109 protein-coding genes and 1 pseudogene (1 of these 110 cut by a window edge) are annotated in these 112,301 nt (G+C 63.4%); 56 read left to right on the forward strand and 54 right to left on the reverse strand.

Annotation, left to right across the window (positions count from 1 at the left end):
• Positions 1 to 4 precede the first annotated feature (4 nt).
• Positions 5 to 895, reverse strand: coding sequence for a LysR family transcriptional regulator (locus AC0NID_RS04135; protein WP_473451076.1), 891 nt, complete (start codon positions 893 to 895; stop codon positions 5 to 7).
• 96 nt (positions 896 to 991) lie between these two features.
• Between AC0NID_RS04135 and AC0NID_RS04140 the strand changes: the two genes are divergently transcribed.
• Positions 992 to 1,987 carry an aldo/keto reductase gene (locus tag AC0NID_RS04140; RefSeq protein WP_473451078.1) on the forward strand — a complete coding sequence of 332 codons (996 nt, stop codon included), beginning with the start codon at positions 992 to 994 and terminating at the stop codon, positions 1,985 to 1,987.
• A 145-nt stretch (positions 1,988 to 2,132) separates the two neighbouring features.
• Here the strand turns inward: AC0NID_RS04140 and pheT are convergent, their stop codons facing one another.
• The 8 genes from pheT to infC all read right to left on the reverse strand — a co-directional run bounded on the left by pheT (position 2,133) and on the right by infC (position 9,205).
• The gene (pheT, locus tag AC0NID_RS04145; RefSeq protein WP_473451080.1) at positions 2,133 to 4,541 is read right to left on the reverse strand and encodes a phenylalanine--tRNA ligase subunit beta; all 2,409 of its coding nucleotides are present in this window, start codon (positions 4,539 to 4,541) and stop codon (positions 2,133 to 2,135) included.
• The gene (locus tag AC0NID_RS04150) at positions 4,538 to 5,032 is read right to left on the reverse strand and encodes a GFA family protein (protein ID WP_473451082.1); all 495 of its coding nucleotides are present in this window, start codon (positions 5,030 to 5,032) and stop codon (positions 4,538 to 4,540) included. Before AC0NID_RS04150 ends, pheT begins: the two co-directional genes overlap by 4 nt.
• Complete coding sequence (gene pheS, locus AC0NID_RS04155) at positions 5,029 to 6,114, reverse strand: phenylalanine--tRNA ligase subunit alpha (RefSeq protein WP_473451084.1); 1,086 nt, start codon at positions 6,112 to 6,114, stop codon at positions 5,029 to 5,031. Before pheS ends, AC0NID_RS04150 begins: the two co-directional genes overlap by 4 nt.
• A 94-nt stretch (positions 6,115 to 6,208) precedes the next feature.
• Entirely contained in the window at positions 6,209 to 6,610 is a 402-nt protein-coding gene (gene rplT / locus AC0NID_RS04160; protein ID WP_023796882.1) for a 50S ribosomal protein L20, read from the reverse strand.
• A 39-nt stretch (positions 6,611 to 6,649) separates the two neighbouring features.
• Positions 6,650 to 6,853 (reverse strand): 50S ribosomal protein L35, encoded by a 204-nt coding sequence (rpmI, locus tag AC0NID_RS04165; RefSeq protein ID WP_006201248.1) that lies wholly within the window; start codon positions 6,851 to 6,853, stop codon positions 6,650 to 6,652.
• Between the two features lie 244 nt (positions 6,854 to 7,097).
• The gene (locus tag AC0NID_RS04170) at positions 7,098 to 7,754 is read right to left on the reverse strand and encodes a methyltransferase family protein (protein ID WP_473451098.1); all 657 of its coding nucleotides are present in this window, start codon (positions 7,752 to 7,754) and stop codon (positions 7,098 to 7,100) included.
• Between the two features lie 145 nt (positions 7,755 to 7,899).
• A complete protein-coding gene (locus AC0NID_RS04175; protein ID WP_473451100.1) occupies positions 7,900 to 8,544 on the reverse strand; it encodes a methyltransferase family protein in 645 nt (214 codons plus the stop codon).
• 124 nt (positions 8,545 to 8,668) lie between these two features.
• Positions 8,669 to 9,205, reverse strand: coding sequence for a translation initiation factor IF-3 (gene infC, locus AC0NID_RS04180; RefSeq protein WP_126036976.1), 537 nt, complete (start codon positions 9,203 to 9,205; stop codon positions 8,669 to 8,671).
• 211 nt (positions 9,206 to 9,416) lie between these two features.
• Here infC and AC0NID_RS04185 point away from each other — a divergent pair, with 211 nt between their 5' ends.
• From AC0NID_RS04185 to AC0NID_RS04200, 4 genes are all read left to right on the forward strand, one after another.
• Complete coding sequence (locus AC0NID_RS04185) at positions 9,417 to 10,193, forward strand: alpha/beta hydrolase (protein WP_473451102.1); 777 nt, start codon at positions 9,417 to 9,419, stop codon at positions 10,191 to 10,193.
• A gap of 4 nt (positions 10,194 to 10,197) precedes the next feature.
• Entirely contained in the window at positions 10,198 to 11,340 is a 1,143-nt protein-coding gene (locus AC0NID_RS04190; protein WP_473451104.1) for a benzoate/H(+) symporter BenE family transporter, read from the forward strand.
• Positions 11,341 to 11,457: 117 nt separating this feature from the next.
• Positions 11,458 to 11,961 carry a DUF2852 domain-containing protein gene (locus AC0NID_RS04195; protein ID WP_473451105.1) on the forward strand — a complete coding sequence of 168 codons (504 nt, stop codon included), beginning with the start codon at positions 11,458 to 11,460 and terminating at the stop codon, positions 11,959 to 11,961.
• 99 nt (positions 11,962 to 12,060) lie between these two features.
• Positions 12,061 to 12,819, forward strand: coding sequence for a M48 family metallopeptidase (locus AC0NID_RS04200; RefSeq protein ID WP_473451106.1), 759 nt, complete (start codon positions 12,061 to 12,063; stop codon positions 12,817 to 12,819).
• 9 nt (positions 12,820 to 12,828) lie between these two features.
• Here the strand turns inward: AC0NID_RS04200 and AC0NID_RS04205 are convergent, their stop codons facing one another.
• Positions 12,829 to 13,047 carry a hypothetical protein gene (locus AC0NID_RS04205; RefSeq protein WP_473451108.1) on the reverse strand — a complete coding sequence of 73 codons (219 nt, stop codon included), beginning with the start codon at positions 13,045 to 13,047 and terminating at the stop codon, positions 12,829 to 12,831.
• Between the two features lie 111 nt (positions 13,048 to 13,158).
• Between AC0NID_RS04205 and AC0NID_RS04210 the strand changes: the two genes are divergently transcribed.
• The 6 genes from AC0NID_RS04210 to AC0NID_RS04235 all read left to right on the forward strand — a co-directional run bounded on the left by AC0NID_RS04210 (position 13,159) and on the right by AC0NID_RS04235 (position 18,849).
• Positions 13,159 to 13,818, forward strand: coding sequence for a phosphoribosylanthranilate isomerase (locus AC0NID_RS04210; protein WP_473451109.1), 660 nt, complete (start codon positions 13,159 to 13,161; stop codon positions 13,816 to 13,818).
• Between the two features lie 82 nt (positions 13,819 to 13,900).
• Positions 13,901 to 15,151, forward strand: a complete 1,251-nt coding sequence (gene trpB / locus AC0NID_RS04215) for a tryptophan synthase subunit beta (RefSeq protein WP_473451111.1) — start codon at positions 13,901 to 13,903, stop codon at positions 15,149 to 15,151.
• A 2-nt stretch (positions 15,152 to 15,153) separates the two neighbouring features.
• Positions 15,154 to 15,993 carry a tryptophan synthase subunit alpha gene (gene trpA / locus AC0NID_RS04220; RefSeq protein ID WP_473451113.1) on the forward strand — a complete coding sequence of 280 codons (840 nt, stop codon included), beginning with the start codon at positions 15,154 to 15,156 and terminating at the stop codon, positions 15,991 to 15,993.
• A 95-nt stretch (positions 15,994 to 16,088) separates the two neighbouring features.
• Positions 16,089 to 17,015 carry an acetyl-CoA carboxylase, carboxyltransferase subunit beta gene (gene accD / locus AC0NID_RS04225; RefSeq protein WP_473451115.1) on the forward strand — a complete coding sequence of 309 codons (927 nt, stop codon included), beginning with the start codon at positions 16,089 to 16,091 and terminating at the stop codon, positions 17,013 to 17,015.
• 62 nt (positions 17,016 to 17,077) lie between these two features.
• On the forward strand, positions 17,078 to 18,403 hold the full coding sequence (locus tag AC0NID_RS04230; RefSeq protein ID WP_473451116.1) for a bifunctional folylpolyglutamate synthase/dihydrofolate synthase: 1,326 nt from the start codon (positions 17,078 to 17,080) through the stop codon (positions 18,401 to 18,403).
• Positions 18,404 to 18,429: 26 nt separating this feature from the next.
• Positions 18,430 to 18,849, forward strand: coding sequence for a VOC family protein (locus tag AC0NID_RS04235; protein ID WP_473451118.1), 420 nt, complete (start codon positions 18,430 to 18,432; stop codon positions 18,847 to 18,849).
• A 12-nt stretch (positions 18,850 to 18,861) separates the two neighbouring features.
• On the opposite strand, the gene AC0NID_RS04240 is transcribed toward AC0NID_RS04235, so the two are convergent.
• From AC0NID_RS04240 to AC0NID_RS04300, 13 genes are all read right to left on the reverse strand, one after another.
• On the reverse strand, positions 18,862 to 19,143 hold the full coding sequence (locus AC0NID_RS04240; RefSeq protein ID WP_126036949.1) for a cupin domain-containing protein: 282 nt from the start codon (positions 19,141 to 19,143) through the stop codon (positions 18,862 to 18,864).
• A gap of 225 nt (positions 19,144 to 19,368) precedes the next feature.
• Complete coding sequence (gene trxA / locus AC0NID_RS04245; protein ID WP_473451120.1) at positions 19,369 to 19,692, reverse strand: thioredoxin; 324 nt, start codon at positions 19,690 to 19,692, stop codon at positions 19,369 to 19,371.
• 74 nt (positions 19,693 to 19,766) lie between these two features.
• On the reverse strand, positions 19,767 to 23,279 hold the full coding sequence (addA, locus tag AC0NID_RS04250) for a double-strand break repair helicase AddA (protein ID WP_473451122.1): 3,513 nt from the start codon (positions 23,277 to 23,279) through the stop codon (positions 19,767 to 19,769).
• Positions 23,276 to 26,398, reverse strand: coding sequence for a double-strand break repair protein AddB (gene addB, locus AC0NID_RS04255; RefSeq protein WP_473451124.1), 3,123 nt, complete (start codon positions 26,396 to 26,398; stop codon positions 23,276 to 23,278). The genes addA and addB overlap by 4 nt, the downstream gene beginning before the upstream one ends.
• Positions 26,395 to 27,126: a nucleotidyltransferase family protein gene (locus AC0NID_RS04260; RefSeq protein WP_473451126.1), complete on the reverse strand. Its 732-nt coding sequence runs from the start codon at positions 27,124 to 27,126 to the stop codon at positions 26,395 to 26,397. Before AC0NID_RS04260 ends, addB begins: the two co-directional genes overlap by 4 nt.
• Positions 27,123 to 28,634: a tRNA (adenosine(37)-N6)-threonylcarbamoyltransferase complex ATPase subunit type 1 TsaE gene (gene tsaE, locus AC0NID_RS04265; RefSeq protein ID WP_473451128.1), complete on the reverse strand. Its 1,512-nt coding sequence runs from the start codon at positions 28,632 to 28,634 to the stop codon at positions 27,123 to 27,125. The genes AC0NID_RS04260 and tsaE overlap by 4 nt, the downstream gene beginning before the upstream one ends.
• Before the next feature lie 8 nt (positions 28,635 to 28,642).
• Complete coding sequence (locus tag AC0NID_RS04270) at positions 28,643 to 31,204, reverse strand: sensor histidine kinase (protein WP_473451130.1); 2,562 nt, start codon at positions 31,202 to 31,204, stop codon at positions 28,643 to 28,645.
• Positions 31,205 to 31,391: 187 nt separating this feature from the next.
• Positions 31,392 to 32,792, reverse strand: a complete 1,401-nt coding sequence (gene ahcY / locus AC0NID_RS04275; RefSeq protein ID WP_473451132.1) for an adenosylhomocysteinase — start codon at positions 32,790 to 32,792, stop codon at positions 31,392 to 31,394.
• 250 nt (positions 32,793 to 33,042) lie between these two features.
• The gene (locus tag AC0NID_RS04280; RefSeq protein ID WP_145720571.1) at positions 33,043 to 33,339 is read right to left on the reverse strand and encodes an HPr family phosphocarrier protein; all 297 of its coding nucleotides are present in this window, start codon (positions 33,337 to 33,339) and stop codon (positions 33,043 to 33,045) included.
• Positions 33,336 to 33,737: a PTS sugar transporter subunit IIA gene (locus tag AC0NID_RS04285; protein WP_473451134.1), complete on the reverse strand. Its 402-nt coding sequence runs from the start codon at positions 33,735 to 33,737 to the stop codon at positions 33,336 to 33,338. Before AC0NID_RS04285 ends, AC0NID_RS04280 begins: the two co-directional genes overlap by 4 nt.
• A 164-nt stretch (positions 33,738 to 33,901) precedes the next feature.
• Positions 33,902 to 34,363 carry an HPr kinase/phosphorylase gene (locus AC0NID_RS04290; protein ID WP_473451136.1) on the reverse strand — a complete coding sequence of 154 codons (462 nt, stop codon included), beginning with the start codon at positions 34,361 to 34,363 and terminating at the stop codon, positions 33,902 to 33,904.
• A 42-nt stretch (positions 34,364 to 34,405) separates the two neighbouring features.
• Positions 34,406 to 36,187: a stimulus-sensing domain-containing protein gene (locus AC0NID_RS04295; protein WP_473451138.1), complete on the reverse strand. Its 1,782-nt coding sequence runs from the start codon at positions 36,185 to 36,187 to the stop codon at positions 34,406 to 34,408.
• A gap of 144 nt (positions 36,188 to 36,331) precedes the next feature.
• Entirely contained in the window at positions 36,332 to 37,033 is a 702-nt protein-coding gene (locus AC0NID_RS04300) for a response regulator transcription factor (RefSeq protein WP_023796909.1), read from the reverse strand.
• A gap of 343 nt (positions 37,034 to 37,376) precedes the next feature.
• Here AC0NID_RS04300 and AC0NID_RS04305 point away from each other — a divergent pair, with 343 nt between their 5' ends.
• From AC0NID_RS04305 to AC0NID_RS04320, 4 genes are all read left to right on the forward strand, one after another.
• Positions 37,377 to 38,987: a phosphoenolpyruvate carboxykinase gene (locus tag AC0NID_RS04305; protein ID WP_473451140.1), complete on the forward strand. Its 1,611-nt coding sequence runs from the start codon at positions 37,377 to 37,379 to the stop codon at positions 38,985 to 38,987.
• Positions 38,988 to 39,095: 108 nt separating this feature from the next.
• Complete coding sequence (gene arfB, locus AC0NID_RS04310) at positions 39,096 to 39,533, forward strand: alternative ribosome rescue aminoacyl-tRNA hydrolase ArfB (protein WP_473451142.1); 438 nt, start codon at positions 39,096 to 39,098, stop codon at positions 39,531 to 39,533.
• Between the two features lie 77 nt (positions 39,534 to 39,610).
• Complete coding sequence (gene lysM, locus AC0NID_RS04315) at positions 39,611 to 40,090, forward strand: peptidoglycan-binding protein LysM (protein WP_473451144.1); 480 nt, start codon at positions 39,611 to 39,613, stop codon at positions 40,088 to 40,090.
• Positions 40,091 to 40,191: 101 nt separating this feature from the next.
• Entirely contained in the window at positions 40,192 to 40,818 is a 627-nt protein-coding gene (locus tag AC0NID_RS04320) for an alpha-ketoglutarate-dependent dioxygenase AlkB family protein (RefSeq protein WP_473451146.1), read from the forward strand.
• A gap of 36 nt (positions 40,819 to 40,854) precedes the next feature.
• On the opposite strand, the gene coaA is transcribed toward AC0NID_RS04320, so the two are convergent.
• The 9 genes from coaA to hisB form a co-directional block, all read right to left on the reverse strand.
• Positions 40,855 to 41,814 (reverse strand): type I pantothenate kinase, encoded by a 960-nt coding sequence (gene coaA / locus AC0NID_RS04325; RefSeq protein ID WP_473451148.1) that lies wholly within the window; start codon positions 41,812 to 41,814, stop codon positions 40,855 to 40,857.
• A gap of 24 nt (positions 41,815 to 41,838) precedes the next feature.
• On the reverse strand, positions 41,839 to 42,165 hold the full coding sequence (locus AC0NID_RS04330; RefSeq protein ID WP_473451150.1) for a phosphoribosyl-ATP diphosphatase: 327 nt from the start codon (positions 42,163 to 42,165) through the stop codon (positions 41,839 to 41,841).
• Between the two features lie 91 nt (positions 42,166 to 42,256).
• Entirely contained in the window at positions 42,257 to 43,051 is a 795-nt protein-coding gene (gene hisF, locus AC0NID_RS04335) for an imidazole glycerol phosphate synthase subunit HisF (protein WP_473451509.1), read from the reverse strand.
• Complete coding sequence (locus AC0NID_RS04340) at positions 43,048 to 43,884, reverse strand: arginase family protein (protein ID WP_473451152.1); 837 nt, start codon at positions 43,882 to 43,884, stop codon at positions 43,048 to 43,050. Before AC0NID_RS04340 ends, hisF begins: the two co-directional genes overlap by 4 nt.
• On the reverse strand, positions 43,881 to 44,630 hold the full coding sequence (hisA, locus tag AC0NID_RS04345) for a 1-(5-phosphoribosyl)-5-[(5-phosphoribosylamino)methylideneamino]imidazole-4-carboxamide isomerase (protein ID WP_473451153.1): 750 nt from the start codon (positions 44,628 to 44,630) through the stop codon (positions 43,881 to 43,883). Before hisA ends, AC0NID_RS04340 begins: the two co-directional genes overlap by 4 nt.
• A gap of 3 nt (positions 44,631 to 44,633) precedes the next feature.
• Positions 44,634 to 44,924, reverse strand: a complete 291-nt coding sequence (locus AC0NID_RS04350) for a DUF1330 domain-containing protein (protein ID WP_473451155.1) — start codon at positions 44,922 to 44,924, stop codon at positions 44,634 to 44,636.
• A gap of 20 nt (positions 44,925 to 44,944) precedes the next feature.
• Positions 44,945 to 45,595: an imidazole glycerol phosphate synthase subunit HisH gene (hisH, locus tag AC0NID_RS04355; protein WP_473451157.1), complete on the reverse strand. Its 651-nt coding sequence runs from the start codon at positions 45,593 to 45,595 to the stop codon at positions 44,945 to 44,947.
• Position 45,596: 1 nt separating this feature from the next.
• Positions 45,597 to 46,073, reverse strand: a complete 477-nt coding sequence (locus AC0NID_RS04360; protein ID WP_473451159.1) for a DUF2628 domain-containing protein — start codon at positions 46,071 to 46,073, stop codon at positions 45,597 to 45,599.
• Positions 46,074 to 46,077: 4 nt separating this feature from the next.
• On the reverse strand, positions 46,078 to 46,677 hold the full coding sequence (gene hisB / locus AC0NID_RS04365) for an imidazoleglycerol-phosphate dehydratase HisB (RefSeq protein ID WP_473451161.1): 600 nt from the start codon (positions 46,675 to 46,677) through the stop codon (positions 46,078 to 46,080).
• Between the two features lie 215 nt (positions 46,678 to 46,892).
• On the opposite strand from hisB, the gene hslV reads away from it, so the two are divergent.
• The 5 genes from hslV (at position 46,893) to AC0NID_RS04390 (ending at position 51,101) form a co-directional block, all read left to right on the forward strand.
• Complete coding sequence (hslV, locus tag AC0NID_RS04370) at positions 46,893 to 47,444, forward strand: ATP-dependent protease subunit HslV (RefSeq protein ID WP_473451163.1); 552 nt, start codon at positions 46,893 to 46,895, stop codon at positions 47,442 to 47,444.
• Positions 47,434 to 47,961, forward strand: coding sequence for a GNAT family N-acetyltransferase (locus AC0NID_RS04375; protein WP_473451165.1), 528 nt, complete (start codon positions 47,434 to 47,436; stop codon positions 47,959 to 47,961). The genes hslV and AC0NID_RS04375 overlap by 11 nt, the downstream gene beginning before the upstream one ends.
• 4 nt (positions 47,962 to 47,965) lie before the next feature.
• Positions 47,966 to 48,565, forward strand: a complete 600-nt coding sequence (locus AC0NID_RS04380) for a DUF2585 domain-containing protein (protein WP_473451166.1) — start codon at positions 47,966 to 47,968, stop codon at positions 48,563 to 48,565.
• Between the two features lie 4 nt (positions 48,566 to 48,569).
• Positions 48,570 to 49,883: an ATP-dependent protease ATPase subunit HslU gene (gene hslU / locus AC0NID_RS04385; protein WP_473451168.1), complete on the forward strand. Its 1,314-nt coding sequence runs from the start codon at positions 48,570 to 48,572 to the stop codon at positions 49,881 to 49,883.
• A gap of 258 nt (positions 49,884 to 50,141) precedes the next feature.
• The gene (locus tag AC0NID_RS04390) at positions 50,142 to 51,101 is read left to right on the forward strand and encodes a DUF1402 family protein (protein WP_473451170.1); all 960 of its coding nucleotides are present in this window, start codon (positions 50,142 to 50,144) and stop codon (positions 51,099 to 51,101) included.
• A gap of 238 nt (positions 51,102 to 51,339) precedes the next feature.
• On the opposite strand, the gene AC0NID_RS04395 is transcribed toward AC0NID_RS04390, so the two are convergent.
• On the reverse strand, positions 51,340 to 51,771 hold the full coding sequence (locus AC0NID_RS04395; RefSeq protein WP_473451172.1) for a diacylglycerol kinase: 432 nt from the start codon (positions 51,769 to 51,771) through the stop codon (positions 51,340 to 51,342).
• 611 nt (positions 51,772 to 52,382) lie between these two features.
• On the opposite strand from AC0NID_RS04395, the gene AC0NID_RS04400 reads away from it, so the two are divergent.
• On the forward strand, positions 52,383 to 53,636 hold the full coding sequence (locus AC0NID_RS04400; RefSeq protein ID WP_473451174.1) for an Ig-like domain-containing protein: 1,254 nt from the start codon (positions 52,383 to 52,385) through the stop codon (positions 53,634 to 53,636).
• 146 nt (positions 53,637 to 53,782) lie between these two features.
• Here AC0NID_RS04400 and AC0NID_RS04405 read toward each other — a convergent pair whose 3' ends face one another.
• Together AC0NID_RS04405 and AC0NID_RS04410 are read right to left on the reverse strand one after the other, a co-directional pair.
• The gene (locus AC0NID_RS04405; RefSeq protein ID WP_474033464.1) at positions 53,783 to 54,370 is read right to left on the reverse strand and encodes a LysR family transcriptional regulator substrate-binding protein; all 588 of its coding nucleotides are present in this window, start codon (positions 54,368 to 54,370) and stop codon (positions 53,783 to 53,785) included.
• Positions 54,371 to 54,535: 165 nt separating this feature from the next.
• A pseudogene (locus AC0NID_RS04410) lies at positions 54,536 to 54,697 on the reverse strand (LysR family transcriptional regulator); the annotation flags it as partial.
• 156 nt (positions 54,698 to 54,853) lie between these two features.
• On the opposite strand from AC0NID_RS04410, the gene AC0NID_RS04415 reads away from it, so the two are divergent.
• Positions 54,854 to 55,075, forward strand: coding sequence for a nickel-binding protein (locus AC0NID_RS04415; protein WP_474033465.1), 222 nt, complete (start codon positions 54,854 to 54,856; stop codon positions 55,073 to 55,075).
• A 217-nt stretch (positions 55,076 to 55,292) separates the two neighbouring features.
• A complete protein-coding gene (locus tag AC0NID_RS04420) occupies positions 55,293 to 56,213 on the forward strand; it encodes an oxygenase MpaB family protein (protein ID WP_473451178.1) in 921 nt (306 codons plus the stop codon).
• Between the two features lie 271 nt (positions 56,214 to 56,484).
• Here the strand turns inward: AC0NID_RS04420 and AC0NID_RS04425 are convergent, their stop codons facing one another.
• The 3 genes from AC0NID_RS04425 to AC0NID_RS04435 are packed head-to-tail and all read right to left on the reverse strand — an operon-like array spanning position 56,485 to position 59,196.
• Positions 56,485 to 57,714, reverse strand: a complete 1,230-nt coding sequence (locus AC0NID_RS04425) for an NAD(P)/FAD-dependent oxidoreductase (RefSeq protein ID WP_473451180.1) — start codon at positions 57,712 to 57,714, stop codon at positions 56,485 to 56,487.
• Between the two features lie 5 nt (positions 57,715 to 57,719).
• Positions 57,720 to 58,034, reverse strand: a complete 315-nt coding sequence (locus tag AC0NID_RS04430) for a MocE family 2Fe-2S type ferredoxin (protein WP_473451182.1) — start codon at positions 58,032 to 58,034, stop codon at positions 57,720 to 57,722.
• Between the two features lie 52 nt (positions 58,035 to 58,086).
• The gene (locus AC0NID_RS04435) at positions 58,087 to 59,196 is read right to left on the reverse strand and encodes a fatty acid desaturase family protein (RefSeq protein ID WP_473451183.1); all 1,110 of its coding nucleotides are present in this window, start codon (positions 59,194 to 59,196) and stop codon (positions 58,087 to 58,089) included.
• A 169-nt stretch (positions 59,197 to 59,365) separates the two neighbouring features.
• On the opposite strand from AC0NID_RS04435, the gene AC0NID_RS04440 reads away from it, so the two are divergent.
• From AC0NID_RS04440 to AC0NID_RS04470, 7 genes are all read left to right on the forward strand, one after another.
• Positions 59,366 to 60,397 carry a LacI family DNA-binding transcriptional regulator gene (locus AC0NID_RS04440; RefSeq protein ID WP_473451185.1) on the forward strand — a complete coding sequence of 344 codons (1,032 nt, stop codon included), beginning with the start codon at positions 59,366 to 59,368 and terminating at the stop codon, positions 60,395 to 60,397.
• Positions 60,398 to 60,779: 382 nt separating this feature from the next.
• Positions 60,780 to 61,721: a sugar ABC transporter substrate-binding protein gene (locus tag AC0NID_RS04445; protein ID WP_473451186.1), complete on the forward strand. Its 942-nt coding sequence runs from the start codon at positions 60,780 to 60,782 to the stop codon at positions 61,719 to 61,721.
• 192 nt (positions 61,722 to 61,913) lie between these two features.
• On the forward strand, positions 61,914 to 62,990 hold the full coding sequence (locus AC0NID_RS04450; protein WP_145720543.1) for an ABC transporter permease: 1,077 nt from the start codon (positions 61,914 to 61,916) through the stop codon (positions 62,988 to 62,990).
• 2 nt (positions 62,991 to 62,992) lie between these two features.
• On the forward strand, positions 62,993 to 63,760 hold the full coding sequence (locus tag AC0NID_RS04455; RefSeq protein ID WP_473451188.1) for an ATP-binding cassette domain-containing protein: 768 nt from the start codon (positions 62,993 to 62,995) through the stop codon (positions 63,758 to 63,760).
• A gap of 131 nt (positions 63,761 to 63,891) precedes the next feature.
• Complete coding sequence (gene iolG, locus AC0NID_RS04460) at positions 63,892 to 64,887, forward strand: inositol 2-dehydrogenase (RefSeq protein WP_473451190.1); 996 nt, start codon at positions 63,892 to 63,894, stop codon at positions 64,885 to 64,887.
• Between the two features lie 26 nt (positions 64,888 to 64,913).
• Positions 64,914 to 65,708 carry an SDR family oxidoreductase gene (locus AC0NID_RS04465; protein ID WP_473451192.1) on the forward strand — a complete coding sequence of 265 codons (795 nt, stop codon included), beginning with the start codon at positions 64,914 to 64,916 and terminating at the stop codon, positions 65,706 to 65,708.
• A 345-nt stretch (positions 65,709 to 66,053) separates the two neighbouring features.
• Positions 66,054 to 67,145, forward strand: a complete 1,092-nt coding sequence (locus AC0NID_RS04470) for a 3-deoxy-7-phosphoheptulonate synthase (protein WP_473451194.1) — start codon at positions 66,054 to 66,056, stop codon at positions 67,143 to 67,145.
• A gap of 50 nt (positions 67,146 to 67,195) precedes the next feature.
• Here the strand turns inward: AC0NID_RS04470 and AC0NID_RS04475 are convergent, their stop codons facing one another.
• On the reverse strand, positions 67,196 to 68,305 hold the full coding sequence (locus AC0NID_RS04475; RefSeq protein ID WP_473451196.1) for a Gfo/Idh/MocA family protein: 1,110 nt from the start codon (positions 68,303 to 68,305) through the stop codon (positions 67,196 to 67,198).
• Between the two features lie 152 nt (positions 68,306 to 68,457).
• Between AC0NID_RS04475 and AC0NID_RS04480 the strand changes: the two genes are divergently transcribed.
• From AC0NID_RS04480 to phnN, 9 genes are all read left to right on the forward strand, one after another.
• Positions 68,458 to 69,303 (forward strand): MurR/RpiR family transcriptional regulator, encoded by an 846-nt coding sequence (locus tag AC0NID_RS04480; protein ID WP_473451513.1) that lies wholly within the window; start codon positions 68,458 to 68,460, stop codon positions 69,301 to 69,303.
• 131 nt (positions 69,304 to 69,434) lie between these two features.
• Positions 69,435 to 71,369: a bifunctional 5-dehydro-2-deoxygluconokinase/5-dehydro-2-deoxyphosphogluconate aldolase gene (locus AC0NID_RS04485; protein WP_473451198.1), complete on the forward strand. Its 1,935-nt coding sequence runs from the start codon at positions 69,435 to 69,437 to the stop codon at positions 71,367 to 71,369.
• Between the two features lie 35 nt (positions 71,370 to 71,404).
• A complete protein-coding gene (gene iolD, locus AC0NID_RS04490) occupies positions 71,405 to 73,255 on the forward strand; it encodes a 3D-(3,5/4)-trihydroxycyclohexane-1,2-dione acylhydrolase (decyclizing) (RefSeq protein ID WP_473451200.1) in 1,851 nt (616 codons plus the stop codon).
• 144 nt (positions 73,256 to 73,399) lie between these two features.
• A complete protein-coding gene (gene iolE, locus AC0NID_RS04495; RefSeq protein WP_473451202.1) occupies positions 73,400 to 74,317 on the forward strand; it encodes a myo-inosose-2 dehydratase in 918 nt (305 codons plus the stop codon).
• Between the two features lie 24 nt (positions 74,318 to 74,341).
• Positions 74,342 to 74,584, forward strand: coding sequence for a DUF3329 domain-containing protein (locus tag AC0NID_RS04500; RefSeq protein WP_473451204.1), 243 nt, complete (start codon positions 74,342 to 74,344; stop codon positions 74,582 to 74,584).
• 6 nt (positions 74,585 to 74,590) lie between these two features.
• Positions 74,591 to 75,403 (forward strand): 5-deoxy-glucuronate isomerase, encoded by an 813-nt coding sequence (gene iolB, locus AC0NID_RS04505; protein WP_473451206.1) that lies wholly within the window; start codon positions 74,591 to 74,593, stop codon positions 75,401 to 75,403.
• A gap of 153 nt (positions 75,404 to 75,556) precedes the next feature.
• Positions 75,557 to 76,264: a DUF1045 domain-containing protein gene (locus AC0NID_RS04510; protein ID WP_473451208.1), complete on the forward strand. Its 708-nt coding sequence runs from the start codon at positions 75,557 to 75,559 to the stop codon at positions 76,262 to 76,264.
• Positions 76,265 to 76,344: 80 nt separating this feature from the next.
• On the forward strand, positions 76,345 to 77,484 hold the full coding sequence (locus tag AC0NID_RS04515) for an alpha-D-ribose 1-methylphosphonate 5-triphosphate diphosphatase (RefSeq protein ID WP_473451210.1): 1,140 nt from the start codon (positions 76,345 to 76,347) through the stop codon (positions 77,482 to 77,484).
• Complete coding sequence (gene phnN / locus AC0NID_RS04520) at positions 77,481 to 78,110, forward strand: phosphonate metabolism protein/1,5-bisphosphokinase (PRPP-forming) PhnN (protein ID WP_473451212.1); 630 nt, start codon at positions 77,481 to 77,483, stop codon at positions 78,108 to 78,110. The genes AC0NID_RS04515 and phnN overlap by 4 nt, the downstream gene beginning before the upstream one ends.
• Before the next feature lie 13 nt (positions 78,111 to 78,123).
• Here phnN and AC0NID_RS04525 read toward each other — a convergent pair whose 3' ends face one another.
• From AC0NID_RS04525 to AC0NID_RS04535, 3 genes are all read right to left on the reverse strand, one after another.
• Positions 78,124 to 79,119, reverse strand: a complete 996-nt coding sequence (locus AC0NID_RS04525) for an ABC transporter permease (protein ID WP_473451214.1) — start codon at positions 79,117 to 79,119, stop codon at positions 78,124 to 78,126.
• A gap of 83 nt (positions 79,120 to 79,202) precedes the next feature.
• Positions 79,203 to 80,747, reverse strand: coding sequence for a sugar ABC transporter ATP-binding protein (locus AC0NID_RS04530; protein WP_473522223.1), 1,545 nt, complete (start codon positions 80,745 to 80,747; stop codon positions 79,203 to 79,205).
• 196 nt (positions 80,748 to 80,943) lie between these two features.
• Positions 80,944 to 81,906, reverse strand: coding sequence for a sugar-binding protein (locus tag AC0NID_RS04535; protein ID WP_473451216.1), 963 nt, complete (start codon positions 81,904 to 81,906; stop codon positions 80,944 to 80,946).
• Between the two features lie 620 nt (positions 81,907 to 82,526).
• On the opposite strand from AC0NID_RS04535, the gene AC0NID_RS04540 reads away from it, so the two are divergent.
• The 4 genes from AC0NID_RS04540 (at position 82,527) to AC0NID_RS04555 (ending at position 87,666) form a co-directional block, all read left to right on the forward strand.
• A complete protein-coding gene (locus AC0NID_RS04540) occupies positions 82,527 to 83,666 on the forward strand; it encodes a LacI family DNA-binding transcriptional regulator (protein WP_473451218.1) in 1,140 nt (379 codons plus the stop codon).
• Between the two features lie 158 nt (positions 83,667 to 83,824).
• The gene (locus AC0NID_RS04545) at positions 83,825 to 84,757 is read left to right on the forward strand and encodes a polysaccharide deacetylase family protein (protein ID WP_473451220.1); all 933 of its coding nucleotides are present in this window, start codon (positions 83,825 to 83,827) and stop codon (positions 84,755 to 84,757) included.
• Between the two features lie 49 nt (positions 84,758 to 84,806).
• A complete protein-coding gene (hydA, locus tag AC0NID_RS04550; RefSeq protein WP_473451222.1) occupies positions 84,807 to 86,216 on the forward strand; it encodes a dihydropyrimidinase in 1,410 nt (469 codons plus the stop codon).
• 88 nt (positions 86,217 to 86,304) lie between these two features.
• Entirely contained in the window at positions 86,305 to 87,666 is a 1,362-nt protein-coding gene (locus AC0NID_RS04555; protein WP_473451224.1) for a dihydroorotase, read from the forward strand.
• Between the two features lie 24 nt (positions 87,667 to 87,690).
• Here the strand turns inward: AC0NID_RS04555 and AC0NID_RS04560 are convergent, their stop codons facing one another.
• Positions 87,691 to 88,533 (reverse strand): DUF6064 family protein, encoded by an 843-nt coding sequence (locus AC0NID_RS04560; protein WP_473451226.1) that lies wholly within the window; start codon positions 88,531 to 88,533, stop codon positions 87,691 to 87,693.
• A gap of 78 nt (positions 88,534 to 88,611) precedes the next feature.
• Here AC0NID_RS04560 and AC0NID_RS04565 point away from each other — a divergent pair, with 78 nt between their 5' ends.
• Both AC0NID_RS04565 and AC0NID_RS04570 read left to right on the forward strand, forming a co-directional pair.
• The gene (locus tag AC0NID_RS04565; RefSeq protein WP_473451228.1) at positions 88,612 to 89,649 is read left to right on the forward strand and encodes an Acg family FMN-binding oxidoreductase; all 1,038 of its coding nucleotides are present in this window, start codon (positions 88,612 to 88,614) and stop codon (positions 89,647 to 89,649) included.
• A 343-nt stretch (positions 89,650 to 89,992) separates the two neighbouring features.
• Entirely contained in the window at positions 89,993 to 91,069 is a 1,077-nt protein-coding gene (locus tag AC0NID_RS04570; protein WP_473451230.1) for a D-alanine--D-alanine ligase family protein, read from the forward strand.
• Positions 91,070 to 91,148: 79 nt separating this feature from the next.
• Here the strand turns inward: AC0NID_RS04570 and AC0NID_RS04575 are convergent, their stop codons facing one another.
• The 3 genes from AC0NID_RS04575 to AC0NID_RS04585 all read right to left on the reverse strand — a co-directional run bounded on the left by AC0NID_RS04575 (position 91,149) and on the right by AC0NID_RS04585 (position 93,587).
• Positions 91,149 to 91,820, reverse strand: coding sequence for an OmpW/AlkL family protein (locus AC0NID_RS04575; protein ID WP_473451232.1), 672 nt, complete (start codon positions 91,818 to 91,820; stop codon positions 91,149 to 91,151).
• Positions 91,821 to 92,061: 241 nt separating this feature from the next.
• A complete protein-coding gene (locus AC0NID_RS04580; RefSeq protein WP_473451234.1) occupies positions 92,062 to 92,865 on the reverse strand; it encodes an SRPBCC family protein in 804 nt (267 codons plus the stop codon).
• Positions 92,856 to 93,587: an ArsR/SmtB family transcription factor gene (locus AC0NID_RS04585; protein WP_473451236.1), complete on the reverse strand. Its 732-nt coding sequence runs from the start codon at positions 93,585 to 93,587 to the stop codon at positions 92,856 to 92,858. Before AC0NID_RS04585 ends, AC0NID_RS04580 begins: the two co-directional genes overlap by 10 nt.
• Before the next feature lie 227 nt (positions 93,588 to 93,814).
• On the opposite strand from AC0NID_RS04585, the gene AC0NID_RS04590 reads away from it, so the two are divergent.
• Positions 93,815 to 94,201 carry a hypothetical protein gene (locus tag AC0NID_RS04590; protein WP_473451239.1) on the forward strand — a complete coding sequence of 129 codons (387 nt, stop codon included), beginning with the start codon at positions 93,815 to 93,817 and terminating at the stop codon, positions 94,199 to 94,201.
• 143 nt (positions 94,202 to 94,344) lie between these two features.
• Positions 94,345 to 96,900 (forward strand): protein translocase subunit SecDF, encoded by a 2,556-nt coding sequence (gene secDF / locus AC0NID_RS04595; protein ID WP_473451241.1) that lies wholly within the window; start codon positions 94,345 to 94,347, stop codon positions 96,898 to 96,900.
• On the opposite strand, the gene AC0NID_RS04600 is transcribed toward secDF, so the two are convergent.
• The 4 genes from AC0NID_RS04600 to AC0NID_RS04615 all read right to left on the reverse strand — a co-directional run bounded on the left by AC0NID_RS04600 (position 96,895) and on the right by AC0NID_RS04615 (position 100,771).
• The gene (locus tag AC0NID_RS04600) at positions 96,895 to 98,013 is read right to left on the reverse strand and encodes a cysteine desulfurase family protein (RefSeq protein ID WP_473451242.1); all 1,119 of its coding nucleotides are present in this window, start codon (positions 98,011 to 98,013) and stop codon (positions 96,895 to 96,897) included. The genes secDF and AC0NID_RS04600 overlap by 6 nt on opposite strands.
• A gap of 50 nt (positions 98,014 to 98,063) precedes the next feature.
• On the reverse strand, positions 98,064 to 98,537 hold the full coding sequence (locus AC0NID_RS04605) for an EF-hand domain-containing protein (protein ID WP_473451515.1): 474 nt from the start codon (positions 98,535 to 98,537) through the stop codon (positions 98,064 to 98,066).
• Positions 98,538 to 98,737: 200 nt separating this feature from the next.
• A complete protein-coding gene (locus AC0NID_RS04610; RefSeq protein WP_473451243.1) occupies positions 98,738 to 100,027 on the reverse strand; it encodes an MFS transporter in 1,290 nt (429 codons plus the stop codon).
• Between the two features lie 3 nt (positions 100,028 to 100,030).
• Positions 100,031 to 100,771 carry an MBL fold metallo-hydrolase gene (locus AC0NID_RS04615; RefSeq protein ID WP_473451245.1) on the reverse strand — a complete coding sequence of 247 codons (741 nt, stop codon included), beginning with the start codon at positions 100,769 to 100,771 and terminating at the stop codon, positions 100,031 to 100,033.
• Between the two features lie 73 nt (positions 100,772 to 100,844).
• Here AC0NID_RS04615 and AC0NID_RS04620 point away from each other — a divergent pair, with 73 nt between their 5' ends.
• A complete protein-coding gene (locus AC0NID_RS04620; protein WP_473451246.1) occupies positions 100,845 to 101,513 on the forward strand; it encodes an ArsR/SmtB family transcription factor in 669 nt (222 codons plus the stop codon).
• A 287-nt stretch (positions 101,514 to 101,800) separates the two neighbouring features.
• On the opposite strand, the gene AC0NID_RS04625 is transcribed toward AC0NID_RS04620, so the two are convergent.
• Both AC0NID_RS04625 and AC0NID_RS04630 read right to left on the reverse strand, forming a co-directional pair.
• Positions 101,801 to 102,640 (reverse strand): IclR family transcriptional regulator, encoded by an 840-nt coding sequence (locus AC0NID_RS04625; RefSeq protein WP_473451248.1) that lies wholly within the window; start codon positions 102,638 to 102,640, stop codon positions 101,801 to 101,803.
• A 152-nt stretch (positions 102,641 to 102,792) separates the two neighbouring features.
• Positions 102,793 to 103,671: a cupin domain-containing protein gene (locus AC0NID_RS04630; protein WP_473451250.1), complete on the reverse strand. Its 879-nt coding sequence runs from the start codon at positions 103,669 to 103,671 to the stop codon at positions 102,793 to 102,795.
• Between the two features lie 251 nt (positions 103,672 to 103,922).
• Between AC0NID_RS04630 and AC0NID_RS04635 the strand changes: the two genes are divergently transcribed.
• The 8 genes from AC0NID_RS04635 to AC0NID_RS04670 all read left to right on the forward strand — a co-directional run bounded on the left by AC0NID_RS04635 (position 103,923) and on the right by AC0NID_RS04670 (position 111,097).
• Positions 103,923 to 104,921: a TRAP transporter substrate-binding protein gene (locus AC0NID_RS04635; protein WP_473451251.1), complete on the forward strand. Its 999-nt coding sequence runs from the start codon at positions 103,923 to 103,925 to the stop codon at positions 104,919 to 104,921.
• Positions 104,922 to 105,003: 82 nt separating this feature from the next.
• Entirely contained in the window at positions 105,004 to 105,579 is a 576-nt protein-coding gene (locus AC0NID_RS04640) for a TRAP transporter small permease (protein ID WP_473451252.1), read from the forward strand.
• Between the two features lie 3 nt (positions 105,580 to 105,582).
• Positions 105,583 to 106,863, forward strand: a complete 1,281-nt coding sequence (locus AC0NID_RS04645; protein WP_473451253.1) for a TRAP transporter large permease — start codon at positions 105,583 to 105,585, stop codon at positions 106,861 to 106,863.
• 28 nt (positions 106,864 to 106,891) lie between these two features.
• Positions 106,892 to 107,668 carry an HpcH/HpaI aldolase family protein gene (locus AC0NID_RS04650; protein WP_473451254.1) on the forward strand — a complete coding sequence of 259 codons (777 nt, stop codon included), beginning with the start codon at positions 106,892 to 106,894 and terminating at the stop codon, positions 107,666 to 107,668.
• Positions 107,669 to 107,702: 34 nt separating this feature from the next.
• Entirely contained in the window at positions 107,703 to 108,647 is a 945-nt protein-coding gene (locus AC0NID_RS04655) for a DUF6282 family protein (RefSeq protein WP_473451255.1), read from the forward strand.
• Positions 108,648 to 108,677: 30 nt separating this feature from the next.
• Positions 108,678 to 109,607 (forward strand): 3,5-dioxohexanoate:acetyl-CoA acetone transferase, encoded by a 930-nt coding sequence (gene kce, locus AC0NID_RS04660; protein WP_473451256.1) that lies wholly within the window; start codon positions 108,678 to 108,680, stop codon positions 109,605 to 109,607.
• 13 nt (positions 109,608 to 109,620) lie between these two features.
• Positions 109,621 to 110,334, forward strand: a complete 714-nt coding sequence (locus AC0NID_RS04665) for an NAD(P)H-dependent oxidoreductase (RefSeq protein WP_473451258.1) — start codon at positions 109,621 to 109,623, stop codon at positions 110,332 to 110,334.
• Positions 110,335 to 110,356: 22 nt separating this feature from the next.
• Positions 110,357 to 111,097: an SDR family NAD(P)-dependent oxidoreductase gene (locus tag AC0NID_RS04670; protein ID WP_473451259.1), complete on the forward strand. Its 741-nt coding sequence runs from the start codon at positions 110,357 to 110,359 to the stop codon at positions 111,095 to 111,097.
• 35 nt (positions 111,098 to 111,132) lie between these two features.
• On the opposite strand, the gene AC0NID_RS04675 is transcribed toward AC0NID_RS04670, so the two are convergent.
• The gene (locus AC0NID_RS04675) at positions 111,133 to 111,957 is read right to left on the reverse strand and encodes an alpha/beta fold hydrolase (RefSeq protein ID WP_473451260.1); all 825 of its coding nucleotides are present in this window, start codon (positions 111,955 to 111,957) and stop codon (positions 111,133 to 111,135) included.
• Positions 111,958 to 112,084: 127 nt separating this feature from the next.
• Positions 112,085 to 112,301 carry the final stretch of a DJ-1/PfpI family protein gene (locus AC0NID_RS04680; RefSeq protein ID WP_473451262.1) on the reverse strand. The gene runs 935 nt beyond the window's last position, so the window shows 217 of its 1,152 coding nt (coding positions 936-1,152); the start codon falls outside the window, past its right edge — the gene reads right to left on this strand; its stop codon occupies positions 112,085 to 112,087.

Here is a 112,301-nt window from a genome sequence, read left to right on the forward strand (position 1 = left end):
GTTTTCATCCGGTCACCTTGAAGAAATCGACAAAGGCCCGGAGCGCCGGCCGCATCTGGCGGCGGCTCGGATAGTAGACGAAGAAACCCTCGAAGGTCGGGCACCAGTCCTCCAGCACGCGAATGAGCTTGCCGGCGGCCAGCGCCTCGCGAACATAATCCTCGAACAGGAAGGCGAGTCCGGCGCCGTCGACCGCCGCATTGGCGATCAGATCGTCCTCGTCGAGGATCAGCGGCCCTTGCACCGCGAGTTCGACCTCCTCGCCGTCCTTCTCGAATTCCCAGCGGTAGAGAATGCCGCTGGAGAAACGGAAACGCAGGCAGCGGTGATCGACGAGATCGTGCGGATGGCGCGGTCTGGGCATGGTCGCGAAATAGGTTGGAGCGCCGACGACGGCGCCGCGAAGGTCCGGCCCGATGCGCACAGCGATCATGTCGCGCTGCAGGCTCTCGCCGAGCCGGACGCCGGCGTCGAAGCCGCCTTCGACCACATCGGTGAAGCGATCTTCGATGACGATCTCCAGCACGATGTCGGGATAGGCCGATGCAAAGGCGCCGAGCCGCGGCGTCAGCGCCAGATGGGCCGCGGTGCGCGGCACAGTGAGCCTGAGATTGCCGGCCGGCCGGTCGCGCGCCTCGACCGCCGATTCCAGCGCCAGGTTGATCTCCGACAGCGCCGGCCGGAGCCGTTCCAGCAGTTGCGCGCCCTCCTCGGTCGGGGCGACGCTGCGCGTGCTGCGCGCCAGAAGCCGCACGCCAAGACGCGCTTCCAGGCTGGAGACCGCGTGGCTGACCGCCGAGGGCGCGATGGCGAGTTCCCTGGCCGCGCCGCGAAAGCTGCCGCACTGGGCAACCGTCGCCAGCACTGCGAGTTGGGAAAGCTGCGCACGATTCATTGATCTATCTTTTAGAACAGCCCGTGCGAATGAGAGCCGATTATCGAACGCGGTGCAAGACGCTATTTCCGCCGCATGACAACAAGGAGACGCGTGATGCAAACCCGCAAACTTGGAAATGAACTTGACGTCTATCCGGTCGGCCTCGGCTGCATGGGGATGAGCTTCGTCTATGGCGGTCAGGCGGAGGCCGACGCGATCGCCACGCTGCGCCGCGCCGTCGAGATCGGCGTCAATTTCTTCGACACCGCCGAGGTCTATGGTCCCTACGAGAACGAGATCCTGCTCGGCAAGGCGCTGAAGCCGGTGCGCGAACATGTGACGATCGCGACGAAATTCGGCTTCAAAATTCTTGAAGAAGGCAGCGGCGTCGAGCGCATGGCCGGCGTCGACAGCCGTCCCGAACACGTGAAGGCGGTCGCCGAGGCATCGTTGAAGCGGCTGGGCGTCGAGGTGATCGACCTCTACTACCAGCATCGCGTCGATCCCAACGTGCCGATCGAGGACACGGTCGGCGCCATGGCCGAACTGGTGCGCGAGGGCAAGGTGCGTGCGCTGGGTCTCTCGGAAGCGAGTGCCGCGACCATCCGCCGGGCACATGCCGTACATCCGATAGCGGCCGTGCAGAGCGAATATTCGCTGTGGAGCCGCGACCCGGAGGAAGAGGTATTTGCGGTCTGCCGCGAACTCGGCATCGGCTTCGTCCCCTACAGTCCGCTCGGCCGTGGCCTGCTGACCGGCACGATCGACAAGCCTGAAGCTCTCGGCGCCGACGACTGGCGCCACACCCTGCCGCGCTTCCAGGCCGACGCCATGGCGGCCAATGCAGCTGTTGTCGCCACGCTGGAGACAAGGGCGGCGCAGAAGGGTGTCACGGCGGCGCAGCTGGCGCTCGCCTGGGTACTGCATCAGGGTGACTTCATCGTGCCGATCCCCGGCGCACGAAAAATCCGCCATCTGGAGCAGAATACGGCCGCAGCACAGATCGCGCTGAGCGAGGCGGAGGTGGCGGCCATCGGCGACGCGCTGTCGCCGGAGAAGGTCGTCGGAAAGCGCTATACCGAAGCGGCGCTGGCACTGGTAAATGGGTGAACGGCGCGGACGGGATGGATCAAAAAGGGGGGCTTCGGCGCCCCTTTTTCAAGCACCGTGCGGTGCAGAACGTTGTGAGACCAACGTCCGAGGAGAATACCAAGCTGACCAAAGCACAACAGTGATCACCACCTGCCCTGTACCCTCACGCTCTGAGCACACCACCAGTCTGCTTGTGCACATTCTCGACGATGCGCCTGGCCAGCGCGTCGAAATCCTCGTCGGTCAGCGTCTTTTCGACCGGCTGGATCGACACTTCAATGGCGACCGATTTCTTGGCAGCACCCAGCGATGCCCCTTCGAAAACGTCGAAGACCGAGACGCCTGATATCAGCTTCTTGTCCGCGGCAAGCGCGGCGCGGGTCAGCGTGCCGGCTTCGACCGCCTTGTCGACGACGAAGGCGAAATCGCGCTTGACCGCCTGGAAGGCGGACAGGTCCAGTCTCGGCTTTGTCCGCGTCGGCTTGGCCTTCGGCTCGGGCACGGCGTCGACGAAGACCTCGAAGCCGCAGAGCGGGCCGGAGACATCCAGTTCCTCGAGCGTCTTCGGGTGGAATTCACCGAAGGTGCCCAACACGACCTTTGGCCCGAGCTTGATCGTGCCGGAACGGCCGGGATGATACCAGGCCGGGCCGCCGGCCTCGATCTGCAGCCGCTCGACCGGCGCGCCGCAGGCTTCGAGTGCTGCGATCGCGTCGGCCTTGGCGTCGAACACGCCGACGGAACCGGCATTGCCGGCCCAGTGGCGGCCGGAGCCTTCGAGCTTGGCGGTGCCGCGCCGCACGCCGGCGGCGACGCGCCGCTGCTGGTCGGCCGCATCGCCTTCATAGGTGCCCGACACTTCGAACAGCGCGACATCGCCGATGCCCCTGTCGGCGTTGCGCTGGGCTGCGGCGATCAGGCCCGGCAGCAGCGACGGCCGCATGTCGGACATGTCGGCGGCGATCGGGTTAGCCAGCTTGAGCGCGGTCTGGCCGCCGCCGAACAGTTCGGCATGTTTTGCCGGGATGAACGACCAGGTGACGGCCTCCATCATGCCGCGCACCGCCAGCGCCCGCTTGGTCGCGCGAGTGCGGATCTGCAGCACGGTCAGGATCTTGGCGTTGACCGCATCATGCGCGCCGAGCGGCTGCGGGGCGATGTTGTCGACGCCATGGATGCGCATGACCTCCTCGACCAGATCGGCCTTGCCGTCGACATCCGGCCGCCAGGACGGGACCGCCACATCGACGACATCGCCCGCGCCTTCCGGCTTGAAGCCGAGGCGGGCAAGGATGTCGAGGCTCTCGTCCCTGGGCACCTCGATGCCGGTCAGCCGCTTCACCTCCGACAGCGGGAAGGAAACGATCTTCTCGACATGGCCGGCATAGCCGGTGACTTCGGTTTCGCTCGGCGTCCCACCGCAGAAATCGAGCACCAGCTTTGTCGCCAGCTCCACCCCGGGAACCATGAATTCAGGGTCGACGCCGCGCTCGAACCGGTAGCGCGCATCGCTGATGATGCCAAGCGTGCGGCCGGTGCGGGCCGTGGCGATCGGATCCCACAATGCGGATTCGATCAGCACGTCGGTGGTGTTCTCGTCGCAGCCGGAATGCTCGCCGCCCATGATGCCGGCGATGGATTCGACACCGTCTTCATCGGCGATCACGCACATTTCGGGCGTCAGCGTGTATTCGCGGCCGTCGAGTGCCAGCACCTTTTCACCGTCGCGCGCCCGGCGCACGGTAAGGTTGCCGGCGACCTTGCTGGCGTCGAACACATGCAAGGGCCGGCCGCGGTCGAAGGTGACGTAGTTGGTGATGTCGACCAGCGCGCTGATCGGCCTCAGGCCAATGGCAATCAGCCTTTGCTGCAGCCATTTCGGCGACGGGCCGTTCTTGACGCCACGCACCAGGCGCAGCGCAAAACCGGGGCAAAGCTCAGGCGCCTCGATCGTCACCTTGACCGGGCACATGCCGCTGCCGGCATGCGGCATGATGGCCCCGCCGACGAGGCGGCCAAGGCCGCTTGCCGCCAGGTCGCGCGCGATACCATAGACGCTGGTCGCATCCGGCCGGTTCGGCGTCAAATTAATCTCGATGACCGGATCGTCGAGATGCGCATAGGCGGCGAAGCTGGTGCCGACCGGAGCATCGGCGGGCAGGTCGATGATGCCGTCGTGCTCTTCGGAAAGCTCCAGCTCGCGCTCGGAGCACATCATGCCATGGCTTTCGACGCCCCTGATCTTGCCGACTGCCAGCGTCACGTCGATGCCGGGAATGTAGGTGCCGGGTGCTGCAAAGGCACCGATCAGGCCCGCGCGGGCGTTCGGCGCGCCACACACCACCTGCACCGGCGCCTTGCCGTCGCCGGTATCGACCGTCAGCACGCGCAGCCGGTCGGCATCGGAATGCTGCACCGCCGTCAGCACCTTGGCGATGACGAAGGGTTTCAGGCTCGCTCTGTCGTCGACATATTCGACTTCGAGGCCGATCGAGGTCAGCCGCTCGACGATCTCGGCCAGCGAGGCGTCGGTCTCGAGATGGTCCTTGAGCCAGGAGAGGGTGAGTTTCATGACTGTGTTCCGTCTGGTCTTTGCACGCTGGCAGATCCTTGCACGCTGGAAGGTCTTTGCGCGCCGGAGGATTCTTGCACGCTGGAAGGTCTGGGCACGCTGGTCTTCAGATGTCTCGGCAGGTCGTCCGGCATATGCAGGAAGGGGAGCTGCTCGCGCACATAGGCATGGTGCGTCGGCTTGAAATAGGCCGGCATGTCCATGGCTCCGAGCATGAAATAGATCTGGTCGGCCAGCCGCTCGTCGACATAGGCGATCGGCGAGCCACAGATGCCGCAGAACGAGCGCGTCACCGGACCGTTTTCGAACATCTTCAGCGCCTTGCCCGTGAAGGCTACCTGCTCGGTCATGAAGCCGACAAAGGCCGACACCGGCGCGCCGCTGGCCCGCCGGCAATCGCCGCAATGGCAATAGCTGACATGGTGCGGTTCGGCCGAAGCCTCGAACCGCACGGCGCCGCAGCGGCAGCCGCCGGTGTGGACCGCTGTCATGCGCTCAAGCCTCCGAACAGCGTCGGCATGTCGAGCGGCCTAAAACCGTAGTGCGACAGCCAGCGCACATCGGCGTCGAAGAAGGCGCGCAGGTCCGGCATGCCGTATTTCAGCATGGCGATGCGATCGATGCCCATGCCCCAGGCAAAGCCCTGATACTCGTCGGGATCGAGCCCGCCATATCTCATCACATTGGGATGCACCATGCCGCAGCCGAGGATCTCCATCCAATCGGAGCCTTCGCCGAAGCGGACCTCGCCCGGCCGCGAACGGTCGCACTGGATGTCGACCTCCATGCTGGGTTCGGTGAACGGGAAGAAGGACGGGCGGAAGCGCATCTTGACCTGAGGCACCTCGAAGAAGGCCTTGCAGAACTCCTCAAGCACCCATTTCATGTTGGCGACATTGGCTGTCCTGTCGATCACCAGCCCCTCGACCTGATGGAACATCGGCGAGTGGGTGGCATCGGAATCCTGCCGGTAGGTCTTGCCGGGGATGACGATGCGGATCGGTGGCTTCTGCGCCTCCATGGTGCGGATTTGGACCGGCGAGGTGTGGGTGCGCAAAAGCTTGCGCTCGCCCTTCTCGTCCGGCTGGAAGAAGAAGGTGTCGTGCATCTCGCGCGCCGGATGGCCTTCCGGGAAATTCAGCGCGGTGAAATTGTAGTGGTCGGTCTCGATATCCGGACCCTCGGCGATGGCAAAGCCGAGATCGCCGAAGATCGCCGCGATCTCGTCGCTGACCTGGCTGATCGGATGGATGCGGCCGCGCTCGGCCGGCGATTGCCGCACCGGCAGCGTGACGTCGACCTTTTCGGCGGCAAGACGGGCTGAGATCGCCACATCCTTCAACTCGGCCTTGCGCGCGACAAGCGCCTCGGTGATGCGGTTCTTGAGGCCGTTGATCGCCGGGCCTTTTACCTGACGCTCCTCGGCCGACATCGAGCCGAGCGTCTTCAGCATTTCGGAGACCGAGCCCTTCTTGCCGAGCGCCGAAACGCGCACGGCTTCGATCGCCTGCTCGTCGGCGGCCGACGCAATGTCGGTCATCAGCGAATTTTCGAGGGTTTCCATATCACTCATGTTCCAGACTCGATTGGAAGCAAAGAAAAACCCGCGCCAGCCCTGCCAGCGCGGGTTTCCCAAATCAGTGTCGAAGTGCTTGGGAAGGCGCTGGTTAGGCTACAGCGCTTTCAAAAGCGTTCGGCGTGGTGTTCTTCAGGTATTCGAGCGCGACCTTGGCCTTGGCCACAAGCGCGGCGAACGCCTGCGGCTCGTGGATGGCCATGTCCGACAGGACCTTGCGGTCGATCTCGATGCCGGCCTTGTTGAGGCCGTCGATGAAGCGGCCATAGGTCAGGCCATGCTCGTGGGTCGCTGCATTGATGCGCTGGATCCACAGCGCGCGGAACGAGCGCTTGCGGTTCTTGCGATCGCGGTAGGCATACTGCAGCGACTTTTCCACCGCCTGCTTGGCGATGCGGATGGTGTTCTTGCGGCGGCCGTAGAAACCCTTGGCGGCTTTCAGGACCTTCTTGTGCTTGGCGTGCGAGGTGACGCCTCTCTTTACGCGTGCCATGTCATGATCTCCTTAAAAACGCTGTCCAGACCGAATGCCCTAGAGGCCGTTCGGCAGAAAATTCTTGATGACCTTCTTGCCATCCGGTTCAGCCAGAACCATCGTGCCGCGGGCATTTCGAATGAACTTGTTGGAACGCTTGATCATGCCGTGACGCTTGCCGGCCGCAGCCGACAGGACTTTACCGGTACCTGTGATCTTGAACCGCTTCTTGGCGGCCGACTTGGTCTTCATCTTGGGCATTTTGCTACTCCGTTTCTTTGAGGTCTCCGACGTGCCTTCGGCACTCCACGCCTCTTGCTTTTTGAGGTCCCAGTCGTGCCTTCGGCACTCCACGCCTCTTGTTTTGTTCGCTTCAGGCCGACCAAAGCCCGAAAAGCAAATGAAACCGCCACGGCATGCCCTGCCGGGCGGTTTTTTGGGAACGGCGGTCCTATACGTCAAAGCGGGCCGGCGCGCAACACCCCGTGCGCGCGACGCCCAGTGCTTATGGGAAACGGAACAGCACCGGCAATATGCCCGATTCCTGCGCGCCGTCGATCAACTCGAAAGCCGGCAAGGCGACGAGGAACACCAAACCATCCAGCAGCGTAGTCCGCAGCAGGCGCGGCTTGAAGCTGCCGGTGTCGCCTTCCTGATACAGAGAAAGCTTCGGGAAGAAGCGCGGCACCCGCGCCATATAGGCCTGGAATGGAGCACCGAGGGCCTCCTTCAGGAACTTCTCCTCGCGCAGGATGACGACATGAAAGGCGGCGGCGCAAAGCACGGCGAAGCCGATCGTCGCGGTGATCGAGCCGATCTGCGCGCCGACACCGGCGGCAGCCATCGAGGAGAAGACATAGAGCGGATTGCGGGTGATCGAATAGGGTCCGCCGGTCACCACCTCGGAGGATTTGCGCCCGCCGATATAAAGCGTCGACCACAAGCGCCCGACAATGCCGAGAAAGATCAGCAGGACGCCGACCATTTCGATCGTTTCGTGCGGCACGCTGTCGGGAGGAAAAGAAGACTGGCCAAACAGCAGCGCCGCGAACAGGACGACCACGAGCGCGGCAAGAACCATCCTGCGCGCGTGCTGGTAGCTGCCCAGCGCATGCCTGGCCCGCACTTGTTCGGCCTGCGCAGATTTGACTTCTTTGAGCATGTCGGGAATCCGATCGTCGAGGAACTTTGCCGGCGATCGGAGCGTCTAGCCAAGAAACAGGCGCCCCGCCGATCGCCGGGACGCCTTGCAGCAAGATTCAGGCGAATTTAATGCATGTCGCCTGTTTTGTCCGCCCATCCGCAGTTCAGTACAGCCAGAAGAGGACGGGAATTACACCGCTTTCCTGTCCAGACTCGATGAGTTCGAAAAACGGAATGGAAGCCAGGAACATCAAGCCGTCGCGCAGCGTGTGATTGAAGACGCGCGGTGTGAAGGTGACCTCGGCCTGATCGCGAAAAAGCCGGGGATTGGGAAGAAACCGCGGTACCCGGGCGATATAGTCCTTGTACGGCGCCCCGAGCACGGTGGTCAAATGCCGTTCCTCGCGCAGCGTGACGATGTAGAACGCGGCCGCGCACAAAACCGCCGACGCCACCGAGACGATCACGCTGCCGGTCTGGGCGCCGATGCCGGCAGCCGCTACGGTAGAGAAAAAATACAGCGGGTTGCGCATCACCGAATATGGACCGGTAGCAACCACTTCGGCCGACTTGCGATCGCCGATATAGAGGATCGACCAGAGCCGGCCGCCGATCCCGATCAGTATCAGGGCAATCCCGTATTGCCCCTCTAGGCGTTCGTGGCCAAGCTCATCGTGCGCGGAGCCGCCGAAGATCAGCAAAGCGCAAAAAATGCCAACCAGCAGCGCCAGCAGGAGGCGCCGGCGCCGCTGATAGCGGCCCATTTCGTCGAACGACTTTTCGATCGGAGAACGTGCCGCAGCGGCCATGGAAACTATCCTTTGCCGCGAGGACCGGCAACCAGGTTCCTTGTCGATGCAACTTGCGGAGAAATCATGGCGACGACAAAAACAAAAGGCCGCCGAAGCGGCCTTTTGTTTGACGGGATCACTTTTAGCGGGGTGCCAGCACCATCATCATCTGGCGGCCTTCGAGCTTCGGTTCGGCTTCGACCTTGGCGATCGGCGCCACTTCCTCGCGAACCTTGTTCAGAAGCTGCATGCCGAGTTCCATGTGCGCCATCTCGCGGCCGCGAAAGCGCAATGTCAGCTTGACCTTGTCACCTTCCTCGAAAAACCGCCGGACCGCTTTCATCTTGGTCTCGTAATCATGGCTGTCGATGTTCGGGCGCATCTTGATCTCCTTGATCTCGATGACCTTCTGATTCTTGCGTGCCTCGGCCGCCTTCTTCTGGTTGGCGTATTTCAGCTTGCCGAGATCGAGGATTTTTACGACGGGCGGCACCGCGTTGGGCGATATCTCGACCAGATCGAGCCCAGCCTCTTCGGCGAGCAGCAATGCGTCGTTGATGGAGACATCGCCATGGTTCTGGCCTTCGGCGTCGATTAGTTGGACCCGGGCGACCCGGATGTCACGGTTGGAGCGCGGGCCCTCCTTGGTGGGCGCCGTTGCTTTGAAAGGTCTGCGAATGGTCGTGGTCTCCTTGGGCCGTTTCGTTCAGGGTTTTCAATTCAGATTGCGAACGCGCCAATGTGGTGAGCGCGCGGCCGGAGTCAATAGCACAGCGTTCACAGGAAATCACCCTGTTCCCTACTGCAGCCTTGTGCCAAACGAAGAAAGTTGCCGAGCACTTTTCGTCGAACCGCCAGTTGTGCCAAAAGACCTGCGTGAGGGAGCAGCCATGACCGCACCGGTTTTTCTCGATGTCGACGGAACCAGCATCGCTGTCAGGTGCGCCGCGGGTGCAACACCCGGCATTGTCTGGCTCGGCGGCTACAAGTCGGACATGCTGGGCACCAAGGCGGAAACGCTGTCGGAATGGGCAAGCGGGCAAGGCCGCGCCTTCCTGCGCCACGACTATTCCGGCCATGGCGAATCGGGCGGCGCCTTTGCCGACGGCACCATCTCGAAATGGCTTTCGCAAAGCCTCGCCGTCTTCCGTCATTTCACGCAAGGCAGGCAAATCCTGGTCGGCTCCTCGATGGGCGCATGGATCGCGCTGCGCATGGTCCAGGAATTGCGCCAAGAATTGCCCAAGGCAGGCGAGAACCGCATCGCCGGCCTGGTGCTTTTGGCGCCGGCGCCGGATTTCACCGCCGAGCTGGTCGAGCCGGCGCTGACCAAAGCGCAAAAGCGCGACCTCGCCGAAAAGGGCTTTTTCGAGGAGCCGTCGGACTATTCGGCCGAGCCTTACGTCTACACCCGTGCGCTGATCGAGGACGGCCGCGACAACCTGACAATGACCGGGCCGATCGACACCCATTGCCCCATCCACATATTGCAGGGGCTGGCCGATGCCGACGTGCCGCCGAGCCATGCGCTGAAACTGGTCGGCCTGCTGCCGGCCGACGACGTCACGCTGTCGCTGATCCCCAACGGCGACCACCGCCTGTCACGGCCGCAGGATCTCGACTTGCTGATGCGGTCGGTCGACTCCATGGTTCGGCAGGCAGGCTAGGGACATGCGTATTTCCATTCCGGTATCGGCCTTCGTCGCCGCGATCATCGGCTTTGGCGGCACGCTGGCCATCGTCATCGCCGCCGCCAAGGCGGTAGGCGCGACGCAGGTCGAAACAGCCAGCTGGGTTACGGCGATCTGCCTGGCGATGGCGATCGAGAGCCTGTGGCTGTCCTGGCGCACCAGGATGCCGGTCATCACCGCCTGGTCGACGCCGGGCGTGGCGTTGATCGCGGCATCGAACGGCTTTTCGATGGGCGAGGCCGTCGGCGCCTTCATCGTCACCGCCATCCTTTTGATCGCCACCGGCCTGTTCAAGCCGCTGACCCGACTGATCGCCAGGATACCGGCCTCGGTCGCGTCGGGAATGCTGGCCGGCATTGTCGTCACATTCGCCATCAACGCCGTGAAGACCATTCCCGCCGACCCCTGGCTGATCCTGCCGCTGATCGCCACCTTCTTTGTCATCCGCTTGTTCAATCCGGCGCTATCGGTGCTGGCGGTGCTGATCGTGGGCGGCGCTGCCGCCTTTCTCACCGGCCGTGTCGGCGGCCTGCCGACCCCTGAACTTTCGACATTGACGCTGATTGCGCCGCAGTTCACCGTCACGGCGCTCATCGGCCTGGCGCTGCCGCTCTACCTGGTCACCATGGCCTCGCAGAACCTGTCCGGTCTCGCCGTGCTGAGGGCAGCGGGCTACCATCCAGAACCCGGCCCGCTGATCGGCGTCACTGGCCTGCTTTCGCTGCTGTCGGCGCCGTTTGGGGCCTCGACCACCAATCTGGCGGCGATCTCGGCGGCGATCTGCACCGGCCCCGACGTGCATCCCAATCCGGCCGAGCGCTGGAAGACCGGTCCCTTCTACGCGCTTGCCTATCTCGTCTTCGCCATTTTCGGCGCCTCGCTTGTTGCGATTTTCGCGGTGCTGCCGCAGAGCCTGATCGTGCTGGTCGCCGGACTGGCGCTGATGGCGCCGCTCGCCAACGCGCTGTCGATCGCCTTGAAGGAGGACGGCGAGCGCATGGCCGCCACCGTCACCTTCGCCGTCACCGCCTCGGGGCTGACGCTGTTCGGCGTCGGCGCGGCGTTCTGGGGGCTGATCGCGGGCCTGGTCGTGCTTTTCCTCGAAACGCTCAAAAAGCGATAATCATTTCAGACGCTTGTCCGGTTTTGGCAGTGGCTGTCTTGAATCGCCGTTTTTCCCTTCCCATTTCGATTCCACGCAGCCGGGATTGGCTGTCTCCAACTGAAGGATTGGGAGAAAATGAACACATCCGCATTGATCCGTCCGGCCTGGACGCCGGCGACCATCGCACTGATGGTGATCGGCTTCATGGTGTTCTGGCCGCTCGGCCTCGCCATGCTCGCCTACATCATCTGGGGCGACCGGCTTGACGGCTTCAAGCGCGACGTCAACCGCGCGACCGACGGCATCTTCGCCGGCTGCCGCCGCGGTTCCGACAAGGCGGCGCGCTGGGGCCACGGGTCCGCCCGCACCGGCAATGTCGCTTTCGACGACTGGCGCGAAAAGGAACTCGAGCGGCTCAGTGAAGAGCGCCGCAAGCTCGACGAGATGCTGAGCGAGTTCGACGAATATGCCAGGGAATTGCGTCGCGCCAAGGACCAGGAAGAGTTCGACCGCTTCATGGCGAACCGCAACAAGTCGACCTCCCCGACAACCGGTGGTCCGACAACCGGTGGATCGACGAGCTCCACTGGGACCGGCAAGCGCAGCGGCAAGTCCACGCCTGGCCTGCTCGACGAGTAAGACCCTTGCCCCGATAAATAATCAAAAAACGGCGTCGCGTCAGCGGCGCCGTTTCTTTTTTGTTCTATTCGTTTTCCTCGAATCGCGTATCGTCACGCCATGTCATTCGGCTTCTTCCGCAACCTGACGAAACCCAAGCCCGCCCCCGTCGTGGAGCGAGAGCATTGTGTTGCCGGCCGCACGCTGCCGCTCAAGATCGTCGAGAGCGACCGGGCGCGGCGCCTGACGCTGCGCATCGATTCCGGCGGCCGCGGCTTGCGCATCACCGTGCCGCCGGGCCTACGGCGGGGCGAGGTTGAAAAATTCCTGGACCGCCATCAGGACTGGCTGGAGCAGCGGCTGGCCAAGGTGCCCAACCGGCCGCAGGTGCGGCCCGGCATCAAGATACCGGTGCGCGGCGTGCCGCATCGCATCGTTCATGAACCTTCCAAACGCGGCACCGTCACGCTGTCGCGCGACGAGCGCGGCCCGCTGATGATCGTGCATGGCGATCGCGTGCATCTGCCGCGCCGCATCGCCGATTTCCTCAGGCGCGAAGCCAAGCGCGAGATCGAGGCGCTGGTGGTCAAGCACGCCGGAGCGGTCGGCAAGCGCGCCAGGGCGATCCGCTTCAAGGACACGTCGAGCCGCTGGGGATCGTGCACCTCCGACGGCAATTTGTCCTTTTCCTGGCGCATCATGATGGCGCCATCACCTGTCATAAACTACCTGGTCGCGCATGAGGTGGCGCATCTCAAGGAGATGAACCACGGCCCGAAATTCTGGAAATTGTGCGAGCAGCTTTGCCCCGACACCGAGCGCTGCAAGGACTGGCTCAAACGCAACGGCGGCGCGCTGCAGGCGATCATGTTCGAGTAGGACGCCCGATCAATCATCGTTCGCAGCGTTCAACTCCTCCGGCCGTAAGCCTTCATTGCCATGGCGTGGCCATGGCAAGAAGTCCGTCTCGAAGGCGTCGCTGTCGAAATAGTCGAGCGCGCGCTGCGCCTCGGCGCCGTTGAAGGCGGCCTTGTCCATCAGATGCACAATGACCTCGCGGGCCTGCGCGATCTTTTGCCTGAGTTGGGCAACGGTTTGGTCTGCCATGTTTTCTGCTCCCGCCTGCAGTCCCTGGAAAGAAGGTAGCGCGCTCCGCGCTGGTGGCAAACAGGACGCTTTTTCTCGACTCTTTTGCCGTTTCGTGCCAATCCCCGCGTCATGGCGCTCGACATCAAGATATGCGGGTTGAAGACCGACAAGGCATTGGCCGCGGCACTGGCCGGCGGCGCCAGCCATGTCGGCTTCATTTTCTTCGCCAAAAGCCCGCGCTATGTCGAGCCGGCGCAGGCCCGCCGCTTGCGTGAAGCGGTAATTGGCAAGGCCAAGGCGGTTGCCGTGACGGTCGATGCCGGCGATGCCTTCCTGGATGAGATCGTCGACAAAATGCGCCCGGACATGCTGCAGCTGCACGGTTCGGAAACGCCGGAGCGGGTGGCCGAGCTCAAGGCTCGCTATGGCCTGCCGGTGATGAAGGCGCTGGCCGTCAGCGCCGCTGCTGATCTGGAGCGGATAAAACCCTTCGTCGGCATTGCCGATCGTTTCCTGTTCGACGCCAAGGCGCCGAAGGGTTCGGAACTGCCGGGCGGCAACGGCGTCGCCTTCGACTGGCGCATTCTGGCCGGCCTTGACGCAGGCGTCGATTACATGCTTTCGGGTGGGCTGAACGCCGCCAATATCGGCGATGCCCTTCGGCTTGCCAATCCGCCCGGATTAGACATTTCCTCTGGCGTGGAAAGCGCGCCGGGCGTCAAGGATCCGGCGCTGATCGAACAGTTTTTCCGGGCCGTCGGAGCCACGCGGAACACCCGCGCAGCCTGACGAACCCAAAGCAGGGCATGCCGCGGAAAGGCGAAAGCCGGCTTCCGGCAGGCTCATCAGTCAAGACAAGAGGAGATCGGCGATGGACAAGCCGACGATACCCAATTCCTTCCGCACCGGACCCGACGAACAGGGCATGTTCGGCATCTTTGGCGGCCGCTTCGTCGCCGAGACGCTGATGCCGCTGATCCTCGATCTCGAACGGCACTGGAATGAGGTCAAGGACGATCCGGATTTCAAGGCCGAGCTGACTGACCTTTCGACCCACTATGCCGGCAGGCCGTCGAAGCTTTACTTCGCCGAAGGCCTGACCAGGCATCTTCGCGAGGTTTCCTCGGCCAAGGGCCTGGGCGGCGGCGCCAAAGTCTATTTCAAGCGCGAGGACCTGAACCACACCGGCTCGCACAAGATCAACAACTGCCTCGGCCAGATCCTGCTGGCCAAGCGCATGGGCAAGAAGCGCATCATCGCCGAGACCGGCGCCGGCCAGCACGGCGTCGCGTCGGCCACGGTGGCGGCGCGTTTCGGCTTTCCCTGCGTCGTCTATATGGGCGCCACCGACGTCGCCCGGCAAAGCCCCAATGTCTTCCGTATGAAGCTGCTCGGCGCCGAGGTGCGGCCGGTGACGGCCGGCCACGGCACGCTGAAGGACGCCATGAACGAAGCTCTTCGGGATTGGGTGACCAATGTCGAGGACACCTATTATCTGATCGGCACCGCCGCCGGCCCGCATCCCTATCCGGAACTGGTGCGCGACTTCCAGTCGGTGATTGGCACCGAGGCGCGCGCCCAGATCCTCGAGCAGGAAGGCCGGCTGCCGGACACCATCATCGCCTGTGTCGGCGGCGGTTCCAATGCCATCGGCCTGTTCCATCCCTTCCTCGACGACAGGCAAGTCCGCATCATCGGCATCGAAGCCGGCGGTCGCGGCCTCGACGGCATCGAGCATTGCGCCTCGATGAATGCCGGCGCGCCCGGCGTGCTGCATGGCAACCGCACCTATCTCCTGCAGAACGCCGACGGGCAGATCATGGACGGCCACTCGATCTCGGCCGGCCTCGATTATCCGGGCGTCGGGCCGGAGCATTCCTGGCTGCGCGATACCGGCCGCGTCGAATATGTGCCTGTTCTCGACGACGAGGCACTGGAGGCGTTCAAGCTGACGACGCGGGTCGAAGGCATCATTCCGGCGCTCGAATCCGCTCATGCCATCGCGCATGCCGTGAAGATCGTGCCTGCCATGGACAAGGACCAGATCGTCATCGTCAACCTGTCCGGCCGCGGCGACAAGGACGTTCATACGGTGGCCAATATGCTGGACATGGAGATCTGATCATGACCACCCGCATCGACCGCCGCATGACCAAGCTGAAGGCCGAAGGGCGCCCGGCGCTCGTCACCTATTTCATGGGCGGCGACCCGGACTACGAGACCTCGCTGTCGATCATGAAGGCGCTGCCCGGCGCCGGCAGCGACATCATCGAGCTCGGCATGCCGTTCTCCGATCCGATGGCCGACGGCCCTGCGATCCAGGCGGCCGGCCTGCGCGCGCTGAAAGGCGGCCAGACGCTGGTCAAGACGCTGAAGATGGCGTCGGAATTCCGCGCCGGCGACAATGAGACGCCGATCGTGTTGATGGGCTACTACAACCCGATCTATATCCACGGCGTCGACCGTTTCCTCAGGGATGCGCTGGCCAGCGGCATTGACGGGCTGATCGTCGTCGACCTGCCGCCCGAGATGGACGAGGAACTCTGCATCCCGGCGCTCAAGGCCGGCATCAACTTCATCCGGCTGGCGACGCCGACCACCGACGACAAGCGCCTGCCCAAGGTGCTTCAGAACACGTCGGGTTTCGTCTACTACGTGTCGATGACCGGCATCACCGGCTCGGCGCTTGCCGACACCGGCAAGGTGGCGGCGGCGGTCGGACGCATCAAAAGCCATACCGACCTGCCGGTCTGTGTCGGCTTCGGCGTCAAGACCGCCGAGCAGGCGCGCATCATCGGCGCCAATGCCGATGGCGTCGTCGTCGGCACCGCGATCGTCAATGCGGTCGCCAATGTGCTGGGGCCGAAGGGCGAGAAGACCGCCGACCCGGCCGAGGCGGTCGCCACATTGGTCAGCGGGCTTTCGCAAGGCGTGCGCGCTGCTCGCCTTGCTGCCGCCGAATAGTCTTGCTCTTCTGGTCGACCATGATCCCCGGCGAAAACCGGTTTCCAGTTTTCGGGATCATGGTCTAACTCTTGGTCAGGACAGGAGCCGAAGCGATGAACTGGATCACCAACTACGTTCGCCCGAAGATCAACTCGATGCTCGGCCGGCGCACCGACATGCCCGAGAATCTCTGGATCAAGGATCCCGAGACCGGCGAGATGGTCTTCCACAAAGATCTGGAGCAGAACCAGTTCGTCATCCCGTCTTCGGGCCACCACATGAAGATCTCGGCCAAGGAGCGGCTGAAATTCTTCTTCGACGACGGCAAATACGAGACACTCGAAAACCCCAAGGTCGTGCAGGATCCGCTGAAGTTCCGCGACGAGAAGCGCTACACCGACCGGCTGAAGGACGTCAAGGCCAAGACCGGGCTCGAAGATGCCATCGTCAATGCGCTGGGGACCGTCGAAGACCTGCCGGTGGTGGTGACGGTGCAGGACTTCGCCTTCATGGGCGGCTCGCTCGGCATGGCGGCGGGCGACGCCATCGTGCATGCGTTCGAGGTTGCCTTGCAACGCAAGCGGCCGTTGATCCTGTTCGCGGCTTCCGGCGGCGCCCGCATGCAGGAAGGCATCCTGTCGCTCATGCAACTGCCGAGAACCACCGTGGGTGTCGATCGGCTGAAGGAGGCCGGCCTCCCCTATATCGTCGTTCTGACCAACCCGACCACCGGCGGTGTCACCGCCTCCTATGCCATGCTGGGCGACGTGCACATCGCCGAGCCCGGCGCGCTGATCGGCTTCGCCGGGCCGCGCGTCATCGAGCAGACCATCAGGGAAAAGCTGCCCGACGGCTTCCAGCGCTCCGAATATCTGATGGAGCACGGCATGGTCGACATGGTGGTATCGCGGCTGGAGATGCGCCAGATGATCGCGCGGCTGCTGAAGATGCTGCTCAAGCTGCCGGAAGAGCAAAAGCCGCTGGAGCCGGAAATCCTGCCGCCGGCGACCATCCCGGCGGAAGCACGCCCGCAAGCCTGACGCGACATCCTTCGTCGCGAACCGCGATTGCGCGCCAACTGTGGCGCGCCTAGGATTCTCCCATGACCACGCTTGCCGCCGACCGCGAAATCGAAAGCCTGATGTCGCTTCATCCGAAGGGCTTCGATCTTTCGCTCGACCGCATTTCGCGGCTGCTGAAGCGGCTGGGCAATCCGCAGAACCATCTGCCGCCGGTCATCCACATCGCCGGCACCAACGGCAAGGGCTCCTGCGCCGCCTTTTCGCAGGCGCTGCTCGAAGCGGCCGGCCAACGCGTCCATGTCCACACATCGCCCCATCTGGTGAACTGGCATGAGCGCTACCGGCTGGCCGCCGACGGCGGCGGCAGGCTGGTCGAGGACAAGGTCTTCGCCGATGCCATCGCCCGCGTCGCCAAGGCCAATGGAGGCGAGACGATCACCGTCTTCGAAATCCTCACCGCCGTCACCTTCCTGCTGTTTTCCGAACATCCGGCGGATGCCGTCATCATCGAGGTCGGCCTCGGCGGCCGCTTCGACGCCACCAATGTGGTCACCGAGCCGGCGGTGTCGGTGATCATGCCGGTCTCGCTCGACCACGAAGCCTATCTCGGCGACCGTGTCGAACTGATCGCCGCCGAAAAAGCCGGCATCATCAAGCCCGGTTGCCCGGTGGTCATCGGCGCGCAGGAAAGCGAAACGGCGCTGCAGGTACTCATCGAAACCGCCGAGCGGCTCGACTGTCCCGCCTTCGTCTACGGCCAGGATTTCCTAGCCTTCGAGGAAAACGGCCGCATGGTCTACCAGGACGAAGACGGTCTGATGGACCTGCCGCCGCCGCGGCTGCCGGGACGCCACCAGTTCGCCAACGCGGCGGCAGCGATCGCGGCGGTCAAGGCGGCGGGCTTCGAGATCGGCCATCGCGCCGCCGAGAAAGCGATGACCAATGCCGCATGGCCGGCGCGGATGCAGAAATTGCCGCCAGGCAGGCTAACGGAACTGGCGCCGAAGGGCGCCGAAATCTGGCTCGATGGCGGCCACAATCCGGGCGCCGGCATCGTTGTCGCCGAGGCGCTGGCCGAGCGGGAGGAAAAGAACCCGCGGCCGCTGTTCCTGATTTCCGGCATGATCAACACCAAGGACCAGAGCGGCTATTTCCGCGCCTTCAAGGGCCTGGTCCGGCATGTCTACACGGTGCCGGTGAGCCTCAGCGAGGCCAGCGTGCCGAATGACGAACTGGCGATCCGCGCCGTCGAGGCCGGGCTGTCGGCCGAGCCGGTGAGCTCCGTCGCCAATGCATTGATGCTGTTGCGTGATACATGGGACGGACCGCCGCCGCGCATCCTGATCAGCGGCTCGCTCTATCTGGCCGGCGCGGTGCTGGCCGAGAACGGCACGCCGCCGGTCTGAAGCCGGATTTTCTGCGAGGAACAGTCATGATCAAGGTAAAGCAGCTCGCTCATGTCTGCATCTTCGCGCATGACCTGGAAGCGACGCGAAGCTTCTACAGGGACGTTCTTGGCATGGACACCCAGTTCAATTTCCTGCGCGACGGCAAGATTTTCGGGTTCTACCTCAATTGCGGCGGCCGCAGCCACGTCGAGGTATTTAGGAAAGACGAGTCCCGCTATAGCGACTTGGACCAGATCAACCACTTCTGCCTTGAGGTGGAAAACATCGACGCGGCGATCGCCCACATAAGATCGAAGGGCATCGATGTCTCGGCAAAGAAGCACGCATGCGATGACACCTACCAGGCCTGGATACGCGATCCCAACGGCGTGAAGATCGAGTTGTTCGAGTATACCGAAAAGAGTGCGCAATTCGCCGGAGGCGATCGCATCGCCGATTGGTGATCGCGCGGTGGATTATTTCAGCTCGATCTCGATGAAGGCGTACTCGCCCTCATTGGCGCTGATGACGTCGTGCTCGACGCCTTCCTTGCGGAAATAGGGCGCCCCCTTCTTCATCTCGGCAAAGGATTCGCCATCCTTGGTCAACAGCTTGACCTTGCCGTCCATCAGCGGCACGACGACATAATCGTGACCATGGCGGTGCCAGCCGGTGTTGTCACCCGGCGCGAAACGATATTCCGTGACGATGACACGGTCATTGTCGATGAAGACGGTTGCCTTGGCTGATCCGGTCATGGCGTTCTCCTGTTTGGCCCAGAGAAGAACATGCGGCGGCGAGCGGCGAGTGCCAAGACGGACCAGCGCATGACCCAGAAAATCGAATCCGATTTTCTGGGTCATGCGCAAGATCGAGTGCTTACAGCGTCCTTTGCGCGTCCAAGAGGACGCGCGGCGCTGTAGATGACGCCAACAAAAAGCCCGGCGCGACGGCCGGGCTTGTCTGCGGAATTTCGGACCGGATCAGGCGAGATTGCCGTTGATCCAGTGCGACAGCGCCGTCTTGGGTGCTGCGCCAACCTTCATGTCGGCCATTTCGCCGCCCTTGAAGATCATCAGCGTCGGGATCGAGCGCACGCCGAACTGCGCGGCCAGCTCCGGATTCTCGTCGATGTTGAGCTTGGCGATCTTGACCTTGCCGCCGAGTTCGACGGCGATGTCTTCCAGCGCCGGCGCAATCATCTTGCAAGGGCCGCACCATTCCGCCCAGAAATCGACCACGACCGGCTCCTTGGCGTCGAGCACGTCGGCCTGGAAATTGCTCTTGTCGACCTTGACGGTGGCCATGCGAAAATCCTTTCGAGAGTTATTGTCGCACCAAATGTGGTGGTGATCGTGCCCTTCTTCAAGCAGCTGTTGTGTCACGCTCCCGTGAGTCGGGCAAGGGCGTCGTCCATCGCCTTTGCCGGCAGCTCTATCAGCCGCGGCGCTTCGGTGAACAGCAGCGCCGCGAAGACCTCATGTTCGGGGTAAAGCGGCTGGAGCAGCGCGCGATAGAGCGCGAGTTGCAAGACATAGGCCGGAGGAACGTCCGCCAGCGCGGCTGGCGCCGGCCGGTTGGTCTTGTAGTCGACGATCGAAACCTTGCCAGATGTAACCGCCAGACGGTCGATCTTGCCGGAGATCGAGCGTAATTTGCCCTTGACTTCCAGGCTGCCCATGACGGCGACTTCGGCGCGCGACGATGATGCGAACAGTGGCGCGAAACGGCTGTCGGCAAGGATCGCCGCCACCGAGGCCAAAGCCTTGTCGCGCTCGGCATCGGGCCATTGCGCGCCGGCACGCTCGAGATAGCGCTCCGCGGCACCCCGGCGATCTCCTTCCGCAATGCCGGGCAGCATCTGCAACAATTTGTGCAGCGCCAGCCCCCGCAGCACGGCAAAGCCAGGCTCCGCCTCGGTGTCCAGCACCGGCGAGCCGGTGTCGATCACGGCTTCCTTGGTCTCATCGATCAACGCCGAGGCGCCTGAGGGCGACAGCGGCCGCGGCAGATCCTCGAAGGGTGGCAAGGGTTGGAACAACGTTTTCGGCAATGGCTCGAACTGTTGCGTCAGCCGCGCCTCTTCGGCGGCCGCCCGTGCGACCGGCGGCAGCTTCGTCACATGGAAGCGATGCACGGTCTCGGCGGCGGCGGGGTGCTGCCGCTCCGTGCTTTCGGGAGCGCCGACCAGCGCGCGGCTGACGATCGAATGCCAGGTGCCGGCATTCGGCGCCCGCTTGCCGTGATAGCCGCAGACGATCAGCCGGTCCTCGGCGCGGGTCATGCCGACATAAAGCAGCCGGCGATATTCGTCGTCGGCCAGTTCGCGCGCGCGGGCAGAAGCGGCCCGCGAAAATCCATTGGCGACATCGCTGGCCGAGCGCCAGAGGTAGCCCTTGCCGTCCCAATGCTCGCCCGAGCCATCGAACGGCATCAGCCTCGGCAGATGCTGGTCACTGAACGGAGCCGAACCGCCATCGACCAGGAACACCACAGGCGCCTCCAGGCCCTTGGCGGCATGCACGGTCATGACGCGAACCTCGTCGCGGGTCTGGTCCATTTCGCGCTTGATCTCGGGGCCGGCGTTTTCCAGCGTCGACAGGAAGGATTCCAGTCCCGGCAGGCCGGTCCGCTCCTCGGCGAGGCAAAAGCTCAGGAACTCGTCGAGGATGTCGCCGGCTTCCGGCCCGAGCCGCGCGATCATCTTCCTGCGCAAGCCGTCGCGGGCAAGCGCCCCCGCATAGAATTCGAAGACCGGCTTGAATGCGGCTTCATCGGACCATGTGTCGAGCTGGGCAGCGATTGTGGCCAGGGCCGCGCTTTCGCCAGCTTGCTTGCGCAGCGAGGCGATCAAGGAGAGGCCGGACGACCGCTCGCCCGCAAGCGCGAAAAGCGCCTCCTCCGAAACATCGAAGATCGGGCTGCGCAGCACGGCGGCAAGCGACAGATCGTCCTCAGGCTGGATGAGGAAGTGGCCGAGCGCGATCAGGTCCTTCACCGCGATATGGCCGGGCAGGCTGAGCCGGTCGGCGCCAGCGACAGGGATGTCGCGGCGCTTCAGCGCACGCGTCAGCGCATGGACGAAGCGATCGCGCTTGCGCACCAGCACCAGAACATCGCCGGGCCGAAGCTTCTTGCCGCGGCCTTCGATGATCTCACCATTGCCGATCCAGCCGGCAATGGTCGCCGCCACGTTTTCGGCAACGCGCACCGCTGGCGCATGGGCGTGGTCGACGGCCTGCGTCCAGTCGTCGGGCTCGTCGACGACGTCGGCGCCGATCGACGGCCAGACCTCGACATAGCCCGGCGCGTCGGTGCGGATCGCCTTGTGGTTCAGCGGATCGGGATCGTGGCTGATGCCGCGCCGCACGACCGGGTCGGCAAAGACACGGTCCACCGCCGCGAGCACGTCGTCGGTGGAGCGGAAGGACCAGGTCAGCTTGAGATCGGCGAAGGCGGCGTTGGCGTCGCGCACCTTGCCGGCAAACAGGAGCCTTGAGTCGGCGAAAGAGTCGGGCGCCGCTCCCTGAAAGGAGTAGATCGACTGTTTTTCGTCACCGACGGCAAAGACCGTGCGGTGAACGTTGTCGCGCGCGCCGAGCCCGGCAAAGAATTCTTCCGCCAGCCGCTTCACCACCTCCCACTGGTCGGGGCTGGTGTCCTGCGCCTCGTCGAGCAGGATGTGGTCGATGCCCTGATCGAGCTTGTATTGCACCCAGGGACCGGCGTCGGGCCGCGCCAGGAGATTGACCGTTCGGGTGATGAGATCGTTGAAATCCAGGAAGCCGCGGGCGCGCTTCAAGTGCTCGTAGCGGGCGATCAGCCAGTCGGCGATGGTCAACGCGGCACGTGTGCCCTCCAGCATCCTGAACAGCGCCAGCCGGTCGGAGATTTCGAGGATGGCGTCGATCGCCGCCAGATAGCGCTCGCCAAGATCCGGCAGCCGGTCGAACAACGCCTTCTTGAACGTCTTTGCCGGCTCATAAGGCCCGCCATCCGCCCGCAGGAAGGCTTTTGCCAGCAATTGCAGCCGGCGAACCGGATCGCCCTCGGCGAAGGCAAGACGCGCATAGGGCAGCAAATTGTTCAGCACGATGCGGGCATCGGCGGCTTCGGCAGCGCGGGCAAAGGTGATGAAATAGTCTGGCAGGAAGCCCGGCAGCGGCCAGACGGACGCCGCCAGGCCTTCGGCGGTCTGGCCGGCGCGAAACCTGAACTCGTCGAACAGCGCCCGGAAGCCATCGCCGCCGGCAGCAGCGATGAAGGCGCGCAGGCCGTCGCGCTTGCGCACGATCTCGGCCAGCAACGCGTCGAGCCCGTGTTCGCCGCCGCGTTCCAGAATGGTGGCGAAAGCCTCGGCCAGCCCCGGATCACCACCGGACGTGCCCGAGATCATGTCGCGGCGGGCGGCGGCGAAGAGCGACGCCTCCATCTGCGGATCGAGCATTTCGAAATGGGCCGGTATGTTGGCTTCCAGCGGGAACTGGTGCAGCACCGATTCGCAGAAAGCGTGGATGGTCTGGATCTTAAGTCCGCCCGGTGTCTCCAGCGCCTCGGCAAACAGCCGGCGGGCGCGGCGCATGGTTTCGCGATCGGGTTGGCGGCCGTCCAGCGCCTCTATCCTTGCCGCCAGTTCCGCATCGCCAAGCGCCGTCCATTCCGACAGCGTGGAAAACACCCGGTTCGACATGTTGGCGGCGGCGGCGCGGGTGTAGGTCAGGCACAGTATCTTCGATGGATCGGTGCCGCGCAGCAAGAGCCGGATGACGCGCTGGGCCAGCACATGGGTCTTGCCCGATCCGGCATTGGCCGACACCCAGGCGGAATTTTGCGGGTCGGAAGCGCTTGCCTGGCTGGCCGCCGTGTCGCTCGGGATAGGATAGGCCTTCTTCATGCCTCCCCTCCCTCGTCGTCGGCGTCGCCGCCGGCGGACCATTCGAGCACACGGGCGAGATGGTCGTAGTCGCCGTCGGTCTCGCCCTCGCGGAACGGCAGCGCCCGCGACAAATAGAAGGTCGCCGGGTCGGCATAGTGGATCAGCAGCTTTTCGAGCCGCGCCCAGGCCTCCTCGGCGAGATCGGCGGCGGTTCGCGGCTTGCGGTTGTATTCGAGGATGGATTCCTCGAACACCTCGCCATTCGGCTTCAACCTGATGAAGGCCAGTTGCGACGGCTCGCGGGCGCCAAGCCCCTTGAAGGCGCCGCGCCTGAGCAGCGCACCTTCGAGCGCCAGTTGCGGCGCAAGCAGCGTATGCGCCTGCGCCTTGGACGGTGACGAGCCGGTCTTGTAGTCGAGGATGTCGGCCATGCCGCCGGCCAGCAGATCGACGCGATCGGCGTAACCGGACAGTGTCACGCCGGACAGGCCGACGCCGGTCTTTTCGGCATGCTCCTCGGCATGCCGCATCGTCACGGCGAAGGCGCGGCCGCGCTCCCATTCGATGATGCCGGCTGCGAGCTTTTCGAAGCGCGGCCACCACACCGCCTCGACATCGGGAGGAAGGGTCGCCTCGGCAAAGCAGGCGCGGCCGGCGGCGATGAGACCGTCCAGCGCCTCCGGCACGAGCGGATCGGCCACATCAGCCGAGAAGCGATGCAGGATGGCGTGAAACAGCGTGCCGCGCTCGGCCGCGCCCGGATCGCGGATGACCGGATCGAGCGGCATCAGGCCGAGGATCCTCCTGGCGTAGATCGCGTAAGGATCGCGGCGCAGCGTCTCGATTTCGGTGACGGAGAAATGCTGCGGCCGCACCGTCAGCGGCGGCTTCGGCTGCGGTCGCGGCGCGAAATCCCGCCTCTCGCCGACATCGAGCGCACGTGCCCAGGACAGGAGTTCATCGCCACGCCGGCGAAGCACCGCCGCATGATCCTTGCCGATGAAGGTCAGCATGCGCTGCAGCCAGCGCGACGGCACCGCCGGTGCGTCGCCGGAGCGGGCGGAGCGCGCCAGCACCACTTTCCTGGCCCCCATCGCCATCTGGAAATCATGGGCGGCAAGGCCGATGCGCCGCTCGGGCGGCTCGAGATCGATGCCGGTTTTCATCAGCCGCGACATGAAGCGGTCGCTTTCCGGCTTGCGCGGCCACACGCCTTCGTTCAGCCCGCCGATGACCAGCGTGTCGACGGTCTGCAACCGGGCTTCCAGCGCGCCCCAGATGGCGATGTTCCTGTCGGTGCCTCGCGCCGGCTTGACCATTTCTGGCGCGATCAGCGCCTCCATCACATCGGGCCATTCGTCTGCCGCGAAGGAGAAAGACGCCGAGGCAGCAACCAGTCCGCGCAAAAGCTCGGCGAGCTTTTCACCGGCGTCGCCCGCATAGAGTTCGCTCAGGCTGCCGTCAGCGGCCCGGCCAAGAGCTTCGAGTGCGACGACGCTGGCCCGGGTCAATGCGGCAAGATCGGCTTCGGCTGGACTGCGAAAGGCGATCAGCGGCGCCAGCGCGGCGGCAAGGCGGATGAGCAATTCGCGGGCGCCGTCGATGTTTCGCACGGTCAGGCGAGAGAACCAGAAGGGCTGGCGCTTGTCGCCGCTCAGGCCGGTGAGACGGGCCTCGAAGAGCTCCGGCAGCGATGCGATGTCCGGGCGGCCGGTGCCGCCGCGCAGGGCCACCAGTTCGACGATCTCGGCGGCATGACGGACATTCGCGCGCTCCAGGCCAAGGCCAAGCAGCGCGTGCTTGAGCAGCGACAGCAGGGCGACCGGATCGCCGGGGCGGAACGCGGCCTGAAGCGCCAGCCTGAGCAGGCTGGCGGCGGGCGTGTTGGTGAGCGGCGTGCCGCCCGAATCGTCGGCGACGACACCGAAGCGCAAGAGCTCGACGGAGACGCGGCGCGCCAAGGCGCGGTCGCCGGTGACGAGTGCCGCGCGCTGGCCGGGCTGCTCGACGGCACATTTGAGCGCGACGGCGATCGCCACGGCTTCGTCGCGTTGGCCGGCGGCTTCGAGAAGCGTGACATCGGCGGACGCCTCGGTGATGTCGCCGGCGGCAAAGCCGAGCCGCGTCTGCGCCCACAGCTCAGTGGTTTCGGCCGGCCGCAGCGCCTCGCCGACAAGGGCGGCGCGCAGCGCGAGCGGCCTTTGCGCAACGGTGATCTCCTCGACATCGCCGCGCGGCACACCGATCTTGCCGATCAGCTTTGCCAGGCCGTATTGCGGATGGCCTAGCAGGGCCGGACGCGCACCGGGCTCCGCGATAGCCTGGAACGACGGTTCATCCAGCATCAGGTCGAGCCCGGGCAGCACGACGGCGCCGTTGGGCAGGCCGGCAATCACCGCAAGAAGTTCGGCGGTGGCGGGAATAGAGCCGGTCGAGCCGGCGGCGATCACTGGCCCAGTGGGCGGATTGCGCTTCAGCCGAACCGCTTCCAGCCCTATTAGCGCGTTGCGATGCGCCGCGGGGTTGGAGCAGTTGCGTTCCTCGAGGATATCTGGCCAGTTTTCGGTGACGATGCTCAGGAAATCGAGCGTCACCTGCCACCAGCCGGCAAGGTTGCCGGTCACCAGATCGGCGAGCCTGGCCCAGTCCGTGCCTTCCGTCTCGATCTCGTCCATCAGCCGGGCCAGGTCTCGCGCCAGCCAGATGGCGTCGGCGGCGGAGGCCGGCACGACGATCTCCTCGTCGAAAAGTGCCGCGACATGTGCCGGCAGGCGGCGTTTCCAGGCACGCACCAGCGGCGCCAACAGCAGCAGCCGCTCAATTGCGGCGATCGGCGGCACGAGGTCGATGGCGGCCGACGCGTCGGCCTCGAATGCGGCTTCGTCCTCGTCGAACTCGCCGAGCGGGCGGATGACCGGCAGGATCGCCGAGCGACGGCCGAGCACGTCGACGAAAACGCCGCGCAGCGCGCGCGCGGCACGGCGCGTCGGCACATAGATGGTGGCATCGGCCAGCGCCAGCGGGTCGCCGTCGAAACGGAAACCGGGAACGAGACGTCCTGACAGCAGGGCCTCGGCCAGCGTCGGCAGGAACGGCGCTCCGGGCGGGATCGAGAAGACGCGGCGGGAGCCGCTCATTTCAACTCGTTAAGAGCCGGATCGGCAACTGCCGCTTCCGCCAGCGGAATTGCGTCGGGCGTGCCGACGGTGATCCAACGGCCATGCATCGTCATGCCGAACAGGCGGCCGGCGGCGATGGCCGCATCGAAATAGGCGTTGAGCGAGTGCGGCCCGGCCGGCGCGTCGCTAAAAAGACGCGGATCGACGATGGCAGCGCCTGCATAGATCAGGCCCGCCGGGTCACCTTTCGAACGCCGCAAGGCGCCGTCCGGCGTCATCAGGAAGTCGGTGCCGCCGCTGTGTCCTGTCGCTGACTGGATATCCGCAAGCATCAGCAGAATATCCATTTTCGCCGCGTCCCATGCAAGGCCGAGGCGAACAAGGTTGGGCATGCCGCTGTCGATCCAGAAGGTGTCGGCGTTGACAATGTAAAAGGGAGCCTCGCCCAGTTCCGGCAAAGCATGAACGATGCCGCCGGCGGAATCGAGCAGCACTTCGCTTTCGTCGGAAATGACGACCCGCGGGGCGCGGCGCGCGGCGACATGGGCGACGATCTGTTCGGGAAAATAATGGACGTTGACCACGGCCTTTTCGACGCCGGCATGGGCCAGGCTGTCCAGGCTCCAGTCGAGCAAAGTCTTGCCTGAAATCTTGACCAGCGGTTTTGGCATCGTGTCGGTGATCGGCCGCATGCGCTTTCCCAGGCCTGCGGCAAGCACCATTGCGGTCCTGGGGTGCGTCGTCACAGCGGCCGCTCCTCCAGCAAGCCGTTGGCGGTGTAGAAATCCCGCAGGCTGGTCAACGCCGGATGCGCCAGCGCCCGGCGGAGATAGTCGCGAATGCGCTGCAGGTGCTTCAGATAGTAGGGCTTGCCGTCACGCTTTTCGAGCCGGACGAAAATGCCGAGGATCTTCGAGTTGCGCTGTGCCGCCATGATTGCATAGGTCTCAACGAATTCGCCTTCGTTGAAAGCGCCGGCCTTATGGCGCGCCGCGATATAGGCATCGAACGTCCGCTTCTCGATCTCAGGCGAAAGCGTGACGCGCGCATCCATGGCGAGCGAGGCGAGATCGTAGGCGGAGGGGCCGATCAGCGCGTCCTGGACATCGACGATACCGAGGCGATCGTGACCGATACGCTCGCCGCGCCAGATGATGTTGGGCGAATGGAAGTCGCGCAGCACGAGAGTGCATTCGCGCCCCTCCAGCCGATCGAGGGCCGCATTCCATTCCGTGGCGTAGCCGGCACGCAAGGCATCGCTTGCCGGGCCGCCCGATATTGCCGGCACATACCAGTCGAGCAGCAATTCGGCTTCGATCATCATGGCATCGCGATCGAAGGGCGGCACGTCGTGAAAGACGCCGGGCGCTGCCTCCATGCGATCGGGCCATGCCTTGCCATGCATCATGGCAAGCAGTTCAGCCGCTGCCTCGTAGCGCTCCGCCATCGGCTCGCCGTGCTTGCCGAGAATCCCCTCCGAGCCGAGATGCTCCAGAAGGAGAAAGCCCTGGTCCAGGTCCTGCGCGTGAATCTCCGGGGCGCTGACCCCGCCGGTCCGCAACGCCCGGTCGATGGCGACGAAGGCAGCGACGGATTGCGCGGTGTGGGCGATCACCGCATAGGGCTTGCCGTCGCGGACCGGCGGCCCGAGCACCAGCCTTGGCGAGTTCATCAGCACACGCGGCGGCAGGCCGGCCAGCGAGACGATCTCATAGGAACGGGCCGACGCGTCGCCGATGAAGTACCGCCGTTGCGCTTCGCCCCAGCCGGCCCTTTCCAGAAAATCGCGCATCGCCAGCGATCGCGCCGCGCGCTCGAGGACGGCGCCTTGTCCCGACAGCCTCGCCAGGCGTCCGTCGCCCTGATGGACCAGTTCGACCAGAATCGAAGTCTTCGGCAAATAGTCCTCTGCCCGTTCCGGCCATTCGACCAGGGCAGCGCCTTGCGCCAGCGCTTCGTCGAAACCCAGCTCGTCCAGTTCGGAGGCCGAGGACAGGCGATAGAGGTCGAAATGATGGACGGGGACGCGCGCCTCATAGCTCTGGAGGAGCGTGAAGGTCGGGCTCGGCACATCGAGCCCGGAATCGTCGGCCATTGCCCTGATCAGTGCCCGCGCCAAACTCGACTTGCCGGCGCCGAGATCGCCTTTAAGCGCCAGCACGTCGCCGGGGCGCAGCGCCATGGCCAGATCCTCGCCCAGCCTTGCGGTCGCAGCCTCGTCGGCGAGAAAACGCTCTACCACCACGCCTGCCATCGAGCGCGCTACTCGGCCGCCGCGCGGATGCCGGGCGTGTCGGGGAAGGCACAAATGACGGTGGTGCCCTTGTCCTTGCCGGTCTCGATGCGGACGCTGCCGCCATGCAGTTCGACAAAACTCTTGACGATCGACAGGCCGAGGCCGGCGCCGCGCCGGCGGCCGCCATTGGCGCGCGGCTCGAAACGGCGGAACACCGAATCGAGCACGTCCGGCGGCATGCCGGGGCCGTCGTCGTGAACGGAGAATTCCACACCTTCGGCAAGCGAGCGGCAAGCAAGCGTGATGGTGCTCGCCTCCGGCGCGTAATTCGCGGCGTTGCTCAGCAGATTGTAGAGGATCTGGCGGATGCGGACTTCGTCGCCGTGGAATGTCTTTGGCGCGGTGGCCGCGTCGACCTTGAGCCTGATCGCATGCTCCTCCAGCCGCTCGGCAACCAGCTCGGCGGCGGCGGCGATGGTTCGGTCGACGTGAACTTCTGAGATATCGAGCTCCATGATGCCGGCATCCACGGTCGCCAGGTCGAGGATGTCGTTGACGATGGTGAGCAGGACTGAGGAAGACGAGCCGACGTGCTCGACATATTCGCGCTGCTTCTGGCTCAACGGCCCGGTCGACGGCAGCGAAAGAAGCTCGGTGAAACCGATGATATTGGTCAGCGGCGAGCGCAGTTCGTAGGAGACGTGCTGCACGAATTCGTTCTTGAGCTGGTCGGATTTTTCCAGCGCCTCGTTCTTGTCCTTCAGCGCCCGCTCGACATTGACGCTGTCGGTGACGTCGACGAAGGTCATCATCACCTGCCCGTTGGGCAGCGGGATCATCGCGTAGCGCAGCACGGTGCCGTTGTTCAGCTCGGTCTGGCCGTGGCGGTCGCGGCGCTCATCGTCGAAACCGGTGATGGCGGCAACGAACCCGCCCCAAGGGCTGTCGGCAGCACGCCGGTCGCAAAGATCGCGGATCGTGGAGACGTGAACGTTGGGCTTGGCGACGTCGGCGTCCAGCGCCCACAGCACTGCAAATGCCGGGTTCGACAGTCTGAGCCTTCCGTCCGGGCCGAACACGGCCACGCCCTCGGCAAGATTGTCTAGCGTCTCGCCCTGCACCCGCACCGCGGTCTGGTAGCGGCTTTCGAGGTCCATCTTCTCGGTCAGGTTCTCGAACACCCAGGTCACGCCGCCCTTCGGCTGCGGGTTGGCGACGACGCGGATGGTCTTGCCGTCCGGCAAATGCCACCAATGTTCCTGCGATTCGACCGCGCGATACGCCCCAAGCAGGCTTTCCTTCCAGCGCCGCCATTCTGGCTGCTCGGCGATCTTGCCCTCGCTGCGCAGCCGGTCGAGCAACAAGGCGTTATCCGGAGCGCTGTGCAGGAAGCCGCTGTCGAGACCCCATAGTTTCTGAAACGCCTGGTTGAAGAACCGCAATTTTTCGTCGGTATCGAAAATCGCCACAGCGGTGTTGAGCTGATCGAGCGTGTCGGCGTGGCTGCGCACGGTCCGTTCATATTCGCTACGGATCGTTTCGATGGCGCTGGTGTCGCAGGCAAGACCCGCCGAGCCGTCCGCGCCGGCGAAGTCGGTCACGGCGAACATGCGCCGGTCGCCTTCGATCACGGTGGAAAGCGGCTGTTCGAAGACGGGATGCGACTTATGCTGCGCGGCGATCGCGTCACGCGCCTGGCCGCCCAGGAATTCCTTCGCGTCGCGAACGGCCGCTTCGGCACTTTCCGCTTCGACCGCCTTGGCATAGGCGCGATTGACCCATTTCAGCCGCCCGTCCGCCGTGCGCAGCCATGACGGCATGCTGAGCGCGTCGAGAAGGCCGATCATGGTGTCGTAGTCGGCGGCGAGGCGCTGGTTCTCGATTTTCAGCCTGGCCTGGTTTCGCTGCGTTTCAGAGAGCGAGACGAAGCGCACAAGCACGTGTGACGCGCTCTTGCGCCCGTGCACTTCGAGCGGCGCACCGGCCTGCGATTCGATGACGAGGTCGAACGGCTTCGCCTTTTCCCGCAGCGCCGCCACCGCATTCTCGAGCGCCGCCGCCGAGCGCGGCATCAGCCAGCGGCCGAAGGCGAGAAAGGCTGCGCGGTCTTCCGGAGCGCCGCTCTCGACCGGTAATGTCCCGACGAGCTCGGGTTTCTTGTTTTCCGAGGTCCATACGACGACACGCTGGTCGCGCAGATTGAGCAGCGCCTCGGAGCGCTGCAGCGCAGCGTTGACGTCGGCCAAGCGGGTTCTGAGTTCGGCATTCTGCGCCGAGGTGCGCGTCCTCTCGCGGATCAGGAAAATGGCCGAGATAAGTGCCGCGCCCATGACGCCGACAAACATGGCGAGTTGCATGACCTCGACCGTGCCGACCGACAGCCCGGCTTTGGGCGCAGCAGCGGTTTCAGCATGTGCCGAAAGGCCAAGCAGCGGACCTGCGAGCGCGGAAGAAGCAAGCAGCGTTCCGACACGGGCACCGGCGCGCCACAAAAGGCTCCCGCCTTTGGCAGCGGAACCCGCGGTCACCGAATCGTTGCGGCCGCCGGAAACGGCCTGTCCCGCGCGAGGCGGGTTATCCCCCGGCATGTCCTGGTCCTCTTCGCCGCCTGAATGCAAGACCGCCCGATGCGGGCGTCGGCCCTCGTCCCCGGACCCGCGAATCAGCACCATAGCGCTTGCGCGAATCGGCGTGAAGAATCAATCAGCGCAAAAATAAAGCCGGACGAAAAGTCAATCGCCCGGCCTCAATATCTAGTGGTAATTTCAATTGTGGTTAATAGCGGTAGTGTTCCGGCTTGAACGGTCCCTGCGGGGTCACGCCGATATAGGCGGCCTGTTCACCTGACAGTTCGGTGAGCCGGGCGCCGAGCTTGTCGAGATGCAGGCGCGCGACCTTTTCATCGAGATGCTTGGGCAGGACATAGACCTGGTTCTCGTACTGGCCGGGCTTGGTGTAGAGTTCGATCTGCGCCAGCACCTGGTTGGTGAAGGACGCCGACATGACGAAGCTCGGATGACCAGTGGCGTTGCCGAGATTGAGCAGGCGGCCTTCCGACAGAAGGATCATCCGCTTGCCGTCCGGGAAGGTGATCATGTCGACCTGCGGCTTGATGTTGGTCCATTTCAGATTGCGCAGCGCAGCCACCTGAATCTCGTTGTCGAAGTGACCGATATTGCCGACGATCGCCATGTCCTTGAACGACCGCATATGGTCGATGGTGACGACATCCTTGTTGCCGGTGGTGGTGATGACGATGTCGGCGGTCGGGGCGGCATCTTCGAGCGTGACCACTTCGAAGCCGTCCATTGCCGCCTGCAATGCACAGATCGGATCGACCTCGGTGACCTTTACGCGGGCGCCGGCGCCCTTGAGCGACGCCGAAGAGCCCTTGCCGACGTCGCCATAGCCGCAGACGACCGCGACCTTGCCGGCCATCATCGTGTCGGTGCCGCGGCGAATGCCGTCGACCAGCGATTCCTTGCAGCCGTACTTGTTGTCGAATTTCGACTTGGTCACCGAATCGTTGACGTTGATGGCCGGGAAGGGCAGCAGGCCCTTCTTCTGCAACTGGTAGAGCCGGTTGACGCCGGTTGTCGTCTCTTCAGTGACGCCGCGGATCGCTTCCTTCTGCTTGGTGAAGAAGCCAGGCGAGGCCTTCAGGCGCTTCTTGATCTGGGCAAACAGGATTTCTTCCTCCTCACTGCCCGGATTGGAGAGCACGTCCTCGCCGGCTTCGGCACGCGCGCCGATCAGGATGTACATGGTGGCGTCGCCGCCATCGTCGAGGATCATGTTGGACGTGCCGCCGTCCGCCCACTGGAATATCCTGTCGGTGTAGACCCAGTAATCCTCAAGCGTCTCGCCCTTGACGGCAAAGACCGGAACGCCGGCCTCGGCGATTGCCGCGGCCGCATGGTCCTGGGTCGAGAAGATGTTGCAGGAGGCCCAGCGGATATCGGCGCCGAGCGCCTTCAGCGTTTCGATCAGCACGGCGGTCTGGATGGTCATGTGCAGCGAGCCGGTGATGCGCGCGCCCTTGAGCGGCTGCGCCTTGCCAAATTCCTCGCGGCAGGCCATCAGACCCGGCATCTCGGTTTCGGCGATCTCGATCTCCTTGCGGCCCCAGCCGGCAAGCGAGATGTCGGCGACCACATAGTCATTGCTACCCGTCATGGCAGTGCTCCGATCAAGAATTGTTTTCGGGTGCGCCCGCGCCGGAAGGCGTGTCGACGGGCACGAGTGCCGGCCTGACTAGCAGATCGCCGCTCGAACGACAATGGGATATAAAGAAATCTTTATCCGTGCATGTCTTGCGGGGCGCATCGCCTCGAAAATCGGAAACGATTTTCGTAAAGCACGATGCGCAAATTCAAAGTGCTAGAGCGTCCTTTACGCGTCCAAAGGACGCGTGGTGCTCTAGGCGTCAGGACTCCTCGCCGAAGCGGGACGCGACGAGTTGCTCCAGCGCGTCGATGACCCGTTCGGCCTCCGGGCCGCTGGCGGTGACGCGGATCGAATAGCCGGGGCTCGCCGCCAGCATCATGAGCCCCATGATCGAGGTGCCGCCGACCGTGACGCCGTCCTTCTCGACATGGACGGAGGCGTCGAAACCGCTGGCAACCTGAACAAACTTCGCCGAGGCGCGGGCATGCAGGCCACGCTGGTTGACGATTGGAAATTCCCGGACGATGTGATCCTTCTTGGCCGACACCGCGTTCATTTGCTGCTCAGAAGCTGGCTGGCGACATTGATGTATTTGCGGCCGGCCGCCTGCGCTTCGTCCAGCGCTGCCGTCATGTTGTCGCTCTTGCGAACGCTGGACAGCTTGATCAGCATCGGCAGGTTCATGCCGGCAATGACCTCGGTACGACCGGATTCCATCACCGAAATGGCGAGATTGGAGGGCGTGCCGCCGAACATGTCAGTCAGAACGATGACGCCCGCCCCCGTGTCGACGCGGGCAACGGCGTCGACGATGTCGCTGCGACGCTGCTCCATATCGTCGTCGGCGCCGATCGCCACGGTCTCGAAACTGTCTTGTGGCCCCACGACATGTTCCACGGCATGGCGGAACTCGGCGGCCAGTTGACCGTGCGTTACAAGCACGAGTCCGATCATTCTTTGGTGGCTCCCGTCATCGCCGCTTCACAGGCGCATTTCATGCTCGCCGGCCATTCCAGGCGGCGGGAGCGCTATCTTGTCGACGGCAGACGCGTTGACAAGCCCAAAATTGCACAGGCCCAGGCCATTTTGACGCATTGCAGCAAAAAACCGGAACCGGATCACAAAAAAGGTGCAATCGACAGCCGCGCCATCACCGCCGGCAAAGCTGTGACGGCGTTGCGCTCGGCAAGGTCGATACGCGGCACCGGACAGCCTGCCACCGGCTCGCTGATTTCCTCCTGGAAGCGGGCCATTTCTCCCTTCGGCACCAGCCGGACATGCAGGTCGATCACTCCACCCGGCTCGAACGGCAGCGGGCGCGGCATGAACCCAGGCACTTCGGCCAGACCGGCGATGGTCGCCGGCACGCGACAGACCAGCCGCCCGGCGTGGGCCTCGGCGAGCAGCCTGTCGTCGCCGATAAGCCGCGAAAACAGCCCGCGCGCGCGGCAATGATCGAGGAGTGTCAGCGCCAGCGTCGTCTTGCCGACGCCGGACGATCCGGTGATGAGGACGCCGCGCTCGCCGATCAGCAGCGCCGTTCCATGAATGTTTTCAGCCTGCGCAATCGGATCAGGCATGGTCTTGTCCGAAAACCGGTTCCCACTTTTCGGAATCATGCTTCAGCCTTCCGCCGGCAGTGTCACGACGAAGCGCGCGCCCTTGATCTCGCCGGGTTTGGTGCCCGGGATGTTCTCGGCGGTCAGCGTGCCGCCATGGGCTTCGACGATCTGCCGGCTGATCGACAGGCCAAGGCCTGAATTCTGGCCGAACGCCTCGCCGGCCGGCCGGTCGGTGTAGAAGCGTTCGAAGATGCGGTCGATGTTGTCGGCCCTTATACCGGGGCCATTGTCGTCGACGGTGATGATGTTGACCTTACTGGCGCGCGCCAGCGATATGGTGATGTGGCCGCGCTCTTCGGGAACGAAGGAGCGGGCATTCTCGATCAGATTGGTGATGACCTGGCCGATCCTAAGATCATGGCCGGCGACGAAGTAGCCTTTGACGCCCTGCGGCGGTTTGGCGACCTTGAACTCGATCTCGACCGACTTCTTGTTGCGCGTGGCCGTGCGTGAAACGGCGATCAGATCGGTGATGAATTTCTTCAGGTCAACGGTTCCCGCGTCCTCCCGCGCGAGCTCGGCGTCAAGACGGGAGGCATCGGAAATGTCGGTGATGAGACGGTCCAGCCGTCTGACGTCATGCTGGATGACATCCATCAGCCGGCTGCGCGACGTGTCGTTCTTGGCCAGCGGCAGGGTCTCTACCGCGCTGCGTAGCGAGGTCAGCGGATTCTTCAGCTCGTGCGAGACGTCAGCCGCGAAACTTTCGATCGCCTCGATGCGGGCGTAGAGCGCATTGGTCATGTCGCGCACGGCGATCGACAGATTGCCGATCTCGTCCTGCCGGTCGGAGAAGTCCGGGATTTCCTCGCGGTTCTTCACGCCGCGCCGCACCCTCACCGCCGCCGCCGACAGCCGGCGCAACGGGTTGGCTATGGTCGAGGCGAGCAGCATCGACAGGATGGCGGTGACAAGGGCGGCAATGCCGAAGACGCGCAGGATCGCCTTGCGCTCGGCCGCGACGATCTTGTCGATGTCGCCGCCCTCCGTCGACAGCATCAGCACGCCGAGGACGGCGCGGAAGCGCTGGATCGGCACGGCGACCGAAACGATCTGCTCGCCCTGTTCGGAGATCCGCACGATGGTCGACGGGCTGCCGGTAAGCGCCTTGACCACCTCTGGAAATGCGGCGCCATTGCCCCCCGGCTGCTCATGGTAGACCGGCAGCGCGGTGTTGCGGAAGAAATCGAAGACGAATTTCTGGATACGCTCCAAGAGGTCGGGCTCTTCCTCGTCGACCGGTGGCAGGTCGTAACGAAGGATCTGGCCGCGCGAATAGAGATGGCGGGAATCGAGCAGCAGGTTGGCGTCGCGGTCGTAGATGCGGGCGCGCGTCCGCGTCGGCGAAATCAGCCGCCGGAGCACCGGCGCGACGCGCTCCGGATTGATCGGGAAATCCAGATTGTCGAGCTGATCGGAGCCGGGGCCCAGGCTTTCGCCGGCCTGCAGCTCAAGCAGTTTTTCCGGATCGATCCTGATCGAATCGGTCTCGACCGTCGCCGACGCCGCGATCGCGCCGGCGATGATCTCGCCCTGGGTCATCAGGCTCTCGACGCGGGCATCGATCAACCCGTCGCGAAACGTGTTGAGGTAGAGAATGCCGGTGACCAGGACGGCCAGGCCGGCGAGGTTGAGGAAGAGAATACGCCGCGTCAGGCTGGAAAAGATGTGGTGGCCGAGAAAGCGGCGCATCGGCACCGTGATCCTCGACAGGAATGCGGGCAGAATCCGCGACGGGCGCCGGGCGCCCGTCCGTCTCACTCGCTCTACGTCCACTGCCATCGAATAGCAGCCCCCGCTCAGTCTTTAGTCTTGATGCATGTCGTTGTCCCAAAACCGGGACCACTTTTGGGCGACATGCATTTGCGTTTTCGATGCATGTCGTTGTCCCGAAACCGGAACCACTTTTGGGCGCCATGCATCAACTCATGCTTCGCGGAACCGGTATCCGACTCCGTAAAGGGTTTCGATCATCTCGAAGTCATCATCGACGGCCTTGAACTTCTTGCGAAGCCGCTTGATGTGACTGTCGATGGTGCGGTCATCGACATAGACCTGCTCATCATAGGCCGAATCCATCAGCGCATCACGGCTTTTTACCACGCCGGGACGCTGGGCGAGCGAATGCAGGATCAGGAATTCGGTGACGGTGAGCGTCACCGGCTCGCCTTTCCAGGTGCAGGTATGGCGCTCCTGGTCCATGACAAGCTGGCCGCGCTCGAGCGAACGAGCCTGCTGGTTGGGCGTCTTGGCCGATGCCTCGCGGGCGCTGGCACGACGCAGCACAGCGCGAACCCGCTCGACCAGAAGACGCTGCGAGAAGGGTTTGCGGATGAAGTCGTCGGCGCCCATCTTGAGGCCGAAAAGCTCATCGATCTCGTCATCCTTGGAGGTCAGGAAGATCACCGGCAGGTCGGATTTCTGGCGCATCCGGCGCAGAAGTTCCATGCCGTCCATGCGCGGCATCTTGATGTCGAGGATGGCGAGATTCGGCGGGCGGGCCGCCAGGCCTTCCAGCGCCGACGCCCCATCCGTGTAGGTTTCGACGCGATACCCCTCCGACTCGAGGGCGATCGACACCGAAGTCAGAATGTTGCGATCGTCATCGACAAGCGCGATTGTTGCCATTTCAAGCGGCTCCCTCATTGAGCTGTCCCTTCTTTGGTCGAGAAGGGGCTTTTGCAGGACAAATTAGGTACAAAATGTGGCACAGGCTCCGTCCGCCACCTTGAGCGGCACGCCGGCGGCCACAATCTTACCTCGACATGGATTGGACTGATAAAGACCGCCAATCCTTTGGGCAACCGCCTGATTTCTTGCATATATAAACGATTTAAACAACTTTCAAAATATTTAAATCGATTAAAGATTTGATATCATTTGGCTTTTCTGGTTCTGACCCTTACAGTCTCTTTGGTGGGGCTCCGGAAGTTCGCCGGCCAGGATGCTGCAAAACGAAGAAGGAACCCTCATGCCCGAAGCCGGCAAACGCAATCCCGAATGGGCGATCGATCGAATCGGCCTGAGGACCACGGGCGCGGTACGCTATAATTTTGGCGCAGCCCTTCTTTACGAGGAGGCAATCCGCCGCGGCGAGGCCCGGCTCACCGCACATGGCGCGCTCGTCGCCGAGACCGGACAGCATACCGGCCGCTCGCCCAAGGACAAGTTCGTCGTGCGCGACGAGACCACCGGCCCGCATGTGTGGTGGGACAACAACAAGGCGATTTCGCCGGCCCAGTTCGACACGCTGCTCGCCGATTTTCGCGCCCATGCGGCGGACAAGGATCTCTATGTGCAGGATCTGGTCGGCGGCGCCGACGCGAACTTGAATCTGACGACCAGGGTTGTCACGGAGCTTGCCTGGCACTCCTTGTTCATCCGCAATCTGCTCATTCGTCCGGAAGCCGCCGAGCTCGAGCATTTCGTGCCCGACATGACGATCATCGACCTGCCGTCGTTCCGCGCCGATCCCGCCCGCCACGGCACCCGCACCGAAACGGTTATCGCCGTCGACCTCTCGCGCATGATCGTGCTGATCGGTGGCACCTCCTATGCCGGCGAAATGAAGAAGTCGGTGTTCACCGCGCTCAATTACCTGTTGCCGGCGAAGGGCGTGATGCCGATGCATTGCTCGGCCAATGAAGGCTCCGGCGGAGACGCCGCCGTCTTCTTCGGTCTCTCGGGGACCGGCAAGACGACGCTGTCGGCCGATCCGTCGCGCACGCTGATCGGAGACGACGAGCACGGCTGGGGCCCGCACGGCATCTTCAATTTCGAGGGCGGCTGCTATGCCAAGACGATAAGGCTTTCGGCCGAAGCCGAGCCCGAGATCTTCGCCACCACCCAGCGCTTCGGCACGGTGCTGGAGAATGTGGTGCTCGACGCGGCCCGTGTGCCGGATTTCGACGACGGCAGCCTCACTGAAAACACGCGCTGCGCCTACCCGCTTCACTTCATTCCCAACGCCAGCAAGACGGGCCGTGCCGGCCATCCGAAGAACATCATCATGCTGACCGCAGACGCATTCGGCGTGATGCCGCCGATCGCGCGGCTGACCCCGGCGCAGGCAATGTATCATTTCCTCTCCGGCTATACCGCCAAGGTGGCAGGGACCGAAAAGGGCGTCACCGACCCCGAAGCGACGTTTTCGACCTGTTTCGGCGCACCGTTCATGCCACGCCATCCATCGGAATACGGCAATCTGCTGCGCGAGTTGATCGCCCATCACGGCGTCGATTGCTGGCTGGTCAACACCGGTTGGACCGGCGGCGCCTACGGCACCGGCAAGCGGATGCCGATCAAGGCGACGCGCGCGCTGCTTGCCGCGGCACTCGACGGCTCGCTGAAAGGGGCCGATTTCCGGATCGATGCCAATTTTGGTTTCGATGTGCCGGTGGCTGTTGCGGGCGTCGACCGCGCCATTCTCGATCCGAGATCGACATGGGCCGACACATCAGCCTATGACCTGCAGGCGGCGAGGCTGGTCGGCATGTTCGCCGTCAACTTCGAGAAATTCGAACCTCATGTCGACGCCATTGTGCTCGGCGCCGCGCCGCGCATGCGCGAAGCCGCGGAATAATCGCCGGCCGGAATATGCTGCACTTCGAGGCCCGACCCAGGGGATCGGGAAGACCCGACCCAGGGATCGGGCCTTTTCTTTTTTCATCCGCCGCGCCATGACTGCGGCATGAGCGCCGACGACAAGATCATCATTGCCGACGATGCGGTGATCCATCCGGATGACCTGCACGAGGACTTCATCCGCTCGTCCGGCCCGGGCGGCCAGAACGTCAACAAGGTGGCGACAGCGGTGCAGCTGCGCTTCGATGCCGCCAATGCAGCGGGCCTGTCGGAGCGCGTGCGCGAGCGAACCATAAAGCTGGCTGGCCAGCGCGCCACCAAGGACGGCGTCATCGTCATCGAGGCCGGACGCTTCCGCACGCAAGAACAGAACCGGGCGGACGCCCGGGCGCGGCTTGCGGAACTGGTCGCCAGGGCCGCCGAACCACCGCCGCCGCCGCGCAAGAAGACGAGGCCATCGAAGGGCGCGGTCGAAAGGCGGCTGAAGACCAAGGCCGGGCGCGGCACCATCAAGAAACTGCGCGGCCGGGTGAGCGACGATTAGGTCGTCACAACGAAGCGGCTTCCAATTCAGGGTTGCAGATGGCAAGTTCGGCATTCGCCACAGCAAGGAGACCTCACATGGGCATGTTTGATTTCGTCAAGGGCGTCGGCAAGAAGCTCGGCTTCGGCGACGATGAGCCGGAGCCGACAGCCGATACGCTCAAGAAGGAGCTCGATTCGCACGCGCTCGGCACCGACAATGTGGAAGTCGTCGTCAAGGGCGATACGGCTGTCTTGAAAGGCGTGGTCAAGGATCAGTCGATCTTCGAAAAGGCGGTCATCGCCGTCGGCAACACGCTCGGCGTGTCCAAAGTGCAGGCGGACGAACTGCAGGTCGCCGCGCCCGAATCCGGCACGCCCGCAACGGCGGCCAAGGAACCGACCTTTTATACGGTCCAGAAAGGCGACAACCTCTGGAAGATCGCCGAAAAGAGCTATGGCAAGGGCAAGGGCGTGAAGAACTCGATCATCTTCGAAGCCAACAAGCCGATGCTGACACACCCGGACAAGATCTATCCGGGTCAGGTCCTGCGCATACCGGATCTCGATCAAGCCTGACCAGATCGGGGACGGTCAACCGACAGCGGCGGCTTTCGGGTCGCCGTTTTCATTTGATCGTGGCATTCTTTGCCGGATGAGAGAATGAAGCGACCAATCTGATGCTCGTCCTGCCCAAAGGCGTTCGCCACATGCCCGCCTATCTGTCGCGCGCCGTGCAGGAAGCGCTGGTCGAGGATGTGAGACGGGTCGTGCGGGAGGCTCCCCTGTTCGTGCCGGCCATGCCGCGCACCGGCAAGGAGATGAGCGTGCGCATGACCAATTGCGGCTCGCTCGGCTGGGTCACCGACAAGGAGCGCGGCTATCGCTACCAGCCGACGCACCCGGTGACCGGAATGCCATGGCCGCCGATCCCCGACGTGCTGCTGGAGCTGTGGCGGGACGTGTCCGCCTATCAACACTCGCCGGAGGCCTGCCTGGTCAATTTCTACTCGCCGGACGCGAAGATGGGCCTTCATCAAGATCGCGACGAGGTCGATTTCTCCGCGCCGGTCGTTTCCGTTTCACTGGGCGACGATTGCCTATTTCGGGTCGGTCAGAGTACGCGCGAAGGGGCAACCCGATCATTCAGGCTGAAAAGCGGCGACGTCGTCGTGCTCGGCGGCGAAGGCCGCCTCTGTTTCCACGGCGTCGACCGCATCTATCCGTCGACCTCGGCATTGCTCAGGAATGGCGGGCGGATCAATCTGACCCTGCGGCGGGTGACCTATCCTGGCCAGAGCGGCTAAGCGGTGGACTTCAACTCGAATTGCCGCTCTATTTCGTTACAGCTTCCTGAGCGCAACTTCCTCGACCAGGTGATTGGCGCCCTTGCGCAGGATGAGATCGGCCCGCGCGCGCGTCGGCAGGATGTTCTCGCGCAAATTCTTCAGGTTGATGTTGGCCCACAGGCCTTCGGAGATGGCGCGGGCCGCTTCTTGGGAAAGTTGCGAATAGCGATGGAAGAAGGAATCCGGATCGCGGAAGGCGGTCTCGCGCAGCCGCATGAAGCGGGCGATGTACCAATGATGGATCAGCTCCTCTTCGGCATCGATATAGATGGCGAAATCGAAGAAATCCGACAGGAAAGGCACGATCTTGCCGTCCTTCGGCAGCTTGCCCGGCTGAAGGACGTTGATGCCTTCGAAGATCAATATGTCCGGCCGGTCGATGGTCTGGAACTCGCCGGGAACGACGTCGTAGGTCAGGTGCGAATAGACCGGCGCGCGGACATTGCGCTCCGCCGACTTGATGCCCGACAGGAAACGCAGCAATGCGCCGACATCGTAGCTGTCGGGAAAGCCCTTGCGCTCCATCAGATTGTTGCGGCGCAGGATTTCGTTGGGAAGCAGGAAGCCGTCGGTGGTGATCAGATCGACCTTAGGGCTCGACGGCCAGCGCGCCAGCAATTCCTTGAGCACGCGCGCCGTGGTCGATTTGCCGACCGCGACAGAGCCGGCAATGCCGATGATGAAGGGTGTCTTGACGATATCCTGTGCGTTGAAGAAGGCTTGGCGCTGCCTGAACAGAAGCTGGCTCGCCTCGACATGGGCCGACAAAAGCCGCGACAGCGAAAGATAGATGCGCCTGACCTCTTCGAGGTCGACCGGGTCGTTGAGCGAGCGCAGACGACGGATCTCGTCCGCGCCGAGCGTCATCGGCGTGTCGGCACGGAACTGCGACCATTGCTCCGCCGAGAAAAAACGAAATGGCGAATATTTCTCGGTAGGGGCGAGCTGGTCCATTGAGTTTCCTACCCTCCGCAGCGGTCAGCCCCGGTCCTGCCGAGACGCCTTTTCGGCGATGCCCGAACGACCGGTGCGGCGTTCGAGTTCGGTCAGGACATCGGCAAGCGGGATGCCGGCGACAGCCAGAACGACGAGCCAATGATAGAGGAGATCGGCGCTTTCCGAAACGAGAGCCTGTCTGTCACCCCCGATGGCCGCGATCACCGTCTCGACCGCCTCTTCGCCGAGCTTCTGCGCCGCCTTGTCCATGCCGCGAGCGAACAGCTTTGCCGTCCACGAATCCGGATCGCCGGAATGTGCGCGGTCCCTGATGACTGTCTCCAGATCGGAGAGCGAGAACTCAGCCATTGCGCCATCTATCTGCTTGTTTAAGCATGATCTTTTCCGAGAACCGGATTTCCGCCTTCTGCTGGCGCGGACGTTCGGCCGAGACCATGCTTTAGAGCCGATCACCCGGTGAGTCCAGTCGCATCGGCAGGCCGGCGCGGGCCATATGCGCCTTGGCTTCGGCAATGCTGTAAGTGCCGAAATGGAAGATCGACGCCGCCAGCACCGCGCCCGCATGGCCGTCGCGAATGCCCTCGACCATGTGCTCGAGCGTGCCGACGCCGCCGGAGGCGATGACCGGCACACGCACGGCGTCGGCTACAGCACGGGTCAGCGCAATATCGTAGCCGGCCTTGGTGCCGTCGCGATCCATCGACGTCAGCAGGATCTCGCCGGCGCCGCGATCGACCATCCGCCGAGCGAACTCGACAGCATCGATGCCGGTCTTCTCGCGGCCGCCATGGGTGAATATCTCCCAGCGGTCGGCCTCGCCATCGCTCGACACTTTCTTGGCATCGATGGCAACGACGATGCACTGGTTGCCGAACTTGTCGGCGGCCTCGGCGACGAAATCGGGATTCTTCACCGCCGCCGTGTTGATCGACACCTTGTCGGCGCCGGCCAAAAGCAGCTTCCTTATGTCGGCGACTTGGCGCACGCCGCCGCCGACGGTCAGCGGCATGAAGCATTGTTCGGCGGTGCGGGCGACGATGTCGTAGATGGTCTCGCGATTTTCGGACGACGCGGTGATGTCGAGAAAGCAAAGCTCGTCGGCGCCGGCGGCGTCATAGGCCTTTGCCGCCTCGACCGGATCGCCGGCATCGACCAGATCGACGAAGTTGACGCCCTTGACGACGCGGCCGTTCTTGACATCGAGACAAGGGATGACGCGGGCTTTCAGCATCAGGTTCTCTCGATAGCTGCAAGAAAATCGCCCAGCAATTGCCCGACGACAGGCGGAACCTCGCCTTTGGCGTCAAAGGCAGGATCGTAGGCGGACAGGGTGACGCCGACAATCGGGATCGACTTGGCCAGCCCGCAAACCAGTTGCCGCAGTTGCTCCGGATTTGGGCCTCCCGGCCGTGCATAGCGGTTCACTTGCAGCATATCCGGATCGTGAACGTCCAGATCCAGATGCAAATGTACTTGGGCCGCGCCGGCCGCCTTGAGCCTTCCGACGTTGTCGAGTGCATCGGCCCATTGGGCGCGGATGATCGGCAACGTCTCCAGAAGCCGCCTCTCATCAGGATCGAGGTCGCGCGCATCGACCAGCATGCACCGCGACGGGTCTATCGCCTGGAAGCCGGGAATCGCCGACGTCATCGGGCGCCAGCAGAGACCCAGAGTCGTTGCCAGCGCCATGCCGTCGAGAAACCCATAGGCGGACGTCTCGGGCGTGTTGAGATCGCCATGCTGATCGATCCAGATGATCGAATCCGCGGCGTCGCCAGCCACGGCACCGGCGGCGGTCAGGCAATTTCCGGCGAGCACGATGGGAAAACGTTCATCGTCGCGGGCCAGATCGACCTTCGTGGCGACCGCTTTGCAAACAGCGAAGCCTGTCGCGATTTCGCGTTTCTGGGCATCGCCGACCTCGCCGATGTCCTCGACGACGACTTCGTGGCCGCGCAAGGTGAGTTCATCGACAAGGCCGCCGGCAAGGATGGCGTCGGGGCCCTGGCCAAAGCCGGCATGGTAAAGGCCGCTGTCATAGGGTGCGAGGATGATGGAGAGTTTCATCGCGCCCTCGCCTTCTCGGATCCCGCCGCCAAGATTGCCAGTGCCTCGGCCGGATCAATACGCCCGTCATAAAGCGCGCGGCCGGAGATGGCGCCTTCGAGTTTTCGCGCGTCGAGCATGGTCATGCGTACGATGTCGGCGATCGAGGCCAGACCTCCAGAGGCGATGACCGGGATCGATACCGCCTCGGCGAGACTGATCGTGGCGTCCCAGTTGATGCCGGTCAACACGCCGTCGCGGTCGATGTCGGTGTAGATGATGGCGGCGACGCCGGCACCCTCGAACTTCCTCGCCAGTTCGATGACGCCGAGGCTCGAGGCCTCGGCCCAGCCCTCGACCGCCACCTTGCCGCCCTTGGCGTCGATGCCGACGGCGATCCTGCCCGGGAACGCCTTGCAGGCCTGCCCGACCAGATCGGGATCGCGCACGGCCACGGTGCCGAGAATGACGCGGGCCAACCCACGGTCGAGCCAGTCCTCGATCTGCGCCAGCGTGCGGATGCCGCCGCCAAGCTGCACCGGGTTCGTCGTCGCCTTGAGGATGGCGCCGACCGCCGCGCTGTTGACGCTCTGGCCCTTGAACGCACCGTTGAGGTCGACGACATGCAGCCACTCGAAGCCCTGTTCTTCGAAGGCACCGGCTTGCGCGGCGGGATCGTCATTGTAGATCGTCGCGGTCGCCATGTCGCCGTGCTTCAGGCGCACGCACTTGCCGTCCTTGAGATCGATGGCCGGGAACAGGATCACCGTTCAGGCGCCTTCGACAATGACGAAGTGACCGGTCGAGGCGGCAAGCCTGTACTTCAAGGCGGCCCGGTATTCAGGCGACTCGTAGCATTCTATCGCCTTGTCATAGGATTCGAACTCCACCAGGACATGGCGGTTGCCTGTCGGCCCTTCCGGGTTCGCGAAGCGACCAGCCCGCACGGGAAATTTCGCCCCGTATTTCGCAAAAGCCACCGCGCTCGCCTCGATATATTGCTTGTAGATTTCGGGGTCGCGGACATCGACCATCGCCATCCAATAACCCTTCTTGTTCATGATTTTGTCCCTTTGAAACCTCAAGGCTTCCAGCGCAGGAAATTGGTGATCAGCGCCAGGCCAAGCGCCTGGCTCTTCTCGGGGTGGAACTGCGTGCCGGCGAGATTGTCGCGGGCGACCGCCGCGGTCACCGGGCTACCATAGTCGGCAATCGCCAGCACTTCGCCCGGCTTCCGCGCGTCGAGATGGTAGGAGTGGACGAAATAGGCGTGCAATCCCATGGCACCGGTCGGAATGCCGGAAAACAGCGGATGCTTGCGCGTCAGCTCGATCGTGTTCCAGCCGATCTGCGGGATCTTCAGCGCCGGATCGGAAGGCGTGATTTCCTTGACGTCGCCGGCGATCCAGCCAAAGCCTTTTGTAACAGTCTTTTCCAGGCCCCGCTCCGACATCAGTTGCATGCCGACGCAAATGCCGAGGAACGGCCGCCCCTTGACGATGGCGACCTCCTCGACCGCTTCCCACATGCCGGTGACAGTGCGCAGCCCGGCCGCGCAATCGGCATAGGCGCCGACGCCGGGCAGGACGATGCGGTCTGCGGTCCTGACACGTTCGGCATCGGCGGTCAGGTCGATGGCGGCGGCGATACCGGCTTCATGCGCGGCGCGCTCGAAGGCCTTGGTGGCCGAGCGCAGGTTGCCCGAGCCGTAGTCGATGATCGCGACCCGCATGTCAGGGCCTCCCCGGCGTGTGGGTCAGTCCTAGCGCCATGCCCGTCTGCGACGGCCGGGCAAGGGCGGCGTCCGGAACGATGCGTTGCGCGGGCGCTTGCTCATCCGGTTGCGCTTCGGCTTCCAGCACGTAGCGCATATCGGCGTCGTCGAGCCTGCCGGCCTCCACAACGCCCCATTCACGCCAGCCACGGCGGCGCAGTGCGGCAATCCGCAGGGCCTGCCCTTCCAGCCCGACATAGAGCGATACCAGCAGCGACAAAAGCGAGCCGGCCAGCCCAAGGTTCAACCTTTCGGCAAGCACCGAAAGAACCGCCATGGCGACGAAGGCCAGTGCTGCCTCGATCCACAACCGGTGCCAGAGCAGCCACAGCGGCGGCAGGAGGAAGCCGAGCCAGGAAAACCCGTCACGGACAAAGGCCGTTGTGTCAGGCTTTTCGCCGCGGCCCGTCGGTTCCATCACGACATAGATGGCCATCAGGCTATCCCTTCAGAGATCCCTTGGTGGAAGGAACCGCGTCCGGCTGGCGCGGGTCGCTTTCAAGCGCGAAACGCAGCGCACGGGCCACGGCCTTGAAGCAGGTCTCGGCGATGTGGTGATTGTTGGCACCGTAGTGGTTGGTGACATGCAGCGTTATGCCGGCATTCTGCGCCAGGGCCTGGAAGAATTCGCGCACCAGTTCGGTGTCGAAGGTGCCGATTTTCGGCGACGAGAACGCAACGTTCCAGACAAGGTAAGGACGGCCGGAGACATCGATCGCCGCGCGCGTCAGCGTCTCGTCCATGGCGAGATCGATCGAGGCGTAGCGCATGATGCCGCGCCGCTCGCCCAGCGCCTTGGCCAGCGCCTGACCGAGCGCGATGCCAGTGTCCTCGACGGTGTGGTGGTCGTCTATGTGCAGGTCGCCCTTGGCCTCGACCGTCATGTCGATCAGCGAATGGCGCGAAAGCTGGTCCAGCATATGGTCGAAGAAGCCGACGCCCGTCGCAATATCGGATTTTCCCGAGCCGTCGACCTGGACCGATACGGAGATATCGGTTTCCTTGGTCTTGCGGCTTGCTTCGGCGGAACGGGGCGGCATGACCTCATCCTTGTCCAGAGTTCAGTCCAAGCTTCACTTGCTTGAAAACGAGAGCCTTCTAGCAGCATGATCCAGCGATTGCCAGTTGCCATGCCAAGCGGTATCGGCCCGCGGATGACCGGTTTGCAATCATCGGGCCTATGCATACATATGGCCGATCAAGTCCACTCGTAACGCGCCGATCGCCTTCGGATCGGTGCTGATCGGAGCAGAAAATGTCTGATGAACTGACCATGCACGCCACGACCATCGTCACCGTGCGCAAGGGCAGCAAGGTGGTGATCGCCGGCGACGGCCAGGTCAGTCTCGGCCAGACCATCATGAAGGGCAACGCCAGGAAGGTGCGCCGCATCGGCAAGGGCGGCAGCGTCATCGCCGGTTTCGCCGGAGCTACGGCCGATGCCTTTACCCTTCTGGAGCGGCTGGAAGCCAAGCTCGAACAATATCCGGATCAGTTGACGCGCGCCTGCGTCGAGCTCGCAAAGGACTGGCGCACCGACCGGTATCTGCGCCGGCTGGAAGCGATGATGCTGGTAGCCGACAAGTCGGTTTCGCTGGCGCTGACCGGCACCGGCGACGTGCTCGAACCCGAACATGGCGTGATGGCGATCGGTTCTGGCGGCAACTACGCGCTGGCCGCCGCGCGCGCGCTGATGGACAGCGAAAAAGATGCCGAGGAGATCGCCCGCAAGGCGATGCAGATCGCATCCGAAATCTGCGTCTACACCAACAACAATTTCGTCATCGAAGCACTCGATGCCGGCTGAGCGGGCCGCGCTGTACGATTTTCGGCCGGTGACTGAGGCGGACCTGCCGATGATCGCCGGCTGGCTGGCCGAGCCGCATGTCGCGGAGTGGTGGGACGATCCCGAGACGGAGATCGCCCAGATCCGCGAACACATCGCCAGCATTTCCGTCGAGCCGCTGATCATCGAACTCGACGGCGAGCCGATCGGCTACATGCAGAGCTACGACCCGCATCTGGAGGACGGCCATCCCTATAGCGACCAGCCGTTCGGCACGCTCGGCATCGATCTGTCGATCGGCAAGCCCGAGCTTGTTGGGCGCGGCCACAGTTCGGCAATTGTCCGGCAGTTCGTGGAACAGCTGTTCGAGGAAGGCGCGCCGCGTGTCATCATCGACCCGGATCCCTCCAACGGACGAGCCATCCGCGCCTATGAAAAGGCCGGTTTCCGGGCTATCGATCGAAGGCAATCGGAATATGGCGACGCCGTGCTGATGGCAATTGATGCCGAAGAGGGCGACGTCGAAGAGGGGCAGTAACAGCATGAGCACATCCGGCGTGGACAAAACCGTCTCGGCCTATGAAGACAGCTGGCGGATGGGGCTTCTGCTCGTCCTCGGCCTGATCATCTTCCAAGCTGGAGCCCTCTACGGCATGGGTCGAACGCCGATCTGCACATGCAGCTATGTCAAGCTGTGGCACGGCATCGTGCAGAGCTCGGAGAATTCCCAGCACATTTCCGACTGGTACACATTCTCGCACATCATCCACGGTTTCCTGTTCTATGCGCTGGCGTGGTTTCTGTTCCCGCGCTCGCCGATCGGGCTCAGGCTGGCATTCGCGGTCGTCATAGAGGGCGGCTGGGAGCTTCTCGAGAACAGCCCGTTGATCATCGAGCGCTATCGCGCCGGCACAATTTCCCTGGATTACTATGGCGACAGCATCATCAATTCGGTGGCGGACACGCTGGCGATGGTGCTGGGATTTGTGATGGCGCGCAAGCTTCCTATATGGGTGATCGTGACCCTCGCCCTCATCTTCGAATTCGGTGTCGGCACCATCATCAGGGACAATCTGACGCTCAACGTGATCATGCTGCTGCATCCGTTCGAGTCCATCCGGCAGTGGCAAAGTGGAATTTAGTGAAATGAGCACATTCTCGCCCCGCGAAATCGTTTCGGAACTCGATCGCTTCATCATCGGCCAGAAGGACGCCAAGCGCGCCGTGGCCATCGCCTTGCGCAACCGCTGGCGCCGCCAGCAGCTCGAAGGCCAGATGCGCGAGGAGGTGATGCCGAAGAACATCCTGATGATCGGCCCGACCGGCGTCGGCAAGACCGAGATCTCGCGCCGCCTGGCGCGCCTTGCCGGTGCGCCGTTCGTCAAGGTCGAGGCGACCAAGTTCACCGAGGTCGGCTATGTCGGCCGCGACGTCGAGCAGATCATCCGCGACCTGGTCGAGATCGCCATCGGGCTGGTGCGCGAGAAGATGCGCGAGGATGTCAAGGCGCGCGCCCATATCAATGCCGAGGAGCGTGTGCTGGAAGCGCTCGTCGGCAAGACGGCGAGCCCGGCCACGCGCGACAGTTTCCGCAAGAAGCTGCGCGACGGCGAGCTCGACGGCAAGGAGATCGAGATCGAAGTGAGCGACACCGGCACCGGCGGCATGCCCGGCTTCGAGATCCCCGGCATGCCGGGCGCCAATATCGGCGTGCTGAACATCAACGACATGCTGTCGAAAGCGATGGGCGGCCAGAAGACCAAGACGCGCAAGACGACGGTGAGGGAATCCTACGCGCTGCTGGTCGGCGACGAATCCGACAAGCTGCTCGACCAGGATGAGGTGGTGCGCAGGGCGCTCGAATCGACCGAAAACGACGGCATCGTCTTCCTCGACGAGATCGACAAGATCGCCTCGCGCGAGGGCGGCATGGGCGCCGGCGTTTCCCGCGAAGGCGTACAGCGCGACCTCTTGCCGCTGGTCGAGGGCACCACAGTCGCGACCAAATACGGGCCGGTGAAGACGGATCACATCCTGTTCATAGCATCGGGTGCGTTCCACGTTGCCAAGCCGTCCGACCTGCTGCCCGAACTGCAAGGCCGTCTGCCGATCCGCGTCGAGCTGCGCGCGCTGGAGAAGGAGGATTTCGTCCGCATCCTCACCGAGACCGAGGCCAGCCTGATCAAGCAGTACATCGCGCTGATGAAAACCGAAGGCGTCGATCTCGTTTTCACGGACGACGCCATCGATTCGCTGGCCGGCATCGCCGTCGATCTCAACGCCAGCGTCGAGAACATCGGTGCCAGGCGGCTGCAGACGGTGATGGAGCGGGTGCTGGATGAGATCTCCTATGACGCGCCGGACCGTCACGGCACGTCGGTGACCATCGACGGCGCCTATGTGGAGAAGCATGTCGGCGACCTGTCCAGAAACACGGATTTGTCGCGTTTCATCCTGTAAGACCGGGCAATTCCGGTGCAGGGTGGGCAGGGATTCTGCCCGATCATTCTGCAACGTGTGGCCAAATGGAAGCATATGGCCATCTTTCGCCTCGGCGACTGAAGGGGCTCTCGACTCGACCTGGAGCTTTACCTAGTTTGCCCGGCGACTACGGCACCGCGCAACCCTTGGATGCGAAAAGACGCCGTAGCAATTGGTTCTGCGCATGACCCCCGAAAATTGATCCCGGGGGTCATGCGCTGTTACAGGCGGCGGCGCATGAAAAAACTGATCCTCGTCATTCTCGGGCTGACGCTGGCGACAGCCATGTTCGCCGCGCAAGCGGCGACGATGGTCCCGCCGGGCAACCGCAATGCCGAGCAGCCCAACATACCGGGCGCCTCGAGCCGGCGCACCCAGGCCACCAACACCACCTTCCAGGCGAAGTACCGCAAGGTCTATGCGCTGCTGCAGAACGACGCCGGTCTTCGCGGCAAGATCAGCGAAGCGGCGGCGACCTACGACATCGACCCGATGCATATCGTTGGAGCCATCGTCGGCGAGCACACCTACAATGTCGATGCATATGACCGGCTGCAGACCTACTACGTCAAGGCGATCTCCTATCTGTCGAGCAAGCTGTCCTTCGCCTATGACGGCGAGGACATCACCGATTTCGTGCAGCGGCCGCAATTCCAGAAATGCGCAGGCAAACTGGACAGCTACGCGCTCTGGGAATGCCGCGAGCTGGTGTGGAACCAGTCTTTTCGCGGCAAGACCGTCGGCGGGGAGAGCTTTCCCGACGATCGCTTCGGCGCCACCTTCTTCCAGCCCTATTATGCCGGCCAGACCTTCGGCCTCGGCCAGCTCAATCCGCTGACCGCGTTGCAGATGAGCGATCTCGTGAACGAGGTTTCCGGCTTGCCGAAGCTCGACGTCGGCGATCCGAACGCGGTTTACAAGACCATCATGGATCCCGACCTCACCTTGTCCTATGTCGCGGCGGCGATCCGCAAATCGATCGATGCCTACAAAGACATTGCCGGCTTCGATATCTCGGGCAATCCCGGCATCACAGCGACCCTCTACAATGTCGGCAATGCGGAACAGCGCGCCCATGCGCTGAAGGCCGAGAACGACAGACGCCGCGCCGCGGGCGAACCGGAGAAGCTGCCCGAGGAAAACTACTATGGCTGGCTGGTCAACGACAAACTGCCGGAGCTGAAGACGCTGTTTTAGTGGTGAATAATCCGGCGCTTGCTACCGGACAGCCAGCCTGGGTGGAAAGCGGAAATCGCTTGCTCGGTTCGTCAATTCGCAGCGACATCGCCATCCCATAGATTTCCGGACGGCGTTCGCAGCGCGCCTCGTTGGCCGGCCTTCAGCCCACCGGCCGGAGTGACACTTTGCAGTCGCCCAATTGCGAGCGTCGCATGACGCGGTCTCCTCACATGATCAAAGGTGATCGGGTCCTTCCTCATTGGTCGCGGTGATTGCTGGCAACTTCGCCACCTCCCGTAAGCCATCTTGCATCGAACCAGCGGTCCGCCGGCCCGTCATAGGGAAGCCGCGTGACATCCCAGTGGCTGACGAAGCGCGCGTAGGCGTCCCAGACCGGTGGACCGCCGCCGATGAAGACCACCCGGCCGGCAAAGCGCTGGAGCGTGTCCTCGGGATCCATGCTGGAGCGAACGACGACAAGTTCCCGATCCGCGCGAGCAAAATCCGGAACGCTCGCGATCGTCTTGGGACCGGCGAGCAAGACGTGTCCTCTCGTGAGGTCGAAAAACCGTGCAACGTCGGCGACGAACTCCGGCGACCGCTCGCCTTCCCATGGAAGGCGGCCTTTGAGGCCGAGCTGCCCCGCTTGGCCGATGGCACAGACAACCCTAACGACAGTCTTCTTCATGAGAACTCCATCCATAGCTGGTCTGATCGCATTCGCGATGCGGCGCAACGTGTTTCCGTAAGATGGCCCAAACAGCCTCAAACAACGCTCTGCTCCGCATAGATTGCCTTTGCGGCACCAAGCGGTGCCGATGCTCGCAGCGGAAAAGGCCTCGCGAGAGGTTATCGAAGCGCGGCCCGCCAGTCTTTGCCCCTTGAAAGGTAATTGAGCGCCATCCGACTGCCGAGAGGCAGAATTAACCACATTCGAACAAGACGAAGGGTGGTTCGGTTTGTCACCGATCCGTCTCGTGTAACATGTTATCGTTGAAATCGGGGCCATCCGCAGTACGTCCAGGCGCAAAGGCAAGGAGAGACAGGATGCCAACCTTAAGCAATGGCAGTGAACTTGTCGTATGGAACGAACCCGAGGATCCCAATCCTAGCCCTGACGCGGTCCTATTTAGTATTACGGAGACCGACGGCGACGTAATCGGACCGATAGGGGCGAAGCCGGATTTCCCTTTCGGTGGGATCGAACTGGCGTCTGTCAATGTTTTCGACGGCTTCTTCACCATAACCAGCTTCACCCATGAAGGCAGGACCGAGACCTGGACGACCGTGGAAACGCAGGTGTTCGACAACGAAGGCAATTTGCTCCGCACCGTGTCCGACCAAGCGGCGTTCGTGTCGGCCCAGATCGTCTCGGTCAGCGCCGACAGCCCCGACGACATCACGGTGACATGGATCGGGGCGAACGAATATTTCGGCGGCGAAAACACCCAATACGGCCAGCACCAGATCATCTTGGAAGGGGGCGTGCTTCAGTCCGACACCTTCGTCAATCACACGCCCACCGTTGCCGACCTGGACTTGTCGGTTTCGCAGGCGCAACCTCTCGACGACATTGAGTTCAGCGCGACAGATGCCGACTACGACCTCTTGAACTTCATCATCGTGGACGGGCCGGACAACGGCACCCTAGAGCAGGAGACGAGTTTCGACGGTAACTACTACCCGTTCCACCAGGGTCATTATGGCACTACCCTGCACTATCATGCGGATTTTCTGAGCGGAAACCTGTTCGACTACACGCCAGATGCCGGCTTCATCGGCACCGACAGTTTTACTGTTTACGCCACGGACGGTCAGGGCAACAGCAATATTGCGACGATTACGATCACAGTCACTCCGCCGGCCGAATCCATCACCTTGACCGACGCCAAAAACATCATGAGCTACGCAAGCTATGATCATGCCGTGCTCGTCGCCGCGCTGGGCGGCGGCGACCGCATCAGCGGCACCCCGTTCAACGATACGCTCGACGGCGGCGCCGGCCACGACCAGCTGTTCGGCGGCGCGGGCGCCGACGACATCATTGGTGGCGGGGGCACCGATTGGCTGAAAGGCGGCGCCGGCAATGACGAGATCAGCGGCGGTGAGGGCGCGGACGGCGTCCGCGGTGACACCGGCGACGACGTCCTAGACGGCGGCGCCGGCGCCGACGACATGCGGGGTGGTGCCGGCGACGACATTCTCAATGGCGGCGCCGGCCGCGACCGGCTGGCCGGCGACTCGGGCAGGGATGTCTTGGTGTTCGACGCCCTCGGGCCGGCGAACTACGACAGGATAGAAGACTTCAATGCGCTCGACGATGTGTTCTGGCTGAACAGCTCCGCATTCGTCGGGCTATCGGCCGGCTCGCTTCTCACTGCGGCTTTCGTCGTCGGCGACCACGCCATCGATGACAGCGACCGCATAATTTACGACAAGGGGACCGGCGATCTGCTGTTCGATGTGGACGGGGCTGGAGGAACGGCGGCTGTCAAGTTTGCCGCCGTGGATCCGAGCACATTCCTCACTGTGGACGACTTCTTCGTGATCTAGGGGCGCGTGGGTGGTGCGCAGTTACATCGACCGGGCGTAATCGCGCCCATGCACCTCTCCATTGCGCAGTATGCGGCCCGGGGAACATCAGGGCGGCGCAGACGGCATCCCAAATCAGCAGTAGCTCGAGCTTCAGCAATAAACGGTTAGCCCGGCCAATCGAAACTTTGGGCAGCTCGGACCATTGCAGCCGTCGCCGGGCTATGTGGCCGGCCCGGAACGCTGGCCAGGGACACCGTGCGTGCCACCGCGGGTTCGATCAGCGGGCGCTGCAGAAGTTCAGGCGATGTCACCGAATATTCAGGCATGAAGGCGAATCCGATCCGCGCCAACACCATTGATTGGACCCAATCCTCGCGCTCGGAACGAAAGCGGGCATAAAGGCTGACGTTTCTTTCCCGGCATACGCCCATCACCAGATCCCGCATTTCGCAGGACAGACGATCGACGTAGGGTTCCTGAGAGAGATCGACCAACTTGATTGCATTGAGGGTCGCAAGCCGGTGATCCGGCGCGAATACGACGACGTAACGCTCACTGTAGAGATCATGGACGCGGAAAGCCGTTCCCAGTCCCTCCAGCGGATTGAGAACGGCCAGATCGAGATCGTTTTGCTCAAGCCTGCTCTTCAGTTCCTGAACGCTCGCTTCGCTTACTTCGAGCTCGACGCCATGATAGTCGCGCTGGAACTTTGCGAGAAACCGGGCGAGCTTCACATGGCCGATGGTCGACATGACACCGAGGCGGATCGGCACTTGGTTGAGCAGCCTAAAATTGTCGGCAAGCGTCCTGGTTGCGTGAGCCTCCTGCATGATCTGCTGAAGATGCGGCAGAATGGAGCGCCCGAACTCACTCAGGAGGATGCGCTTTCCTTCGCGGTGGAACAAGGGCGCGCCAAGCTCATCCTCAAGCGTCTTGACCGCTTTGGTGAGCGCAGGCTGAGACACATTGCAATCGGTGGCGGCCTTGGTGAAGTTCAACCTCTTCGCGGCGGCAAGCACGTAGCGAACCTGAAACATCTCCATGGCGAGCCCTCCCGAGGCGGTTCCACGAAACGACATTGTAGCCCCTTCATCGATAACTGTCGGCTATCGATTGATAGAAAAAATGTCGTTCTCTTCCGTCCGCCATTGCATTCAACTCCTGTGGTCACTGAACCAGGAGGAGATCTGGAAATGACCGTCTATATGGTTGAACGCGACCTCAAGGGCATCAGCATGGAAGCTCTGGGAGAAGCGCAGAAGGCGGCGATCGGCAAGGCCGCCGAGATGACGTCCAAGGGCACGGACATCAGGTATCTGCGCTCGACCTTCGCACCGGAGGACGGGCGCTGCATGTGCCTGTTTGACGCTGTCTCCGATACCGACGTGCAGCGTCTCAACGACGATGCGGGGCTGCCCTATAACAGAATCGTACCGGCGCTCGATCTTACCCCATAAGACCAGCACGACCGGGCTCGTGACGACCGTCCGGGCCTGGTGTGCTTCGGACTCATGCGCGGCAAAAGCAACGTGGTGGGCTGATCGGCATCCCGAAACAGAGCATTGCATTATCCTCGGCCAGCACTGTGGTGCTTGCCGTTGGAACGGCGGGAAGACCAAAGACGTTCATCCGCCAGGCGCCGGTCTAACGCTTGCTGTTCCCAGGAGGCGGACCATGTTTCGCAACTCGGGCAACATTCCCCTGCCTCGCCCGCTTGAGCGTCGTGTGGACACTCTTGCGCAGTCGTTCATGCGCCAGCGGCTCGGACCTCAGATGGACTTCTCGACCCCGGAAGGCGAGCCGGCGCTGTTGCCGCCTGACTCCCTGTCCTGGCGTATTTTCAAGAACCCTGTTGCACTGTTCATCGGCGGGGTTACGGCGGTGCTGCTCGAATTGGCAGAGCCGCGGGTTTGCGACGCGATTTGGCGGCACAGCACATTTCGCTCCCACGCGCTCCGACGATTGCAGCGTACGGGCCTCGCTGCCTTGATCACGGTCTACGGCCCCAGAACCAAGGCCAAGGCCATGATTGAAGGGGTGGTCAGGATGCATGGCCGCGTTTCAGGTCGAACCAGCGAAGGCGAGCCATACCACGCCACCGACCCGGAGTTACTGGACTGGGTGCAAGCGACGGCCGAATTTGGTTTTATGGAGGCCTATCACACCTATGCCCACCGTCTGCATTTTTTCGAACGGGACGCGATGTTTGCTGAGTCTCGCCCCGTCGCGCTTCTCTATGGTGCGGTCGGCGCGCCCACGTCTCAGACCGAGCTTTACGCCCTGTTCGACGTGATGAGGCCAAGACTCGCCGCGTCGCCGATCGTCCCGGAGTTCCTGGAAATCATGGCAGAGGTTCCCGCCTTGCCGAGAGCGGCTCGACCGCTTCAGCGGCCGCTTCTCAAGGCGGCCGTCGAGATCCTGCCCCACTGGGTCCGCAAGCGGTTGGCACTCGGCGACCGATGGACGTTGAAGCCGTGGGAGCATGCTTTTGTGAAGACGACGGCCGCAATCTGCGATCGCATCGTGATCCCCTCATCACCAGCCGTCCAGTCGTGCCGTCGCCTCGGTCTTTCCGAGAGCTATCTCTACCGGTGATCCAGGCTTTCCACCATTGACGGAGCGCGTCACGGATGGGTCACCAGGAGGATTGATTTGTGACCTCCGAGCGCCGCAAAACGGACCCGGTATAAGGCCGCTCGGGATCCGGAGTCCGGGCTCATCTGATCCAGCAAATGACCGATTAGGGTCGGTAACGCCCGAAAGGGGCGTCTCCCGCCATTCCCAATGGGTGCGAAGTGTCGGATTGCCGCCACGAGAACGAAAAGCGTTCCGCCAGTTCCTTCAAGCTTCTGAAACCCGCGCTGGCTCACGCCGCCAACAGCGACTTCAGCTTGACCGTTTGCGAGCCGAGCGCTTCCGGCGCCGGCTTTGCCTTTTTTGCGATCAGCATCTCGGCCAGCCTTATGTCGCGGGCGACCGAATTGCCCGGGCCGATGCCGCTCGCCGCGACCAGCCTGCCGTCTTCGGCCAGATGGAACAGGATGAAGGCGCCGTCGTCGAGGTCGCGGCGCACGACTTTGCTGCCCTCGTCCGACAGCCCTGCTATCTGCAATGTCAGGCCGTACTGATCCGACCAGAACCATGGCACCGCCGCGTGAGCCTCGCCGGCGCCGAGCATGTTCCTGGCCGCCAGCGCGCCCTGCTCCTGCGCGTTGCGCCAGGCTTCCAGCCGCACGCGGCGGCCGCCATAGACGGCGAGCGGAAACGAACAGCAATCGCCGGCAGCAAAGATGTCCGGATCGCTGGTGCGAAGCTCGGCATCGACTGCTATGCCGTTGTCGATCGCCAGCCCCGCTTCCGCGGCAAGTCCGGTCACCGGCACGGCGCCGATGCCGATCACCGCCAGATCCGCGACGATGTCCTGCCCTCCGGCAAGCGCGATGCGCACCTTGGCGCCGTCGTCGGCGATCGCGGCGATGCCGTCGCCGCACAGGATTTTCACGCCTTTGGCTTCATGCGCCGCTTGGATGATCTTGGCGATCTCGGCCGGCACGCCGCGCATCAGGATGCGCGGCTGCGCCTCGATGACGGTGACCGCGGCCCCCAGCCTGCGCGCCGCGGCGGCGAGTTCGAGGCCGATGAAGCCGCCGCCGACGATGGCGATGCGGTTTCCGGCGCTGAGGTGAGCGCGAATGGCCAGCGCGTCGTTGAAGGTCCGGAGATAGACGCAGCGCGCGCCAAGGGCCGGCATCGGCAGCTTGCGCGGCACAGAACCCGTCGCCAGCAAGAGCTTGTCGTAGGGAAGGACCGAGTCCTCCGACAGCCGCACGACGTGCGCCGCGCGGTCGATCGCCACCGCCTGAACCGAATGGATATACCTGATCGATCTCTCGGCCAGCACCTCGTCGCTGGCGATCGCCTTGATCTCGGGCGCCTCGCCGGCCATCGCGTCTTTCGACAGCGGCGGCCGCTCATAGGGCAGATGCGGCTCGTCGCCGACCAGCGTCACCGGCCCGTCATAGCCGAGATCGCGCAGCGCCAAGGCAGCCCGTCCACCGCATTCGCCAGCGCCGACGATGACCATCCCCTTCGTCATCGCCGTCACCCGATCTGGATCAGGATTTTGCCGACGTCGACCTTGACCGGATAGGTCCTGAGATTGACGCAGACCGGCGCGCCTCTCGCCTGGCCGCTCTTGTAGTTGAACCGGCCATTGTGCTTCGGGCATTCGATGATGTCGTCCATGACAAGCCCGTCGGCCAGATGAACCTTCTCATGCGTGCACAAACCGTCCGTCGCGAAATACTCGTCGTCGGGGCTGCGATAGATGGCGAAGGTGCGGCCGGCATGGTCGAACCGCATCACGTCTTCTTCGTCGATGTCTTCGGCGTCACAGGCCTCGACCCAGTCGCTCATCGGTCCTCCCGGCAGATTTTTGCTTGATCAACTTGCCCGGCATGGGCGCATATCACTCCGCTGCCGCCGCGACAGCATGGTTATCGTTGTGGAGCTCTTCACGATAGGGCTTCGCGGTCGGCGGCAACGCGCGCTTAAGGAAATAGTCTTCATTGCGCAGCTGGCGCAGGAAAGCGGGCACCATCTCGCGATAGCCGGCCAGGATCGACGGCGTCGGCGCCGGCAAGTCGCGCTTGATCAGCTCATGCAGCCTCGGCAGCGCGTGATAGGGCACCATCGGGAACATATGGTGCTCCACATGGTAGTTCATGTTCCAGTAGATGAAGCGGCTGACCGGGTTCATGTAGACGGTGCGGCTGTTGAGGCGATGGTCGATGACATTTTCTGCGAGGCCGCCATGCTGCAGCAGGCCGGTCATGACATGATGCCAGGCGCCGTAGAGCCTCGGCAGCCCGACCAGCATCAAGGGCAGGAACGAGCCCATAGTAAGCGCCAGCGCGATGGTCGCGGCATATATCGCGGTCCAGATACGGGCGATACGGATCGCCTTCGGCTGCTCCTGCGCGGGAATGAAGGTCTTTTCCGCCGGGCTGATGATGCCGGCCGCATTGCGCACCATGTCGGTCATGGCATGCCAGGCATCAACAATGCCGAAGAAATTGAGCACGACGCGCAACAGATCCGGCGGGCGCATCACCGCGATCTCCGGATCGCGGCCGACGATGATCGTATCGGTGTGGTGCCGCGTGTGGCTCCAGCGCCAGGTCACCGGATTGCGCATGATCATGAAGCAGGCGATCTGGTAGACAACATCATTCATCCACTGCGTCCTGAACGCGGTGCCGTGACCGCATTCGTGCCAGCGTGAATCCGTCGAGGATCCGTAGAGGACGCCATAGACGAAGAAGAACGGCACGCACCACCACGTGCCCCAGAACCAGGCGCCGCCCGCGCCGCTCAGGATCAGGGCGCCGAACCAGATGATCGTATCGCGGATCGCCGGCCCGTCGGAGCGTTGCATCAGCTCTTTCATCTGCTTGCGCGGCATGTCGGTATGATACCACTCGGCCGCCGCCAGCCCGGTCTCGACGGCGCGCTTCGCGTCGCGGCCGAGCAGGCTGTAGTCACGCCGGGACGGCGCTGCGGATCGTGTCGCTTCCATAGAGGCTGCCTCCGTGGGCACAACGTCCGTCAGGACGGGTGCCCCTGCCACAGGTGCTTGTCTCATAAAGTAGCGCCAAGCCATGATAGGCTCAATATCACAAAGATAGTTTCTATCATTTCCCATCAGAATGGTGTAGGGGTAAGCTGGCAATCAGGCAGGGAATCTCATGGCAAAACGGCCGACCATCACCGATCTGGCGCGCATCTCCGGGGTTAGCGTCGCCACCGTCGACCGGGTGCTGAACAACCGCCTGCCGGTGCGCGAGGAAACCGCGCGCCGCGTCTACGAGGCCGCCACCAGCATCGGCTACCACGCCGCCGGGCTGATCAAGCAGCGGATGCGCCAGGAACTCCCGGAATACCGGCTCGGCTTTCTGCTACTGAGGGGCAATGATGTTTTCTACAGCGATTTCGCGCGGGAGCTCGAACTGGCGGTTTCGCAATCGCAGCGCTTCCGCGGCGTTGCAACGATCGATTTCGCCGGTTCGCTGGCCCCCGACGAGATCGCCGCGCAGATGCGCAAGCTGGCGGCGAAATCCAGGGCTGTCGCCCTTGTCGGCCCGGACCATCCGACGCTGACGGCAGCCGTCGAGACCCTGAAGGCAAGGGGGCAACCCGTCTTCTCCCTGTTGTCCGACTTTGCCGCCGGTATCCGGGAGGGCTATGTCGGCCTCGACAACCGCAAGGTCGGCCGCACCGCGGCCTGGATGATCGCGAGGGCGGCGAGAAAGCCCGGCAAGGTCGCCCTTTTTGTCGGCAGCCATCGCTTCCATGGCCATGAGCTGCGCGAGATCGGCTTCAGATCATTCTTCCGCGAACATGCGCCGGAATTCACGGTGTTGGAGACGCTGGTCAACCTGGAAGCCAACAAGGTGACCCATGATGCGATGATCGCTCTTCTGGCGCGGTACCCGGAGCTTGCCGGCTGTTACGTCGCCGGCGGCGGCATGGAAGGCGCGGTCTCGGCGCTCAGGACCGCGAGGCCGGTAAATATGCCGGTGGTCGTCTGCAACGAGATCAACGCCGAATCGCGCGCGGCGCTCGCCGACAACATCCTGACCATGGTGATCTCGACGCCGCTGGCAGCACTTTGCCGCGAGCTTGTCGACCTGATGGCACATGCCATCGAGGCAGGCGCTGCCAATGCGCCGGGCCAAACCTTCCTGCCATTCGATATCTATCTGCCTGAGAACATCTAGGTTCGGGTAAAACATCTGGGCTCAGACAAGGCATCCAGGTTCAGATCGGGCATCACGAACGCGTCGGCAATGATGTGAACTATCAGCCTGATGGATTCTTGCAGAAGTTTTGCCGGCCCTCAGCCGCGTTATCCGAAAATCCCGCATCCGCTTTCGGAATCTCCTTGACGCCCGCACGCAGAATGGAATAAATATTTCACTAACTAGGTATTTTGGTTCTTTCGTTCCGGAACATCTGTTTCAAGCGGAGGACTTGGCGTTCCAGTCGACGCGGAAATCGCCATCAGGGAACGAGACGGCAATCGGGAGAGATTCCCTGGGAGATCGGGGATTCCGGGTAGATCGGTGCAGCCGGACACCAATTCTGTGGAGGAGAAATAAAATGAAGAAACTGCTTTTGGGCGTCGTGTTTTCGGCGCTGATGAGTTCGTCCGCCCTCGCCGCCAAGATCGGCGTGTCGATGGCGCTGTTCGATGACAATTTCCTGACCGTGCTGCGCAACGGCATGATCGAGCAGGCCAAGGGCATGGAAGGCGTGGAGTTGCAGGTCGAGGACGCGCAGAACGACGTCGCCAAGCAGCTCGACCAGATCAAGAACTTCGTCGCCTCGGGCGTCGACGCGATCATCGTCAATCCGGTCGACACCTCGGCCACCCAGGCAATGTCGGATGCCGCCGCTGCGGCCAAGGTTCCGCTCGTCTATGTCAACCGCGAGCCGGTCAACGTCGACACGCTGCCGGACAACCAGGCCTTCGTCGCCTCCAACGAGGTCGAATCCGGCACTCTCGAGACCCAGGAGGTCTGCCGCCTGTTCAAGGAGGCCGGCAAGACCGAGGCCAATGTCTACGTGATCATGGGCGAGCTGTCGAACCAGGCCGCGGTGCAGCGCACCAAGGACATCGACGATGTCATCGCCACCCCGGAATGCAGCTTCATCAAGATCATCGACAAGCAGACGTCGAACTGGAAGCGCGAGGAAGCGCAGAATCTGATGACCAACTGGCTGTCGACCGGCACACCGTTCGATGGCGTGATCGCCAACAATGACGAAAGCGCCATCGGCGCCATCCAGGCGATGAAGGCCGCCAACATCGACATGAAGTCGGTTGTCGTCGGCGGCGTGGACGCCACCCAGGACGCGCTTGCCGCAATGCAGGCGGGCGACCTCGACGCGACCGTGTTCCAGGATGCGGCCGGCCAGGGCGCAGGTGCCCTGGACGCCGCGCTCAAGCTTTCCAAGGGCGAGACTGTCGAACAGAAGGTCTACATTCCCTTCCAGCTGGTCACGCCGGCAAACATCGACAAGTTCCTGAAAAAGAACTGAGGCCGAGGACGGTTTTCGATAGGGAGCGGCGCGTCGGAGCATCGGGCCATTTTGCGGATCCGATGGTCGAAACAAGAGCATCGGTCCGCAAAAAATGGCCCGGTGCTCAAAACAAAAGGACAACGCCGCTCCTCTTTCTCTCATCGCCGAAGACAGGCGACGGGAAGCGACTGCTGACGGAGGAAACAAGATTTGTCACAGACAACCCATGGCGTCGGCGGACTAAGCTATGATGCGAAGAAACGCACATGGCCTGCCGAATTCAACGTTTTCCTGGCGCTCATCATCCTCGTCGGCGCTTTCGAGCTGATAGGCCGGGTCTTTCTCGGTGACAGCTTCCTGTTCAACACCCGCGCCAATGTCGATACGATCTTCAACGAGGCGCGTCTGCAAATCATCATCCTGCAGGTGTCGATTGTCGGCATCATCGCCATCGGCGTGACGCAAGTGATCATTTCCGGCGGCATCGACCTTTCCTCGGGTTCGATCGTCGGCGCTACGGCGATGATCGCCATGAGCTTCGCCCAGGTGGCGACGGTCAACGGCAACCCTAACCCCAAGGCGATGTTCATCGAACAGGGCTGGACCGACCTGCCGGTGATCGTGCCGGTGCTCGTCGCGATCGGCTGCGGCCTGCTGGCGGGCCTGATCAACGGCTCGCTGGTCGCCTATACGCGCATTCCACCGTTCATCGCCACGCTCGGCATGATGGTCACCGCGCGCGGCGTCGCCAAATGGTGGTCCAAGGGGCAGCCGATCTCGTTTCCCACCGAGAGCTTCGCGGCGATCGGCAAGGGACTGATGCCTGTCATTATCTTCATATCGCTGGCAATTCTGTTCCAGCTGATCATGACATACACCAGATATGGGAAGCACTGTTATGCCATCGGCTCCAATGAAGACGCCGCGCGCATGTCCGGCATCAATGTCCAGAACCACAAGATCCTCGTCTTCGTCATTGCCGGCATCCTCGCCTCGCTTGCCGCCGTGGTGCTGAGTTCCAAGAACCTCACCGCTCAGGCGGGCATGGGCGTGATGTACGAACTGGACGCGATCGCCATGGCGGTCATCGGCGGCGTCTCGCTATCTGGCGGCCGCGGCTCGATCATCGGGACGGTGATCGGTGCGCTGATCTTTGGCGTCATCATCTCCGGCTTCACCTTCCTGCGCCTCGATGCCTACTACCAGGAGATGGTCAAGGGCGTGATCATCATCGGCGCAGTCGTTCTCGACCAGTGGCGCCAACGCCTGCGGGCAATGAGGGCTTGATCATGTCAGACATCGTCCTGAAGACCGAGAACCTGACCAAATACTATGGAGGCGTGCATGCGCTCGAAGGCGCGAATTTCGAACTGCGCAAGGGCGAGCATGTCGCCATCATGGGCGACAACGGCGCCGGCAAATCCACCTTCGTGCGTCAGATCACGGCCGTCGAGCAGCGCACCAGCGGCAAGGTCTGGTTCGACGGCCAGGAAGTGAACTTCGCCGGCCCGATCGCGGCGCGCGAGGCCGGCATCGAAACCGTGTTCCAGAACCTGGCGCTTGCCGACGATCTCGACGTGCCGTCGAACCTGTTTCTCGGCCGCGAGAAGGTGCTTTTCAATCTCGGCCCCTTCTCGATCCTCGATCGCAAGTTCATGCGCAAGGCGACCGAGGCGGCGCTGGTCCGCACCGCGGTGAAGATCCCCAACCTCAACAACACCATCCGCCATATGTCCGGCGGCCAGCGCCAATGCGTGGCGATCGCCAGGACCGCGACCTTCGCCTCCAAGCTGATCATCATGGACGAGCCGACGGCAGCGCTCGGCGTGCAGGAGACGGCGCAGGTCGAAAACATCATCCGCACGCTCAAGGCCAATGGCGAGCCGCTGATCCTGATCAGCCACAATATGCGCCAGGTGTTCGACCTTTGCGACCGCATCGTCGTGTTCCGGCGCGGCCGCATCGTCGCCAATCTGCGCAAGCACGACACCGACGGCAACGACATCGTCTCCTACATCACTGGCTCCAAGACCGGGGAGGCGGAACTTGCGGCCTAGGGACGGATGCCGGTCAGCGGATTATTGGTCCGTTGCCGCTCTGGCACGATAAAACAATCCCCGTGCCTCTCTGCCTGACAGGCAAGGCGCGCAGAGACTTCCATTTCGAACAGTCCTCAAAGGAAACTCCCATGCCTCTTCGCTTCGCCCTCCTCGGTGCCGGCCGCATCGGCAAAGTCCATGCCCGTGCCGTCGGCTCCAATCCGCAGGCCAAATTGATCGCCGTGGCGGACGCCTTCGAGAAGGCGGCGATCGAACTGGCATCGGCCTATGGTGCCGACGTGCGCACCATCGAGGCCATCGAAAAAGCCGGGGATATCGACGCGGTCATCATCTGCACGCCGACCGACACCCATGCCGATCTGATCGAGCGGTTCGCCAGAGCCGGCAAGGCGATCTTCTGCGAGAAGCCGATCGACCTGGACGCCGGCAGGGTGGAAGAATGTCTGGCGGTGGTCGACAAGGCCGGCGCCACTTTGATGGTCGGCTTCAATCGCCGTTTCGATCCGCATTTCGCCGCCGTGCGTAAGGCGATCGACGACGGCGCCATCGGGACGGTCGAGATGGTGACCATCACGTCGCGCGATCCCGGCCCGCCGCCGCTCGACTATATCGGCCGCTCGGGCGGCATCTTCCGCGACATGACCATCCATGATTTCGACATGGCGCGCTTCCTGCTCGGCGAGGAGCCGGTGGCGGTCAGCGCCCATGCCTCGGTCCTGGTCGACAAGAAGATCGGCGAGGCCGGCGATTTCGACAGCGTCAGCGTCATCCTCGAAACCGCTTCCGGCAAGCAGTGCATCATCTCTAACTCGCGCCGGGCCACCTATGGCTATGATCAGCGCATCGAGGTGCATGGTTCGAAGGGCATGGTTGCCGCCGAGAACCAGCGGCCAGTGTCGATCGAGTTGGCCAACGACAAGGGCTACACGCGCCCGCCGCTGCACGACTTCTTCATGACCCGTTACCTCGACGCTTATGCCAACGAGATCGCCGCCTTCATCGCGGCCGCGACATCAGGCAAGAAGGCGGCGCCGAGCGGCAAGGATGGGCTCGTCGCGCTGAGGCTGGCGGACGCGGCGCTGAAATCGGCCAAGGAAGGAAAGACTGTCCGCCTCGACAGCTGAGCAACACCAATCACAGGAGCAGAAAGATGAACGGTTCAGCCGGTCGCAATTCCGAAACACACGCCATCGTCACCGGCGGCGCGCAAGGCATCGGCTTCGCCGTCGCCGAGGCGCTGGCCGACGAGGGCTGCCGCGCGCTGGCGCTGATCGGCCGCTCGGAGGAGAAAGGCGACAAGGCCGTCACCACCCTCAAGAAGTCAGGCGTCGATGCCATCTTCATCAGCGCTGACGTCGCCAAAGTGGCCGACTGCATGCGCGCTGTCGACACGGCGATCGCTCATTTTGGCACTGTCAACGCGCTGGTCAACGCCGCCGCCACCTCGGCCCGCGGTTCACTGGTCGAGACGAGCGAAGAGCTTTTCGACACGATCTTCGCGACCAATGTGCGCGGTCCGTTTTTCCTGATGCAGGGCGTGGTGGCGCATCTGCTGGAGAAAAAAGTGTCTGGCTCGATCGTCAATGTGCTGTCGATGTCGGCGCATTGCGGCCAGTCGTTCCTGACGCCCTATTCGTCGAGCAAGGGCGCTCTGATGACGCTGACCAAGAATGTCGCCAATGCCTATCGCGGCAATCGCATTCGCTGTAACGCCGTGCTGCCCGGCTGGATGGACACCGAAGGCGAGGCGATCGTGCAGAAGAAATGGCACGACGCGCCTGATGACTGGCTGGAAAAGGCCGAGGCTGCGCAGCCGATGGGCCAGCTGGTGAAGCCGGACCAGCTTGCCCGGCTGATCAGCTATATGATCAGCCCGCAATCCGGCGTCATGACCGGGTCGCTGGTCGACTACGACCAGAACATCGCCGGGTCGTCGCCGGAGTAGTGTCGGCGAGTGTAGCGGAACGCCCATCACTTCGTCATCCACGGGCGGAGCAAGGAGCGTAGCGACGCGGCGAAGACCCGAGGATGACGAAGTTCGGGAGGTTTCAGCCAATCGCGAATGGGCTGGAGTAGACCTCCTTTCATCAGGCACGTGACAAGCGCTTCGGCATCGATTATATGAGCGTCATGATCAACCTGTCCGCCACGTATTGGTACTTTAGCAGCTCGCTGGCGGCGGGAGGATTGCGCTCGATCTGAAGATTGCAGCATCAAAATCCGAACAGCCGCCAGACCTGGCGGCTTTTTTGTTTCAGCCGGCAGGTCTCCCAATCAGGAGCAGAAAGCCGTGTTGACCACCACAGATGATCTTCGTGTGAAGGAAATCCGAGAACTGAGTACGCCGGACCAGGTGATGCGGGAGATCCCGCGCACGCTGACGGCGACGCGGACCGTTGTCACCTCGCGCAACGCCATCCATTCCATCCTGACCGGCGCCGACGACCGGCTGGTGGTCGTAGTCGGCCCCTGTTCGATCCACGATCCGGTCGCCGCCGTGGACTATGCCAGCCGTCTGGCGGGGTTGCGTGAGAGCCTGGCGGACCGGCTTGAGATCGTGATGCGCGTGTATTTCGAGAAGCCGCGCACGACCGTCGGCTGGAAGGGTCTGATCAACGATCCCGACCTCGACGGCAGCTTCAATATAGATAAGGGACTGCGGATGGCGCGAAACGTGCTCTCGGCGGTCAACAATCTCGGCCTGCCGGCGGCGACCGAATTCCTCGACATGACGACCCCGCAATACATCGCCGACCTCGTCGCGTGGGGCGCGATCGGCGCGCGCACCACCGAGAGCCAGATCCATCGCGAGCTGGCGTCGGGTCTCTCCTGCCCGGTCGGTTTCAAGAACGGCACTGACGGCAATTTGCGGATCGCCGCCGAGGCGGTGAAGTCCGCCGCCCAGCCACATCATTTCATGGCGGTGACGAAGGGCGGGCGCAGCGCCATTGCGACAACCACCGGCAATGAGGACTGCCACGTCATCCTGCGCGGCGGCATTCAGCCCAATTATGACGCCGCATGCGTCGCCGCAGCCAGTGCGGAACTCGCCCGGATCGGGGTCGCGCCCCGGTTGATGATCGATATCAGCCACGCCAACAGCAACAAGAAGCCGGAGAACCAGCCAAAGGTAGCGGCTGACGTGGCGGGCCAGGTCGCGGCAGGCGACGAGCGCATCATCGGCGTCATGATCGAGAGCAACCTCGTCGCCGGCCGCCAGGACGTTGTATCAGGCAAGCCGCTCGTTTATGGCCAGAGCATCACCGATGGCTGCATCGACTGGGCGACCACCGAGACGGTGCTGCACGGCCTTGGCGGCGCTGTCGAGCGGCGCCGGTCGGTGCGGCGCGCGATGATGGAGAGCCGCCCGGGAGCCGCCTGACGGCTTCCCCCTTCTCCCCTTGTTTGTGGGAGGGGAAGCCGACGCTGGCGCTACCGCACATCCATCCAGCGCTGCTCCTCGAACGAGCGCGCCATCGCGTGCACGGTGCGCTCGATCTCCAGACCTTCGTCGAAGTCGATGATCCGCGCCGGCCTGCCGGCCAGTTTGGTCAGCAGCTCGCGGCATTCGATGATCTTGAGATCGTTGAAGCCGAGGCCATGGCCGGGTGCCGGTAGGAAGGCGTCGTAGGGTTTGTGATGCGGCGCTACCAGGATGGTGCGGTAGCCCTGTTCGGTCGGCCGGTCGGATGTAAGGTAGAGCTGCAATTCGTTCATCCGCTCCTGGTCGTACAGGATCGAGCCTTTCGAGCCGAAAATCTGGATGGCGATCCGGCCCTTGCGTCCCCAGGCCGAACGGTTGACCAGCAGCGTGCCGGCAATGCCGTTTTCGAGATGCATCAGCACGCTGGCGATGTCGTAGGTCTCGACCGCGCGGCGACCGCCTGTCGAGACCTTGCGGTCGGCATAGGGCTTGGTCATGTCGCACATGACGCGGGCGACGCGGCCGAACAGCACCGCGACCAGCGACAGCGGATGCACGGCGAAATCGTCGAGCGCTCCGTAACCGGACGCCGCCTCGTGCTTCCAGAAGAACAGCGCCTCCGGATCGGCCATGAAATCCTCGTCCATCTCGATGCGCAGATGGTTGACCTCGCCGATGACCTTCTCGTCGAGCAGCGCGCCGATATGGCGGATCGCTGGATTCTGGACGTAGTTGTAGCCGAGAGCGGCCACCTTGCCGGACTTCTGGGCGGCCGCCGCCATGGCTTGCGCCTCGGCGAAACTCGGCGCCATCGGCTTTTCGCACCACAGATGCTTGCCGGCCTCGAGGATGGCGATGGCCATTTCCGGGTGGAACTGGTTTGGCGTGGTCAGCGAGACAATATCGACGTCCGGATCGTCGACGACGGCGCGCCAGTCGCCGGAGGCCCTGGCGAAGCCGAATTCGGTGGCACGGCGTTTGGCAAGGTCCTCATTGACCTCGCCGAGATGGACCAGCCTTGGCTTGGCCACTTCGGGAAAGACGGTGCCGACCGCGTTCCAGGCGATGGCGTGACACTTGCCCATGAAGCCTGTGCCGATAAGACCGACTCCGACCATTTCCCTTGTCTCCGCTGTCAGGAAGATTGTGTGGATGAATTAGTCCATTTTATCCAGAAATGGAACGCGTGCCTCATTTTTTATGGCCTTCTTGCACAGGCTCGCTATGATGGGGCACACAGCATCGATTGATGGGCTTGGGCGAAGCGACGATGGACGAACGGGTGCCCCGCGATTTCGAGACGCTGCGTACGACGATCCTGGAACGGCGCCACAGCCTGCCCAAGCGTATCGCGCAGATCGCCGCCTATGCGCTCGACAATCCCGACGATATTGCCTTCGGCACCGCCGCAAGCATCGCCGCGTCCGCCGGCGTCCAGCCTTCGACCCTGATCCGCTTCGCCCAGCAGCTCGGCTTCGACGGCTTTACCAGCCTGCAGCTGGTGTTTCGCGAGCGCCTGCGCGAGCGCAATTCGTCCTACGACGAAAGACTGGCGGCATTGCGTGCCAAGGCCGAGGAAGGCGCCGGTCACCGGGCGATCTTCGACGGCTTCGTCGCCGCGGCCAGCACCTCGCTCAACGATATTTCAGGCAGGTTGAACGAAGACCATTTCGAAGATGCGATCGCCTTGCTGGCAAAGGCGGAGACCATCTATGTGCTGGCCAAGCGCCGCTCCTATCCGGTCGCCTCCTACATCGCCTATGCGCTGGGCAAGCTCAAGATCCGCAGCCAGCTGATCGAATCGGCCGCCGGCCTCAACGCCGAGATGATCGGCTTTGCCTCGCCCAGGGATGCCGTCATTGCCATCAGCTTCTCGCCCTATGCGCCGGCAGCCATCGAGGAGGCGCGCGTCATCTCGGAACAAGGCGTGCCGATCGTGGCGATCACCGACAGCTCATTTTCGCCGCTCGCCCAGTTCGCCAAGGTCTGGTTCGAGGTCGCCGAGGCCGATTTCGCCGGCTTCCGCTCGCTGTCGGCGACGATGGCGCTGGCCATGGCGCTGACCGTTGCGGTTGGCGAAAAGCGGAGCGACAGCAGCCGCAAGCGCAAGGCATAGAGGGCCACTTTTCAGCAAAGGAATGCGTGTTCCATATTGACTATGGATTGGAATTATTATTTCATATTACCCGGCGCCACGCTGCCGCTCGCGCGTGTACCCCAAGACAACAAGGCCGATGGGAGGTTCGAATGGGCGAAGCCGTGGACGCGAAACATGCGCCGCTCGACGTCATCACCATTGGCCGCGCCTCCGTCGACCTCTATGGCCAGCAGATCGGCTCGCGCCTGGAGGACATCACCTCCTTTGCCAAGTCGGTCGGCGGCTGTCCGGCCAACATTTCGGTCGGCACGGCCAGGCTCGGCCTGCGCTCGGCGCTGCTCACCCGCGTCGGCGACGAGCAGATGGGCCGCTTCATCCGCGAGCAGCTGACACGCGAGGGCGTCTCCCTCGCCGGCCTCAAGGCCGATCCGGACCGGCTGACAGCGCTGGTGCTGCTGTCGGTCGAGGAGGAGGGCGTCTCGCCGATGATCTTCTATCGCACCGACTGCGCCGACATGGCGCTTTCGGAAGACGATATTGATGAGACGTTCATCGCTTCGGCGCGCGCCATCCTCGTCACCGGCACGCATTTTTCGCGACCCAACAGCGATGCCGCGCAGCGCAAGGCGATCCGCGCCATCAAGGCGAAGGGCGGCAAGGTGGTGTTCGACATCGACTACCGCCCCAATCTCTGGGGCCTTGCCGGCCATGCCGAAGGCTTCGAACGCTACGTGAAATCCGATCGGGTTTCAGCCCAGCTGAAGACGGTGCTGCCCGATTGCGATCTCATCGTCGGCACCGAAGAAGAGATCATGATCGCTTCCGGCGCCGACGATTGCCTGAGCGCGCTGAAGACGATCCGCTCGCTGTCCAAGGCCACCATCGTCTTGAAGCGCGGCGCCATGGGCTGCATCGTCTATGACGGACCGATCAGCGACGATCTCGAGGACGGCATCGTCGGCAAGGGCTTTCCGATTGAGGTCTACAATGTGCTCGGCGCCGGCGACGCCTTCATGTCGGGCTTTCTGCGCGGCTGGCTCGGCGAGGAAAGCCTCGAGACGGCGGCCACCTGGGCCAATGCCTGCGGCGCGTTTGCCGTGTCGCGACTGCTGTGCGCGCCGGAATACCCGACCTTCGAGGAACTGCAGTTCTTTCTGAAGAACGGCAGCAGGCACCTGGCGCTGCGCAAGGACGAGGCGATCAACCACATACATTGGGCAACGACGCGCCGGCGCGATATTCCCTCGCTGATGGCGCTGGCCTGCGACCACCGTATCCAGCTTGACGATGTCGCCGCGAAAGCCGGCGCCGACACGTCGCGCATCCATGATTTCAAGGTGCTGACGGTCAAGGCGGCGGCACGGGTCGCCGCCGGCCGCGCCGGCTACGGCATGCTGCTCGACGAGAAATACGGTCGTGAAGCCATGTTCGAATTTGCCCGTCATTCCTTCGCCTGGCTTGGCCGGCCGGTCGAACTTCCGGGGTCTCGCCCGCTTCGGTTTGAGTTTTCGCAGGACATCGGCTCGCAATTGATCGAGTGGCCGGTCGACCATTGCATCAAATGCCTGTGCTTCTATCACCCCGACGACCCGGAGGCGCTGAAGAGCGAGCAGCAGCAGAAGCTCAAGGGCCTGTTCGAGGCCGCGCGGAAAGTAGGCAGAGAACTTCTCATCGAGATCATCGCCGGCAAGCACGGCGAGCTCGACGACACGACGATCCCGCGCGCACTGGAGGAACTCTATGCGCTTGGTATCAAGCCCGACTGGTGGAAGCTCGAACCGCAGGCTTCAGCCGGCGCTTGGGCAAAGATCGAAGCGGTGATCCTGAAGCACGATCCATGGTGCCGCGGCATTGTGCTGCTCGGCCTGGAAGCGCCGCAGGACGAATTGGAAGCAGCCTTTGCCGCGACCGCCAAGGCGCCTATCGTCAAGGGCTTCGCGGTCGGCCGCACCATCTTCATCAACGCGGCCGAACAATGGCTTGCGGGCAAGATGTCGGACGAGGAGGCAGTGGCCGACATGGCGTCTCGCTTCGAGAAGCTGACCGAGGCATGGCTTGCCGCGCGCGGCCGCAAAGCAGCATAAGAAGGCGCGGCATAAGGACTTCGGAGGAAACCGAGATGACCAAGACAATCCGCCTGACGATGGCGCAGGCGCTGACCCGCTTTCTTGCTTGCCAGATGACCGAGATCGACGGCAAGAGAATGCCGATCTTCGGCGGCGTCTGGGCGATCTTCGGCCATGGCAATGTCGCCGGCATCGGCGAGGCGCTCTATCAGGTGCGCGAAGAATTGCCGACGTTCCGCGCCCATAACGAGCAGGCGATGGCGCATGCGGCGATCGCCTACGCGAAGGCCAATTTCCGCCGCCGCGTCATGGCGGCGACCAGTTCGATCGGCCCCGGCGCGCTCAACATGGTGACGGCGGCCGCACTTGCCCATGTCAATCGGCTGCCGGTTCTTTTTCTCCCCGGCGACGTTTTCGCCAATCGCATCCCCGATCCTGTCCTGCAGCAGGCAGAGGATTTTTCCGACGGCACCGCGACGGTCAACGACTGCTTCCGCCCCGTGTCGCGCTATTTCGACCGCATCACCCGGCCGGAGCAGATCATCCCGGCCCTGAACCGCGCCATGCAAGTGTTGACCGATCCGGCCGAATGCGGACCGGTGACGCTGGCGCTTTGCCAGGACGTGCAGGCCGAAGCCTACGATTACCCCGAGAGCTTCGTTGCCGAGCGGGTCTGGTATCAACGCCGGCCGCGTCCGGACCGGCAGGAATTGGCCGCCGCGGTAGCGGCGCTGAAGGGCGCGAAAAAACCGTTGGTGATTGCCGGCGGCGGCGTGCTCTATTCTCAGGCTTCCGGCGAATTGGCAAAGCTGGTGCAAGGCGCCGGCATTCCGGCCTGCGAGACGCAGGGCGGCAAATCCTCGCTGCCGGACGATCATCCGCTCAACATGGCGGCGGTCGGCGTCACCGGTACTTCGGCGGCCAACCGGCTGGCTGAAGAGGCCGACGTCGTGCTTGCCGTCGGCACCAGGCTGCAGGACTTCACCACCGGCTCCTGGGCGTTGTTCAAGAATTCCGGCAAGACCATCATCGGCCTTAACGCGCAAGTCTTCGACGCCGGCAAGCATTGGGCGCTGCCGTTGGTCGCCGACGCGACCGAAGGGCTCTCCGAGCTTCGTGCGGCGCTGGAGGGCTGGAAGGCCCCTGCCGGCTGGACCGACAATGCAACCAGAGGCAAGAAGGAATGGCAGGCCGATGCCGGTAAGGTGACGGCGTCGACCAATGCCGCCTATCCATCGGATGCGCAGGTGATCGGCGCCGTGCAGCGCGCCATGGGTTCCGGCATCATCCTGCTCCATGCCGCGGGCGGGCTACCCGGCGAGTTGCACAAGCTCTGGCAGGCGGGCGCACCCGGCTCCTATCATGCCGAGTACGGTTTTTCGACCATGGGCTACGAGATCGCAGGCGGGCTCGGCGTCAAGATGGCCAAGCCCGATGAAGAGATTGTCGTCATGATCGGCGACGGCTCCTATCTGATGCTCAATTCCGAGATCGCGACATCGGTCATGCTCGGCCTCAAGCTGACCATCGTGCTGCTCGACAACAGGGGCTATGGCTGCATCAACCGGCTGCAGATGGCGACCGGCGGCGCCAACTTCAACAATCTGCTGGAAGACGCACGCCACGAGGTCATGCCCGATATCGACTTCGCCGCGCATGCGGCGAGCCTCGGCGCCATCGCCGAGAAAGTCTCGTCGATCGCCGGGCTGGAAACGGCGCTGGCAAAGGCGAAAGAGAATAGCAAGACGACGGTGCTGGTCATCGACACCGACCCGCTGGTGTCGACCGATGCCGGCGGCCATTGGTGGGATGTCGCCGTGCCGGAAGTTTCTTCGCGGCCGCAGGTCAACGCCGCACGCAAGGCCTATGAAGAACAGCGACGAATGCAGAGTGTTGGTGGTTAATGTCGGCGCTGCCAGGCCCCACCCTCCCCTTGTGGGGAGGTCGGACCGAAGGTCCGGGTGGGGGTCGGCGCCGCACCCCGCTGCTTAGCAGCGACCCTCCCACAAGGGGGAGGGTAGGCACGAACCTGAAATTGGAGTGACGACTTGAGAGCCAAACTGGGCATGTCCCCTATTGCATGGTGGAACGACGATCTTGCGGAACTCAGCGATGACGTGTCGCTGGAGGAATGCTTGGCGCAATCGCGCTCGGCGGGCTTCACCGGCATGGAAATGGGGCGCCGCTTTCCCAGTGATCCCAAAGTCATGCTGCCGATCCTGAATGAGGCCGACGTCACGCTTTGCGGCGGCTGGTTCTCCGGTACGCTGGTCGACGAGGACATGGCTGCCAACAAGGATCGTATCCAGCCGATGATCGATCTGTTCAAGGCGGTGAACGCGCCTTGCATCGTCTATGGCGAGGTCGGCCGCTCCATCCAGAGCGACCGCTCGAAGCCGCTCGCCACCAAGCCCAGGCTTTCGGACGACGAGATGAAAGCCTATGCAAGGCGCCTCACGCAGTTCGGCGAATGGTGCGCCGAGCAGGGCATGCCGCTGTCCTATCACCATCACATGGCGGCGGTGGTCGAGACCGAGCCCGAACTCGATGCCTTCATGCGCCACTCGGGTGAAGGCATTCCACTGCTGCTCGATGCCGGCCACCTGGCTTTTGCCGGCGGCGATGTGCTGCGCGCCATCGACAATCATCACAAGCGCATCAACCATGTGCATGTGAAGGATGTGCGCATGGAGGTGATCGAGAAACTCGACCGCAAGAAACAATCATTCCTCGATGCCGTGGCGCTCGGCGCCTTCACGGTGCCGGGAGATGGCTCGCTGGATTTTGGCGCCATTGTGGAAAGGCTGGCGAACTATGGCTATGAAGGCTGGTTCGTCGTCGAGGCCGAGCAGGATCCGAAGAAGAATCCGCCGCTCAAGATGGCGCAAGTCGGCTACAAGGAGTTGATGCGTGTGATGACGGCCGCAGGGTACACGGTTGAAACACAGGGCTTCCCCAATGCTTGAGCGATGCGACGACGGGCCGATTCGATGAAGGATTCCGAGCATCCGTTCTTCCGGCCTCTGTGGCGCCGCGTTGCCATCGTCGCGGTCTGCCTGGGTTGGGCCGGGGTCGAGTTTGCCACCGGCGTGCCTTTCTGGGGCACGATCGCGCTCGGCTTCGCCGGCTATGCCGTCTGGCAGTTCTTCTATCTCTACAAGCCGGCCGACAAGGGCAAGGCATCGGCTGAAGCCGAGCCGGAGGCTTCGGCCGACACCGAACCGAAGGAATGAACCCAGATGTCGAAACTGCTCGTCAAAGCCGATAAGGGCCATGGCCGCGTCGCCCATGTGACGCCGCAAAACGCCGGCTGGACCTATGTCGGTTTCGATCTGCATCGGCTGCGGCCCGGCGAAACAGCCTCCGGGCAGACGGACGATCGTGAAGTCTGCCTGGTGTTCGTCACCGGCAAGGGCAAGGCGACTTCCGGCGGCAAGGATCTCGGCCTGCTCGGCGAACGCATGTCGCCCTTCGAAGGCAAGCCGTGGTCTGTCTATGTGCCGCAAGGCTCCGACTGGTCGGTGACCGCCGACACCGATCTCGAACTCGCCGTCTGCTCGGCGCCTGGACTTGGCGGCGGCCTGCCCGTCCGCGTCATTCGGCCGGACGATCTCGGCCAGGAAGTTCGCGGCAAGGGCACCAACACGCGCTATATCACCAACATCCTGCCGGAGGGCAAGCCGGCAGACTCATTGCTGGTGGTCGAGGTCATCACGCCTGGCGGCCACACATCGAGCTATCCGCCGCACAAGCATGACCAGGACAATCTGCCGGCCGAATCCTATCTCGAGGAGACCTACTACCATCGTCTCAATCCGCCGCAGGGCTTTGCCTTCCAACGCGTCTACACCGATGCCGACAGGAATGGCGCCCGCGCGCTGGACGAAGCGATGGCGATCGAGGACGGCGATGTCGTGCTGGTGCCAAAAGGCTATCACCCTTGCGCCGCCTGCCATGGCTATGACCTCTACTATCTCAATGTCATGGCCGGGCCGAAGCGGACGTGGAAATTCCACAACGCGCCCGAGCACGAATGGCTGATGAAGAGCTGACCGCGCGGCTGTTCCGGGTCGGCGAACTGGCCCAAGGCGAAAAAATCGCCGGCTAATGACCCGCCTGAACAACTTTGTTATCAGGAGCGATCATCAGCTTCGTCATTTCGTCATGCAAATCGCCTATGGCAGCGGAGTTGACGAGGAACTTCGATGCGCTACGCGATCTATTTCACCCCCCGGCAGGACGAACCGCTGGCCCGGATTGCCGCCAATTGGCTCGGCCGCAACCCGTTCGGCGCCGCCACAAGGCCCGTCGAGGCCGTGGGCGATCTGTCGGCGGCGGAAGTCGCCTTCCACACCGCTTCGGCGCGCCGCTACGGCTTTCATGCGACGCTGAAGGCGCCCTTCCGGCTGGCCCCGAACGAGACGGAAGCCTCGCTTCGCGCCGCGCTGGACGATTTTGCCGAGGCGACGCCGGTGGTGACGATCCCGCGTCTTGTCGTCAGCCAGATCGACGGCTTCTTCGCGCTGGTGCCGGAAGCGCCGCTGCCGCCGCTCAACCGCTTCGCCGACGACGTCGTTCGCGGCTTCGACCGCTTTCGCGCGCCGCTGAGCGAGGCGGAGATCGAACGGCGCAGCCCCGATTCGCTGAAGCCGGACGAATTCCGAAACCTGTGCCAATGGGGTTACCCCTATGTCTTCGAGACCTTTCGGTTCCATATGACGCTGTCGGGCCGGGCCTCGCCACAGGAAAGCCCTCGTCTTCGCCTAGCAATCGACAGCCTGTTTGCGGAGGTCCTGCAACGGCCGGTGCCGGTGGACGCGCTGACGCTGTTTGTCGAAACCGAACCTGGCGCCCCGTTCATGGTGCTTTCCCACCATGCGCTCGGGCGTCGCCCGGCCAGAAAAACTGCCTGAAGTGTTTTTTGATTTTAACCGCATTTGTGCGACGCCAATTGATTCCGACTGGCTGCAAGATGCTCCAAGGACTGCCTGAAATGACCGCCGAGACCGTTCTCAACAATGCCCGCATCGTGCTTGCCGACGAGATCGTCGAAGGGTCGATCGTGCTGCGCGACGGCCTGATCGCCGGGATCGATGCCGGCGCCGGCCGGACCGGTGAGGACATGCGCGGCGATTTCGTCATCCCCGGACTGGTCGAGCTCCATACCGACCACCTGGAAGGCCATTACGCGCCGCGGCCGAAGGTGCGCTGGAACCCGATCGCCGCGGTGCTTGCTCACGATGCGCAGGTGGCGACCGCCGGCATCACCACCGTGCTCGACGCCTTGCGCGTCGGCATGGACGACGATGCCGACATGGGTTCGGCCGACATGCGCAAGCTGGCCGACGCGATCGAGGACAGCGTCCAGCAGGAACGGCTGCGGGCCGACCATTTCATCCATCTGCGCTGCGAGGTTTCGGCGCCGGATTGCCTCGCCGCCTTCGCCCATTTCGATGGCGACGAAAGGATCAAGCTGGCGTCGCTGATGGACCATGCGCCGGGACAGCGCCAGTTCGTCGACTTGGAAACCTATGCCTATTACTACCAGCGCAAGCTGAAGCTGACGGATCGCGAATTCCAGCAATTTTGCGATAAGCGGATGGCGGAGTCGGCGACGAATTCTGGGCCGAACCGCGCGTTCATCGCCGCCGCCTGCCATCAGCGCGGCATCGTGCTGGCCAGCCATGACGACGCTACGACGGGCCATGTCGACGAGGCGATCGAACAGGGCGTCCGCGTCGCGGAATTCCCGACCACACAAGAAGCCGCAAGGGCCTCCAAGGAGGCGGGGCTCGGCGTGCTGATGGGCGCGCCAAACGTCATGCGCGGCGCCTCGCATTCTGGAAACGTCTCGGCCCGCACGCTCGCCGGCGACGGCCTGCTCGACATATTGTCGTCCGATTACATTCCCTTCAGCCTGATCCAGTCGGCCTTTTTCCTCGGCGACGTGGTCGACGGCATTTCCCTGCCTCAGGCGGTGGCCATGGTCTCGAAGAACCCCGCCGAAGCGGTCGGCCTCACCGATCGCGGCGTCATCGAGCAGGGCCGGCGCGCCGATCTGGTTCGTGTGCGTCTCGACGACCACGTCCCGGTTGTCCGCACGGTCTGGCGGCAGGGACGCCGGGTCGCATGATGGTGTCGGCATCGATCGAGCGTGAATTGTCCGTCACGACGTTTCCGATCCGCGATGGCGTCTTCGTCGCCGTCGTCGGACCGAGCGGCGCCGGCAAGGACACCGTGATCGGCTATGCCCGCGCCCTGTTTGCCGACGAAAGCCGGCTGAGTTTCGTGCGCCGGGTCATCACCCGGCCGAGCGACACGGCGAGCGAGGATCACGACACGCTGGCCGATGCCGCCTTTGTCGAGGCCGAAGCGGACGGCGCCTTCGCCATTGCCTGGGAGGCGCATGGCTTGCGCTACGGCATCCCGGCTGAGGTCGACCGGTCGGTGGCCAACGGGCGCGTCGCCATCGCCAATGTCTCGCGCGCCATCATCCCGGCTTTACGCGAGCGTTACGCCAATCTCGCGGTCGTCGAGATCACGGCTACACCGGAAATCCTGGCCGAGCGGCTGGCCTTGCGCGGCCGCGAGTCACGCGGCGAGGTGCTGGCGCGCCTGGCGCGCAGCGCCAATGTGGCGTTGTACGGGCCAGGCGTCACATCGATCGACAATAGCGGCCCGCGCGAGGCAGCCGGCGAGCGCTTCGCCGAGGTGCTGCGCAAGGCGATGGCGTTCTCCGACATGTCGGGCCTGATTTAAGCCGCAGCAGCGGCTATTCGGCCGGGGCGCCAGCCGCACCCTTGCGGGTTGCCTCCAGCATCAGCCGCCGCTCCCGGAACACCCCCCATTGCTGGTCGACAAGCACGCCGATCAGGATCACCCCGCCCATCACCGCGAAGTTGAGCGAAGAGGGGATGCCGAGCAAATTTACGAGATTCTGCAGCTCCTGCAGCAGCACCGTTCCGAGGATGACGCCGATCAGTGAGCCTTCGCCGCCGCGCAGCGAGAAGCCGCCGAGCACGGCTGCGGCAATGGCGTAGAGTTCATAGAACTGGCCGTGGCTCGCCGGCGAGATCGAGCGCGTGTACATGGCGAAATAGATCGCCGACAACGCCGTCAGCACACCGCAGATGACATAGGCCGCCATGACGACGCGGCCGGTGCGGATGCCCGAATATTTCGCCGCCTCCTCGTTCTTGCCGATGGCGTAGAGATAGCGCCCGAACACCGAACGGTGCAGCACCACCCACATGACGATGGCGATGACGATCAGCGCGATGAAGCTGTTCGGCACGCCCCAGGATCGGCCCGCGGTCAGGAACTCGAGCTCCGGAAAGTTCTGACCGAAGGCGAAACCGGCGGTGCCGTCGGCTGTGTAGAATCGTGCCACGCCGCGGTAGATCAGCAGGCCGCACAGCGTCACCACGAAAGGCTGCAATTTGAGCCGCGTGATCAGCCAGCCATGCGCCAGCCCGATGAGGCCGCCGAGGACGAGGATCAGCGGCAGCGCGACCGGCCATGCCATGCCGCGCGTGGCGATGAAATCGATGAACAGGACGCCAAGCAGCGCAACCACCGAACCGACGGACAATTCGATGCCGCCGGTGATGATGACGAAGGCCTGGCCGATCGCCAGGATACCGAATAGGCCGATCAGGTTCGACGTGTTGGCGAGGTTGATCGGCAGCAGGAAGCGCGGATTGATGATCGCCACCACCGCTCCCACCACAAGAATCAGGATCAGCAGGCCGAGATCTTTCTTGCTCACCGTCTTCTCCCCAATGCCTGTCTAAGCAGGTTCCGCAAAAGTGTTTCGCGGTTTTGCGACCAGAACCTGCGCCAAAACAAAAATTATCTCGGCTGCTTGCCCACCGCCAGCAGCAGGACGTTTTCCTGGCTGAACTGTTCCTTGTCCAGAATGCCTGAGATCTGGCCCTCATGCATGACGGCGATGCGGTCGGAAACCCCGATCACCTCCTCCATGTCGCTGGAGATCATCAGCACGCCGACGCCGGCGTCGGCCAACGCCCGCATCAGTCCGTAGATTTCGGCCTTTGCGCCGATGTCGATGCCGCGTGTGGGCTCATCGAGGATCATCACCTTGGGGTTCATGGCAAGCCATTTGGCCAACACCACCTTTTGCTGGTTGCCGCCGGACAGCGTACCGGTGCGCGTCGCCACCGAAGGCGCCTTGATGCCGAGATTGCTTCTCTGCTTTTCGGCGGTGGCAGCTTCGGCACGGACAGAGACCAGCGATCGCCGGGCATGCGCCGGCAGATTGGGGAGCGAAATATTCTGGGCAATCGACAGGTCCAGCAGGATGCCGGTCAGCTTGCGGTCCTCCGGGACGAGGAAGATCCCGTTGGCCACAGCGTCGGCGGCCGAGCCGAGAACCAGATCCTTTCCATCAAGCTGCAGCGCACCGCCAAGGCTCTTCTCAATGCCGAAAAGCACACGCGCCAGTTCGGTGCGTCCCGAGCCGACAAGACCCGCAAGCCCCAGGATTTCGCCGTGCCTGACGCCGAGGTCGACCGGCCGGTCTGGATAGGCATTGGTGCGAATGGCCTTGGCCGACAGGGCGACGGTGCCGGGCGGGCGGGCCGATTCCGCGGCCTTCTCCCTCTCCTTCAGCATGCGGCCGATCATCAGCTTGACCATCTGGTCGTGGTTGATGGCGCCCTTCGGCAGCGTGCCGGCAAGCATGCCGTCCCGCAGCACGACGACGCGGTCGGCGACACGCTCGACCTCGTGCAGACGGTGCGAGATGAAGATGACGCTGATGCCCTCCGCCTTCAGCGCCTTGATGACGCCGAGCAATTTGTCGGTTTCGGCAAGGGGCAGGCTCGATGTCGGCTCGTCGAGGATCACCAGCCGTGCTTCGATCGACAGAGCCTTGGCGATTTCGACCATTTGCTGCTGGGCAAGCGACAGGGCCGATACGGGCGTATCGGTCGAGAAATTGGCGCCCACGCGTTTGAGTAGCGGCACCGCCAGCGCGCGCAGCCTGGCGCGGTCGACAAGCTTGAGCAGACCGGCGCGCAACGGCTCGCGCCCGAAGAAGATGTTGGCGGCAACGTCCAGATTTTCGAACAGGTTGAGTTCCTGGTGGACGAAGGCGATGCCGGAACCGATGCTGGCTTCGACGGTCAGCCCGTCATGGGCGACGCCGTCGACTGTGATCGTGCCGGTGTCGGGAGTGGTCACGCCGCCGAGGATCTTCATCAGCGTCGACTTGCCGGCGCCGTTTTCGCCGACGAGGCCGATGACCTCGCCGGGCCTGACCTCCATCGAAAACCCATCCAGCGCGACCACGCCGGGATAGGTCTTGCGCACGCCCTCGAGGCTGAGGAACGGGGCAATCGTGGATGCGCCGATTGATGCGTCGGAATAGTTCATCATGCCTGACAGCAGCCGGTGGGCCCTTGTTTAAGCATGATCTCCAGCGAAAACCGGTTCCCACTTCTCGCTGACGCGGACCTTCGGTTCGGGATCATGCTCGTAGCCACATCTGCAGACTGACGACCCTTGGCGGGTTCGTCAATGCGAACCGCCGGCCCGAAGCGAACCTCGAGCCGGCGCAACTGCCTTCGCGTTAATTGCCGGACATCGCCTTCAGATTGGCGGCATAGGCATCGACGTCATCCTTGCCGATGATCTTGGTCGGCACGATGATCAGCCCATCGGCTGGAACGCCCGACTTGTCGCCCTTGAGATAGGCGGCCATCAGCTTCATGCCCTGATAGGCCCATTCGAAGGGTTGCTGCACGACGGTGGCGGCGACGGTGCCTTCCTTGACGCCACCCAGCGTGATCGGATCGTCGTCGAAGCCGACGACGGTGATCTGGCCGAGCTTACCGGCGTCGCGCAGGGCTTCATAGATGCGCGGCGTGTTGTAGGAATAGAAGCCGACCATGCAGGTCACGTCGGGGCTGGCGACCAGCGCGTCCTCGACGTTCTTCTTGGCGCGGGCCTGGTCGATATCGTCGCCACGCACGTCGATCAGCTCGATCTTGGTGCCGGCGAGCCCTTCCTTCATGCCCTCGATGCGCTCCTTAGCATTGTCGGCGCCGAGCAGTCCGACAAAGCCGAGGCATTTGCCGCCGTCGGGCATCGCCTTCTTGGCGATCTCGGCCGCCTGCTTGCCGGCATCGATGTTGGACGAGCCGATATAGGCGACACGCTTGGTCTGCGGTGCGTCACTGTCGGTGGTGAACAGCGCCGTCTCCGAGGCGATCTTGTTCAGCCCGTCGGTCGAGGTCTTGGGGTCGACGGCCGAAACCATGATGGCCTTGACGCCGGCCGTCACCAGATCGTCCATCAGCCGCTGCTGGATGGCGACCGACGATTGCTCCGGATATTTGAGCTGCAGATCGTAGTCGGGCAATTCGGCCTGCGCCTTCTTGACGCCGGCTTCGGCCGCCTTCCAGAAATCGGAAGCGCCGTTGACGACGAAGGCCAGCGTCGGTTTTTCCTGGGCACGGGCAATTGCAGCGATGGACAGGCCGAGCAGCAGAGCCGCGGCGGCGACGGACGCATTTCGTACAACAGATTTCATGTTCAACCTCCCGTTTGATTCAGTCATTTTCGCTGATCTGAACTTTGTCGAAGCGGCTTGGACGCCCTCCTCCTCAAGGGGTGCTGGCAGCAAAAGAACGGCGCCATTCCAGCCGCGATCTGAACTCTAGAGACTCATTGGCTGTTCGTAAATAGTCCGATTTGTCTGACATTTCCGAAGTTGTGCGGCGCCGCTCTGCCGGCCCGAGAGCCACCGCTACCGCACCGCACGCTTGCTTCCCGTCACGGCTCGCTCGATGCCGGGCCGGCATGACAAATTGACATTAGAACGCTTACGGATATTAGTAAATAGTATTAGTTTTCGGTGGAAACTGATGCCGGAGGCGGAGTGGTTGCCTGCCGTGCGGTGCGAGAAAGAGAGGGTTCTGTCATCGACGAGATCGTCTGAGAGCTTTGAAATTGAGCTGCGCCCCGAGAAATCGACGTTTCAGGACCACGTCGTCGCCTTCTTCGCGCTGAAAGCCCATGCGGCTGGAAAAGTGATAATAATGATTAATCGAGCGCTCGTTTTATAAACGCGAGGCGCCGGGCCGTCTTGTCGTCTTTAGTGACCTCTGGGCGACCTCCGATTAGACAGGCCGGGATTTGGAACACAATGCCATGAGCGAACCGACGGACCTGCGCGGTCCTGCCCTCGAAGTCTCCAGGCGCCGAAAGCCATCGGCCAAGAATCCCAAGGGTCGCGTCACAATGACCGATATCGCCAGGGCCGCCGGCTGCTCGCAGGCGACGGTTTCGTTCGTGCTCAACAACACGCCGGGCATCAGGCTTTCGCAGCAGACCCGCGAACGGGTGATCGAGGCGGCGCGGGGTCTCGGCTATGCGCCGCCAGCCTTCTCTGCTCTTCGCAGCCCCGTCGCCTCGTTCGAGGGGTTGGACGGGGTGATCGGCTTCGCGGTCGATCAACTGGCAACCAGTCCCGAAGCGGTCGTCGCCATCGAAGGGGCGCGGCAGGCCTCGTGGAATGCCGGCAATGTCGTGCTGGTTGCGCAGACTTTGGGTGATTCCGTCATGGAGCCGCGCGCCGTTGCGGCACTCACTAAGCGGGGCATTTCAGCGCTGATCTACATGACGATCTTCACGCGCGAGATCGTCGTGCCCGAATATCTTTACGGCCTCGATATCCCGGTCATCCTGCTCAATTGCTATACCGCCGACTACGCCTTCCCCGCCGTGGTGCCGAGCGAAATCGCCGGCGGGCAGAGTTCCACCCGCCACCTGATCAGCCATGGGCACCGCCGCATCGCCACGATCACCGGCGAGCCCTGGATGCAGGCGGCGCAGGACCGGCTCAAGGGCTACCGCCGGGCGCTGGCGACGGCCGACATCCCGTTCGATGCGGAACTGGTGGTCGAGGGCGACTGGTCGGCGAGCGCCGGCTATGCCGCGACCGTCAAGCTTCTGGCGCTCAAGGACCGCCCGACCGCCATCTTCTGCCAGAACGACCGCACCGCGATCGGCTGCTACGAGGCGCTGAAGGAAGCCGGCCTGCGCATCCCTGGGGATATTTCGGTCGTCGGCTATGACGACGAGGAGATCGCCCGCCATTTGTTCCCGCCTTTGACGACGTCGATCCTGCCTCATATGGCGATGGGGCAATGGGCAATCGAGCAGCTTGAGGCTCCCGCACCGCCGGGCCGGGGCCGCTACCCCATCACCAAGCTCGAATGCCCGCTGGTGGAGCGGGAATCGGTCGGTGCTGTGGCGCCTGCGCGCTCGCACGGTCCGACAGCCGGCTGAGGACCCCCCGGCGGTGCGGTTTGCCGCCGCCTGGTTGTGGTGAAATCTTGGATCCAAGGATACAAACAAATCGGATCTCGCTCGCTGTTCCGCGCGGCCTTCGAGCTCGACTTCCCCGCCGACATGCGGATCGGTAACCCGCCAGGAGTTGTCTTGCCATGAAGTCCCAGCATCGCCTTGGCCCGCCGCGCGATTTGGTCGGTTATGGCCGGCAGCCGCCGCGGATCACGTGGCCGGACGGACGTCTGGTCGCCGTCAATCTGGTGGTCTGCTACGAGGAGGGCTCGGAATATTCGCTGTTCGAGGGTGACGAGCGCAGCGACGGTTGGGGCGAATATCCGTTGTCGGCGCCGGCGGGCGTCCGCGACCTCGGCACCGAAACGCATTTCGAGTATGGCAGCCGCGTCGGCATCTGGCGCATCGCCAGGCTGCTCGAGCGGCACGGCGTCCACGCCACGATCTCGAGCTGCGCCGAGGCGCTACGGCGCAACCCGGAGGTGACGGCATGGCTGCGCCAATCGGGTCACGATCTGCTCGGCCATGGCTTGCGCTGGACCGAACAATGGACGCTCAGCCGAGACGAGGAGCGCGACCATCTGCAGCGCGCCGTCGCGCTGTTCATCAAACTGCTCGGCGAACGGCCGATCGGCTGGAACAGCCGTTCCTTTCCCAGCGTCAACACGCGCGATCTCCTGATCGAGGAGGGCGGCTTCCTGTACGATTCGGATCCGTGTAACGACGACCTGCCCTATTTCGTGCCGGCAAAGGATGGGCGGCTGCTGATCGTCCCCTATTCCAAGACCTTGAACGACAGCCGCTATCTGGTCAGCCCCGGCTACATTACGCCCAAGGACTTCCTCGACAATGTCGAAAGCTATCTGGACTTCCTGATCCGGGAAGCCAAGGAGGAAGGAGGGCGCATGATGACGATAGCCGTCCATGCGCGATGGACCGGTCAACCCAACAGAGCGGCGGCCCTGGAAGGCGTGATCGAGACGGTTCTGTCCAGGCCGGAGGCCGCCTTCATGCGCCGCAACGACATCGCCCGGTACTGGCTGTCGCTGTTTCCGGCCGGAAGCGAAGGGCGATGAGCCGGCGCCCAACTCAGGAAGGCTACTGGTTCGCCGGCGAGGGCGAGGCATGATCGCCCGGCGCGCTCGATTCGACCTCGTCGTGCGTGATGGCCTGGTGACGGTCGGCGACACCACGGCGCGGGTCGACCTCGGCGTCCGTGACGGGTGCATCCGGGCCATCGCGGAGCGCCTTGAGGACGCCACGCAGATCGTCGACGCAGAAGGGCGCCTTGTGCTGCCCGGCGGCGTCGACGCGCATTGCCACCTGGACCAGCCCAACTATGGGGCTGCCTGCGCGGATGATTTCCGCAGCGGCACGCTGTCAGCGGCCTGTGGCGGAACGACGACGATCGTTCCGTTCGCGATGGCTCATGCTTCGGATCCACTGGCCGAGACGGTCGCCGCCTACCGTCTCAAGGCTGAAGGCCAGGCCCTGATCGACTACGCGATCCATCCGACCATACAGGCGGCGAGCACCCAGACCCTCGAGCGGGACCTGCCCGACCTGATCCGCGGCGGCTACGCCTCGCTCAAGATCTTTACGACCTATGACGATTTCCGGCTCGGCGACTCCGAGATCCTGGCTATCCTCAAGGTGGCGGCGGCGCATGGCGCGCTTGTCATGGTGCATGCGGAAAACGACGCCATCATCGCGATGCTGAAGCATGACCTGTTGAGCCGGGGCCTTGTCGCACCCCGCTTCCACGCGAAGGCAAGACCACCGATCGCCGAGAGCGAGGCGATCCATCATATCGCCAGCTTTGCCGAAGTGACCGGCGCCGAGGTTCTGATCGTCCACGTCTCCAGCCGTGCCGGCCTCGAAGAGGTAACGCGCGCCCGCGCCAGAGGCGTCAGTATCCACGCCGAGACGTGTCCGCAATATCTGCTTCTGACCGAAGCCGATCTCGATCGCGACGGCCTCGAAGGCGCGAAATTCATGTGCAGCCCGCCGCTGCGGACGGCTGACGACCAGGAGGCGCTGTGGACCGGCATGGCCCAGGGCAGCGTCGCTATCTATTCCTCCGACCATTCGCCCTACCGTCTGGCGGGACCGGACGGGAAGCTGCGGCACGGCCCGCAATCGCGCTTCGACCAGATTGCCAACGGCCTGCCAGGACTGGAGCTGCGGCAGCCGCTTTTGTTCAGCGAGGGTTATCTGAAGGGCCGCATCAGCCTCGCCCAATTCATCGCGCTGAGTTCCTCGAATGCCGCCGAACGGCATGGCATCGCGCCGCAGAAAGGCTCGATCGCCATCGGCGGCGATGGCGATCTGGTGATCTGGGACCAGGAACGGGAGACGACGGTCACTCGGGATCTGCTGCATGACAATACCGATCACACACCCTATGAGGGCATGCGGATCCGGGGCTGGCCGGTAACCACCATCGCCCGCGGCGAGGTCATCGTCGACGACGGCCGCGTGGTCGGCGTCGCGGGGCGCGGCCGCTTCGTTCCATCAAAGGCAAAGACGGCATGATGAGCCTGCAGCGCGCCAGTGCCGCAACCTGGGAAGAAAGGCCGGCGCTGGTCGAATGCCTGATCCGCGAGGAGCGCCGTATCCCCTTATGACCACCTTCGACGTCTTGCTGCGCGGCGGCCAGGTGGTCGACACCGATGGCATTCGTCACCTGGATCTCGCTTTGAGGAATGGCAAGATAGCGGCGCGCCTTGCGCCGAACGAATCGGCGGAGGCGGCACACATCGTTTGGGTGGGCGGGAGATTCCTTCTGCCAGGCCTGGTCGATGCGCATGTGCATCTGCGCGAGCCCGGCATGACCTGGAAGGAGGATTTTGCCAGCGGGACGCAAGCCGCGATCGCCGGTGGCGTCACCACCGTCCTGGTGATGCCGACCGACGAGCCATGGACCGTCTCGGCAGCGGACTTCAAGGCCAAGCGCGCGCTCGCCGAAGGCCGGATATTTTGCGATGTCGGGCTGCAGGTCGCGGTTGGCCGCGATCGCTCGGAGCTGGCTGACCTCGCGAACCTTGGCGCGACCTCCTTCGAGATATTCACGTCGGACGTCCCTCGCGATTTCCTGCACGCCTCGACGGTCGACCTGCAGGCAGCCGTCGAGGCCGTCCGGGCGGCGGGCGGAATGGTCGCCATATCGCCGGGCGACCAATCCGTGCTCGATGCCGAACTCGCCCGGCTGACGGCGGGACGCAGCACGGCGGCGGATTTCGTCCGCAGCCGGCCGGGACATGCCGAGGCGCAAGGCATCGCCCGCGCTATTCTGGCCGCCGCTACGGCGGGCGCTCCGGTCCATATCCGCCAAAGCAATTCGCGCCAGGGAATGGCGACGTATCGCCGCCTGCGCGACCTTGCCGACGTCTCCATAGAAACCAGTCCGCAATGCCTGATGTTCACGGCTTCTGACTACGAGCGGCTCGGACCTGCCGCCAAGGCGTCACCGCCCTGGCGCTCCGCAGCCGACCGGGAGGCCGTGCGAGCCGCCGTTGCCGACGGCGTCATCGACATTATCGTCACCGACCATGCCCCGCATCTCATGGCCGAGAAGCTCGCGCAGGCGGAGGATTTTGCCGCCGTGCCCGGCGGTTTCCCCGGCGTGCAGACCTTGCTGGCGACGCTGCTCATGCTGGTCGACGACGGTCTCATCGGCCTGTCCGACCTCGTCAGGCTGGCCGCGTCGCGCCCGGCGGAGCGCTTCGGACTCGGCTCTCGCAAGGGCCGCCTGCAGGTCGGGTTCGACGCCGACGTCCTTGTTCTCGATCCGGACCGGCCGACGGTCGTGCAAGGGTCCGATCAATTGAGCAAGGCAGGCTACACGCCCTTCGAGGGGCTGAGCACGTCCTTCTCGCTGGAACGCGTCTTCCTGCGCGGACAGGAAGTGCCAATGCATAAAATGTCAGGAAAAACCAGTTTCGCGGGCATGGCGCAAGGCCTTGTGGTCATGGCGGAAAGGTGAAGCATAAGCTTGCTGGGATGCTGCCTATGCCGTCCTGCGCAAATGCGCCGTGCCCCAATCGCAAAGGACAATCAGGGGGACAGCAGCAAAGCCGCTTACGAACAGCAGCCAATCCTGCGTTATGCCAAGCATGATGGCGGCGCTTCCGCCGATCAGCGACCAGACGAAGGGGATGACCAGCAGCCAGCGGGAAAGGCGCTGCGTCGTCAGCAGGAACATGCCGAAGGTGAATATGGTCACCGGACACGGCGTCACCCCGAACATCGGCATCTCGGGATAGGTGTGTCCCGTCACCATGCCGATCACAGGATAGAGGACGGCCGCGTAAAACAGCAAAGCGGCGGCTACCCACGCGGCCGGTCCTGACCGAACGCCGAAGCGGAGCCGGTCGTGCTGGATTCCGGCATAGGCCAGGAACCCTCCCTGAAACAGGAACAGGGCGCCGAAGAAATAAGCTGCCGTGTTGATCGGCGCGAAGAACAGCACGTGATAGACAAACCCGGTCCAAATCCACATCACCGCGAGAGCGCCCGTGATAATCCGGTCAGAAGAACGGCCGGATCGAAACAACTGGGCGACGGCGACGGTGCCAAGCAGGTAGGCTGCGACCTGCAGCGGCCAGATCGCTTCATTGTAGGTGACGAAGACGCCAAGAAATTGCTCGCGCGTGAACGGCAACATCCGCCATGGCTCCCAGCTATCAGCGCAAGAAATCAGAACTGTTTCGGCCGCGCCTTGATCTGGCGCAACCGACAGCGCCAACGGCGTTCGGTTCGCTGCCATGCGTCGAGGCCGCAACGACGCATGATTCAGATCAAGGCCCGGCTGATCCCAGCCGTGATACGCACCCCTATGTCCGAGGCCCATCGAAGCCGTCGTGGATTCCTGGCCGCGCTAGCCGTCGGAGGAGGGCTTGTCGCAATTGGCGGCACAACCGCGCTGGTGATGAACGCCCGAGGCCTTTCCAGCTATGAGGACGCCATCAACGCCACGTGGCGCCACAGCGACAGCACCGACCTGCCGTTGTCGTCGGCCCGAAAAGAACTTGTCCGTTACGCCACCTTGGCGGCGAACAGCCATAACACGCAGCCTTGGCAATTCCGGCTTTCGGACCGCTCCATCCTCGTGCTGCCGGATCCCTGGCGTGGTTTGCGCGCCGTCGACCCCGACGATCACCATGTGTTCGCCAGCCTCGGCTGCGCCGTCGAGAATATGGTTCAGGCGGCTCGCGCATTCGGGCTTCGGGCGGTTCCGAGCTACGACGTCTATGCGCGCGGGATACGGGTCGATCTGGAGGCCGCGCCGCCCGAACGGACGGACCTGTTCGACGCCATCCCGCATCGCCAATCGACGCGCGCGCTTTATGACGGCCGGTCTGTCCCGCCCGAGCATCTCAGGCTTCTGGAAGCCGCCGGCAATGGTGACGGCGTGCGGATGCTGCTTTTCACAGAGCGGCAGCAACGCGAAGACATCCTCTCCTACCTCGTCGCGGGCAACAGTGCGCAGATGGACAATGCCGCGTTCGTCGAAGAGCTGAAATCGTGGATTCGATTCAGCTATGGCGACGCCCTTTCGACCCGAGATGGACTGTTTTCGAAATCCTCCGGCAATCCGGCTCTTCCGGGCTGGATCGGGCGCCTGATCTTCAGCCAGGTGTTCACGAAGGACGGCGAAAACAGTAAATATGACAACCAGCTCAGGAGTTCGGCCGGTGTTGCCGTGTTCGTCGCCGACAAGGATGAGCCGGCCTATTGGGCCGAAGCCGGCCGTTGCTGCCAGCGCTTCGCCCTTCAGGCGACGGCCCTTCAACTGCGGCATGCATTCATCAATCAACCGGTCGAGGTATCGGCCGTGCGCGGGCAATTTGCCAGCTATCTCGGCATCGGTGGCCGCCGGCCGGATCTCGTGATGAGGTTCGGCTATGGGCCCGAGTTGCCCAAATCGCTCCGCCGCCCGGTCGAAGACGTCGTTCTTAGCGCGTAGGGTACGCGCGTCGCGCGGCCTCATCACCGACGCGCTCCCGATCGAGCTGCTCGCATTCCGAAATGGCTTGAACGCACATTCGTTTCGTATACGAGTATACGAACGAATGTGTCGATGAAGATACAGCGGATCGAGTGCCGTACTTCGGCCAGTGGGAACCGCCAGAGTTGACGCTGCCACTGCCGGCTGAGGGCCAATCAGCGCTCCCGCGCGGTCCGCTATGGCGCAGGGCGCCATATGCGCTTGACGGTCAATGTCTGTGATATGGCCTGCCTGAGGACGATCCTCCCGCGGGCTCGCAGTCGGCTTCCACAGTTCAAAGCCGGATCATCTTGGAGTTTTCATGGCCGCTTCCTCAAACAGACTGCGTATTGCCGTGCTCTTCGGCGGACGCTCCGCCGAGCATGACGTTTCGGTGCTTTCGGCAACCAATGTCATGCGTGCGCTGGATCCCGCGAAATACGATGTCGTTCCCGTCTTCATCACCCGCGAAGGACAATGGCTGCTGAGCAGGTTCGAGGACGGCACGCTGGCGAAACCTTCCAGCGGCACGGAAGTCTGCCTCGTGCCGGGCGGACAGGGACGGGTGATGGCGATCCCGACCGACGGCGCGCCCTTCGAACTGCCGGAGATCGGAATCCTCTTCCCGGTGCTGCACGGCCTCCATGGCGAGGACGGCGCGGTGCAGGGGCTGGCGGAGGTAGCACGCGTACCGCTCGCCGGCTGCGGCATCCTCGGCTCCGCGGCCGCACTCGACAAGGATATTGCCAAGCGCCTGCTGAACGAGGCGGGCCTGCCCGTCGCGCGATCCGTCACGATCCACCACGGCGCAGCCGCGGCCTTTGCGGAGCTACAGAGCGCGCTCGGGCTTCCGCTCTTCCTCAAGCCGGCGCGGCAGGGCTCCTCCGTCGGCGTCAGCAAGGTTTCGACTGAAGAAGAATACGAGGCAGCGCTTGCCGAAGGCTTCAGGCACGACCGCAAGCTGCTGGCCGAAGAATTCATTCGAGGCCGCGAGATCGAGTGCAGCGTTCTGGAGGATACGGAAGGCGGCCTCTTCGTTTCCCGCCCCGGCGAGATCGTGCCGGCAAAGAGCCACGGTTTCTACAGCTACGACGCCAAATATATCGATGAGAACGGCGCGGTTCTGAAAGTACCGGCACAGCTGCCGGAAGAGGTCGAAGGCAGTCTCCGCGCGAAGGCGGCCAAGGCCTTCCGGGCGGTCGGCTGCGATAGCATGGCGCGCGTTGATTTCTTCGTGACGCCGGACATGCGCTTGCTCATCAACGAGCTCAACACCATTCCCGGGTTCACCGATATCAGCATGTATTCCAAGGCGATGGCCGCAAGCGGCGTCAGCTATTCCGAGATTATCGACCGGCTGGTGGCGCACGGCTTGGCACGCGCTGCGCGACTGGCCTGATTCTGCCGAGCGCAAGACGAGGGCGCACAAGGCGCCCCTTTGCCTCCAGGTCAGGAGGCCTGCAGTCGCCGTCTCATCGTCAGAAACGATAGGTGATGCCGGTGCCGATCAGCCAGGGGTCGAGCTTGGCTTTACCCGTCAGTGCAGTGCCACCAACCGTGACGTCGTATTTGGGCTCCAGAAACAGCTTCTTCACGTCGAAATTGACGCCCCAATGCTCGTTTACCATGTAGTCGAAGCCAACCTGCAGCGCCCCGCCGAACGTGTCCTTGACATCGAGGTCGTCGGCGTTGGTCGGATCCTGGCTGTAGAACATCGCGTAGGTCGCGCCGGCGCCGACATACGGCTTGAAGGCGCCGAAATTGGTAAAGTGATACTGCAGCGTCAGCGTCGGCGGCAGCACCCACACCTTACCGATCTCGCCCAACCCGGCTATAGTCCCTTCGCCGTCGATTTTGGCATAGGTGGTGGCAAGAATGAGCTCGGCGGCGAGATTGTCGGTGAAGTAGTAGGAGATGTCGAGCTCGGGTGTCACCGTATCCGAGTAAGAAAGATCCGAGCCGGGGATCCCGTTGACATAACCCGAATCTTCCGTGAGCACGCCCAAAGCGCGCAGGCGGATCTGCCACGGGTTTTTCGGCGCCGCCACGTCCACGGGTTCGAGGTCCGCCGCCACGGCCTGTTGTCCTGCCAGAAAAAGCGCGACGGCCGCCGCAATCCCCCGGGCCACGCCCAATCGGTCTGTCACCACTATGTTCTCTCCTTGAGACTCGAGTATGTTGCGGCGCAACAATGGTCCCGGTGGAGAGACACCAGTTGATCTGGATCAACTGCGGGGGAGGCAAGAAAGGGGGCGGACGCCTTTCAGCCTCTGCTTGTAACAAAAATGCCACACGAGGCTGAGCCCCGGAAAAAGCGCCCTCGCAATGAAGGTTGAGAGCGCGCTCGCCCCTAAACTGCGCCTAGACCAGAGCAGCGGGACGGGTCAGTTCCTACTCGGCGGGAGTTGGGAAGTGTTGTTCAAGCCAGGTTCGCCACATTGGCTCCTCCCGTTTTGCAATGCGTTCTGCATCGTCCCCAAAGAAGAAAAATCGTATGGACAGGTATGTCATCTCGCCCATCCGCAGGGCGAAGAGGTGTGCAAAGCCCGGCGCGGGCTGGTCCAGCCGGACCACCAACTCGGGATGGTCTTGCGGCCCTGTTCGTTCGACGACGCCCTCCAATGCTTGCGTGCTCGAAGGTGTGACCACGCGCCGTTGTTCAGTCGTATTTGCCAGGCCCAAGGGTTCAACCAGCTTTCGCCAAGCATCGGCTAAAGGTTCAGAAGACGGGAGCAAGAGCTGAAAAGCCGAGCCGTGCTGCCCGGCAAAATGCGTGAGGTAGAGGCGGAGCAGACGGAAGAAAGAAAGCCATCCGTAGCTGTGGGCCTCGAACTGATCGTCCCAATCATCGGAACTCGCGAACCACCGATGGACAACGCGAACGGTGCAAAGCCCGCCGGACTTTGCCTCGACGGTCCATTCCGTCGCTACCGCTCCCGACGCACCCGGTGCTTCCGCGACAAACCGCTTGAGCGGCTCCCAAGCTGTGATGGTGCCGATGGCATCCATGCTTCCATCGGCGGCGAAATGGGAAACGGTGGTTCCTCCGATGCGGCCTTCGACTTCGCTCGGTACAAACCATTGAGATATTCCAGGTCCCGTTGCGATCGCGTTCCAAACTTCCTCCGGTGTTCCGGGGACATCCACTTCGGACTCGACTGAGCGATTGCCGGCAGCATCTTTTTTTACTGGCATTGAACGTCCCCTCCTTGCGGATTGGCTGGTGAAGGATGCGCCGTCACGACAAGGCGATGGGACCGCCCCTGCGGCGCGGTTTCGTCGTGATAGCGTGCCGCGAGCGTGGTGATGGCCTCGGTCAATTCACGCGTGAACGAAGCGCGGTCGGCGGCGGACCTGAAACGGATTTCGGTGTCGATCGCCAAGGTCGCCAGGTGCTTGCCGGCATCCGTGGCCGCACGCTGGAGGGTCCCGATCTCCCGCACCAGTCGAGCGCCGAGCGCGACGAGATAGCTCGCCGACAGGCGGTCCGGGGTGCGGTCCGGATCGGCGCCAACCGGACCCAGCGCGCTCGTCGAGACGACATAGGTTGTGGCGCTCGCCACCATGAGCCGCTCGGTCAGGCCACCCCATTTGCGCGTGCCTGCAACTTGGACAAGCCCGTGCTCCTCCAGAGCATGAAGATGGTAGTTGATCTTCTGCCGCTTGAGACCGAGCCGTGTGGCTAAGGCAGCGGCCGAGGCGGGTTCCCGCAGTTGTGAGAGGATTTGACTCCGAACGGGCTCCAACGCGGCGGCTGCCGCGCTCGGGCGATCGATGACTTCAATGTCTAGCATGCTGCTCCCGCTTTGACAAACTTTACTGTCAATATCATTGACAGGTATATTTGTCAAACCAAAGCGCCATTGTCCATTGGGGGCGACGACGAGGAAGCGCTTTGCCGACGAGGTATTGGCCACCGAAGTGCGCTGATGCGAACGCCGAACACCATCACCTTTGCATGCCCAAGCGAACCTGGAAAAATCCCAGGTGCCTTTCCGCTTCAATTCGCAATGCATGTGCTATAGCTAAAGACCAGGAGGGCGGCCTGCCGCTTACCGAGCAACGAAGGCGAAGGTGCGTTTGATCGCAGTTTATGAAGAGCCGTACCGGTGAGATGAGACGAAGCGGTCGAAGACAGGCTGGCATGAGGCCCGGCGTTCTGCTCAGCGCGGGTGCTGGCCTGCGGCTGCTCGCTTCGTTGCTCTTTTTGATCTGGACCATTCCCGCGGCAACAGCCGACCAGATCGCACAGGACTCTGCCAACGGGCAATTCGGCGCGACCGAGCCGGTCACACACCCGACTGTCACCGTTCGCGGCACTGCGCGCCACGTTGGCGCTGAGACTTCCCGTTCCAAGGCGGGAACGCCTGCCATTGAGGGAAACGGCAAGACCTTTTGCATTATCCCGGATTTGCGCCTGCCGCTCGAAACCGTGTCAGCCGCGTCGCTTGGCATATGGTCTGAAGACACGCCGAAACTGCCGCCGACCCGCGCCTTCGATGCCCGCGCGCCTCCGGTTCTCACGGCCTGACCTTTGCCGCGGCCGCGGCCCCTAATTCCCAAAACTTTCACATCGCGTTCCGTTCGGGCTCTCGCGGAGTTGCTCGCCGATCGGACCGCCAAAGCTCTTGTCGGAGGCGGTTTCCGCCCGATATGGGCTGAACGGACAAGAACATGCTGCATTTTTCGCGCTGGAAGACCATTCTCATCTGGCTGACGGTTCTGGCCGGTATCCTGTACGCAGCTCCTAACCTGGTTCCCGCCTCCACCCTGGCATGGCTGCCGAATTGGCTGCCAAAGCAGCAGCTGACTCTGGGACTCGATCTGCAGGGCGGCTCGCACATCCTGCTCCAGATCGATCGGCAGGACCTCGCCAATGAACGCATCGAATCGGCACGCGACGAGATCCGCACTTCGCTGCGCGATGCCCAGATCGGCTATACCGGGCTTACCGGCACTTCCAATCCCATTCAGGTCCGCATTCGCGACCAAGGTCAGATCGAAGCTGCGAAGAGCGCGCTCGAAAGACTGACGCAGCCGATCTCGACCGGCCTTTTCATGAGCGGTTCCGTAACCGAGATGGAGATGACCGAGCCGGAACCGGGCCTGCTGCGTTTTACGCTGACCGAAGTCGGGGTCGACTACAGGGTGGCCGCGGCGCTGACCCAATCGATCGAGGTTGTAAGCCGGCGCGTGAACGAACTCGGCACGACCGAGCCGATCATCCAGCGCCAGGGATCGGACCGCATCATGGTCCAGGTACCGGGCCTCCAGGATCCGCAGCGGCTGAAGGATATTCTCGGACAGACCGCGAAGCTGACCTTCCAGATGGTCGACCAGTCGATTCCGGTCGAGGAGGCGATCTCCGGCCGGCCGCCGGCCGGCTCGACGGTGTTGTATTCGACGGACGAGCCGCGGGTTCCCCATCTGATCGAGAACCGGATCATCGTCTCCGGCGAAAACCTCGTCGACGCGCAGGCAACCTTCGACCAGCGCACCAACGAGCCCGTGGTCTCGTTTCGCTTCGACAGCCGCGGCGCCACCCGCTTCGGTCAGGCTACTCAGGCCAATGTCGGGCGCCTGTTCGCGATCATCCTCGACAACGAGGTGATCTCCGCGCCTCAGATCCGCGAACCAATCCTGGGCGGCACCGGGCAGATATCCGGCAGTTTCACGGTGGAGAGCGCGAACGACCTCGCGGTCCTGCTGCGCGCCGGCGCACTGCCTGCCGACCTCACCATAGTCGAGGAACGCACCGTCGGTCCGAGCCTCGGCAGCGATTCGATCGAGGCGGGCCAGTTCGCGTCAATCATCGCCGGTTTCCTGGTCGTCGGCTTCATGCTGTTCGCCTATGGGCGACTGGGACTGATCGCGAATATCGCGCTCCTGGCCAACGTCGCACTGATCATCGCCATCCTGTCCGTTCTCGGCGCGACGCTGACGCTGCCTGGCATCGCCGGCATCGTGCTGACGATGGGCATGGCGGTCGATTCCAACGTCATCATCTTCGAGCGCGTCCGCGAAGAGAGCCGCCAAGGGCGCTCGATCGTACAGTCGATGGATTCCGGGTTCAGACAGGCGCTGGCGACCGTCGTCGACGCCAATGTGACGACGCTGATCGCCGCCGTCATCCTGTTCTTCCTCGGCTCAGGGCCGATCAAGGGATTTGCAGTGACCCTTGCCATCGGCATCGTCACCACCGTGTTCACGGCGTTCACACTGACGCGCTGGCTGGTCGCGTTCTGGCTTCGCCGGCAGCGCCCGAAAGCGATGCCCAATGGTGTCATGCGGCTGGTGCCCGACGACACACGCGTACCGTTCATGGCATTCCGAAACTACGCCTTCACGCTGTCCTTGCTGCTGTCGATCACTTCGGTCGCGCTGTTCTTTACGGTCGGCATGAACTACGGCATCGACTTCCGCGGCGGTTCGAGCATCGAGGTGCAGGCGAAGGGCCAGCAGGCCGACATCGGCGACATCCGTGAACGGCTGACGGGTCTCGAACTGGGTGAGGTGCAGGTGCAGGAGTTCGGTTCGACCCGGGATGTGCTGATCCGCATCGGCACCCAGGGGGGTGGCGACATTGCCGAACAGTCCGCCGTTGCGAAAGTGAGAAGCGCGCTCGAAGCCGACTACGAGTTCCGCCGCATCGAGGTTGTCGGTCCAACAGTGTCCTCCGAACTCGCGTTCAACGGCACAATGGGCGTGCTCGCCTCGCTGCTGGCGATGCTCGTCTATATCTGGATCAGGTTCGAGTGGCAGTTCGGGCTCGGCGCCATCATTTCGACGTTCCACGACGTGATCCTGATGGTCGGTTTCTACGTCGTCGCGGGCATAGAGTTCAATTTGACCTCGATAGCGGCGATCCTGACTATCGTTGGCTATTCCATCAACGATACGGTCGTCGTCTATGATCGGGTCCGCGAGAATCTGCGCCGTTACAAAAAGATGCCGATCGCCGAGCTCCTCGACCTGTCGATGAATCAGACGCTGGCGCGAACGGTCCTAACCGGCGTGACCACGCTGTTTGCGCTGGCGGCGCTTTCGATCTGGGGCGGCGAGGTCATCCAGTCCTTCACGATCGCGATGATCTTCGGCATCCTCGCCGGGACCTATTCCTCAATCTTCGTCGCCGGGCCGCTCCTGATCCTGTTCAAGCTCCGGCCGGGCGCCCTCAGTCCAGAGGAAGCCGCGCCGGCGAAGGAGCCGCCGGCGCGACAGGCCTTATGACGTGACGGCTCGAAGCTGATCCACGACTGCGTCGATTTCGGCGCTGGTCGTCGCCCGACCAAGACTGAAGCGAACCGCGCCCATGCCGGTCTTCTCGGGCACGCCCATGGCCGCGAGCACCGGGGAGAGCTCGACCCGGCCGGCGTGACACGCCGAACCGGTCGACGCCGCGACGCCGTCGAGACGCGAAAGCACCTCGGCGCCGACCATGCCGACGAATGAAGCGCTGAGCGTGTTGGGAAGGCGATCATGAGGGTGCCCGTTGAGCGCGACGCGATCGCCAAAACCTTCCTGCAGCGCGTCCCAAAGGCGATCCCGCAACGCGCGGACGCGTGCCATCGGCTCCAGGTCGCTGGCGAGCGCACAGGCAGCGCCGAGGCCGACCGCGAGCAAGGCGCTCTCCGTGCCGGCGCGCCGGCCATGTTCGTGCCCCGCGCCATGGATCAGCGGCTCTAGACCGACCCCGCCTCGGACATAGAGCGCACCGACACCCTTCGGCGCATAGAGCTTGTGGCCGGCGATGGTCAGCAAATCGACCCCAAGCGTGTCGACCTTGGTTGCAATCTTGCCGACCGACTGCGCTGCGTCGGTGTGAAATCGAACCCCATGCTCCCGCGCCATCGCACCGATCTCCTCGATCGGCTGGATCGTGCCAACCTCATTGTTGGCGTGCATGACACTGATCAGGATGGTGCGCGGCGTGACGGCACGACGCACATCCTCGGGATCGACGCGGCCGGTGCTGTCGACCGGCAGATAGGTCACTGCCGCGCCGAGCTGCTCGAAGAAACGGCAAGGCGCGAGAACGGCCGGATGCTCGACCGTGGTGGTGACGATGTGCTCGCCCTTGCACCTCAGGTCGAAGAACGTGCCCTTGATCGCCAGGTTGTTGGCTTCGCTGCCGCCGCTCGTGAACACGATCTCGTCGGGTTCGCAGTCGAGTAGCGCCGCAACCTGGCTGCGGGCCTTCTCCAGCGCAGCCTTTGCCGGCGTGCTCGCCCAATGGCTGCTGGATGGATTGCCGAACGCCTCGTCAAGGAACGGTCGCATCGCCGATGCTACCGCCGGATCGATAGGCGTACTCGCGTTGTAGTCCAGATAAATCGGCCCCATTGCGGGAGCCTCCTTCGCGGTTTGTCGCCCGGCGATCAGCTTGCGCGCGGCTACTCCCGCATGAACGCCTGAACTTCCTCGGGCGTCACTTTGCCGTCTTTGTTCGCGTCCACCTTGTCGAAGATTCGTTTATGGATGGCGGTGACCTCTTCGAAGGAAAGCGCGCCGTCGCCGTCCGTGTCGGCAATGGCGAACATGATCTTCATCATGTGCCCGCGCATACGCATCATGGGCATTACGCCGCCCATCATGCCGGGCTGCATCATCTCGCCCATCATGCCCTGACCCATGCCCTGGCCCATCATGCCCTGGCCCATCATTCCGGGAGGCATCATGCCGGGTTGAGTGGGCTGTGCGCCCTGTTCGTCCGTATCTCCGGGCTCGGTAGACGGCGCCGCCTGTGCGACCGTCGTATCGGGATGGTGCGGATCGGCTGCGGTCGCTTGCGCGGCGGCTGTAGTCGTCGCGCCGGCGGCGACAGCGGCGGCGAGCGCGGCCACGCGCGTCAGTGAAATCAACGTCATAATATCCTCCTTCGTCTTATGGGGCTCGGCAGGGCCCGTTCTAAGCTGCTGGCGGCGCTGCGGCTTCTGCACGGAATGCCTTCGGCTCTTTCCGTGCGCCGGCAAACCGCCGGTCGCGGCCAATTCCAATATAAGCCACAAAGGCAGCACGGCGAGTTTGCGCCGGATCAATTGCTCGGGCAGACGATCCGCCGCCGCTGTCATGTTGCCCTCCTCGAGGACGGATGGGACGCGCGCGAGACATCCGATTCGCTCATCACGACAGCCACGACCGCACCCGAGAGAAACGTCAGCGCGGCGATCGATGTGATCGCCCATGACAGCCCGAAACTGTCGGCGATGAGGCCGGCGGAGAGCGCACCGATCGCGTAGCCGAGATCCCGCCAGAACCGGTAGACGCTGAGAGAGCGGGCGCGCCAGGTTGGATGCGAGGCATCGGAGACGGCCGCGATCAAGCTCGGGTAGACCATCGCCGTGCCGAGGCCGAGAAGGAGGCTGCCGACGATCCACCCCTCGAACTGGCGTGTCGCCGCGGTGAGAAACAGACCGGCGGCCTGAACCCACATGCCGGCGACGATCAGGCCCTTGCGCCCCCAGCGATCGCTCAAAGGGCCCGTGACAACTTGCAAGACACCCCATGTCGCGGGATAGATCGCCTTGAGGATGCCGATGCGCTCGATACCGAGGCCGAAGGAAGCGAAGAACAATGGGAAAATGCCCCAGCTCATGCCGTCGTTGAGATTGTTGACGAGACCGGCTTGCGAAGCGGCGAACAGGTTGCGGTCTCCGAACGAGGTGAGCACGAAGACCTGCCGAAAGCTGATCGGCGCGGACTGCTGCTCGTGGGATGAAGCCTCCAGCCGAACGTGGTCCCGCGTGTCGCGCACGAGCAGGATCGACAGTCCGGCACCGAGGAGCGCATAGCCGATGCCGAGATAGATCGGCACTGGCCGAAGTCCGTATTGCGAGGCGAGATATCCGGTCAGGAACGCCGTCATGCCGACGGCGAGGTAGCCGGCGAACTCGTTGAGGCCGACGGCAAGGCCGCGCGACTTCGGCCCGACGAGATCGACTTTCATGATCACTGTCATCGACCAGGCGAGCCCCTGGTTGATGCCGAGCAGTGCGTTGGCCGCAATCACCCATTCCCAGGTCGGCGCCCAGATGATCATGAACGGCACCGGCAGGCCAACCGCCCATCCCAGAACGAGCACGCGCTTGCGGCCCCACGCGTCGGCAAGCTGGCCCGAGACCAGATTGGCGAGGGCCTTGACGACGCCGAAGCTGACGATGAAGGAGACGATGAGCGTCGTCGACGTGACGTGGAACTCCTCCGATCCGATCAGCGGCACCACCGTCCGTTCTATCCCGACCATGCCGCCGACAAAGGCATTGATCACGACGAGCAGCGCGAATTGCGGCCAGTTCTCCCTAAGGCCGAGCCTGACGGGTGAACCGGCCTTGCCTGGAACCGATGCCGCTTCGTCCATGGGTCAGGCCGCCGCCGCAGCCAGGGCGGAATTGGCGGCCCGGAGCGCAGCGGCCTCGGGCGGAGCCGGCGGAATCTCGGCGAGCATGAAGCTGATGAAGGCGGCTTCGTCCTCGATCCGGAGGGCCTCGTTGTGGCGTTTCTCGAAACCGATGGTCGACCAGGGCTTGCCGCTCAGGCGCCGGCCGCAGACCGAGCCGGCATAGGCGCCGGGGAGCACCTCGACATAATCGGGGAGAGCCTTGAGCCGGCCGGCGCTCCGGAAGAGATCCCTGGCGCCTTGCTCGGCGCTGACGGCGAGTTCGGTGCGGCCGAGGTCGCCGACCATCAGCGTATGGCCGGTCAGCACGAACCACGGCTCGTCGGCACGCGTGCGGTCGCTGACGAGAAGGCAGATATGCTCCGGCGTGTGACCGGGCGTGTGCAGGACGGTTGCGGTGACGTTGCCGAGCGAGAGGACCTCTCCGTCGCGCATTCCTTTGAACGGGAACGCAACATCCGCCTCTGCCCAGAGCACGTATGCGGCGCCCGCCGCTTCGGCGAGCGCGCGGCCGGCGGAGAGATGGTCGGCATGAACATGCGTGTCGACGACGAAGTGGATGCGCATGCCGGCCTCTTCGGCGGCGCGCAGGTAGAACTCGGTGTCGCCGGCCGGATCGACGACGGCCGCAGCTGCCTTGCCGCCGCAACCGAACAGGTACGAGACGCCAACTGGATCGGTGTGAAGGAATTGGCGAAGGATCATGGTCTTGCGCTCCTCGCGACGAGAGGCTAAAAACATTCAATCATTCTGCTGAATGTTCCACTGAGGAGAAGCCGTGTCAAGCACCGGACCGAAACAGGCGATCTACGCAAGCCTTGCCGAAGTGGCTCAGGCGCTCGGCCATCCGCATCGGCTCGAGCTTCTGGAGCATCTCGCGCAAGGGGTGCGCAGCGTCGAGGACCTGTCCGCGCGAGCCCATCTGAGTTTCGCCAACACGTCGCGCCACCTGCAGATCCTGCGGCGGGCGCGCCTCGTCGAGACGGAGCGCCGCGGCAAGCACATGCTCTACAGCCTCGCCGGCGACGACGCGGTGGTGGCGCTGATCAAGGCGCTCGGCCGCGTCGGCGAGCGGAACGTGGCCGAAATCGGCCGCGTCATGGCCGACTACTTCCGCGCTCGCGATGCGATGGAGCCCGTGTCGCGAGACGATCTCGTCTCGAGGCTGCATGACGGCATGGTCGCGGTTCTCGACGTGCGGCCAGAGGATGAGTTTGCGGTCGGACATCTGCCAGGCGCCCTCAACATCCCGCTGGCCGAGCTGGAGCGTCGCTTAGGCGAGCTGCAGGCGGATCGGGAAGTGATCGCCTATTGCCGCGGCCCCTATTGCGTTCTCTCGTTCGAAGCGGTCGCCGCCTTGCGAGAGCGGGGCTATCTCGTCCGTCGGCTCGAGGACGGCTACCCCGAATGGAAAGCCGCCGGCCTGCCGGTCGAAACGGCCGCCTGAAACAGAACACATGGGGATGAGTCCGGTGAGAATGATGGCTGTTGTCTGAGAGCGTTGGGAGGAGGCTGCAATGCCGGTCTGGCGTAAAATAGCCTGCCGGAAAGGCCCTGCTCCCTAGCGAGCTTCGCGGCACTGGATCTCAGGAGCATAATGCCACGAGGGCGATCATCAAGATCCCTAGTGCGGCAGTGACCGAAACGGGATAGTCCACGAACAGAGCCTCAAGGACCCTCCGCCAAGTCTCGCTCCGAGCTTTTGGCGTATCACTTGAACGGCTTTCTGATGGCCTATAGCCCGGAGAGGCCTTCACCTGCATAAGATACCTGTCGCGCTTCACCGGCCTTCGGCCGATGGCCCAGATTCTTTGAGATTTGGTTCGCTGCGTCGAATATATGCCTGACCTGCTCTGTCGTCGGCGTTTCACCGATGAACTGGACGGAATCGGTTATTGCAACGGCGCCGACATAGTGGCCCAACGCATCGAAAATCGGGGCGGCCAGAGCGTTGAGCCCCACCATCTCTTCATTGGGCGCAACCGCCCAACCGCGCCTTCGCACCGCGTCGATTTCCGCCTTGAGCTTTTCGGGATCGGAGATCGTGTAGGGTGTATGCATATCGAGCCTGGCGCTTGTCACCTGCGGCAGCAGCATTGCGTCTCCGAAGGCGAGAGTGAGTTTTCCCTGCGCACTGGAATGGAATTTAAGGATCGAGCCCGGCTTCACGCTGATATCGATGTTGGAGCGGCTGGGCATGAGCAGCAGAATACGATTGCCTTCCTTTTCGGGTTGGCTGATGGCGACTGCGTGTCCCAACCGGTCGCGCAATTCCCGCGCGGTCTGGCGTGCCGCGGAAGCCAGTTCGAAGCTTTCGGAGACGGCCTGGCCCAGCGCCATGAGGCGGGCACTGATCATATAGCGCTCGCTCTCTTCGTTGCGGATCAGGTAGCCGGCCGTCACCAGCGTCTGGAGATGGCGGTGTATGCGGCTCTTCGTGGTGTCGAAGGCGCGCGCAAGCTCGGATACACCGACAGAGGTCTGGCACTGGGCGACATATTCAAGGATGTTGAGCGCAAATACGACGGCTTGTACCCCGCTGCCTTCGCGCCTGGTGTCTTTGTCGTCCAACATCGTCGTCTCCGAACCGGATCGCTTCAATCACGCCGCCCGCTCACTGCGGGCTGGCGCGAGATATGGGAGTTCGGGCGGCCGGGAGACAAGAAGCCTTCGGCGGCCCTGGTTTTCGGCACTGTTGCCCCCTATCCGGTGAAAGCCAAGCCATGTCAGGCCTCCTGCGGCATGGGATACTCGTCGGCGTTGAGCACCCAACCTGGTTGTTTCGAGAAGTCGACGCGCGGCGGCGAGAATATGTCGACAAGCTGATTGAGACCTTCTTCCATGCCGCGTGACGTGTGGATGGCGGGCGGCGGGATGACGGTGAGCGAGGGCGACCTGCAATATGCATGCTCATCCTCGCGCCAGGCGGTCATGTCGGTGGTCCAGGGCCAGCGCAGGTGGTGCGTGAAGGCTCCGTCGAGGGCCAGCGACCCCTGTTCGAAATCGTCGTGATGGTGCGGCGAAAGTTTGGTGATGTCGCGCGGCCCCTGTTGAGGGTCGAGATAGTTCACCATCAGCGTGGTGCAGCGGAAGATCCGGCCGAAGCGGCCTGGCTGCTTCGGGATGTCGAGGCTGTAGGCGCGCACCCTGTAGCCCGCCGGCGGCTCAGGCCACGGCTCGAACGGCGGGATGCGGGGATGCCCGACGCCGAACGAGCCGGCGTTGGAGCAGCGGGCCATCAGGTCCGGCGATCGGTTTGAAAAGATACGAGCTATGCGCCCGCCGTCCGGCAGCGCAATCCGTGTGTCGCCCGGGGGCAGGATGACCAGTGAAAAGCCTTCGGCTACCGTCCGCCCTTCCGGCGCATCGATCACTGCGCCTTTTCCCTTGTCGGGCAGGAGCAGTACATATTCGTCGACCTGGTCCCTGCGCTCGAGCACGGCGCCGGGCTCGGCCTCCGAATAAGCCACAAGGAAGTTCTGTCCGCGCGACATCCAGGTCCTGGTATGGGCCGCGGTCTCCTGCGGATCTTCCCCGCAGTACAGGCCAAACTCGGCCGGCGTGTAGTGGCCGGAGATCAAGGGCGCCTTTGCAGCGGCAGCCATGCGCGATCTCGGGTCGCTTGAATCATACATCTGCATTCACTCCAGGGCAGCGTTACACAAAGTTGCCATGCGTTCTGCTGTTCGGAACAAAAAGATGCACATAAGAACGCACCCTCACCGGCCCGGTGTCAAGTGGGCAATGTATGTTCCAGTGCAGCTAATTTCTTTCCAGCCACATGCTTGACAGCAATGCGGGGTGCATGAATTATAGGCGAAACAGTGTTCTGCACAACGAAACAGGAGGAGACGTTATGCTGACCCGCCGCAGGGTGATAACCCTTGCGGGCGCCGCCACCGCGACGCTTGCAATGCCCAACATCTCTCGTGCCGCTCCCATCGACATGCGCCTGGCGCACGCCGCGAACGAAATTCATCCCGGTCATATCGCGACGGTCGAGTTCAAGAAGGCCCTCGAGGCCCTGGTTCCCGGCGCGACCAATCTGACGATCTTTCCCAACCGGCAACTCGGCGAAGACCGGCAGAATCTCGAATCCGCCATCGCCGGCACCAACGAGCTGTGCGGCTGCAGCGGCGTCCTGTTTCCCCTTGTGACCGGGCGCAACGCGCTCGACGCGTACCAGCTTCCCTTCCTGATCAAGGATTACGATCACTTTTCGCGGATCGCGACGGCAGACATCGGCCAGAAGCTGCTCGACGATCTGGAGCCGGCCGGCCTCGTCGGGTTGCAGACCGCCGACATTGGACAGCGTCATTTCCTGTGCGCCACCCGAGAAGTGAAGTCGGTGCCGGATTTTGCCGGGCTGAAGACGCGCATCCTGCCCGTACCGCTACACAAGGCGATCTGGGAGGGCGTTGGCACGGCGCCCATAGGCCTGCCCTACGGCGAGGTCTACGGCGCGCTCGAGACCAAGGTCATCGACGCCGTCGAGATCAACGTCTCTTCCATGCTGGGTGAGAACCTCTGGGAGGTCGGCAAGAACTTCACGCTCACCGGTCACTATCCGTGGCACCACGTGATTGCGATCAACAAGACTTTCTTCGACGGCCTGCCGACGGAAATCCAGCAGGCGATCAAGCAGGCAGGCCGCGATTCTATCGCGCCGACGCTCGAATACACCAAGAAGCAGGACAATGAAGGTCGCGACGAATTGCGTGCCAAAGGCGTTCAGATCCTCGAACTCGAAGATCTCGCCGGGATGCAGGCGAAGGTCGAGCCGATCATCGAGCAGTGGAGTTCGACGTCGCCGCTCATCAAGGAGTTCGTCGGGCAGGCGCGCGCGCTGATCTGAGCGCGGCTGCCACGATGCGACAATGGTGCGGGGCAGCGACCGGTTGCCCGCGGATACCTTCTATCGTCGCCGAGGTTTCCGAATGGATGTAAACGAGGAAAGAGCGGCATGGCCGAGCGGGCTCTTGGGCTGGTACGTCAAGATCATCCGCTTCCTGGCAGGGATTTCCATGCTGGCGGTCGTGTCTATCATGATCGCGCAGGTCGTCGCGCGCTACGTCTTCAACGCCTCCTTCATCTGGGCCGAGGAGATTTGCCGTTACCTGCTGATCTGGCAAACGTTCCTTTTCATCGGCATGGCCTATCACCGCGGTGAGCTCGTCGCCGTCGACGTGGTGCCGCTCATGCTGAGGCCTCATGCACGCCTCGTGCTCAAGACGATCGTCACAATTCCGATCCTGGTCTTCCTCTGTCTGATGACGATCAACGGTTATGACTACGCAACCCGTTTCGGCGGCCAGATCGTGCCAGCGGTCGATTTCATCGCCATGTCGCTTATCGGCCATGGCGTCGGCCTGTCGGTTTTCTGGGTCTATGTCTCGGTCGCGGTGGGCTCGGCGCTTCTTGCGCTGCACATGATCGCCGCGATCGTCATCGAGGCCCGCGACCTCAGGGCCGGCCACGCCGATACCGGCCTCGACCGCATCCCGGGAGCCTGACGAATGGGAGCGTTCTTCGGCGCCTTCTTCCTGCTGCTCGCCACGGGAGTGCCGATCGCGCTCGCGCTCGGGGTAGGCGGCATGATCTACCTCTATATGAGCGGCAATGGTGCCATCGTGCTGGCATTCCCGCAGCGTATGATGGCCGGTGTCGACCAGTTCATTCTGCTGACCATTCCACTGTTCCTGCTCGCCGGCATGCTGATGAACGTCGGCGGCATCACCGACCGCATCGTGGTCTTTGCGCGCGCCATGGTCGGTCATCGCAAGGGCGGCATGTCCTCGGTGACGGTGCTCGCCAGCGGCTTCTTTGCGGGCATATCGGGAAGCGCCGCTGCCGAAGCCTCGGCGCTGGGTTCGATCCTTATTCCCGCCATGCGCAAACAGGGCATGCCACCGGCCTATGCGGCGGCGCTGGTCGGCGTCAGCTCGATCATGGGCCCGATTATCCCGCCCTCGATCACCATGATCATCTACGGAGTTCTTTCGGGCACCTCGATCGGTCAGCTCTTCATCGCCGGCGTCGGGCCCGGACTCCTCCTGGCCGCAGGACTTCTGGCCTATGCCGGCTGGCGCGCACGCCGGGACGGCTTCCCCGTCACGCCGAAGATGCGCTGGGCCGAGCGGCGCCAAGCAACCATCCGAACTCTGCCCGCACTGATCCTGCCCCTGATCATCGTCGTCGGGATCAAGGCGGGCGTGTTCACGCCGACGGAAGCAGCGGCAGTTGCGGTCGCTTATGCCCTGATGGTCGGCTTCGCCTATCGCGATCTGACGCTGAGGCGCGTCTGGGAGTCGCTGGTCGCGACGACACTGGTCAGTTCGTCGATACTCTTCATTACCGCCATGGCGAGTATCGTTGCCTTCGTCTTCACGCTGGAGCAGGTACCGACGACGATCGCTTCCGCAGTGCTGTCGGTCAGCGAGAACCCGATCGTCGTCCTGATCATGCTGAACCTTGCGCTGCTCGTGCTCGGGATGTTCCTCGAGCCGATCTCGATCCTCATCCTGACCATGCCGATCCTGCTGCAGTTCAACAAGATCATAGCCATGGATCCGGTGCAGTTCGGCATGATGGTGGTGCTTAACGTGGTCATCGGCATGGCGACGCCGCCAGTCGGCATCCTGCTGTTCATCGTCTGCGCCGCGTCGGGCCAGTCCTTGACTGCTGTCGCGAAGGAGGCCGTGCCGCTGATCGGCATCTGTTTGCTCGTGCTTTTTCTCGTCGCCGCCGTGCCGGCCGTTTCACTGTTTTTTCCGCACGCCATGCTGCCGATGCGGTGAGATCCATAGCCAGGGAGAGATTCACAGCATGACCACCGAACGCCGCAGTTTTCGCCAACGCTTCCTCGCCCGCGCGCATCTCGTCGGCACGTTCGTCAAGACTCCCGCGACCCATCCGATCGAAATTCTGGGCGCGGTCGGCTTCGACTTCGTGGTGATCGATGAGGAACACGCGCCCTGGGATCGCGTCGCGATCGACGGCGGGCTGCTCGCCGCGCGCGTTTCGGGCACGGCCGGTCTGGTGCGCGTGGCCGAGCCGACGGCAGCAAAGATTCTCTCGGTGCTGGACGACGGCGCGACAGGCGTTCTGGTACCCCATGTCAGTTCACCCGCCAAGGCGAAGGACATAACCGCCGCCTGCCGCTACCGCGGGGGCAGGCGCGGCTTTTCAAACACGACGCGTGCCGGCGGTTTCGGCGCGGTCGGGATTTGGGATCACGTCAAGGCAGGCGACGAGTCCGTGACGTTCATCGCGATGATCGAGGACCCGGAAGCGCTCGAGAACCTTGACGGCATTCTGGGGACCGAGGGCCTGGATGGCGTCTTCATCGGTCGCGGCGACCTGACCGTGGCCTTCGGAGCAACCGGGATGGACGCGCCACAGGTGCGGGACGCCTGCGACAGAATTTTCGCCGCGGCGAAACGAGCCGGCAAACCCGTCGCTGTCATGGTCTCGAGCGCCGAAGAGGCGGCGCGGTTCCGAGGCATGGGCGCAAGCGCTTTCATCGTCGCCTCCGACCAAGGCTTCATGCGCCAGGCCGCGATGAAGGCCTATGGCGACATCGCTTCGGTCGCCAGCGGCTGAAGTCCGCGAAATCTCAAGAACGAGGAACAGAAAGATGGCTGACACAACCACCGACTATCCGACCATCGTGCCGCTGCCGCCGATGGAATCGTCACGCGCGGCCGAGGTCGCCGACCTGCTCGTCGGAGCGGTCGATCTGCACTGTCATTCCGGTCCGGCCGCCATGCCGCGCATCCTGGGTCATCACGAGGCCTTCAAGATGGCCCTCGACGCCGGATTCAAGGCGCTGCTCTACAAGGACCACTATTACATCGGCATGCCGCACTGCGCTGTGCTGAAGGACATCTATCCCGACGCCAATCTCGAGCTTTTCTCGGGCGTGGCGCTCAACAATGCCTCCGGCGGCGTCAACCCCCACGCGGTCGACCATGCGATCAAGCTCGGCGGCAAGATCGTCTGGTTTCCTACATTCGCGGCGAAAAACCACATAGCGGCCTATGCGGCGAAGAGCTTCCCCAAGACCGCCAAGCCGATGCTGCCGCCGTCCCCGCTCACGGTGCTCGATACGAACGGCAAGCTCATCGACGAGGCCAAGCAGATATGCGACCTGATCGCGGAGGGCGACATCATCCTCGCCGGCGGCCATCTCCACGTCAGCGAACTCTTCGTGCTGTTCGAGGAGGCGAAGAAGCGCGGCGTGAAGAAGATGCTCGTCAACCACCCGTCCTACATCATCGGATGCTCCGACGAGGAGATTCGCGGCCTGGTCTCGCTCGGCGCCTATATCGAGCACTCGATCTGCATGTTCATACCCAGCCGCGCCAAACAGCATGACGGCCAGGACCTGCTTCATCTGATCGAAGTGGCGGGCGTCGAGCGCACCATCTTCGGATCCGACCTCGGCCTGACCCAGGCGCCGAAGCCGGTGGACGGCTATCGCATGATCGTCTCGATGATGCTCGACCTCCAGGTGCCGCGCCAGGATATCACCAGGATGATCTCGGCCAATGCGGCCGGGCTACTCAACCTCGCCGCCTGAACCTGGACGATCGAGAGGAAAAGTCACGTCATGGCGCCACGAAAAGTCATCATCACATGCGCGGTCACCGGGTCGATCCATACGCCCTCGATGTCGCCCCACCTGCCGGTCACCGCCGAAGAGATCGCCGATGCCGCCGTCGGGGCGGCGCAAGCCGGCGCGGCCATCGTGCACATGCATGCCCGCGATCCAGAGACGGGTCTGCCAGACCAGTCCCCGCAACGATTCGAACCGTTCCTGAAGATCATCAAGCAGCGTTCCGACTGCGTGGTGAATATCACAACCGGCGGCGCGCCGACGATGACGATCGAGGAACGGCTCAAGCCGGTCGCCACATTCAAACCGGAAGTCGCTTCCCTCAACATGGGCTCGATGAATTTCGGCCTGTTTCCGATGCTGGAGCGCTTCAGGGAATTCTCGCAGGACTGGGAGCGGCCGTATCTCGAAGGATCGCGCGACCGAATCTTCAAGAACACCTTCGTCGACATCGAGAACATCCTGACGACCTGCGCGGAGAATGGCACCCGCTTCGAGATCGAGTGCTACGATATCGGTCATCTCTACACACTCGCCCATTTCGTCGAGCGCGGCCTGGTGAAGCCGCCGTTCTTCGTCCAGAGCGTCTTCGGCATCCTTGGCGGCATCGGCCCGCATCCGGAAGACGTCATGCACATGAAGCGTACCGCCGACAGGCTGTTCGGCAACGATTACCGGTGGTCGGTCCTGGGCACGGGCCGCAATCAGATGCCGATTGCCGCGATCGCCGCGGCGAACGGAGGCAACGTTCGTGTCGGACTGGAGGATTCGTTGTGGATCGGTCCGGGCAAGTTCGCCCGCTCGAACGCCGAACAGGTCCTCAAGATCCGTGAGATCCTCGAAGGCCTCGGCCTGGAGGTTGCAACGCCGGCCGAGGCGCGTGCGATCCTCAAGCTCAAGGGCGCCGATCGCGTGAACTTCTGACCGGATTGGGCTCATGGACGTTCTGATCGTCTACGCGCATCCCGAACCAACCTCGTTCAACGCGGCGCTGGTGGCGCGTGCGAAAGCCGCCCTCCGGGCCGCCGGGCACACGGTGACGGTGTCTGACCTCTACGCCGATCGCTTCGATCCGGAGGCAGGACGCCACGACTTCTCGACCGTCGCAGACCCGGATCGGTTCCATTACCAGAGCGAGCAGGCTCTGGCTGCAAGGCAAGAGGCCTTCGTTTCAGAGATCGCGCGCGAACAGGCGCGGGTCGCCGCGGCCGATCTTCTGGTTCTGCAGTTCCCGCTGTGGTGGGGTGGCCCGCCCGCAATTCTGAAAGGCTGGTTCGAGCGCGTGCTGGCCTACGGCTTCGCCTATGTCGACGGCCGGCGCTTCGACACCGGCGTTTTCAAGGGACGCCGGGCCCTGCTTTCCGTGACGACCGGCGGCACGACGGCCCGTTTCGGTCCCGATGGCGTCTATGGCGAGATCGAGAAGGTGCTGTGGCAGACGCAACGCCTCACCCTGCAATATATGGGCTATTCGGTCGAGGAGCCCTTCGTTGCCTATGGCGCGCCGCGGGTCGGCGACGAGGGTCGTGCTGCATATCTGGGCGAATTCGCCCGTCGTGTCGTCGAAGCGGCGGCGAAACCGGTGGAACGCTGGGCAGACGAGGTTCTGCTCGAAAGCGTACCGGCCGACGCCTGGGCACAGGCGCGTTGAGGCCGCGCGAGGAGGACACGTCATGAGCAAGGCTTTCGAAGGCAAGGTGGTTCTTGTGGTCGGCGGATCGCGCGGCATCGGCGCCGCGGTGTCGCGCCGCTTCGCGGGGCTGGGCGCAGCCGTCGCGATCGGCCATCGCACGGCCGGTGCGGCCGACGCGACGGTCGCCGAAATCGCCGCGGACGGCGGTCACGCGAAAAGCTTCGCCGGAGACACTTCGAAGTCCGGCGAGGCCGAGGCCATCGTGCGCGGAGCCTACGAGGCTTTCGGGCGGCTGGACGTCCTGGTCAACACGGCCGGCATCGGGCCATACCTGCCGCTGGCCAGGATCGACGAGGCTCATTACCGTTCGATCTTCGACACCAACGTGCTGGGAACGATCCTGCTTACGCAGGCAGCCGCACCTCTCCTGCCTTCGCCGGGCGGACGCATCGTCCATTTTGCGTCGCGCCTCGCCTATAACCCGATCCCGACCAGTTCCGTCTATTCCGCGTCCAAAGCGGCTGTCATCACGCTCGTCCACGGTTTCGCGCGTGAGTTGGGCCCGAAGGGCATCACCGTCAACGCGGTGGCCCCGGGTGTGATCGAAACGGACATGACGACGACGATCATCGCCGAACGCGGCGAGCAGATACGCGCCATGACGCCGCTCGGCCGCATCGGTCAGCCGGAGGATATTGCGGGTATCGTGACCTTCCTTGCCTCGGACGATGCCGGCTGGATAACCGGTCGCACGATCCTGGCGGATGGCGGCGTGAACTGATCCGGGTTTGCCGGAACAATAGACCGGTCCGGTTGCTACGGCGCGAATTGCGTCGCTGGCGACGTCGGTTGCGTGAGGAATCGCTCGATCACTTGCGCCACCTCCCGTCCCTGGCCGAGATTGTAGTGCGAATAGCCCGGAATGATTGCCAGCCGCGCGCGCGAAAACTGCGGATCGATCCAGCCCGGTTCCCGGATGCCACCGCCGAACAGGGCGAAAAACTCGGCGATGTGCTGCATCGAGACCGAATCGTGATCCGCGAAGATCAGCAGCACCGGCATGCGCAGGGCACGCACGTCCTCACGCCAGTTCCAGTCCTTCCGCATAAGCTCGCCCATACGGTCGACGAACAGCGGAAACCGGTCGGGGTGGCCGTAACCCTCGAAGATCGGTGTGGCCTTCATCTGCTCGGCGAGTGAGCTGTTGACGGCGCTCATGCCTTCCTGCGCCTCCGGGTACCAGCCGTCACGCGCAAAGGCAGTGGCGATCACGATCAGGTTGCGCACCATCGCCGGGTGCTGGATGGCCGTCCAAATCGCAGCATCAGCGCCATGGGAATAGCCGGCGACGTCGGCTTGGCTGATGCCGAGGTGGCGCAAGACCGCAGCGACGTCGTCGCCGTTTCTTTCGTGGCTCATGGGTGTGTCCCGCAGACCGGTACGGCCGTGGCCTTCGAGGTCGATGGCGATGACCTGGCGCCGCTCCGCCAGGGGCCTGGTGATTTGCGCAGTGGTCCTGATCGGCATAAGCCCGCCGGCAAGAACGACGATCGGCTCGCCCTCGCCGTAGACTTCGTAGTAGAGGCGTAGGCCTTCGGCAGCTTCGGCGTATCCATTGCTGGCAGGTTCAAGTTCTTGCATGGCGGATTCTCCTCGGAATTCCTGTGCGTGGGTCGGTGGCGTATCCGGAGGACGAAAGACCGGCGCTTCTCACGACAGCCGAATGGAACTTTTCTCAACTCGAGCCTGTTGGCGGGGCTGCGATCCGTCAGCGGATCGTTTCTTGCCGTGGATATTCCAGCTGCATGGCGACCACGCTTGTGGTGCTTTTTCCGTAACGCGCTGTGATCGCCTCGAGCGCCCGGTCGAGCGCATCCGCCGGCTTCCGATCGGAAAACGTCGGCACTTGCCGGTCTTTCGGCCAATCCCGGCCCGACCGGTCGGGGATGACGCGAATGCCGTTACGGGTCTCGACGGCATCCGGC

The sequence above is a fragment of the Mesorhizobium sp. WSM4821 genome, from assembly GCF_055901555.1.

Coding starts and splice junctions, on each gene's coding strand:
- AC0NID_RS04570 (WP_473451230.1), top strand. CDS start 89,993: ATGGCCGCTTCCTCAAACAGACTGCGTATTGCCGTGCTCTTCGGCGGA.
- pheT (WP_473451080.1), bottom strand. CDS start 4,541: ATGAAACTCACCCTCTCCTGGCTCAAGGACCATCTCGAGACCGACGCC.
- AC0NID_RS04430 (WP_473451182.1), bottom strand. CDS start 58,034: ATGAGCGACTGGGTCGAGGCCTGTGACGCCGAAGACATCGACGAAGAA.
- AC0NID_RS04390 (WP_473451170.1), top strand. CDS start 50,142: ATGAAAAAACTGATCCTCGTCATTCTCGGGCTGACGCTGGCGACAGCC.
- AC0NID_RS04580 (WP_473451234.1), bottom strand. CDS start 92,865: ATGCCAGTAAAAAAAGATGCTGCCGGCAATCGCTCAGTCGAGTCCGAA.
- AC0NID_RS04545 (WP_473451220.1), top strand. CDS start 83,825: ATGAAGTCCCAGCATCGCCTTGGCCCGCCGCGCGATTTGGTCGGTTAT.
- AC0NID_RS04530 (WP_473522223.1), bottom strand. CDS start 80,747: ATGAACTATTCCGACGCATCAATCGGCGCATCCACGATTGCCCCGTTC.
- AC0NID_RS04285 (WP_473451134.1), bottom strand. CDS start 33,737: ATGATCGGACTCGTGCTTGTAACGCACGGTCAACTGGCCGCCGAGTTC.
- rpmI (WP_006201248.1), bottom strand. CDS start 6,853: ATGCCCAAGATGAAGACCAAGTCGGCCGCCAAGAAGCGGTTCAAGATC.
- AC0NID_RS04650 (WP_473451254.1), top strand. CDS start 106,892: ATGACCACCGAACGCCGCAGTTTTCGCCAACGCTTCCTCGCCCGCGCG.
- AC0NID_RS04210 (WP_473451109.1), top strand. CDS start 13,159: ATGGCGCTCGACATCAAGATATGCGGGTTGAAGACCGACAAGGCATTG.
- AC0NID_RS04140 (WP_473451078.1), top strand. CDS start 992: ATGCAAACCCGCAAACTTGGAAATGAACTTGACGTCTATCCGGTCGGC.
- AC0NID_RS04590 (WP_473451239.1), top strand. CDS start 93,815: ATGAGGCCCGGCGTTCTGCTCAGCGCGGGTGCTGGCCTGCGGCTGCTC.
- AC0NID_RS04635 (WP_473451251.1), top strand. CDS start 103,923: ATGCTGACCCGCCGCAGGGTGATAACCCTTGCGGGCGCCGCCACCGCG.
- AC0NID_RS04380 (WP_473451166.1), top strand. CDS start 47,966: ATGAGCACATCCGGCGTGGACAAAACCGTCTCGGCCTATGAAGACAGC.
- AC0NID_RS04395 (WP_473451172.1), bottom strand. CDS start 51,771: ATGAAGAAGACTGTCGTTAGGGTTGTCTGTGCCATCGGCCAAGCGGGG.
- phnN (WP_473451212.1), top strand. CDS start 77,481: ATGATGGTGTCGGCATCGATCGAGCGTGAATTGTCCGTCACGACGTTT.
- AC0NID_RS04240 (WP_126036949.1), bottom strand. CDS start 19,143: ATGACCGGATCAGCCAAGGCAACCGTCTTCATCGACAATGACCGTGTC.
- AC0NID_RS04235 (WP_473451118.1), top strand. CDS start 18,430: ATGATCAAGGTAAAGCAGCTCGCTCATGTCTGCATCTTCGCGCATGAC.
- AC0NID_RS04510 (WP_473451208.1), top strand. CDS start 75,557: ATGCGCTACGCGATCTATTTCACCCCCCGGCAGGACGAACCGCTGGCC.
- AC0NID_RS04425 (WP_473451180.1), bottom strand. CDS start 57,714: ATGACGAAGGGGATGGTCATCGTCGGCGCTGGCGAATGCGGTGGACGG.
- AC0NID_RS04640 (WP_473451252.1), top strand. CDS start 105,004: ATGGATGTAAACGAGGAAAGAGCGGCATGGCCGAGCGGGCTCTTGGGC.
- AC0NID_RS04475 (WP_473451196.1), bottom strand. CDS start 68,305: ATGGTCGGAGTCGGTCTTATCGGCACAGGCTTCATGGGCAAGTGTCAC.
- AC0NID_RS04230 (WP_473451116.1), top strand. CDS start 17,078: ATGACCACGCTTGCCGCCGACCGCGAAATCGAAAGCCTGATGTCGCTT.
- AC0NID_RS04625 (WP_473451248.1), bottom strand. CDS start 102,640: ATGTTGGACGACAAAGACACCAGGCGCGAAGGCAGCGGGGTACAAGCC.
- coaA (WP_473451148.1), bottom strand. CDS start 41,814: ATGGACCAGCTCGCCCCTACCGAGAAATATTCGCCATTTCGTTTTTTC.
- AC0NID_RS04435 (WP_473451183.1), bottom strand. CDS start 59,196: ATGGAAGCGACACGATCCGCAGCGCCGTCCCGGCGTGACTACAGCCTG.
- AC0NID_RS04375 (WP_473451165.1), top strand. CDS start 47,434: ATGCCGGCTGAGCGGGCCGCGCTGTACGATTTTCGGCCGGTGACTGAG.
- arfB (WP_473451142.1), top strand. CDS start 39,096: ATGAGCGCCGACGACAAGATCATCATTGCCGACGATGCGGTGATCCAT.
- trpB (WP_473451111.1), top strand. CDS start 13,901: ATGGACAAGCCGACGATACCCAATTCCTTCCGCACCGGACCCGACGAA.
- kce (WP_473451256.1), top strand. CDS start 108,678: ATGGCGCCACGAAAAGTCATCATCACATGCGCGGTCACCGGGTCGATC.
- AC0NID_RS04560 (WP_473451226.1), bottom strand. CDS start 88,533: ATGGGCCTCGGACATAGGGGTGCGTATCACGGCTGGGATCAGCCGGGC.
- AC0NID_RS04610 (WP_473451243.1), bottom strand. CDS start 100,027: ATGGACGAAGCGGCATCGGTTCCAGGCAAGGCCGGTTCACCCGTCAGG.
- AC0NID_RS04500 (WP_473451204.1), top strand. CDS start 74,342: ATGAAGGATTCCGAGCATCCGTTCTTCCGGCCTCTGTGGCGCCGCGTT.
- AC0NID_RS04170 (WP_473451098.1), bottom strand. CDS start 7,754: ATGCTCAAAGAAGTCAAATCTGCGCAGGCCGAACAAGTGCGGGCCAGG.
- trpA (WP_473451113.1), top strand. CDS start 15,154: ATGACCACCCGCATCGACCGCCGCATGACCAAGCTGAAGGCCGAAGGG.
- AC0NID_RS04655 (WP_473451255.1), top strand. CDS start 107,703: ATGGCTGACACAACCACCGACTATCCGACCATCGTGCCGCTGCCGCCG.
- AC0NID_RS04280 (WP_145720571.1), bottom strand. CDS start 33,339: ATGAACGCGGTGTCGGCCAAGAAGGATCACATCGTCCGGGAATTTCCA.
- AC0NID_RS04270 (WP_473451130.1), bottom strand. CDS start 31,204: ATGCCGGGGGATAACCCGCCTCGCGCGGGACAGGCCGTTTCCGGCGGC.
- AC0NID_RS04330 (WP_473451150.1), bottom strand. CDS start 42,165: ATGGCTGAGTTCTCGCTCTCCGATCTGGAGACAGTCATCAGGGACCGC.
- AC0NID_RS04605 (WP_473451515.1), bottom strand. CDS start 98,537: ATGACGTTGATTTCACTGACGCGCGTGGCCGCGCTCGCCGCCGCTGTC.
- AC0NID_RS04295 (WP_473451138.1), bottom strand. CDS start 36,187: ATGGCAGTGGACGTAGAGCGAGTGAGACGGACGGGCGCCCGGCGCCCG.
- AC0NID_RS04190 (WP_473451104.1), top strand. CDS start 10,198: ATGCGTATTTCCATTCCGGTATCGGCCTTCGTCGCCGCGATCATCGGC.
- AC0NID_RS04565 (WP_473451228.1), top strand. CDS start 88,612: ATGAACGCCCGAGGCCTTTCCAGCTATGAGGACGCCATCAACGCCACG.
- addB (WP_473451124.1), bottom strand. CDS start 26,398: ATGAGCGGCTCCCGCCGCGTCTTCTCGATCCCGCCCGGAGCGCCGTTC.
- AC0NID_RS04455 (WP_473451188.1), top strand. CDS start 62,993: ATGTCAGACATCGTCCTGAAGACCGAGAACCTGACCAAATACTATGGA.
- AC0NID_RS04465 (WP_473451192.1), top strand. CDS start 64,914: ATGAACGGTTCAGCCGGTCGCAATTCCGAAACACACGCCATCGTCACC.
- AC0NID_RS04320 (WP_473451146.1), top strand. CDS start 40,192: ATGCTCGTCCTGCCCAAAGGCGTTCGCCACATGCCCGCCTATCTGTCG.
- AC0NID_RS04665 (WP_473451258.1), top strand. CDS start 109,621: ATGGACGTTCTGATCGTCTACGCGCATCCCGAACCAACCTCGTTCAAC.
- trxA (WP_473451120.1), bottom strand. CDS start 19,692: ATGGCCACCGTCAAGGTCGACAAGAGCAATTTCCAGGCCGACGTGCTC.
- AC0NID_RS04205 (WP_473451108.1), bottom strand. CDS start 13,047: ATGGCAGACCAAACCGTTGCCCAACTCAGGCAAAAGATCGCGCAGGCC.
- AC0NID_RS04290 (WP_473451136.1), bottom strand. CDS start 34,363: ATGCCTGATCCGATTGCGCAGGCTGAAAACATTCATGGAACGGCGCTG.
- AC0NID_RS04300 (WP_023796909.1), bottom strand. CDS start 37,033: ATGGCAACAATCGCGCTTGTCGATGACGATCGCAACATTCTGACTTCG.
- lysM (WP_473451144.1), top strand. CDS start 39,611: ATGGGCATGTTTGATTTCGTCAAGGGCGTCGGCAAGAAGCTCGGCTTC.
- addA (WP_473451122.1), bottom strand. CDS start 23,279: ATGAAGAAGGCCTATCCTATCCCGAGCGACACGGCGGCCAGCCAGGCA.
- AC0NID_RS04420 (WP_473451178.1), top strand. CDS start 55,293: ATGTTTCGCAACTCGGGCAACATTCCCCTGCCTCGCCCGCTTGAGCGT.
- AC0NID_RS04150 (WP_473451082.1), bottom strand. CDS start 5,032: ATGACAGCGGTCCACACCGGCGGCTGCCGCTGCGGCGCCGTGCGGTTC.
- iolB (WP_473451206.1), top strand. CDS start 74,591: ATGTCGAAACTGCTCGTCAAAGCCGATAAGGGCCATGGCCGCGTCGCC.
- AC0NID_RS04630 (WP_473451250.1), bottom strand. CDS start 103,671: ATGGCTGCCGCTGCAAAGGCGCCCTTGATCTCCGGCCACTACACGCCG.
- AC0NID_RS04540 (WP_473451218.1), top strand. CDS start 82,527: ATGAGCGAACCGACGGACCTGCGCGGTCCTGCCCTCGAAGTCTCCAGG.
- AC0NID_RS04670 (WP_473451259.1), top strand. CDS start 110,357: ATGAGCAAGGCTTTCGAAGGCAAGGTGGTTCTTGTGGTCGGCGGATCG.
- AC0NID_RS04615 (WP_473451245.1), bottom strand. CDS start 100,771: ATGATCCTTCGCCAATTCCTTCACACCGATCCAGTTGGCGTCTCGTAC.
- AC0NID_RS04675 (WP_473451260.1), bottom strand. CDS start 111,957: ATGCAAGAACTTGAACCTGCCAGCAATGGATACGCCGAAGCTGCCGAA.
- hslV (WP_473451163.1), top strand. CDS start 46,893: ATGTCTGATGAACTGACCATGCACGCCACGACCATCGTCACCGTGCGC.
- AC0NID_RS04200 (WP_473451106.1), top strand. CDS start 12,061: ATGTCATTCGGCTTCTTCCGCAACCTGACGAAACCCAAGCCCGCCCCC.
- AC0NID_RS04440 (WP_473451185.1), top strand. CDS start 59,366: ATGGCAAAACGGCCGACCATCACCGATCTGGCGCGCATCTCCGGGGTT.
- AC0NID_RS04645 (WP_473451253.1), top strand. CDS start 105,583: ATGGGAGCGTTCTTCGGCGCCTTCTTCCTGCTGCTCGCCACGGGAGTG.
- rplT (WP_023796882.1), bottom strand. CDS start 6,610: ATGGCACGCGTAAAGAGAGGCGTCACCTCGCACGCCAAGCACAAGAAG.
- AC0NID_RS04480 (WP_473451513.1), top strand. CDS start 68,458: ATGGACGAACGGGTGCCCCGCGATTTCGAGACGCTGCGTACGACGATC.
- AC0NID_RS04340 (WP_473451152.1), bottom strand. CDS start 43,884: ATGAAACTCTCCATCATCCTCGCACCCTATGACAGCGGCCTTTACCAT.
- AC0NID_RS04445 (WP_473451186.1), top strand. CDS start 60,780: ATGAAGAAACTGCTTTTGGGCGTCGTGTTTTCGGCGCTGATGAGTTCG.
- hisH (WP_473451157.1), bottom strand. CDS start 45,595: ATGCGGGTCGCGATCATCGACTACGGCTCGGGCAACCTGCGCTCGGCC.
- AC0NID_RS04135 (WP_473451076.1), bottom strand. CDS start 895: ATGAATCGTGCGCAGCTTTCCCAACTCGCAGTGCTGGCGACGGTTGCC.
- accD (WP_473451115.1), top strand. CDS start 16,089: ATGAACTGGATCACCAACTACGTTCGCCCGAAGATCAACTCGATGCTC.
- AC0NID_RS04305 (WP_473451140.1), top strand. CDS start 37,377: ATGCCCGAAGCCGGCAAACGCAATCCCGAATGGGCGATCGATCGAATC.
- iolD (WP_473451200.1), top strand. CDS start 71,405: ATGACCAAGACAATCCGCCTGACGATGGCGCAGGCGCTGACCCGCTTT.
- hydA (WP_473451222.1), top strand. CDS start 84,807: ATGATCGCCCGGCGCGCTCGATTCGACCTCGTCGTGCGTGATGGCCTG.
- AC0NID_RS04175 (WP_473451100.1), bottom strand. CDS start 8,544: ATGGCCGCTGCGGCACGTTCTCCGATCGAAAAGTCGTTCGACGAAATG.
- AC0NID_RS04485 (WP_473451198.1), top strand. CDS start 69,435: ATGGGCGAAGCCGTGGACGCGAAACATGCGCCGCTCGACGTCATCACC.
- AC0NID_RS04515 (WP_473451210.1), top strand. CDS start 76,345: ATGACCGCCGAGACCGTTCTCAACAATGCCCGCATCGTGCTTGCCGAC.
- hslU (WP_473451168.1), top strand. CDS start 48,570: ATGAGCACATTCTCGCCCCGCGAAATCGTTTCGGAACTCGATCGCTTC.
- AC0NID_RS04555 (WP_473451224.1), top strand. CDS start 86,305: ATGACCACCTTCGACGTCTTGCTGCGCGGCGGCCAGGTGGTCGACACC.
- AC0NID_RS04350 (WP_473451155.1), bottom strand. CDS start 44,924: ATGAACAAGAAGGGTTATTGGATGGCGATGGTCGATGTCCGCGACCCC.
- hisB (WP_473451161.1), bottom strand. CDS start 46,677: ATGCCGCCCCGTTCCGCCGAAGCAAGCCGCAAGACCAAGGAAACCGAT.
- AC0NID_RS04405 (WP_474033464.1), bottom strand. CDS start 54,370: ATGTCGACCATCGGCCATGTGAAGCTCGCCCGGTTTCTCGCAAAGTTC.
- iolG (WP_473451190.1), top strand. CDS start 63,892: ATGCCTCTTCGCTTCGCCCTCCTCGGTGCCGGCCGCATCGGCAAAGTC.
- secDF (WP_473451241.1), top strand. CDS start 94,345: ATGCTGCATTTTTCGCGCTGGAAGACCATTCTCATCTGGCTGACGGTT.
- pheS (WP_473451084.1), bottom strand. CDS start 6,114: ATGAGTGATATGGAAACCCTCGAAAATTCGCTGATGACCGACATTGCG.
- AC0NID_RS04195 (WP_473451105.1), top strand. CDS start 11,458: ATGAACACATCCGCATTGATCCGTCCGGCCTGGACGCCGGCGACCATC.
- AC0NID_RS04360 (WP_473451159.1), bottom strand. CDS start 46,073: ATGGCCATCTATGTCGTGATGGAACCGACGGGCCGCGGCGAAAAGCCT.
- AC0NID_RS04535 (WP_473451216.1), bottom strand. CDS start 81,906: ATGAAATCTGTTGTACGAAATGCGTCCGTCGCCGCCGCGGCTCTGCTG.
- AC0NID_RS04185 (WP_473451102.1), top strand. CDS start 9,417: ATGACCGCACCGGTTTTTCTCGATGTCGACGGAACCAGCATCGCTGTC.
- AC0NID_RS04600 (WP_473451242.1), bottom strand. CDS start 98,013: ATGGGGCCGATTTATCTGGACTACAACGCGAGTACGCCTATCGATCCG.
- tsaE (WP_473451128.1), bottom strand. CDS start 28,634: ATGGCAGGCGTGGTGGTAGAGCGTTTTCTCGCCGACGAGGCTGCGACC.
- ahcY (WP_473451132.1), bottom strand. CDS start 32,792: ATGACGGGTAGCAATGACTATGTGGTCGCCGACATCTCGCTTGCCGGC.
- AC0NID_RS04415 (WP_474033465.1), top strand. CDS start 54,854: ATGGAAGCTCTGGGAGAAGCGCAGAAGGCGGCGATCGGCAAGGCCGCC.